We start from the raw sequence: 115,343 nt of genomic DNA on the forward strand, positions 1-115,343 counted from the left end.
CGCGCGGCTCGGCGCCGACGACTACGCCATCCTCACCGCCGGCGACGGGCATGAGCTCGCCGAACGGATCCTCGCGGCGACCCGGCGCCCGGTCCGGATTCGCGAGGAAATCTCCCGGACGTTCCGTGCCAGCATCGGCATCCTGGAACTGCCCGCCGGCGGCGCGCACACCACCGCCCTGCGCGACGCCGACCTAGCTCTGGCCAGCGCCCGCGGGCAAGGCGGCAACAGATCGGCCGCGTTCGATCCGGGGATCCACGCCGAGCGGCGAGCGAACAGTGAGCTGATCACCCAGCTGCACGACGCGTTGGCCGCCGACGAGTTCACCATGAACTACCAGCCCATCGTCGACCTCGCCACCGAGCGGATCGTCGCGGCCGAGGCGCTGTTGCGATGGACCCGGCCCGACGGCACCCGGGTCCCGCCGGACCGTTTCATCCCGCTCGCCGAGCAGAGCGGCGCCATCGTCGCCATCGGCGACTGGGTCCTCGCGCAGGTGTGCGCCGACCTGGCCGGGCTGTGGTCGGCACATCGCCTGTCGGTCACGGTCAACGTGTCAGCTCACCAGCTGCGGGATCCGGCGTTCGCCGACCGGGTCCTGACCCTGCTCGCCGCGGGCGACGTGCCCGGACATGCCCTCATCGTGGAAATCACCGAGACCGTCCTGGTCACCTCCGTCAGCGACGCGGCCACCGTCGCCGCCCAGCTGCAACGGCTGCGCGACCACGGCGTCCGCATCGCGATCGACGACTTCGGCACCGGCTACTCGTCCCTGGCGTACCTGCGTGAACTGCCTGTCGACATCCTGAAGATGGACGGATCCTTCACCGCTCGCCAGATCGAGCACGGCGGACCGCGGGAGGTCGCTTTCATCCGGACGATCGTCGAACTCGGCCGGAGTCTCGACCTCGTCACGATCGCTGAGGCCGTGGAGACCGACACGCAGGCCGCCCGGCTGCGCGGGCTCGGCTGCGCCCTCGCCCAGGGCTACCACTTTGCCAAGCCCGGACCGCTAGCGGAGTTGCTCGAGCACCTGCACCAGCAATGCCAACTCTCAGCGCGTCCCGCTGCGCTCTCCTGACGGCCGACCGCTGGATACCCGGCCGATCGGCCCGGAAGCGTGCCAGCAGTGCCGATCACCAGCGGCAACTTCGGCGCCGAGCGCGGTGAGGTGGGCCGCGAAGCCGTACGGGGCTCGTCCTACGGCCCGTGCCGGCGATCAGGTCGGCGCCTCGGTTGGCATGCCGGAGGTGGCGCCGGAACCAGTTGGCCGGCACTCTGCTGTCTGCATCGGTGGTGGCGAGCCACAGCCCGTCCGGGCCGTCGCGCAGGGCATACGCCATCCCCGCGCCCCGGGCCCGGCCGACATTTCGCTCCGCCACCTCGATGACCTCTGCGCCATGGGCGTGTGCCAGGGCTGCGGTCCGGTCGGAGCAGGCGTCGGCGACGACAACAATGCGCACCGGGACCCGCACCCGAGCCGCGGCGACGTGCAGCGCGTCCAGGCAGCCCTGCACCAGCGGGAATTCGTTGTGTGCGGGAACGACCACGGAGATGCGGCGTACGGTCACACCAAGCCCTCGCGGCGGGCGACCGACGCGGCTGCGGGGTCCCGGGTGAAGACCTCGAGCAGGAAGTCGCACTCCCGATGGCTGGACAGCCGATACAGGTCAGGCAACGCGGCCAGTGCGGCGTGCACGTCGTCGCCGGTGCGGACGTGCTCGGGCACCGGCCAGCGCCAATGCGCCGCAACCAGGTCGCCGCCCGGGTGCAGCGAGCCGACCGCCCGACTGAGCAGGTCGGCCAGCTCCTCGTCGTCGAAGTAGTAACCCAGTTCCGACAGCACGATGAGGTCGAAGGTGCCTTCCGGCCATTCCTGCGGCATCCGGGCCACCTCCACCGTCACGTGTGGGTGGCCGGCGATCCGCTCCGCCGTAGCCCGTGCCGCAGAGTCGACCACATCCACCGCCAGCAGCTGGTCACACCGTTCAGCCAACAGGCGGGTGAGCATTCCCGTCGAGCATCCCGGTTCGAATCCGGACCGATACCGGCGTGCGGGTAACGCGGCGACGGTCAGCGCGTGCTTCCGCGCGTCGTACCACCGGTTCGCAAAGTCCCACGGATCGGGGCTGTCGGCGTACAACCGCTGGAAGTAGGAGTCCGGCGTGCTCACTCGAAGACCACCTCGAAAGGACGAAGGAACCGGGCGACGACGTGCGGCGGCAGGATCGCCGCGTCCGCCTCGGCCGGGCCGAGTGGCGCGATCTGGCTCCGGAACGCCTGGATGGCCGCGGCCTTGGCCGCTCGGGCTGCGGGCGGCAGGTCGATCCGGCGGGCCCGCTGCCACGGCACGCTCGGATCATCTGGGTACGCCCAGTGCCACGTCCAGATCGGGTATTCGAGCAGCCGCGCCCCCGTCACGGCGCAAGCCCGAGCGGCAGCCCGGCCGGCCTTCTCATGATCGGGGTGCCCGTCGCCCCGCCAGGTGACCAGGCACCACCGGCCCGGCGTGAGCAGTCCGGTCAGCTGCTCGGTCAAGAGCGCCTCATCGATCCCACCGTCGGCGTGACCGAGTCGATGCACCGCGATCGGATCGATGCCGAGTCGGCGCAGTGCCTCGTCAGTCTCAGCCCGCCGAATAGCCGCCAGCTCGACCTGGCTGTGCACGGTTGATCCGGGGTGGGACGCCTCCCCGTCCGTGACGGCGGCAAGGTCCGCGGTCCCCCAGACCGCCATCAAGCCGGCCACGCCCAGAATCTCGTCATCCGGGTGCGGGGCGACCACCAGGGGTCGTCCAGGAACGTCGAGTGGCAGCTGCGGCCATTGCCCGATCGTGGGCCAGGAGAGCCATTCGTCCTCGGCTGTGCCTTCGCCCACGATCGGCCTCACCACCGCGGGTCGTCCTCGACGAGGAGCTGGCCGAGTTGTTCCAGATCGGCTTCGGCGTGGCTCTGCCGGAGATACACGGTCAGATCGGCGACCCGCCGGGCGTGAGCGCCATTGTGGGCGAGCGGTCCAGCTCCGAGCGCACGACCGACCCGGTCGATGACCTCGGAGGCTGCCCTTTCCACTGTCGACCGTACCCGGAGGGCGAGACGGTGGGCGTCGGCTTCGGGGCTGGTGTCGATCTGCTGGGCGGCCGCTTCGAGCACTGCTCTCGCAGCGCCCAACGCGACGTCCACAGCGCCCAGGTGCGCAAGGGCGTGCGGGCCCAGAGCCTTGCGGTGCGCGGCCGACAGCAGAGTGTCGGCGACACCCAAGGCGCCGCCGAACCAGCACGCCGCAACGCCCACGCCACCATGCCAGAAGCCGGGCCGGTTCACGTAAGCGCCTACGCCGCCAACCGGCCGGGCCGGCGCGTCGGTGAACCGGACGGTCCGACTGTCGCTGCCCGCCATGCCGATCGCCGGCCAGGTGCCGTCCAGCGGCAGCAGGTACGGGGCCTCATTGCGCACCGCAAAGAGCCGGATCCCGTCGTCCGCAACCGCCGTGACCAGCGCATCCGTACACCAGGCTGCCCCGGAACACCACGGCCGCTCCCCCGTCAGGCGCCAGCCGTCGGGGTGACGCTGCGCCCGTACGGACGGCGGCACCGCCGCCCACACACCCCACCGCCGCGTTCCGGTGCCGTCATCCGTGCCGATGTCGCCGAGCTCCGTACGGATCGCCACCGCATCCACGTGCCCCTCCGCAAGCCGGCAGGAGACCAGATCGGCACGGCCCCACGCCGTCAAACCACGAAGGCGCTCCCCCGTGGCTCCCCGGCCAGGAAGTGGCAGCTCAGGCGACTCGATCAACACGCGCAGCAACTACCCGACGAGCGGTCGATCAATCCTCGCGGGCGGCACGTCGCCCGCCGGTCCTACCGGCGGGTCCGCGGTGGTCGTTTCCAGGCGAGTTGCTGGACGAGCAGGGTCAGGACGCCGGCGAGGATGATGGCGGCGACGTTGATGAGCAGCTGCAGCGCGGAGCCGTACGCTTCCTCCTCGACGCCGTAGGCCAGCGCGACGGCGGCGTTGGCGGCGGCCGGGACGGTGGTGACGGAGATGAGGACGCCGACGAGGGTGCCGGCCTTGGCGGAGGTCAGCGACAGGATGCCGGCGACGCCGCCGAGGAAGCCGATGACCCAGGACAGGGCGTCGGGCCGCCAGATGAAGTCGGTGAGGGGCCGGTTCGCCAGCAGCATCGACTTGTCGATCAGGCCGGCGGCAGTGAGCAGCCACACGGCTGCCACGGTGACGGCCATGCCGACCGGAAAGCCGACCGCCAGGGCCAGAGCTGAGCGGCGTACCAAAAGGGATTTGCGTTTCACGAGGCCGACGCAGAGGGCAGCGAGCGGGCCGAACTCCGGGCCGACGACCATCGAGCCGACGATCAGGATCGGCTGGTCCAGCAGGACGCCGACCGCGGCGATGACGGTGGCGACGCTCATGAACGTCAGGTACGAGGCGGACAGCGCGGCTTCCTCGCCGGTCTGGTGCTCGATCTCCTCCCAGACCACCGCGTCCACGCCGAGGCCGGGAGTCTTGCGGGCAGCGCGGTCGGCGGCGGCGGACAGGGCGGTGTCCACCCGGTCGATGACCACCGCGCCGTCCCGGTCGATGCCGAGGCCGCGCAGGCCGTCCAGGATGTGGCTGGCGCCCTCGCGGACGACATCGAACTCCACGACGTCGCCGGGCGGTGCCTGCGCCGCGCCAGGAAAGACGATGAGGTGGGTGACGGCCTCGTCGTCGATGAGCAGTTGGCGCACCCGCTCGCTGACCGTGGCTGGGGCGATGACCCGGACGTGCAGCATGCGGGCAGCTCCAGAGGGTGTCGGGGACGGCTCAGCCGACGGATGATCACAACGCTTCCACGCTACGGCCCCGCCGGTAGGCCCGGGGCAGCGCAGGGGTGCTTTCGCCGCGGTGCCGGGTGGTCGCCCACCCGGCACGCGGATCAGATCGTGCCGCTCACCGCGCCTTGGTCGAGGATGTCGATCAGTTCCTCGGCCCAGTGTTTGATCGTGCGGTCCTCGAAGAGGTCGGTGGCGTACTCGATCGTCAAGGAGATTCCCTCCGCCGAGGGCACCAGCACCACGTAGAGATCGGTCCGGGCCACACCGGAGACGGCGACACCGGCGATCCGGGCGGTCACGTCGGGCAGAGACAGCTGTGGTGGCGGATTGGTGACGACGGTGAAGAGCACATGCGGCGTACGGATCTCAACGCCCAGTTCGCGGCTGACCTCCCGCAATGCCAACGCGTGGTGGTCCAGGGCCGCGAAGGTGCGTTGAGTCACCTGGCGTACCAGGTCGGCGAAGCGCATGTCGTCGGCGAGGGTGACCCGCACCAGGAGTGCCTCGCCGACCGGTCCGAAGGTGCGGTCGTGCTCGGGGCGGATGCGGCTTGCGCTGGACAATGGGACCACGACGTCGCGCTGGTCGCAGGTGCGGGCCAGCCAGACGCCGAAGCCTGCGGTGAGCACCGCCGACGGTGTCGTGCCGCACTCCTCAGCCAGTGCCTTCACCCGCTGCACGGTCGCGGCGGGCAGCTCCGCGTGGTGCAGGGCACCGCGCCCGGAGGGCTGCTGCGGCCGGGGGCGGTCCAGGGGCAGCGAAGCTTGCAGGGGCACCCCCGCCAGCTGCCGCCGCCAGAAGCCGGTCAGTCGCTCGCGATCCCGCTCGATCTCCGCCGCTCGCCAGGTCACGTAGTCGGCGTACGGCACTGGCCGGTCCGACGCGGGTGCGGGGAGGGAAAGCTCGCGCCACAGCACCGCCAGCGACCAACCATCGCAGATCGAGTGGTGCAGAACGAGCATCAGGGTCCAGGCGTCGGCACCGGTACGGGCCAGCGAGGCCCGCCACGGCGGTGGGCCGTCCAGCCTGAACGGCGCGTCGGCGTGATCCTGGCACCAGTCGTCCACCGTGTCGGGGTCGCCGCGCAGGTCGGTCACCGGCAGCTCGGCGCGGAAGTCGTCCTCGACCACCTGCCGCACCACGGCATCGTGCAGGACAAACCGGGTCCGCAACGCCGGGTGTCGGACAGCCAGGGAGGTCAGGGCGACGCGCAGTGCGGCCGGGTCGACCGGGCCGTCGAGATCCACGCGGTGTGCCACGTTCAAGACCGCCGGCCGGCGATGAGCTTGATGTGCAGCCCACATTCGCTCCTGGACGCTGGACGCCGGCACCGCGCTGGGTCGTAACAGGGCGGCCATCTGCCGGGGTGTCGGCGCGCGGAACAGATCGGTCACCCGCGGGTCGCCGCCGAACACGTCGCGGATTCGTCCGGCGAGCCGGACGGCTGTCAGCGAGTGACCGCCGAGGGCAAAGAACGACCCGTCGGCGGGTACGTCGGCGATGCCCAGCTCAGCCGCCCACAGCGAGCGCAGCTTCTCCTCCGCGTCCAGCGTCGGAGAAACCAAGGTGGACGCGGTGGCTGGGGCGGGTGGGACGCTGGCCGCCCAGGGCGGTGGGGGCAGCGCGTTGCGGTCGAGTTTGCCGCTCGTGGTCAACGGCAGTTGGTCGAGGAAAACCCAGGCGGTGGGGATCAGATAGCTCGGCAACGACTCGGCCAGCTGCCGGGACAGCTGCGTGCCGGTCGGAGCTGTGGCTCCGGTGGCTGGCACCACGTAACCGATCAGGCAGTTCTCCCCGCTGGGGTCGGCGCCGGCAACGACCACTGCGTCGCGTACGCCGGAAAGGTGCAGGAGAGCCTGCGTCGTCTCCCCTGGCTCGACCCGGAACCCTCTGATTTTGACCTGGTCGTCTGCCCGGCCGACGAACTCCAGCTCGCCGTCGGTGTTCCACCGGCCGAGGTCGCCGGTGCGGTAGAGGCGCCCGGACGGATGCTCGGCGAACACTGAGCGGGTCGCCTCGGGCTGCCCGACATAGCCGTGCGCCAGGCAGACACCGCCGAGGTGAATCTGGCCGTCGCGGAGCACCACCTCCACGTTGTCGATCGGCCGCCCGATCGGCGGCCGGTCGCCCGCCGTCGGGTCGACGAGATGGCTGGTCGCGATGATCGAGGCTTCGGTCGGGCCGTACTCGTTGTAGAGCCGGCGCCCGGGTCGCTCAGCCAGGAAGCGCCGCAGCGCCGGGGTGAGCGTCATCGGTTCACCGGCCGCCACCACTTCCTCCAACGCCGGTAGGTCCGGTCCGGTCTCGACGAGGTACTTCAGCGCGGTGAAGGTCATGAAGAGCCGCTGCACCCCGAACTGCCGCAGGGTACGAGTGACCGCTGCCGGCTCGTAGCGCGCTCCGTCCGGGATGAGCACCAGGGCCGCACCTGCGGCCAGAGTCGTGAAGATCTCCAGCACGCTCACGTCGAAGCCGGCCGAGGTCCACTGCAGCGTCCGAAGCGGCGCCCGGGTGCGCAGGTACCACGACACCACGTTGACCGGCCCGCGGTGCGGAACCGCCACACCCTTCGGCCGACCGGTAGAGCCGGAGGTGTAGATGCAGTAGGCGAGCCGGTCCGGATCAGCGCCAGCCACCGGTGCCCGGTCGGCGCGCGGGTCGTCCCCGGCGAGCAGCGTCGTCGCGGTGCCCTCGTCGACGACGATCCGCACCGCGCAATCGTCGGTCATCAGTCGTTGCCGAGAGTCCGGCAGGGCCGGGTCCAACGGCACGTAGGCGGCGCCCGCTTTGAGCACGCCGAGCAGGGCGACGATGAGGGGTACGCCGCGGGGCAGCCGTACACCGACGAAGTCCCCCGGCGCCACACCGCGGTCGCGCAGCCGCCACGCCACGGCGTTAGCGCGGCGGTCGAGGTCGCGGTAGGTGACTGACTCGTCCCCGGACATCAGCGCAACTGCACCGGGCGTCCGTCGGACCTGGGCCTCCACCAACCCGTGCAGCGTGACCGGCGGGCACAACGCCTGTTCCACCTCGTCGAGCAGCGCCTCCACCGTGGACCGATCGAGGATGCCGGCGTCGTACTCCAGGTGGCACTGCAGGCCGTCCTCGGCCGCGGACAGGTAGACGGTCAGGTCCAGTGGGGCGCGGTCCAGCGGTACATCGACGGCGGAAGCGCGCAGGGTGGGCGGGTCGAAGTCGGTGTCGGTGTGGTTCTCGTACTCCACGAGGACCTGGAAGAAGGGGTTGCGGCCCGGCTCACGCTCCGGGTTGACCGCCGCGACGATCTCCCGGAAACCGAGGCCCGCATGCGCGAAGGCGGCCGTGCTGACGTCGCGGACCCGCTGCGCCAAGACACCCGGCGACGGAGCACCGGAAACGTCGATGCGCAACGGCACCGCGTCGACGAACATCCCGACGAGGTCCTCGGTGCCGGCCGGTCGATCGGTGAGGGCCGTACCGATCACCACCTCGTCCTGACCGCACCGGCGGCCGAGGGCGCGGGCGAACGCGCCGGTCAGCGTCATGAACGGAGTGACCCGATGCGCTGCGCTGAGCTGCCGGACCTGAGCCACGAATGCGGCGTCCCAGTTGCGGGTCAGCGCGGCACCCCGGACCGTGCCGGCGCCCGAGCGGTTGCCGGCGAGCGACGACACCGGCGCCCCGGCCAGGGTCCGCTGCCAGAACTCGACGTCCTCGCCACGCGAGCGGCGACCGGCAACGTACTGGGCGAAGCTCGTCGGCAACGGCGGCGGGACGGCACCACGGTAGTAGGCGCCGAGATCACGGAGGAGGACCGCGGCCGAGAACGAGTCGAAGATGATGTGGTGCACGGACAGCACGAGCAGGTGGCGGTCGTCGCCGAGCCGGACCAAAGCGGCGCGCAGCAACGGGCCTGCGGCGAGGTCGAACGGCGTCGCATTCAGCTCCGCCAAGACGACCCGCACGGCATCCCGCTCCGGGGTTCCCGTCATGTCGTGCAGGGGGCAGGGCACCTCGACGCGCGGCAGCACGATCTGATGCACCGGACCAGTTCCGGCCCGAAAGACCGTCCGCAGCGGTGCATGCCGCTCGACGACCCGACCGAGCGCGGTGCGCAACCGGTCAGCGTCCAGCGGGCCGTCCAGTCGGACCACCTTGGGCTCGTGGTAGTTGAGCGTGCCCGGATAGGCCTGCTCCAGGAACCACATGCCCTCCTGCGCGGGCGACATCGGTGCGCCTTCCGGCACCGGCACGGCCGGCGCACTGCGGCGCAACTCGTCGACGATCGGGAGCGAGCGCAAGATCTGGTCGCCGGACACGCCGAAGTCGACGAAGCACGCGATCTCGTCGGCGCCGGCCGCCACCAGCCGGTCCACGACCGCGCGGCTGCTCTCCACTGTGCCGATCAGCGCCCGGTCGGCACAGTAGCGGCGGTATGCCTGCTCCAGCAGGAACTCGACGTCGGCGGGTGGGGTGTCCGGACCGATAGCCACACCGAGGCTGCCCATCGTCTGACCGAGCAGGGACAACGAAGATTTCAGGTACGCGCAGAACGGCGCGAACGCTTCCTCGCGGACCTGGTCGAGATCAGTGCCCAGGTAAGTGTGCACCAGCACGGTGACCCGCCCAGCGTCCGGATCGAGGCCGTGCTCGGCGCGGGTCCGGCGGTACAGGGCGATGTTTGCCGTGAGCTGATCGACCGACTGCACCATCAGGTTGGTGATCACGCCGAGGTCCGCCGCGGCTGCCGCCTGCCAGCTCTCCGGACGGGACAGCACCGCGATCGCCAGCGGTGGCATCTCCTGCCGAGGACGCGGATAGATCCGCAGGTCGAACGGCTCACCCTTGCCGGAGGTGGCGGGCACGGCACCACCCGCCCACAGGGTACGGATCGTGGCGAGGTGCTCGTGGACCAGGTCGCGGTTCCGGGCGTACGCCTCGGGGTTCAGCGCGAAATCGTTGGGGTGCCACCCGCTGGCTACACACAACCCCACCCGGCCGCCGGACACGTTGTCGACCATGGACCAGTCCTCGGCTACCCGCACCGGATGGTGCAGCGGGAGGACGACCGAACCGGCGTGCAGGCGGATCCGCTCGGTCCGGCCGGCGAGGGTCGCCGCGAGCACCACCGGGTTGGGGAAGAGGCCGCCGAACGAGTGGAAGTGCCGTTCGGGGAACCACACCGCGTAGAAGTCGTGTTCGTCGGCGAAGGTGGTCGCGGCCAGCACGGTCCGGTACTTGTCCGTGTCGTCCTGGTCGGGATAGTCACCGAAGAAGTAGAGGCTGAAGTCGACGTGCCGATCGCCGGCGGATGGGGCTTTCTCCGTGGGCGCGGGCTCTTGGGTGATGTCGACCGCGAACACATCGGCGGCGACGGCGGCGGCAGGGGCGGCGGCAGCGGCGGCAGGGGCGGCGGCAGCGGCGGCAGCGGCAGGGGCAGGGGCGGCGGCAGAAGGGCCGGTGACGAGAGTCGCGAGGAGCCGGGGCGTTTCGGCGTCGCCGAAGAGGCGACGGACGGGGATCTCGGTGGCGTGCTCGCGGCGGAGGTAATTGACGACGGCGAGGAGGACCAGCGAGTCGGCACCGAGGTCGAGGAAAACGTCATCGGGGCCGACGTCCCGGCCGAGCCGCTCGGCGGCGACCCGACAAATGGCGTCGAGGACCTGCGTATCCGCAGCCGGCTCAGCGCTAGCGGCTGGCTCGGGGAAGGCGGCCGACTCGGTAGTAGCGGCCGGCTCGGTAGTAGCGGCCGGCTCGTTAAAGGCGGCAGGCACGGAGAAGGCGGCCGGCTCGGGAATGGCGGCCGGGTCGGGGAAGGCAGCGGTTGGCAGGCTGTGGCGGTCGCGGCGGAACGGGTAGCGCGGCAGGGGGATGCGCCGGCTGGCCACGGGCCAGTCCAGATCGACGCCGGCCCGGTAGAGCTCGGCCATCGCCGTGGGCACGCCGCGAGACGCCGGAATCCAGGAGCCGGCCGCGGCACGGCGGCCGATGCCGGTCATAACCGCCGACGGGCCGAGATCCAGCACCACGCCGTCGAGGGTGCCGACGGCTTCGGCGCAACTTACCGGCTGGCGGGCCTGCCGGCGCAGGTAGTCCGGGTCCAGCAGGGTGCCGGCGGGCAGGATCTGGCCGGTGACCGTACTGGCGACCGGGATGCGAAGGGGTGCCAGGGCCAGGGCCGGGGCCGGGAGGGCGGTCAGGATCGGATCGATCAGGGACGTGTGGAACGCGCGGTCCACGTCGAGCGCCTGCCAGGTGATCCGATGCTCGTCGAGCCACCGGGCGGCAGCGGCGACGGCCGCCGCCGGTCCGCCGATCACGAAATCGGCCGGGCCGTTCTCGGCGGCCGCCTCGACCCCGGTCCGCGTGCACAGGTCGTCGATCAGGGTGCGGGGAGCCTGCACGCTCAACATCCCGCCTGGTGCGGTGCCGTGCATCAAGCGGCCCCGAGCAATCACCGCGCGCAGACCGGCCGTTAGGGGCAGCGCACCTGCGACGCACAGGGCCGCGTACTCACCGACGCTGTGGCCGATCGCCATGGCGGGGGTGATGCCGAATGAGCGCCACAGTGCGGCGTGCGCGACCTGGAAGGCGAACAGGGCCGGTTGCGCCTCGTCGGTGGACCACACTCGCTGGTCCGCACGCTGCTCGCACAGCAGGGTGAGCAGGCTCGCGCCGGTCTCGTCGCGGTAAACCCGGTCGCATTCGTCGAGCACCGCGCGGAAAGGCGCAAACTCGGCATAGTGGCCGGCTGCCATGCCCGGCCGGGCGGAGCCCTGCCCGGCGAAGGCGAAGGTGACGGCGGGAGCGCGGGTGATCGCGGTCTGCGGTAACGCCACCTGGTCGAGCGCGTCGGCAAGCTCAGTCGCGGTGTCACCGACGACCGCCGTCCGGTAGGCACGATGGGACCGTCCCGCACCCAGGGTGGTCTGCAGGTCGGCGACGCGCAGTCCGGGGTGGGCCCGTAGATGGTCGCGCATCGCCCCGACCAGCTCGGCCAGCGCGTCGCGGTTCGCGGCGGACAACGGGAGGACACCGGCTCGCGGCTCGCCGGCGGACAACGGGAAGACACCGGCTCGGGGCTCGCCGGCGGACAACGAGAGGACACCGGCTCGGGGCTCGCCGGCGGCGGAAACGGCCGACGAGGCACCGGCGGCGGAAACGGTACGCCGCCCGCTGGTGGCGGCGACGGGCGGTGCGGCACCGGGCACGAGCGGCTCGGACAGCGGCGGTTCCTCCAGGATCACGTGGGCGTTCGTACCCCCGACCCCCAGCGCGGTGACGCCGGCCCGGCGGGGGCCGCCGCCGGTCTCCCATGGTCCGCCGGTGGCTTGCAGGCGCAGTGGTCCGCCGTCCAGCTCGAGGTCGGGGTGGGGCTGCGCGAAGTGTGGCAGCGGCACCAGGCGACCGTGGCGCAGCATCAGGATCGTCTTGATCAGCCCGGCCATGCCGGCGCAGCTATCCAGGTGGCCGACGTTGGGCTTGACCGAGCCCACCGCACAGAACCCGGTCGCGCCGGTGCGGTCGGCCAGTGCCCGGGACGCCGCGCGCAGCTCGATCGGATCGCCGAGCGCCGTTCCCGTCCCGTGGGCCTCCAGATAGGTGATCGTCTCGGCCGGAACGCCGGCCCGGTCGATGGCGCGGCCGATCACGTCAGCCTGGCCGGCCAGTCCGGGGGCGGTGAACCCGACCTTGCCGGCGCCGTCGTTGTTGACTGCCGAGCCGAGGATGACCGCGTGGACGGTGTCACCGTCGGCGATCGCCCGGTCCAGCCGCTTGAGCACCACCGCGGCCGTGCCGCTGCCGCCGACCGTACCGTCAGCGGCGGCGTCGAAGGCGCGGAGAGTGCCGCTCGGCGACAGGATCGAGCCCGGATAGTGGCGGTAGCCGGTGACCGCCGGTCGGTGCACCGCCGCCGCGCCCGCGATGGCGAGGTCGGCGTCGCCGGCGAGCAGGGCCTGACTGGCAAGGTGTACGGCGACCAGAGAGGTTGAGCAGGCGGTCTGCACGCCGATGGCCGGCCCGGTCAGCCCCAGACGGTACGCGACCCGGGTAGCCAGGAAGTCGGGCTGCCCGCCGATCGCCGCCTGCATTTCCGTGACGGGGTCCGCGGCGCCGTCGAGCGGATCCGGGCGGCGGCCGTACAGGTAGGCACCGGATCCCGCGAAGACGCCGGTGCGGGTGCCGCGTTCGGCACCCGCATAGCCCGCGTCCTCGAGGGCATGCTGACAGACCTGCAGGAACAACCGGTGGGCTGGGTCGATGCGTGCCGCTTCCGCCGGGGCGATCCCGAAGAAGTCCGCGTCGAACTCGTCGATGCCGTCGAGCGGGCCGGCCGCTGGCACGTAGTCGTCGCTGGTGTAGTCGGCGGCGGGAACGCCGGCTGCGGCCAGTTCCGCGACACTGAATCGACGGACGCGGGAGGTGCCGCACTCCAGATCGGACCAGAATTCCTCGGGCGAGTTCGCGCCAGGAAAACGCAGGGCCATGCCGATGACGGCGATCCGCTGGCCAGCGGCCGGCACCGCGGCGGGTACGGCCGGGACCGGAGCGCCGGCCGGTGTGGCGAGGTGCCGGGCCAGGGCGGCAGGTGTCGGGTGCTCGAACATCGCCGTACGCGAAAAGGTGACGCCGAGCTCGCGCTGCAGCGCCGCGTGCAGCCGCGCCAGCGTGACCGAGTCGGCGCCGCTGTCGTAGAACGGCGTGTCCGGCGCCGCGTCACCCAGCACCGACCGGATCACCTCGGCGGCGGTACGCCGGCCCGCCGCGAGCCGTTCCCGCAGCATGCCCCGGCGCACCTTGCCGCTGGCCGTACGCGGGAAGTCGGCGGGCTGCACGGTCTCGACCCGCGCCGTCAGACCCAACCGTTGGAACAACTCGGCGCGCACCGCGGCAGCCCGGCCGGGGTCGTCGGTGCCGACAACCACGAGCAGCGTTTCGGTGCCGGTTGCCGGGTCGGGCAGCCCGCACGCGCCGACCAGGTCGGGCCGGACTCCCTCGACCCCGGCGGCCACGGTTTCGATCTCGGTGGCGAAGAAGTTCCGGCCGCGCAGGACGATCCGGTCGCTCTCCCGGCCGACCATGACGATCTGGCCGTCGTGACCGAACGCCAGGTCGTTGGTGTGCAGCCACGGGCCCGCGGCATCGTCGGGGGTGAACGCCCGCGCGTTCGCCGCCGGGTCCCGGAAATAGCCGCGGGTCACCCGGGAGGACCGCACCTGCAGGCGCCCGATCCGGTCCTCGGGCAGGACGGCGCCGTCGTCACCAACGATGCGCACTTCGGCGCCGGGTGCGGGCACGCCGACCGCGACGTACGGGACGTCGTTGAGCTCGTCGTGCCGCTGGATGTTGGGGATGAGGCCGGGGCGGGCGTACGTGATCGCGGTGACCGTCTCGGTCATCCCCCACACCGGGCGGAACGTTTCGGGGCGCAGGCCGAAAGCGCCGGCCGCCTGCAGGAACTCCGTCATCACCGGCACGGTGATCATCTCGCCGCCGCTCACCAGCGAGCGTACGGCGGACAGGTCCCAGCGCCGGTCCGGTCGGGCGGCGAGCGCGGCACTGACCAGGCGGTAGGCGAAGTTGGGCGCCCAGGTGTGCGCGACCCGGTAGCGCTCGGTCAGATCGAACCAGAGCAGCGGGTCGGCGAGCACTGCCGCGGTGGGCACGTGCACGGTGGTGCAGCCGTGGACGACGCCGAGGACGTGATAGAGCAGGAATGCGCCGCTGTGGTCGAGGGGCATCCAGTTGAGCAGGGTGTCGCCGGGGTGCACGGGCAGTACGTCGGGCGTTCCGGCGGCGAAGTCCCGCACACCACGGTGGGTCAGCGGAATGAGTTTAGGGGTGCCGGTGCTGCCCGACGACATCATCAGCAGCGCTACGTCGTCGAGGGCGGCCCGGTGCAGGTCGGTGGCGGGAGGCTCGTCGACCAGCGCGGTGACGTCTACGACCGAGATCGACACGGTGTCGCCCCGCAGGAGCTCGTCCACTGTGGCGCTGGTGAGCACCGGTGCGTCGTCGAGCAGACGGGCCGCGCCGGCCACCAGGGACCGGGCGGCGGCTCCGCGCATCGCCTCGGCCTCAGGGTGCGTGATCAGCGGCCGGATGCCGCCGAGCACGCAGGCCCAGAATGCCGTCAGATAGTCCACCGCGTTGTCGAAGCCGCACACGACCGCGTAGTCCCCGGCTCCCAGGCCACGCCGCCGAAGCCCGGAGGTGATCCGCCGGGCCCGGTCGAGGAGCTCCGGGTATGTGTCCGCCCGCGTTTCGCCGTCCGCGGTGGCCGCGACCAGCCGGGCGGCCGGGAACCGCTCGGCGGCTCGACGAAGGGCGTCGGCGAGGTCGTGCGGGAACTCCGGGCCAGGAATCGGCGGAGGGCTCGTGTAGTGCGCGGGGCGGGTCATCGTTCAGGTCCCTTTCTCGGGGGCTAGGGAGCTTCTCGTGGCCGTCGCCGCGGCGGCGCGGTCCTTGGCCGTACGCCGGCGACCGAGCAACATCAGCGCAGCGGCGATGGTGACGCCGTGAAACAGGGCCACCACCGGCAGTGCGGGAAGGAGGTCGAGCAGGAGTGCGGAGCCGAGCATTCCGGCCGACAGGCCCAGCGTCTCGGCGGCCGCTGACACGCCGAAGATCCGGGCCCGGTCGTCGCGTGCCTGCAGCGTGGTGACGTACGCCAGCTCGGCCACACCGTCGGCGAGGCCGGCCACCAGCGCGGCGACGATGGTCAGGGCGCTCGGACCGCCGGCGAAGGCCGCGATGAAGGCGAGCGAGGCCACCACCGCCAGCACCGCGTAGGTGCGCTCGCCCGGTTGCCGGCCACGACGACGGACGAGCTGGTAGGCGAAGAGGCTGCCGATCGCCCACGCCGTCCAGAATCGGCTCACCAGCGACGGATCGCCGGCTACCGGCAGCGCGACATTGTGCGCGGCGGACCCCCAGCCCTCCAGGCCGCGGACCACGACGATCGCGGGGACCGTGAGCCACACGGCGCTGAGCATCGCCGGCACACCCCGGCCGCCGGCCGCCGCGGCGCCGTCGTTGTCCGATCGCACCGCAGGACGACCAAAGTGCAGGGGCAGCCAGCTCAGCACCGCGGCCGACACGAGGAAACTGGCGACGTTCACGGCGAACGCGGGGCGGTAGCCGAACAGGTCGATGAGCGGGCCCGCGCTCGCGAAGCCCACCACGCTGCCGAACGCCTTGGCGGTGACCAGGTAGCCGTTGCCGCGGACCCGGTCCTCCGCCCCGACCAGATCGGGGATGCTGGTGCGCAAGGCGACCGTGAACACGGTGTGTCCGGCGCCGGTCACGACCGCCACCACCCAGAGCAGTGGCACCCCGCCGACCAGCGCCAGCGCCGCCACCGCGGCCGCCTGCGCGACGTCGCACCAGATCATGACGGTCCGCCGGTCGGCGCGCGCCACGAGCCGGCCGGCCACCGGACCGGCCAGGAATCCGCTTCCCAGCCGGGCGGCCATCAACAGCCCGGTGGTGGTGGCGCTGCCGGTCGTCGCGTACGCGTAGAGGTTGACCGCGATGAGGCTGAGATAGTTGCCGGCCAGCGAGATGCCGTGCCCGGTGGCGAGCACGGCGAACAGCCGGGTCGCCGGGCGGCGGGTGGGCGGGGCCGCCCGGTCCGAGATCACGTCAGCGGGCGGGCGGGCGGGGCCGGCCACTCGATGCCGCCGTTGTCACCCCGCGCCGGCGGCGGCACGTCCTCGGTGGGCACGGGCGGCGTCGGCGGAGTGCCCGAGGCGCTGACGGGTGCCGGGGTGGCCGGCGTCAGGTGGGCGAGGGCCGGGACGGCCGGTCCGGCGAGGGCGGCGAGCAGGAAGGCACCGCTCAAAACCTTGGCGCACCCATGCATGACGATCACCTGTTTCCGTGGGGAGGAAGAAGTCGGCCGGGGATCTCATCCCCGCCGGCTTCGAGTATTTCGAGGCCGGCGCCGGAAGTCAGCGGCGCGGAGGTCGCAAGAAGTGGCCTGGCAACAAGTTCCCAGCCACCGGAACACTGATCAGTCCAGCAACCCCTGCCGCTGTGCCAGTACCCCGGCCTGGAAGCGGCTCTGCGCGCCCAGGCTGCTCAGGATGCCGGCAATGTAACGCCGACAGGTGCGCAGCGACAGCGCCATGCGGCGGGCGATCAGCTCATCCTTGGCACCGCCCGCCATCTCCTGCAGGATCGCGCGCTCCACCTCGTCGAGCACCACGGGCCCCAGGCCCGCCTCGCCGATCGGGTACGGCCGACCGTTGTTCCACATCAGCTCGAAGCCGGACAGCAGGTGACCGACGACGGCGGGCTCTCGCACCAGCACCGCCCCGCCGCCGGCGCCCGCGGCATCGACCTCGACCGGGATGAACGCCGTCCGGCGGTCGAAGATGAGGACCCGGCGCGGCACGATAGGCACCGTACGGACCAGGGCGCCGAACTGGGCGACCTCGGTGACGTAGCGGGCGGTCGGCCGATGGTAGCGGGTGGAGTGCTGCAGCAGCGACCGCATCACCACCCCGCGCTGGAGCACGGGAATGTCGAGGGCAATGCTGCGGTCGAGGTTCTCCTCCGGCAGGCCACCGCCGGGGTGCGCGATGCACACCTCCCGCTCGGCCTGGTTCGCCTCGCTGCTCAAATGCCGCCGGACGAGGTCCTTGTCCTCGATCACGTCAACCGCTTCAACCCGGCGCCGCCGCTGCCGGGCGTCGTAGTAGGTGGGCAGCAGAGCGAGCATCTCGGCGCGGACTGAGGCGAGCTGAGCCTGTCGCTCGTGCAGGAGGCGCTCCTCGTCCTGGAGCAGCGCCGCGGCCGCCGATTCGGGGCTCACCGCGTCGTACGTGCGCGCCGGGTCGAGCGAGTGCCGCAGCAGCGACATGTCGATCAGTTCCCGGGTCGACCGGACGATCTCGTCGGCGGGGATGTCCAGCGCGGCGGCCGCGGACTCCGTCGTCCACTGCGGATGCACGATGGCGTACTTGTAGAGCTTGACGGACTCTTCACGGACGCCGCCGAGGGCAAGTCCCCCAGCGACGTCGCCGGAAGGCAGCTCCGAACCCGTTGCGGTCACACCCCGCTCCTCTTCACCACGCCGCGACGGCAGCGACCGGACGCCGTCGACGATGATCAACATCGTTTCGAGCCTACCGACCTACCAGGTCGGACAGTCGAGCTCAGGAGGCCTGGAGAGTAGAATCGGACAGTTGTCCGGTGCGGACGGGCAGCGTGTAGCGTCCATCGAGGAAGAGCAGCGGTTGTCGGTCTTGCGCGCGGTGCAGTGCGGCCACCCGCCCCACCATCAGCCGGTGGTCGCCGGCCGGATGGTCCGCCTCCAGCCGGCAGTCCACGGAAGCCACGACACCGTCCAGCACCGGGCTCCCGGTGACCCCGGGACGCCAGCTGACCTCGCGAAACTTGTCGGCTCCCGCACGGGCGAACCGGTCGCTGAGCCACTGCTGGTCGGCGGCCAGAATGTTCACACAGAACACCCCGGAGGCCCGGATCCTGGCGTAGGTGCCCGAGCGCAGCGACGGCGCGAACGCCACCAGCGGCGGATCCAGCGAGAGACTGAGAAACGCCTGGCAGGTCATGCCGGCCGGGCCGTCCGGGCCGATGGTGGTGACGGCGGTGACCCCGGAGCAGAAGCCGCCCAGCACCGCCCGAAAGTCCGCCTGATCGATGCCGCTGGTGGCCGCGGCGGTCATGCGGCCGGGGTGAGCGTGAGGTCGGCGCGGGTGGCCGCGGCGACGGCGGGCGGGTGGAACGGCCACGGCGCGGTCTGGCCCGCACGCCATAGCTGCTGTTGATCGTCGTAGTGGTCGTCGAAGGCGTGCCCGGACTGACCAGTGAGGTTGACCCAGCGCGAGGCGTCCAGGTCGCTGAGGTCGACCACCATCCGCATGGACGGCACCCAGGTCACCTCGTAGGAGAACTTGGCGTCCCAGCCGGTCGCGTCCACCGCGGCGTTGCCGCCGCCCACCGGATACGGTCCCCGGTTGAGCAGCCACTGCACGGGTGCGGGGCCGCCGGTGCCGAGCGTCTCGTTGCGCAGCGTCAAGGTGTGCAGGTCACCCCACCGCCACTCGCGGGGATCGTCGCCCAGCCGCCCGGTCAGCTCCGCCGCGGCGTCGTCCAGTGCCGCGCGCAGCACGTCGTCCCTGGTCCGCAGGCCGCGCGGGTCAGCCGCGTTCCGCCACCACGGATCGTCCGGGCGCGCGAGCATGCCGCGCATGATCTCGTACCATTGCCCACCGCCGTCCGGGCGGATGCCCGCCGGGGTGCCCGCGAAGGCGGGTTCGATGGTCAGTTCGAGGATGCGGTCCCAGACGGCGTTGAAGTAGGCGGCGGGGGCAGAATCCGCGGGTTGCCCGAAGTCCCAGCCGCGCAGCAGGTCCTGCGCGCCGCGCGCATCCGCCCCGGGACTGACCGCAAGCAGGTACGGCACGACGACCTCGGCGCTCGGGTTGCGGGTGTCGCTCTGGATCCTGGTCATGGCGGCGGCGTCGAGCTTGCCGGCCCCCTCGATCAGGTCGGTGATCCGCCGGGCCCGGTAGCCGTCGTTCCAGTTCGTGGTGAGCTGGTGCGGTGCGGTCGGGCCGGCAGCCGCGTTGTTGGCGGTGACGAGGTAGCCCGCCGCCGGGTCGTAGCTGCGGGGCAGATCCTCGAACGGGACGAAGCCGGTCCACTCGTACTCGCCGGTCCAGCCGGGCACCGGGGCGGTGCCGGCGCCCTTGGCCCGCACCGGGATGAGGCCGGGCGCCTGGTAGCCGATGTGCCCGTCGACGTCGGCGTACAGCATGTTCTGGGCGGGCGCGGCAAACTTCGCGGCTGCCGCCCGGAACGACGGCCAGTCCCGCGCGGTGTTCAGGCCGAAGACGGCGTCCAGCGTGGGCCGTGGTTCCAGCGCGGTCCACCGCAGCGCCACCGCGTACCCACCGGGTCGGGCGGGCACGCCGGAGGTGCGCCCCGCTTCCCCGGCGAGGCGGGCTCGATCGTGGGCGTCGGAGATCACCGGTCCGTGCCGGGTCGCGCGCACGGTGATGGTCCGGCTGGGTGCACCCGCGACCTCGATGGTTTCCGTACGCGTCGCCAGCGGCACCTGCGCACCGCGGTACTCGTACGTGTCGCCGGTGATCTTTTCCAGGTAGAGGTCGGTGTCCGCCGGGCCGAGATTGGTGAACGCCCAGGCGACCCGGGCGTTGTGGCCGATGACGACGCCCGGCATGCCCGCGAAGCCGAACCCGCTCACGTCGTACGGGCAGGCCGAGCTGACCGTCTCGCAGTGCAGCCCGGTCTGGTACCAGACTCCGGGCTGCGACGGTGTCAGGTGCGGGTCGTTGGCGAGCAGCGGCTTGCCGGTCGTGGTCCGGGACCCGGCCACCACCCACGAGTTGGACCCGATGTTGCGACTGCGCGGCCCGAGCACGGCATCCAGGGCCGAGCTGGCCGTCGCCGCGCCGAGCAACGCCCGGTGTTCGTCGGGACCTGGGCCGGCGGCCACCTCGGACGACGGTTCACGCGCCCCGGCGCCGCCCCCGGTGCCACCGGAGGGTGCCGGATCGGCGACGATTGCCGGCCAGCGGTCGAAGTCGTACGCCGGAAAAAGCTGGTCGACGCGCGCCGAGGGCAGCGAGGCGTTCAGCAACGACCGGCGGAGCTGGTCCGCCAGGCTGCCGTTGAGGTTCCAGGCCATCGCCTTCAGCCAGGCCACCGAGTCGGCCTCGGTCCACGGCTCGGGGTCGCGCACCGGCCCGGTGAGGGCGAGCAGGCCGTACTCGGCGCTCAGCTCCCAGCCGCGGTGGTCGCGTAGGTAGGCGTTGACGCCGTCGGCGTACGCCCGCAGGTGCGCCCGGCTTTCCGGGTTGAGCAGCGCGACCTCCTGCTCGGCGACCCGCCGCCAGCCCATCGTGCGGATCGTCGCGTCGAACTCGACCTGGCTTTCGCCGAACAGCTCGGACAGCCGGCCCGCGGTGAGGTGCCGCCGCACGTCCATCTCCCAGAAGCGGTCCTGAGCGTGCACGTAGCCCTGGGCGAGGAACAGGTCGTGCGGGGTGCTCGCGTAAATCTGCGGCACGCCCAGTCCGTCGCGCAGGACCCGGACGGGCGCGCTGACGCCGGGCACCGCGATCGTGCCTTCGCGCTGCGGAAACGAGCGGCGGACCAGCCAGGTGGCAGTCAGGCCGGCGCCGGCGGTCACGGCGAGGACGGTGGCGAGGGTGAACCAGGCGACCAGGCGGACGGTCCGCCGCAGCCGGCGACGCGGGGGCGGTGCGGGCACGATCTGCGGCTCGGGCGTACCGACCCCGGCAGCGACCGGCTCGGCGGCGATCAGCTCAGTCATACGCACACCGTCGCGCGGGGCGGCGGCGGATGGCAGCCGGGGAGATCCCTGACATGCGCCGCCGGCGGGACGGGCTGAATCGTGCGCGGGAGATGTCCCCGTACCCGAGAAGAGGTTCTGGCAATGGTTCGCAGTCCCGCACCCGGCGTCATCGCGCTCTGGTCCGCGCCCCGGTCCCGCTCCACGGCGTTTCTGCGCTACATGGTCGAGCACGGCGGGGTCGTCGCGCTGCACGAGCCGTTCTGCAATCTGGCCGACTTCGGCGAGACCACGGTCGACGGCCGGGCCATCCACTCCCCCGCCGAGCTGATCGCCGCGATCCGCGAGCTGGCCCGGACCCGGACGGTGTTTCTCAAGGACACCACCGATCAGCGCTGTCCGGCGGTGCTCGGCGATGCCACGTTCCTGCGCGAGGTCCGGCACACGTTCCTGATCCGGCGCCCCACCGAGGTGGCTTCCTCGTTCTTCGCCCTCAAGCCGGACATGCGCCTGGCCGACATCGGCATCGCCCACCAGCACGAGCTGCTGGAGACGATCCGCGCGGCCGGCGGCGACGCGGCGGCCATCGTGGACGCCGCCGATTTGATGGCCGACCCGGCCGCGGTGCTGGCCGGCTACTGCGCGGCCGTCGGCCTGCCGTTTCGGCCCGAGGCACTGAGCTGGCCGGCTGGCGCGCGCACCGAGTGGGAGCGGTCCGGCCGCTGGCACGCCGAGGTCAGCGCCAGCACCGGGTTCGCCGCGGCCGCATCACGGTACGCCGACACGACGGAGAACAATCCTCGGCTGGCGGCGTTCAGCGCCTTCCACGAGCCGTACTACCAGGACCTGCACGCGCAGCGCCTGATCGCGGTGTGACGAAGGGCCGGGACCTCCGTGGAGGTCCCGGCCCTGGGGCGAGTCAGCCGGCCAACCGGGCGGTGACCTCGTCGTCGCTGAGCTGTTCCAGGTCGGCGAGCAGTTGCACCGTCCGGTCAAGGTCGATGCCCTGCGCCCGGCACTGTTCGCGCAGCACCGCGGCCTGCCCGGCCACGGTCGGCGCGTCGAACACCGCCCGCAGCGGTACGTCCACCCCGAACACCTCGCCGGCCAACGCCACGATCCGGATCGCCGCCAGCGAATAGCCACCCAGCGCGAAGAAGTCGTCGTGCACCCCGACCTTGTCGACGGGCAACACCTCGGACCACAGCCCCGCCAGGACGGACTCCACCTCATCACGCGGCGCCTCGAAGGTGACGGCGGCCGCCTCGCGGCTGATCGCGCCGGGAGCGGGCAGCGCCTTGCGGTCCACCTTGCCCGCGGCCGACAGCGGCAGCTTCGGCAGCACGGTGAAGCTGGCAGGCACCATGTAGTCGGGCAGTGTGCGCTTCAGGTGTGCGCGCAGATCCGCCACCGTGGTCGGCGAGCCCGCAGCGACGTAGAACGCTGCCAGGTGCTGGTCCATACCGTCGCGGTGCACGGTCACCACGCCCTCGGCGACGCCCGGATGGCTGCGCAGAGCGGTCTCGACCTCGCCCAGCTCGATCCGGAACCCCCGGATCTTGACCTGGTGGTCGACCCGGCCGAGCAGCTCGATCAGGCCGTCCGGGCCGTACCGGCCGAGGTCGCCGGTGCGGTAGAGCCGTGCGCCGGACGGCACGCCGGGGCTGGTGCCCGCGTACGGATGCGGCACGAACCGTTCCGCGGTCAGGCCGGGACGACGGTGGTAGCCCCAGGCCAGGCCGATGCCGCCGAAGTGGATCTCGCCGACCACGCCGGGCGGCACGACCCGGCCGCACGGGTCCAGGATCAGGGCCGTCTGGTTCTCCATCGGGCGACCGTACGGAATGCTGGCCCACCCGGGATCGGCGTCGGTGACCGCGAAACTGACCGACTGGATCGACACCTCGGTGACCCCGCTGTTGACCAGGAACGTCAGGCCGGGGGCGTGCTTGCGGGCCCGCTCGGGCAAGGACACGGCCACCCAGTCGCCGCCGACCATCGCCACCCGCAGGCCGGCGAGTGCCCCCGGCGGGGCGTGCTCGAGCAGCGCTTCCAGCAAGGACGGCGCCGAGTTCCAGACGGTGACCCGGTGCGCGCGGATCCGGTCGGCCCAGTGCCGCGGATCCTTGGCGCGGTCCGGTTCGCCCCACACGACGGCGCCCCCGGCGAGCAGCGGGCCGAGCATCTCGTAGACCGACATGTCGAACGTGACAGCGGAGACCGCCAGCACCCGGTCCGCCGGCGTGAACCCGGCCCGGCGGTTGGTGTCGAGCACGTTGTTCACCACGCCGCGGTGGGTCAGCAGGATGCCCTTGGGCTGTCCGGTCGAACCCGACGTGAACATCAGGTACGCCAGATCGGCCGGGGTGAGCGCGCGCACCCGGCCGGGATCGGGCACATCCGGCCCGGCCGGCGGGAGCACCGGGACCCCACCCGGCAGGTCGGAGCCCTCCGGCGCGACGAGAAGGACCGGGGCCGCGTCGGCGAGCAGGAAGGACAGCCGGTCCGGCGGGAAATCGGGGTCCAGCGGCAGGTAGGCGGCCCCCGCGTCCATGATGCCGAGGAACGCGACCAGCCGGTCCGGTCCTGGGCGCAGACAACTGCCGACCACGGTGCCGGGGCCGGCGCCGGCCGCGCGCAGCCGCCGGGACAGCGCGTCGACCTGGGCGGCCAGTTCCGCGTACGTGGTCTCCCCGCCGGAGTGGACCACGGCGATCGCGGCCGGGGTAGCGCGTGCCTGCCGGTGGAACAGGTCAGGAAAGGTCGCCTCGGTCACCGGCGCCGCAGTCCGGTTCCAGTCCTCGACCGCCATGTTGACCTGGTCGTCCCGCAGGATCGGCAGGGCGGACAGGCGGGTCTCCGGGTCGTCGAGGGCGGCGGTCAGAAACGTTTCCAGCCAGGCGGACAGCCGTGCCATGGTGGCCGCGTCGAACAGGTCGGTGCTGTACTCGAGGTGGCCCTCGTACCGGTCCGGCGCCGCCCACAGCTGCAGGCTCACGTCGACCTGGGTGGCCGCGCGGTCGACCGGCACCGACGACACCTCCAGGCCGGTCAGCACCGGCACCGGCATCGGCGCGTTCTGCAGCAGGAACATCACCTGGGTCAGCGGTTGGTGGCTGAGGTCGCGGCGCGGGGCCACCTCCTCGACCAGTCGCTCGAACGGCAGCTCCTGGTGTTCGAAACCACCCAGGACGGTCCGGCGAACCCGGCCCACCAGCTCGGTGAAGGTGGGATCGCCGGCCAGTGAGGTGCGGAACACCACCAGGTCCGCGAAGTAGCCGATCAGTTCCTCCACCTGCGGTGTCCGCGCGGACAGCCCACTGGACACGACGATGTCGTCGCCGCCGGTCCACCGGCCCAACACCGCCTGGTACGCAGCCAGCAAAGTCATGAACGGCGTGACACCGAGCCGCCGGCTCACCCGGTCGACCTGCCGCGACAGCTCCGGCGACAACATGACCGGAGCTGTCGCGCCGCGGAACGTCTGCGTCGCCGGGCGCGGGCGGTCGCCGGGCAGCTCCAGCAGCGGCGGCGCGTCCCGCAGTTCCTCCCGCCAGTACGCGGCCTCCCGGGCGACGACCTCGGGAGTGAGCCGCTCGCGTTGCCACACGGTGTAGTCGACGTACTGCACCGGCAGCTCCGGGAGCTGGGCCTCGTCGCCGGCCAGCCGGGACCGGTAGGCCTCCGCCACCTCGCGGACGAAGATCCCGCAGGACCACATGTCACCGGCCAGGTGGTGGATGGTCACGGCCAGCACGTGCTCGTCGTCGCCGGTGCGCAGCAGGCTCACCCGGATCAGGCCGGCAGTGAGGTCGAACGGCTCCCGAGCCCCGGCTTGCAGGACCTGCGCCTCGTCGGCGCCGCGGATGTCGCGGACCGGCACGTCGATCCGGTGGTCGTCGCGGATCTCCTGCAGGATCTCGCCGTGGACCGTCCGGATGACCGTCCGCAACGCCTCGTGCCGACGGACCACGTCGTGCACCGCCGCGACCAGGGCAGCGGCGTCGACCGTCCCGCGCAGCCGCAAGGCGAACGGCAGGTGGTAGGCGGCGCTGCCGGGGAACAGCCGCTCGATGACGACCAGTCGCTCCTGCGAGCTGGTGACCGGGAACAACTCCGCCATCACTTCTCCTCCGAGTCCGCGACGCGGCGGGCGTGCCGGCTGCGGTCGATCCGGGTGATCAGGGACGCCGCGGTGGCCGTACCCGGGCGTGCGGACCCTTCGACCAGCGTGGCGAGCGCAGCCACGGTCGGGCTTTCGAAGACGGCGCTCATCGGCACCCGGACGCCGAACGACTCGTCGACGCGGGCCTGGAAACGCGACAGCATCAACGAATGTGCGCCGTGGTCGAACAGGTTGTCGTCGCGACCCAAGCCGGGCAGGCCGAGCAGGTCACCGACGATCGCGGCCACCCGCCGCTCGGTGGGCGTCCGCGGCGGCTCCCCGGTCGTGGCCGGCCCGGGCTCCGGCGGCCGCAGCGCGGACCGGTCCACCTTGCCGTTGGCGGTCAACGGATAGTCGGTCACCCAGACGAACCGGGCCGGCACCATGTACGCGGGCAGCGTGTCCCGCAGCGCCGCCCGTAGCTGCCGTTCCGCCTCGGCCCGGTCGAAGGCAGCTTGGGCGACCCGGTGCCGCGCCTGGACGTGGGCCACCAGTGCAGGCGCGCCGCCGACCTGCTGCACCGCGGTGACCGCCCGGGCAAGCAGCGGGTGCCGGCCGAGAACGGCGTCGATCTCGCCCAGCTCGATCCGGTGCCCGTTCACCTTCACCTGGTCGTCGACCCGGCCGAGGAGTTCGATGCCACCGTCGGCGCCGCGCAGGCCGAGGTCGCCGGTGCGGTAGAGGCGGGCGCCCGGGGTGTCCGCGTACGGGTCCGGGACGAACCGCTCGGCGGTCAGGGCGGGCCGACCGAGGTAGCCGTCGCCGAGCCCGTCGCCGCCGATCAGCACCTCGCCGGTCACTCCGGCGGGAACCGGTTCGAGGTGCTCGTCCAGGACGTGCACGGTCGTGTTGGCAATCGGCGGTCCGAGGGGCGTGCAGCGTTCGGGAACCCGGTTGATCCGGGTGCCCGTCGACCAGACCGTCGTTTCCGTCGGGCCGTAGAAGTTCCACAGCGGAGCGCCGGATTCGAGGAGCCGCGCGACCATCGCCGGGGGCAGCGCCTCGCCGCCGCTGATCACGGTCGTCGCCGCCGGGTTGGTCCAGCCCGCATCGAGCAGCGCCTGCCAGGTCGCCGGGGTCGCCTGCATCGCCGCGTACGCCCCGGAGTCCAGCAGTTCGCGCAGGGCCGTCCCGCTCTGCGCGGTCTCCCGGGAGGCGATGTGCGTGACACCGCCCGTGGTCAGCGGCAGAAACAGCTCCAGCCCGGAGATGTCGAACGAGAAGGTGGTGACGGCCAGCAACCGGTCGCCGGGCGCCGGGCGCAGCAGCTCCCGCATTCCGGTCAGGAAGTTGGTGAAGGCGCGGTGCGGGATGCGAACGCCCTTCGGCCGCCCGGTCGACCCGGAGGTGTAGAGAACATATGCTGCGGCTCCCGGTGTGGTGGTCACCGGTGGCGGCAGGTCGGCGCCGGCGTCCAAGCGCACGTCTTCGAGGCTGAGCACCGGGGTGGCGCCCGAATCAGCGACGACGTAGTCCAGCCGTCCGGCCGGCAGGTCGGGATCGAGCGGCAGGTACGCAGCGCCGGCCTTCAGCACAGCCAGCATCGCGACGACCGCCTCGGCGCACCGGGGCAGGCGCAGCCCCACCAGGCTGCCGGGCGTGACGCCGCGGGCGGCGAGCTGATGGGCCAGCCCGTTCGCGGCCCGGTCCAGCTCCCGGTACGTCAGCGTCCGCACCGTCTCGCCGGCGCCGTCCTCGACCGCCGGGGCATCCGGCGTCCGGGCCGCTTGCTCAGCCACCTGCAGGTGGACGTGCCTGGCAGCGTCGTACGCCGTACCGGTGTCGTTGCCCAGCCGCAGCAGCCGGGCCCGCTGGTCCGGGGTGAGCAGCGGGAGTTCACCGACCGCGCTGTCCGGCGTCTCCGCGACGGCGGTCAGCAGGGTGCGCAGTTGCACCGCGAACCGGTCCGCGGATGCGGCGTCGAACAGGTCGGCGTCGTACTGCAGCAGGCCGCCCAGGACGCCGTCCACCTCGGCGACGGTGAGCTGCACGTCGGCCGGGCAGGTCGCCGGTTCGAGCGGCTCCGGGCGCAGGGTCAGGCCGCCCAGGTCGAGCCGCGCGTCACGGTGCCCGACCAGGAAACCGGCCGTCGCCGCACCCTGCGCGCCGTGCGGGCGCTGCCACGAGAACAGGGCTTGCACCAGCGGCGGACGGCCGGGCTCGCGGCGGACCCGCAGCCGCTCGACGATTTCCGCGAACGGCAACGCGGCGTGGTCGAGGGCGCGGGACACCTCGGCGGCGTTGCGCCGGACCAGGGCGGTGAAACTCTCCCGCGGGTCGATCCGGCCGCGCAGGACGGCCGTGTTGACGAACATGCCGACCGTCCCGGCCGCTTCGGCCCGGTCCCGGCCGTGCGTGTAGGAGCCGACCAGCAGGTCACGCTTGCCGGTGTGCCGGGACAGGAAGATCTGGTACGCGCTGAGCAGCACCACGTACGGCGTCGTCGCGTGGTCCCGGGCGAGCGCCGTCAGCCGGGCCGACGTCGCGGCGTCGAGGTGGAAGCGCCGCGCTCCGCCGCGATGGCCGCGCCGGGCACCGGACGGCCGGTCGGTGCGCAATTCCAGCTCGTGGGGGGCGCCGTCCAGCTCGGTACGCCAGAACTGCCACAGTCGTCCGGTCTCCGTGGCGTCGAGGCGTGCGGCGCGGAAGCGTTCGACCGTACCGAAGCCGGGCACGGGTGGCAGCGGGCCGCCGGGCCGGCCAGCGACCCCGTCCCGGTAGGCCGCGTCGAGCTCGGCCAGCAGAATCTGCATCGACCACATGTCGGCGACCAGGTGGTGCATCGCGAACACGAGGCGGTGCTCGCCCGGCCCGGTGGTGAACACCTCGGCCCGGATGAGCGGCCCGGCGGTCAGGTCGAAGGGCCGGTAAGCGGCCTCGTTCACCCGTGCGGCCAGTTCGTCCGCGGTCCATCCCGTGGCGTCGTGCCGGGCGAACTCCGGTGCCAGCGCGGCATGCACCCGCTGCACCGGTTCGGCGTCGACGGCGGGAAAGGTGGTACGCAGCGCGGAGTGCCGGTCCACGACCTGACCCAGCGCCCGGTGCAGGGTGGCCGGGTCCAGGTCGCCGGTCACCCGGGCAGCCGTGCTGATGTGGTGGGCCGTGCTGTGCGGGGCGAGTTGGGCGAGGAACCACATGGCCCGCTGTCCGGCCGACGGTGGCAGGTCGCCGGCGGCGTCGTCGTCCGCCTGCCAGGGCAGCGCGCGGGGGCGGGACCCGATGGACTCGGCCAGGGCGGAGATGCTGAGATCGGCGCCGTCCGCACCGATGTCGACGTACAGCCGCGTCTGCACGCTGTGCCGCAGCCGCAACAGGTCGAGTGAGTCCAGACCGAGGTCGCCGAGCGGCTGGTCCAGCGGCACGTCGCCCGGCTCGGTGCCGAGCAGGGTGGCGACGCCCGTTCGCAGGAAGCCGGCGATGTCGTCGGCGCCGGCCGTCGCCGCGGTCCGGCGGGCACGGCTGCCGACCTCGGTGAGCTTGCCATCCAGGTAGTCGCGACGGCAGGCGTGCCGGGCCACCTTGCCGCTGGAGGTCCGGGGCAGCGACGCGGCCCGGATCAGCACTACCGCGGCGGGCCGCACCTCGTGCCGCGCGGCGACGGCCTGCCGGATCCGCCCGGCCAGCGCGGCCAGGTCCTCGTCGTGGTCGCGGGCGACCTCGTGCACGATCACCAGCCGTTCCTCGTCGTCCTGCTCGACGGCGAACGCCGCTCCCCCGTTGGTCCTCAGGATCGGCGACACGGTCTCGACGGTCTGCTCGATGTCCTGCGGGTAGTGGTTGCGCCCGCGGATGACGATCAGGTCCTTGCGCCGGCCGGTCACGAACAGCTGACCGTCCCGGACAAAACCGAGGTCTCCGGTACGCAGGAACGGCACGGTGCCGCCGGCCAGCCGGGCGCCGAACGTGTCGGCGACCGCGTCGGTCCGGTTCCAGTAGCCGCGCGCGACGCTGCCGCCGCTGATCCAGATCTCGCCGACCACACCGGGCTCGCACGGTTCCCGGCTGTCCGGGTCGACGATCCGCAACGCCTGCTCGTGCGGCAGCGCTCCGGAACCCACCAGGTCGCCGGTGGCCCCGGATTCCGGCGGCGCCGGGGTGGTCACGAAGCCGTGCCCCGCCGGGCCACCGGTGACGAGCAGGGATCCCTCGGCGAGTCCGTAGCAGGGCAGGAACGCTTCGCGCCGGAACCCGGCGGGCGCGAACCGGTCGGCGAAGGCGGTCAGCGACCGCGCCCGGATCGGCTCAGCCCCGTTGTAGGCGGTCCGCCACGAGCTGAGGTCGAGCTGGTGCAGCTGCTCGTCGGTGATCCGCTCCGCGGCCAGGTCGTACGCGAAGTTCGGGCCACCGGTCACAGTGGCCCGCTCCCGGGTCACGATCTCCAGCCACCGGTACGGGTCCTGCGCGAAAGTGGCCGGGGCCAGCAGCGACATCTCCCCGCGGCGGTGCACGGTGGTCAGCACCGAGCCGATCAGGCCCATGTCGTGGTAGACGGGCAGCCAGGAGACGCCGCGCATGTCCGTGCCGAGGTCGAACACCCGCTGGATCATCGCCGTGTTGGCGAGCAGGTTGGCGTGGCTCAACACGACGCCGCGCGGCGTGGCGGTGGATCCCGAGGTGTACTGCAGAAACGCGACGTCGTCGCCGGTGAGCGCCGGCTCGACGAAGTCGTCCGCGGCGGCGTCGGGCACGTCGTCGGTGGAGCACACCGTCAGTCCGGCCGCGACCGGGACGGCGGCCAGCCGCTCGACCAGCCGGTGCCGCAGCGCGGACGTGGTCAACGCGGTGTCGGCGCCGCAGTCCTTCAAAACGGCGAACAGCCGCTCCAGGCTGCGCGGATGGCGGGCCGGCGGGTACGCCGGCACCGCGATCACCCCGGCGTAGAGGCAGCCGAAGAAGGTAGCGACGTATTCCAGTCCGGCCGGGAACAACAACAGGGCGGTACGGCCGTGCAGCCCCCGGTCGAGCAGGTCAGCGGCGATCGCCCGCGCGCGGCGGTCCAGTGCGGCATAGTCCAGCACGACCGCCTCGCCGGGGCGCTCAGTGTGAAAGCTGAACGCCCGTTTGGCGCTCTGCTGCCGCGCAGCCGTGGATAGCACCTCACGCCAATTCATCGCAACGCCTCACCTCGATCGGAGTCCTTCGCCGCACCATCGTGGTGCGGCCGGCGCTCGCGGTGGGATCGGGAGAATCCCCTAATGCCGCCCGGTCCGGGGCGGTGCCATCGTGCGCGCATGACGCTGACGACCGCCGCCCCGCGCGCGCACGACTTTCGGGCCCTGTGGGCCGGGGACCTGGTGTCCCAGACCGGCTCCCAGCTCACCACCGTGGTGTTGCCGCTGCTCGTGGTGTCCACCCTGGACGGCACCGGCACGCAGGCCGGGCTGTTGCAGGCCTGCTACACCGCGCCGTTCGTCCTGCTGCCGCTGCTGGCCGGGGTGTGGGTCGAGCGGCGGGCCCGGCGACCCGTCCTCATCGGCGCCGACCTGCTCCGGCTGGTGCTGGTGCTCGCCGTACCGGTGCTCGCGCTGACCGGCTCGCTGACCGTGGAGCAGGTGTTCCTGGTCGCCGCGTTGGGCGGGACCGCAGCCGTGGTGCACGACATCGCCGTGGCGGCGTACGTGCCGCGGCTGGTGCCGCCCGGTCGGCTGCCCCACGCGAACAGCATGCTCACCGCGAACCAGGCGGTCGGCGGCACCGCAGGACCAGCCGTGGCAGGCTGGGCGGCGAGCGCGTTCGGACCGGCCGGGGCACTGGTGTTGGACGGGTTGTCGTATCTGGTCTCGGCGAGCGCGCTGATCCTGATCCGGCACCGGGAGGAAGCACCGGAGCGCGGGCCTCGCCCCGCGTTACGGGGTCAAGTGGCGGAGGGGCTGCGCGCGGTGTTCCGGCAGCCGGTGATTCGACTGGTGATGACCCACGCCGGCCTCTACAACGCCGGGTACGCGCTGATCGCGGTCGCCTTCCTCCTTTTCTTCGTCCGCGACCTCGGCCTGGGCAGCGCCCGGTACGGCCTCGTCATGGTCGCCGGCGGGCTGGGCGCGGTAACCGGTGCGTTGCTCACCCCGATCGTGGTGCGTCGCCTCGGATTCGGCCGCATGTTCGCCGTGGCGGCACCGTTCAGCACGGTGCCGTACCTGCTGCTGCCCGGCGCCGACGCGAGTGATACCGGCTTCCTGCGCTGTGCGCTGGGCTTCTTCCTCGGCTCGGCAGGGGCCGCCGCAGGCAGCGTCGTGGCGACGACCCTGCGCCAGCGCCTCACCGCCGCGAATGTCCTGGCCCGAATGACCGCCAGCTACCGGCTCGTCGCTTTCGGCGCGATGGCGGTTTCCTCGGCCGCGGCGGGGATCCTCGCCGACACGTTCGGCGCCCGGGCCGTGCTGTGGTGCGCCCCGCTGGTCCTGATCGTCTCCGTCCTGCCGGTGCTGCACCGCACGGTGCGAAGGGTCGGGCAGTTGGACTAGGAACACGCCGGCACGACGAGGCCCCGCACGCCAAGTGGTATGCGGGGCCTCGTCCGTTCCTCAGCTGTGCGGCACCGGCTGCGGCAGCGCATTCAGCAGGTGCCGAACGGTGTGCTCGCCGAGCATCACCTCCAGCGGCAGCTCCAGCCCGTGCCGGCGGGCCTCCATCACCACCCGTACGGCGCTGAGCGACGTCCCGCCCAGGGCGTAGAACTCCTCGTCGGGGCCGACGTCCGGCCGGTCCAGCACCTCACTCCACAAGCGGCGCAGCAACGCCTCAGCGGCGTCGTCCACCACCACTGCGGTGGACGGCGGCGGAGGCAGCTCGGGCTCCTCGTCGGTGTCGTACGGCGACGGCACCCGCTCGTCGGCGACCACCACCGGCAGGTCCGCCACGGTGACGCCGGGATCGGCGGCAGCCGCGGACAGCACCTCGGCAAGCGAGCGGGCGACCAGCTCCACGGTCTGCGCAGTGAACAGGTCGGCGCGACCGAGCAGTTGACCGTGCACCAGATCCCCGTCCTCGAGCAGGTCGGCGACCAGGTCGAACGGGGCCTGGGCGTGGTTCAGCAGCACCGGGTCCAGCGCGACGCCGGGAATGTCGCCCAGGGCCAGCGGCAGCTCGGGCAGCACCGCCAGCCACGCCTGGACCAGCGGGGTCCGCCCGGCCCGCCGGACCGGGCGCAGCCGTTCGACCAGCAGCTCGAACGGGACGTCCGGATGCGAGTACGCCGCCACACATCGGTCGCGGACGTGCCCGAGCAGCTCGGTGAAGGTCATTTCCGGCCGGACCTCCAGCCGGACCGGCAGCGAGTTCACGAAGAAGCCGACCAGCTCCTCCAGGTCCGGCTCGGGCCGCCCGGCGATGGGCAGTGCGACCACCAGGTCGGTCTGCCGGCTCCACCGTGCCAGAACGGCGGCGTACGCAGCCAGCGTCGCCATGAACGGCGTACCGCCGCCACCGGGTGCCGCTTCCCGCAACGCGGCGATCAGAGGTCCTTTCAGCTCGACGGCGGCCGTCACGGCGTCAAACGTCGGCCGGGCCGGTGCGGGGTGGTCCCGGGGCAGGCGCAGCGGCGGCAGGTCGGCCAGCCGCTCGGTCCAGAAGTCGAGCTGCGGGTCCAGGGCGCCGGAGGCCAGGTGCTCCTGCTGCCAGAGGGCGTAATCGGCGTACTGGAGGGGTAGTTCCGGCAGCTCGCCGTCGCCGCCGACGACGAGAGACGCATAGCTGGTGGTGATGTCTTTGAGCATGACGGTCAGGGACAGCCCGTCGGTGATGCTGTGGTGCATGGAGGTGATCAGGATGTGGTCGTCGGCGTCCAGGCGCAGCAGCGCACACCGCAGCAGCGGTCCCTGCCCGAGGTCGAACGGCTCGGCACACCACTGCTGTGCGCGGGCGGTGGCGCCGGGCAAGCCGCCGTCCACGTCGAGCACCGGCAGCGGCACCGGCTCGGGGGCGCGGACCACCTGGACGACCTCCCCGCCGTGCAGCCGGATCACGGTCCGCAACACCTCATGCCGTTCGACGACCCGGGTCAGCGCGGTGGCGAGCAGGTCCGGCCGGATCGGGCCGCGCAGTCGCAAGGCCACGTTCATGCTGTAGATCGAGCTGTTCGGGTCGGTCTGCTCCAGCAGCCACAGCCGTTGCTGGCCGTACGACGCCGGTAGCTGGTACAACTCCTCGGTCATGTCGGTCGCACTCCTGCCTGGTCGGTCGGGGTGATGCGGTAACGGCTGCGGTCGGCGCGGCGCAGCGCGGGCGCCGGCGTGCGGCGGGCCGCCGCGGTGATCGCCGCCGCGACGCCGCGCACCGTCGGCGCGGCGAACAGCTCGCTCAGCGGAAGCTCGACGTGGTGCTCGGCTCGCAGACGGGTGACGATGCGGATCGCGACCAGCGAGTGGCCGCCGAGGGCGAAGAAGTCGTCGGTGGCGCCGATGCCGTCGCGGCCCAGGGCCTGCGCCCACACTTTCGCCACCGCTATTTCCAGCTCCGTGGCCGGTGGCTCATAGGCAACGGCGGGCGCTGCCGGGTCGGGCAGCTGTTTGCGGTCCAACTTGCCGTTGGGGCTCAACGGCCAGGCGTCCACGGCGACGAAGACGCCGGGCACCATCGGTGCGGGCAGCCGTTCGCGCAGAAACTCCCGCAGCTCCGGCCACAGCTCGGCCGCGGGGGCGGCATCGGCCACCGGCAGCACCCAGGCGGTCAGCGACGAGCCCGCGCCGCCGGACCGTACGCCGAGGACAGCCGAGTCGACCGCCGGGTGCCCGGCCAGCACGGCCTCGATCTCGCCCAGCTCGATCCGGACGCCGTTGAGCTTGACCTGGTGGTCGATCCGGCCCAGGTATTCCAGGCAGCCGTCGTCGCGCCAGCGGGCCAGGTCGCCGGTGCGGTAGAGGCGTTCGCCGTGGCCGTACGGGTCGGGCACGAACCGCTCCGCGGTCAGCGCGGGCCGGTTCCAGTAGCCACGGGCCACCGGGGTGCCGCCGATGAGCAGCTCACCGGGCAGGCCGTACGGCGCCAGTGCGCCACCGCGGTCCACCACGTAGAGGCGGGCCCCGGCGATCGGGCGGCCGATCGGCACGCGGGCACCGACGCCCTCGGTGCTCGGGTACCAGGTCACGTCGACGGCCGCTTCGGTGGGTCCGTACAGGTTGTGCACGGGTACGCCCGGCAGCAGACGTTCGCACTCGCGGACGAGGGTGGCGGGTAACTCCTCGCCGCTGCACACGATGCGGGTCAGCGAGGTGCACGACGCAAGGTCGCGAGCAGTGAGGAACAGGGCCAGCATCGACGGTACGAAGTGGATGATCGTGGCGCCGGCGTGGGTGATCGCCTCGACCAGCCGGTCCGGGTCGCGGTGGGCGCCGGGTGCGGCCAAGCTGACCGTGCCGCCGACGAGGAGCGGCCAGAAGAGCTCCCACACCGACACGTCGAAGCCGATCGGGGTCTTCTGCAGCACCCGCTCGCCCGGCGCGAGACCCAGGGTGTCGTGGTGCCAGAGCAGTCGGTTGAGCACCGCACGATGCTCGTTCATCGCGCCCTTGGGCCGCCCGGTGGAACCGGAAGTAAAGATCACGTACGCGAGATCCCGCCCGGTCACCGTAACCTCAGGCGCGGTGACCGGCTGGGCGGCGATCAGGTCCGCATCCCGGTGCGGGCACAGCACCACCGGCCCGGCCGTACGCATGGTGTCCTGCAGGGCAGTCGGGACTGCAGTGGTGTCGGTGACGACGACGGCCGCACCCGAGTCCTCGAGCATCAGCGCGATCCGCGACGGCGGATAGTCGGTCTCCAGCGGCAGGTACGCGGCACCCGCCTTCAGAACGGCCAGCAAAGTCACCATCAGCTCGGCGCTGCGCGGCTGGGCCACGCCGACGATCCGGCCCGGCCCGGCGCCGTGCTCTTGCAGCACCCGAGCCAGCCGGTTGGCGCGCGCGTCGAGGTCGGCGTACGTCAGCGTGGTGTCCCCGAAGGTCACCGCCACCGCGTCCGGCGTCCGCGCGGCCTGCGCCTCGATGTGACCGTGCACCGTGGCCGGTCCCCGGTCAAGGGCCGGGACCGCGGCGCCGCTGTGGTCGTCGAGCAGCCGCGCCCGGTCGACGGCGCCGAGCACGGTCAGGTCGGCGAGCGTGCTCCCGGAGTCGAGCTGGCTCAACACGTCGACCAGGGCCGCCGCCAGCCGCCGCACCGACGCGTCGTCGTAAAGGTCGGTGCTGTATTCGACGCACCCGTCGAGGCCGCCGTCCGCGCGCGGCACCAGCTCGACCGTCAGGTCGAACTTCGAGGTGTGTCGGCCGACCTTGACCGGGGTCAGCGCCACGTCGGCCATCGGCACCGGCACCCGGGGGTGCTCGTAGAACTGGAAGAGGTGGCGCAGCAGCGGGGTCCGCCCGGTCGCGTCGCGGTCCGGCTTGAGCACCTCGACCAGCCGATCGAACGGCAGGTCCGCATGGCTCTGGGCGTCCAGGACCGTGTCGCGGGCCCGGCGGACCAGGGCGGGCAGGTCGGGGTCGGCGCTCACATCGAGCCGCAGGGCCAGGGTGTTGACGAAGAAACCGGCCAGCGGCGCCGCCTCGGCTCGGGTGCGGCCCGCGACTGGCGTACCGATGACCAGGTCGTCCTGTCCGCTCCAGCGGTGCAGGACCGCGGCGAACGCGGCGAGCCCGACCACGAACGGGGTGGTGTGTTCCCGCTCGGCGAGCCGGTTGACCTGCGCGGCAACGGCGGCCGGGACCACGAACTCGGCGTGCGCGCCGGCGAATCCCGCCTGCGCCGGGCGGGGGCGGTCGGTGGGCAGGTCGAGCAGTCCCGCACCGGCCAGCCGATCCCGCCAGTAGTCCTCTTGGGCGCGCGCGGCCGGGGTGGCGAGCCAGTCGTGCATCCAGGCGGCGTAGTCGGCGTACTGGACGTCGAGGGGTGGCAGGTCCGCGCCCGCGTAGAGCTGGATGCCCTCGCCGAGAATCACTTCGAGCGACCAGCCGTCGGCAACCGCATGGTGCACGGCGAGTACGAGCAGGTGGTTGTCCGGGCCGGCGCGCAGGCAGGCCACCCGCAGCAACGGGCCCTCGGCCAGGTTCATCGGCTCGGCGGCGAGCTGCTCGGCACGGGCCAGCGCCTCCGGTTCGCCCGCCACGTCGACGACGGGCATCGCCAGCGGTGTCCAGGGCTGGACGATGCCGATGCCGTCGCCGTCGGTGTCCGCGCGCAGCACCGTACGCAAAGCCTCGTGCCGGCGGACCACCGTGCCGAGCGCGCGGGCGAGGCGGTCGTGGTCCAGCGGACCGCGCAGCCAGGCCCCGGCCGCGATGACGTAGGCCGGGTCGCCCGGTTTGAACTGGTCGAGGAACCACAGCCGGCGCTGGCCGGGCGACAGCGGCACCGGCCCGGTGCCGGACCGGCGGGTGATCGCACGGGGAGCGCCAGCGTCGGTGTCGGTGCGCAGCCGGCGCAGCAGCGCCCTGCGTTCCGGGGTCAGGGTCACGGGGAATCAGCCTCCGGAGTCTCGGGTCGTGGCGGGGGGATAGGTGCGCAGCAGCTCGGTCAGACAGTCCGTGCCGAAGCGCACCGACTCGACCGGAATGCGCTCGTCGGCGCAGTGCAACAACCGCCGGTAGTCGCTTCCCGCCGGCACCTTCATCGGCAGCCAGCCGTAGCAGCGAATGCCGAGCTGGGCGAAGAGCCGGGCGTCGGTCGAGGCCGGGCTGACCATCGGCACCGGGGTGGCGTCCGGGTCGGCCTTGCGCAGGATGTCGGCCATGGTGTCGTAGAAGGCACCGAACTCGGGTTCCGGTATCCGGTCGGGGTCGACCCGCGAGCCCTCCAGGAGCAGCGTGATCTCGGCGTCGGCACCGATCCGGTCCCGCACTTCGCCGAGAAAATCTTCCTTGGTGTACGCGCCGGGCAGCACCCGCCCGTCGAGGTCCACGGTGATCTCGGCCGGCAGCACGTTGATCTTCTCGGTGGTCCGCACGATGGTCGGGTTGACAGTGTGGCGCAGCAGGGAGTCGAGCAGCAGCGCCTCGCTCTGCGGCAACCCCGCGGGCGGCGCGTCGTCCCGGCCTGCGCGCAGCGCGGCGACACTGCCCGCGAGGGGATCCGGCAGCGCCCCGGCCAGCGCGGCCAGCATGCGGTCCACGGCCGGGGTGAGGTGCCGGGGAAGTCGGGCGCCGGTCAGGGCGCTCAGCACATGCGCGAGCTGGCCCATCGGCGTGCCGGGCGGACTGAGCCGCGAGCCGTGGCCGCCCGGACCGCGCAGCGTGACCCGCAGCCAGCAGGCGCGCTTCTCCCCCACCACGATCGGGTGCAGGCGGACGCCGCCCAGCTCGACGCCGGCACCGCCCTCCTCGCCGATCGCGTAGCGGACCCCGTCGAACAGCTCGGGATGCTCACGGACCAGATAGCCCGCCCCGGCCCGGCTACCGTCCTCCTCGTCGGGCACCACCGCGAGGATCACGTCGCCGGCCGGGCGCTCCCCCGCCGTGTGCAGGCGCAGCAGGGCGGCGACCATCATCGCCAGCCCGCCCTTCATGTCGATCGCGCCGCGGCCCCAGACGTGCCCGTCGACCAGCCGCCCCTCGAACGGCGGGTGCGTCCACGTCTGCCCGGTCACCGGTACGACGTCGGAGTGCGCGTGCAACAGCAGCGGCGGTGCCTGGCCCCGGCCCGGGAAGCGGGCGACCAGGTTGGGCCGGCCCGGGTGCGAGCCGAGCAACCGGCTGGCGACCCCGACCTCGGCAAGCACGTCGCGGACCAGTTCCGCGCAGGCGCCCTCACCGCCGGGCGGGTTGGTGGTGTCGATCCTGATCAGACGCTGGAGCAGCGGCACCGGGTCGAGACCCGTCGGCGACGACATCCGAACCGTCCTTTCACTCGGACCGGTCGCGCACGGCGGTCGCGAGCAGGTGCCCGGCCTCCCGGCGCAACGCGGTGGGTGTGCCGAGCCAGGCGGTGTCCACCGCGGCCCGGCGATAGAAGAGCTGGGCGTCGCAGGCCTCCGTCATGCCGTACGCGCCGTGCGCGTGGACAACCTCGGCGGCGGTCTCCCGCGCCAACCGGGACGCGAGCAACAGCACCTGGGCGGCGCTGAGGCGGACGTCCACGCCGTCGTCCGCGCGTCGTGCCGAAGCCCGGGCGAAACTCAGCACGGCAGCATTGCGCGCGGTCAGCGCCGCGAACCGGTACGCGAGCGCCTGCATCCGGGCGAGCGGCTGACCGAATGCGGCCCGCTCCCGCAGGTGCGCCACGGCCACCTCGATCGCCCCGCGTACCGATCCGGCCAGATACGCGGCCTGCCGAACCCGGGCCCGGGCGAGCGCGGCCGGGTACGCCCGGGTGACGTCCAGCGGCTCACCGGCGATCGGTGCGCCGGTGAGGGTGACCTCGTACAGGTCGCCGCGGGCGATGTCGTCGTGCCGGCGCAACCGGACGCTGGGCCCGCGGGGGTCGATGACGGCGGCCACCAGCCGGTCGCCGTCTGCGCTTACCACCACGAGCCGGTCGACGTCCGCCGCGAACGCCACCAGGGAACGGGTGCCGTCGAGGGTGCCGTCGGGGCGGCAGCGCAGCGGACCCGGCTCGCCCGGTTCGGCGCGGGCGTTGTCGCGGACCGCTACCGCCGCCGTGCCGCCGACCCCGGCGTGGTCCGGGAGCAAGTCGGCGGCGAAGTGCGTGCCGGCCCAGGGCGACTGGTAGAGCGCCCCGCCGATCAGCTCGGCCACCTCGGTCGTCTCGGCGAGCGGACCGGGTCGGAGGGCACCGAGGTCGGCGAGGGTGTCCCAGACGCTCGCGCGGATCGCGGCGTCGTCGGGATCCAGCGTCCCGTCACCGGGAGCGCGCTCACCGAGGCGGCGCAGCATCGGGGCCAGGTCGGTGGCGAACAGTTCGGCACAGGACTCGCGAAGATCCCTGATGGACAGCGTCACAACAGCCCCAATCCGTTGCCCGCGACGAGGTACAGCATCACTTCGGAGGTGCCGGAGGCGAGCCGGTGCGCCGGGCCGGTCCGGGTGGCGGCCTCCCACAGGCCGTCGTCCGGTGCACCGCCGTCCCAGGCGGACAGTGCGGTGGCGAGGCCGTCGAGGTCCGCGCCCGCGGCCAGCACCGGAGAGATCCGCTCGGAGGCGAACCACTTGGACATCGCCGAGCGCACCGGGTCCGGCCGCCCGTCGGCGAGGGCATGCACCTGCTCCCAGGCGAGGGCGTGCGCGGCGTGCTGGGCGGCGTCGAGCTCAGCGAGGTCTCCCGCCCAGGACGGGTCGTCGATGCGGCCCGTCGCGGTCGCCCGGCCGATCGCGGCGTCCAGGAGCCGGCGGCCCTTGCCGTGGAAGTCGATGCCGGTCCGCTCCAGCTGCAGCAGGTCGTTCAGCAGCCGCCAGCCGTCGTCCACCTGACCGACCACGTCCTCGGGGCCGACCCGCAGGTCGTCGAGCACGACCAGGTTGAAGCGGTCGTTGCCCATGCTGGGCACGGGTTCGATGTGCACGGCGGGCGAGCGCAGCGGCACCAGGAAGAGCGTGATGCCGTGCAGGGCGACCGGTCCGGCAGTGGTCCGGGCGGCGCACAGGGCGACGTCGCCGAACTGGGACTTCTGGTTGTAGATCTTGCCGCCCCGCAGTCGCCAGCCGTCGCCGTCCCGCCGCGCAGCGGTGCTCAGGGCGGACAGGTCGGAGCCGCAGCCGGGTTCGGTGAACAACACCGTGGCGATCCGCTCACCGCGGGCCAGGTGCGGCAGGTGCCGCTGCTGCTGTGCCTCGGTTCCGGCGCGCAGCAGGAACATCCCGACGATGTCGATGCTGAGCACGTGCACGTCGTCGGGGATCCCGGCCAGGGTCAGCTCCTCGGTGACCAGCGCGGCCTCCACGGCACCGAGACCCAGGCCACCGAAGCGTTCCGGCCAGCTCGGCGCGAGCCAGCCGCGCTCGCCCAGACGCCGGTAGACCGCGAGGTGGCTGGCCTCGTGCCGGGGTGGGTAGGCGGCGATCTCGGCCACCTCCCGGCGGACATCGGCGCCGGCCAGGAAATCGCGCAGCTCGCGCCGAAACGTCTCCTGCTCTGCGGTGAGCCCCACGGGCGTCGACGTCGTCATGCTCGGACCTCGCCGGCGTCGTCCTCGGCCAGCAGCGCAGCCAGGTCGCCTGCGTCCAGCCCCGCCAGTTCGCGCGCCTCGATCAGATCGGCGAGCTGGGCGATCGTGGTGTGCGTGAACAGCTCGCGCAACTCCAGCTCGACACCGAAGGCGTCCCGGATCCGGGAGCCCAACTGAGTGATCTTGAGAGAGTTGCCCCCCGCCGCGAAGAAGCTGTCGTGGATGCCGGGTTCGGCCACACCGAGCAGCTCAGTCCACACCCCGGCGAGTCGCCGCTGGGTGTCCGTGCCCGGCGCCTGGTGCACCACGGCGACCGCGACGCCGCCCGGCGCGGGCAGCCGCCTACGGTCCAGCTTCCCGCTCGCACCGCGGGGCAGCTCCGGCAACTCCACGACGACCGCGGGCACCAGGTACGCCGGCAGTCGCGTCCCCAGGAATGCCCGCAGCCCCGCCTCGTCCAGCCGGGCACCCGCCGCAGGCACCACGTAAGCCACCAGTCGGGCCTGTTCGCCGTGGCCGTCCAGCACCACGACGCATTCGGTCGTGTCCGCGTACCCGAGGACCGCCTGTTCGATCTCGGCCGGCTCGACTCGCAGGCCGCGCAGCGAGATCTGGTCGTCCACCCGGCCGAGGAATTCGAGGTTGCCGTCCGCGCGGCGGCACACCAGGTCGCCGGTGCGGTAGAGCCGGTCCCCGCCGAACGGGTCCGGCACGAACTTGAGCGCGGTGGCCCGCGGATCGCTTGCATAACCTCGGGCGAGCCCGCCGCCGACCAGCAGTTCGCCGGGTACGCCGACCGGGACGAGGTTGTCGGACCGGTCGACCACGTGCGCTCGGTAGTGCGGCAGCGGCCGACCGATCGGGGGCATGGCGTCGTGGTGCACCGGCGAACAGCGGTGATCGACGCAGGCGACGGTGGCCTCGGTCGGCCCGTAGCCGTTGTGGAACTCGCGGCCGCCGGCCATCCAGTCGTTCACCAGCGCGCCGGAGAACGCCTCCAGACCGACGAACAGCGCGCGTAGGTCGGGCAGGCCGGACGGGTCGAGCAGCCCGAGCACGGCGGGTGGCAGGTCAGCGACGGTGACTCGCTCGTCTCGCAGCAGTGCGCCGAGCGCGCCGACATCGAGGAGGATCTCCCGGGAAGCCTGCACCAGCGTCGCGCCGCTGCACAGGGCGGCGAAGAAGTCGAAGAGGCTGACGTCGAAGCACGGGTTGGCGTACTGCAGGATCCGGTCCCCCGGGCCGAGGCGGAACTCGCCGATGATGCCCGCCACGAAGTCCACGATGCTGCGGTGCTCCACCTGCACGCCCTTGGGCTGCCCGGTCGACCCGGAGGTGAAGACCACGTAGGCCAGGTTTGGGCGCAGCGCGAGTGGCTCCGGCCGGGAATCCGGCACGGACTCGGCGCTGTCATCGGCAAGGACCGCGGTGACGCCGTCCGGTAACTCGCCCGCCAGTGCCCGGGTGGTCACCACGAGCGTCGCCCCGGCCTTGGCGAGGATCTGCTCCCGCCGGGCGGGCGGATGATCCGGGTCCAGGGCGAGATAGGCGCCACCGGCCTTGAGGACGCCGAGGAAGCCCTCCGGCAGGACCGGTCCGCGCTCGGCGAGGACGCCCACCACCGTCTCGGGCCGAACGCCTGCGGCGCGCAGCCGGTGCGCCAGCCGGTTGGCCCGCGCGTCCAGTTCGGCATAGGTGACGTCGGCCCCCGCGAAACGGAGCGCCACAATGTCGGGGTGCTGGTCGGCGACCGCCTCGAAGAGTTGAGGCAGGGTGCTGGTCGCCGTACCGAGGTCGGGGACGGGGCCGGTGCCGTGGCGGATGAGGTCCGCAGCCTCGTCCGAGGTGAGCAGTGGCAGCTCGCTGAGCCGCAGGCCGGGATCGGCCAGGGCGGCGGTGAGCAGCAGCTGGTAGTGGTCGAGCAGTCGGTGCATCCGGTCGGCGTCGAACAGCTCCGTCGAATACTCCATCCAGAGCCGCAACCCGGCGCCCGGCACGTCGAGCAACTGCACCGCGAGGTCGAACCGGGCCGTGCCGGCCTCCGCCGGGTACGGGTCGATCCGCAGGTCGCCGACCGTGCCCGAGTCCGGCCCGCCGGTCTGCAGCGTGAAACAGACCTGGAACAGGGGGTTGCGGCTCGGGTCCCGCTCCGGAGCCAACTCGTCGACCAGGTGGCCGAACGGCACGTCCTGGTGGAAGTGCGCGCCGAGCACCGTCTCGTTGGTCCGGGCCAGCAGCTCCCGGAAGTCCGGGTCACCGTCGGTGGACGTTCGGAGCACCACCGTGTTCGCGAAGAAGCCGATCAGCGGCTCCAACTCAGCCCGGGTCCGCCCGGACAGGATCGAGCCGACGACGATGTCGTCCTGCCCGGTGTACCGCGTCATCAACGCGGTGAACGCCGCCAGGACCACCGACAGCGCGGTGACCCGTTCGGCGCGTGCGGTCGCGTGCACGGCTGACTGGAGGTCCAGCGGCAGGGTGCGCTCCAGGGTGGCGCCGGCCCGGGTCGGATCGGCCGGGCGCGGGCGGTCCGCCGGCAGATCCAGCGTGGGCAGGGCGGTGAGGCGGTCCCGCCAGTACGCGACCTGCTTGTCCAGCACCTCCCCGGTCAGGTGGCCGCGCTGCCACACGGCGAAGTCGGCGTACTGCACGGGGAGCGAGGGCAGGGCGAGATCGGTTCCGCCTTGCTCGGCGCGGTAGGCCTCGACCAGCTCGCGCAGCAGCAGCGCCGACGACCAGCCGTCGGTGGCGATGTGATGCATGGCGAGCACCAGCAGGTGTTCCTCCGCGCCCACCAGGACCAAACTGGGCCGGAAGGCGTGCTCGGCGGTCAGGTCGAACGGCCGGCGTACGGCTGCGGCAACCGCGGTGGCCGCAGCCGCCTGCGGATCCGCCGCCGCGGAAACGTCGGTCACCGCAAGCTCGGCGTGCTGTCCTGCCGGGGTGATGTCCTGGTACGCGACCCCGTCCCGCACCGGGAACCGGGTTCGCAGGACCTCGTGCCGGTCGGCCACGACGGACACCGCCCGGTTCAGCCCGGCACGGTCGAGTCGCCCGCTGAGCCGCAGCACCACGGGAGCGTTGTAGACGGGCTGGTCGCGCATCCACTCGGCGAGGAACCACAATCGCTGCTGGCTGAAGGACAGCGGCAACGGCCGGTCCCGTCCTACGGGGGTCACGGTGTCGCCGGTGCCCCGAGCCGACGCCCGCTGCCGTTCCCGGACCGCGAGCAGAGCACGGCGGGTGTCGGCCAGGGAGCGGGCGCCGGACGGCGTACGAGGTTCAGACATCAGATCTCCACGAGGTGCTGCGGGCGGGCGGCGATCCGCACAGCGGTGCCGGACCCGGCCAGGGCGGCGGTGAGCGGAGCAGAACGGCGGCCGTCGGCGATCCTGACGGAGCCGACGCCCCCGGTCAGCGCGGTGTGCGCGGCGGCGAGCTTCACGGTCATGCCGCCTCCGACGCCCGGCAGGTGGCTGCGCCCATCGGCATCGACGTCAGCCGCGGGCAGGACGGTGGTCTCGTCGGCGGGGTCGGTGAGCACTCCGGGCGCGCCGGTGAGCAGGACGAGCCGCCCGGCGCCGAGGGCTACCGCAAGGGCGGCGGCAGCCCGGTCGGCGTCCACGTTAACCGGGCCGCCGTCCGCATCCAGCGCCGGCGGCGACACCACCGGGACAATGCCGTGGGCCAACAGGATCCGCAGGACGGTCGGTTCGACGTGGTCGATGCGGCCGCTGCGGTCGTCGCGGACCACGACGGTCCGGCCGTCGATCACCGCCCGGTGGGCGGCGGGCCGGCGGGCCCGGATCAGCGCGCCGTCCAGCCCGGTCAGGCCGGCCGCCCGGACACCGTGCCCGGCCAGCGCGGCCACCAGCTCAGGCTTGATCCGGCCGGTCAGTGCCATGGTGAGCACGTCCAGGGTGGCCGGATCGGTGTAGCGGCTGGAGGTGCCGCGAGGCGTGGTCAGCCGCCGCTGCGGCACCCCGAGCTGCGCCGCCAGGGTGTCGACCTCGGCGGCGCCGCCGTGCACCAGCACCACCCGGTGCCCAGCGCGGGTCACGGCGGCGATGTCGGCGCAGAGGGCGGCCCGGTCGATCAGCGGACTGCCGCCGCACTTGACGACGGTGATGTCGTGAGCCATCAGGGTGCTCCTAGATCGGGTGCAGGCCGGGGAAGGTCAGCCCGGTGTTCTCGGGCCAGCCCATGCGGATGTTGAGGCACTGCACGGCGTTGCCCGCACCGCCCTTGACCAGGTTGTCCAGGGCGCCGACGGCGACCAGTTGCCGGTTCGGCCCCAGGGCGAAACCGACATCGCAGTAGTTGCTGCCGAGCAGGATCTTCGGCTCGGGTAGCCGATAGTTGCCGCGCTTCTGGGCCACCAAGCGGACGAACGGCTCGTCGGCGTACGCCGAGCGGTACGCAGCGCGGATCGCCCGCTCATCCGTACCGGCCACCGCGGTGGCCCGGCACACCACCTGCACACCCCGGACCGCGTCGATCCCGGTGGCGGTCATCGCCACCTGCAGGCCGGTGCATGCCGAGATCTCCGCCTGATGTCGGTGCTGCACCGGAGCGAAGAGCCGGAGCACGCCGCTGCGTTCGGCGTGCAGGTTCATCTCCCCGGCCGAGGCGCCGGAGCCGCTGGAGCCGACCCGGCCGTCCACGGTCACGTCCGGCTCGATCAGCCCGGCCGTAGCCAGTGGCCGCAGAGCCAGCGACGCGGCGGTCGCCATGCAGCCCGGCACACTGATCAGGTCCGCGGTCCGCAGCAGGTCACGGTGCACCTCGGGCAGTCCCGGGATCGCCGTGCCCAGCAGCTCGGGCTCCGGATGTGGCCGCCCGTAGTGCTGTTCGTACGCCGCGGGGTCGCTGAGCCGCAGGTCCGCGCTGAGGTCGAACACGACCTTGCCCCGGTTGCGCAGCTCGGCACGCGCCGGCACGTCGTCCAGCCCCGAGCTGGTGAGGAACAGGGCATCGCAGTCGGGGATCTCGTCCGGGCGCACATAGGTGAGCCCGGTCCGACCCCGCAGATTGGGGTGGTCGCCGTCGATGCGGCGGCCGGCGAGCCGGGTGGAGCTGACGGCCGCCAGCTCCACCGAGGGGTGGTCGAGAAGGATGCGGAGGAGCTCGCCACCGATGTAGCCGGCACCTCCGGCGATGGCAACGCTGATCATGTCGATGTCTCCCGGATGCTCGCGGACCGGACCTACTCGCCCCAGTCCTCCTCGACCTCGGGGGCTACGGCGATGATCAGCGGGTCGACCGAGAGGACCTCCAGTTCCCCGCGGCACTCGCCGCACTCGAAGAGGGAGTTCGGCTCCGGTGCGGCCGCGAACGTCACGTCCGCTGCGCACTCCGGACAGGCTTGAACGCTCATCACTGCTCCTTGTCGATGGGTGCCCGGGGCGGTGACCCCGTTGGCGTCGATGTTCCGGTGTCTCGGCTGCGGGGTGGAGTCGGTGAAACCCCCTACGCGGGCCGGTCAGTTCATCCCGTACGCGAGCCGGTCGTCCTCGTAGAGCGCGGCGAGCCGGTCAGCCAGCAGGTCCAGGGTGTCGACGAACCGGCGCGCCGATTTCTGCCGTTGCCGCTGGGCGGCGAAGAGGATGGACAGCTCGGTGAGGGCCAGCACGACGGTGTCCGTGGTCGCCGCCTGCCCGATGAGGTCACGCAGCTTGTTCAGCGTGGCGCTGGTGACGACCTCGCGTTTCACCGAGAACGCCAGGCTGGTGAGCGCGTCCAGGTGGCGGCGGGCCGGCACGTGGGCCTCGAACTCGGCGGCGAGTGTCCGGAACTCGCTCCACCGTGCGGAGCCGGCGACCGCGGGGATGGCGAGCAGGTCGAACCGGTGGATGCCCTCCGCGCGCAGGAACCGGGTCGTCTCGTCCACCATGGAGACAAAGGTGACCCGGTATTCCGCGCAGATCCGCCGGATCTCGGCGGCGAAGTAGTGGGTGGTGTTGCAGGCGACCGCGACGACCGTAGCGCCGTTCGCGCACAGCCGGTGGACGGCACCGGTCACGGCCTCGCGGACCTCGTCGGTCCGTTCGGACAGTTCCATGGACAGCCCCAGCTCGGGTACGGACTCCACGAGCACCCGCGGAAAGCTGATGTCGCCGCGGAACGTGATGCGGGGGCTGGCCCGGATCCGGTGGTTGAGCTTCTCCCACAGCAGCATCCCGGACTCCGGGGAATTGCCGGTCAGGATGCCGATAGTCAGTCCGCGCGACCGCGCCCGGCGCTTGCCTTCGGCGATGTCTTCGACCCGGCTGCCGGGGCACGCGGCCACGAACTGGCCGGGCTGAAATTCGACGGCGTACTCGAGATGTCCCAGGTTCGTCATCATCGTGTACGGCGCGAAATGCCGATCGAGCACGCCCGCGTCGAAGATCTGGGTGACGCCGTGCCGGGACAGCGCGAACGGGGTGACCGTGCCATAACTCAATCCGAAGCGCCGTCGAAGCTCGTCCTCGTCGATTCGGTGAACCGACGCCTGCAGCACCGTCGCGACCTTCTCCGGCGCCAGCCGTTGATGCCCCCTGGTGTGCAGGGCGACGTAACGCGCCGGACCCGGTCCGTCCAGTCGGGCTACTGTCGATTTCAGCTCGTCGCGCAGCGGGATGCCGACGCTGCCCAGCCGGTTGCGGCGGCTCGCTGCCTCGGCGCAGCTCCGCACGGGCGGGTTGCGGGATACCGCGTGCCACACGTCAAGCGAGCTGAGCACTGCGAGGTTGGCGGCGACTTCGGATGGCGCCGGATCGCCCGGTGCGGACGGGACCGTCGGGCCGGCCGCCACCGGGAGGGCTTGCACGGTCATGTGACTGCTCCTTCTTCGCTCGTGTCCCCAGGGCTCGGTGACCGGCGCCCACAGCGGGCACCGGTGGTGCTGCGGCCGCTCACGCCGGCACGGGCCGCAGGTTCCCGACGGCGCGCTCCAGGTCGTCGAGCAGGGCGGACACTCGGCGGCGCAGGCCGTCGACCGCGGCGACCCGGTCCGCGCGGGCGGTGGCCGCGGCGATCCGCAGGGCCGACCAGTGGTGCGCCACCCGGTCGACCTCGCGGCCCCGCTCGCAGAGCCGGGGCAGATCGAACTCGCGGCCGGCCCGGGTCAGGAATGCGGCGTGCAGCCCGGTCACGGCGAGCATCGGTCCGCCGACCACGAACAGTTCGTCCACCGCGTCCGGGTCGTCGGCGAACCGGTCGACGGCGTCGGTCAGGAAGCGGTGCAGGCCGGCTAGACCACTGTGGACGCCGGAGGGCGCCGGATCGGTGAAGCGTCTGGTGTTCTCGGCGATGACGTGGTGCACGAAGTCCGGGTCGAAGCGCGGCACACCGGGGCCGATGGTCGCCTCCAGCCAGCGGTTGCCGATCGGATTGGCGGTGAAGAACAGGTCCCGGTCGTGGGCGACCGGGTTGCCCGAGTCACGGGCGGCCGTCAACGCGGCCAGCGGGATCGGTCCGCGGAAGGACGGCGGCACCGGATCCGTGACGAACACCTCGCCGGTCTCGTCGTCGAAGCCGTCGACGACGAGAAGGTGGTTGGTGTGCACGTCCCGGTAGGCCGGCCGGAACGGTAGATGGAAGTTGTCGGCCGCCACCGCGACCGGGCTGCCGCGCAGCAACGCGGCCCGGACCTGCCGCCAGCCCTCGACCGCATCCGCCGGCTGGTGCCAGCGCGACGACACCGGATGGTACGGCGCCAGCCCGGCGAACAGGTCGTCCTCGTGCCCCGGAAAGTAGTACTCCTCCCGGCGTACCTCCCCCGGCACGTAGCGGAAGCCCCAGCCCGCGCCGAGCACCGTCAGCGGATCGAGGCCGTGCGCGCTGAGCAGCGCTCCGGCGGCGGTGTGCAGGCAGTGGGTCAGATCGTGCCGCCAGTACGGCGACGGACGCGGCTCAACGCGCACAGCGGGCCTCCTCGTCGGCGACCATGGTGATCGCGAAGACGTGCATGGCGGGGTTGTCGGGCAGGCGTACGGCGGTCAGGGGATCCGGCTCGGTGACCGGAACGCGCTGTTGCCAGATCGCGGGCGCGTGGTCGCGGTGGGTGTGCCGCGGATAGCGCAACGCCTGGGTGCGGAACGCCAGCGGCTCGCCGAACCCGGCCGGCGTCTCCGGCCAGAAGTCGGACATCCGCAGCCATGCGGCACGGATGCTGCCGTCGGCGTAGTGCAGCTCGACCCGGTCTTCGGTACGCCGTTCGGCCGCGCCGATCAGGTAGACCCAGTCCCAGCGGCCGGCGGTCACCGGCACGAGCTGGCCCCGGCAGCGGATGTTGTCGCCGCCCGGGGCCGGTGCGGTGGGGAAGGCGAACGTTATCCCGGCGACCTCGACGGCCGTACCGGGCGGGGGGAGCTCCTCTGCGGGGAAGGTGTTGCTCCAGACGTTGAAGCCGTAGTCCCCGGCCGTCTCCGGCGGTTGGAGCCCCCGGTTGTCGAAGAACGATCTCAGGTCGATCCGTGACTGTTGCACTGTCCGCCTTTCCGGTACTTTTTCGTATATGTACGTCACTCAATCAGTGGTCCGTGTCCACCGCGACGACGCCCCGTCCCCGGCCGCATGCGACCGGTTGTCCGATGTGGTCTCCGCCGCCTACCGAGCCGGTGACCTGGTCCCCGGCCTACCGGTGGCGGATGGCGTCGGCGAGACCGGCGCCCACGTGCGCGCCGCCGTGTCGACCGGCCGCCTGCTCTGGGTGGCCGAGGCCGACGGCGAGATCGCCGGTGGTGTCCGAGCGCAGCTCCTGCCGGACGGCTCCTGGGAGGTGCAGCGTCTCGCCGTCGATCCGGCGACCCGCCACGGCGGCATCGGGCGAGCCCTCCTCGACCAGCTCTGTGCTGACGCAGCGGCGGCCGGTGCCGCCCTGGTCGTCCTCGACGCGGTGGTGGAGCGCGGCAACCCGGCCTTCTACGCCCGGGTCGGCTTCCGGACCGTCCGCCACTTCCCCGCCGCCGACAAGCCGCTGTCCGAGGTCCAGATGACCCGCGACCCCCGCTTGCCGGGCTCCCCGCTGCCCTACCCGGCTCCGGATGACGAACCCCCGCGCGGTGCCACCGTCTCCTGGTGGGCTGACGACGACCAGACCTGGTGCCGGATCGGCGACAGCGCCGCCGAGGTGCCGGGCGAACCGCTGGGGCTGGACTGCCTGCCCGGCGGCGATCCCGATGCCCTGCGGACCGTGCTCGCCGCCGGCGCCGACGCCGCTACCGGGCCGGATCTGCGGTTCGACCGGCCCGCCGGCCGCGTGCCCGCCTTCGTGCAGCCCCGACACCTCGACCCGGCCCTGCTGGCCTGGTGGCGCTCCCCCACCGCCCGCCGGCACCGCTGATCCTCTGCCGCCGACACCGCTGACCCGCCGCCCGCCGGCTGGGCCGGCCACCGGCCTGGGGCGGACCCGACTACTGCGCCAGGAGCCGCGAACCTTGTCGCGCGGCTCCTGCCGGTAGCCGATCAGCCTGCGCGGCCGACAATCTCCCGGGCGGCCGCGACGATCCGCTCAGGACTCACCCCGGCGGCGACGAGCAGATCATGCTCGTCACCCACCTCGTCACCGAAGCGATCCGGCACTCCGATTCGGCGTACCGGGCAAGGCCGGGTCTCGGTGACGACCTCGCAGACCGCGCCGCCGAGGCCGCCGATCACCAGATGGTCCTCGACCGTCACCAGGCCCGCCGTCTCCCGGGCCGCCGCGATGACGGCGGCCCGGTCCAGCGGTTTGATCGTGTGCATGTTCAGCACCCGGGCCCGGATGCCGAGTGCCGCCAACTCCACGTGTGCCTGCAGGGCCATGAGCACCGGCCACGGCCCGGTCGCCACGATCGTGACGTCGGTGCCGTCGCGCAGCCGCGCGGCCCGGCCGGGCACCAGCTCCGGCGTGGTGTCGTGGATCAGCGGTGTCGCCGCCCGGCCGAGCCGGATCACCACCGGCCCGGGCAACCCGGCCGTGGCGAGGACGGCCTGTTCCACCTCGGCGGCGTCGGCCGGCACCACCACGGTCAGGTTCGGCAACGTCCGCAGAATTGCCAGGTCCTCCACGGCGTGGTGGGTCGGCCCGTAGTGCCCGGACGACAGCCCGCCGTGGGTGACCACGATCCGGACCGGCAGATCGTTGTAGGCAATGTCGATCTTGATCTGCTCGCAGGCCCGCGCTGCCGCGAAGCCCGACAGTGTGTGCGCGTACGGCCGCAGACCCGCTGACGCCATGCCTGCGGCCACCCCCATCAGGTTGGCCTCGGCGATGCCCAGGTTCACGTATCGCTCCGGGAACTCGACCGCGAACGTCGTCTCCAACCCACCGGTGTCAGTGTCCACACAGAACACCCGAGGATCGGTACGAGCCAGCTCGATCAACGCCCGCCGGTGAATCTCGCGGCCCGAGCCGGCGTAGTGCTCGGCGAAGGTGTCAGCCCGTTCGGCCATGGCTGCGGTCATGTCGGTTTCCCTGCTCGCAGGCCCGCAAGGGCTCGTTGATAGAGGCGGGGGCTGAGCTGCACCGCGTGTGCCTTCTTCTGCCCCTCGAACAGCGGCACACCCCGGCCTTTGACGGTGTGCGCGATGACCACCGTCGGCCGGCCGCCGGGATCCGGCAGTGCGCCGAACGTCTCGCGCAGCGCGGAAAGGTCGTGCCCGTCCACCTCGGCTACCGCCCAGCCGAAGGCCCGCCAGCGGTCAGCGAGCGGTTCCAGCGCGAGGGTGTCTTCGGTGTCGCCGGTGATCTGCAGCTTGTTGCGGTCCACGATCGCGATGAGGTTGTTCAGGCGGTGGTGTCCGGCACTCATCGCCGCTTCCCACACCGATCCCTCCTGCAACTCGCCGTCGCCGAGCAGCACGAAAGCGCGCAGGTCCCGGCCGGTGCACCGGGCGGCCAGGGCGACGCCGGCGCCGAGCGAGAGCCCGTGCCCGAGCGAACCGGTGGGGAACTCGACGCCGGGCACCCGGCGCAGCGGATGACCGGCGAGGCGCCCGCCGGGCAGCGCGTACGTCTCCAGTTCCGCCGGATCGAGGAAGCCGTGCTCGGCCAGCGTCGCGTAGAGGGCCGCGCTGGCGTGCCCTTTGCTGAGCACGAACCGGTCCCGGTCCGGGTGCTGCGGATCGGCCGGGGAGACCCGCAGCACTTCCGCGTACAGGACCGTGAGGATTTCGGCGAGCGACAGGCTCCCGCCGAGGTGCGCCCCGTGCGGCGAGGTGCCCATGCGCAGCACCCGCTCCCGCACCCGGTACGCCTTCTCCGCCAACTCGTCGGTCATGCCGGCACCGCCTCGGCAGTGCGCTGCCACAGCGGCCGGTACTCGGTTCGAGCGGCGATCGCAAGGATGGTGTCGAGCTGGGACCACACCTTGTCGAAAGCGTCGGCGGACCGCTGCAGCACCGGTCCGGCCGCCGGGTTGAGGTGCCAGCGCTGCAAGGTCAGCGAGTCCTCCAGCACGGCGAGCGTCACCGGATGGTCCTCCGTGGAGTTCCGGACCGCGGGGACACCGGGCAGTGTCCACGGCAACCCGCCGTAACCTTCGCGGCGCTGGAACGCCGGCTGCAGCGGCAGCGGCAGCACCTGGTACTGCTGCATCGGCACGCCCTCGGCCCGCAGCGCGCGCTTCAGCACCGTACGCAACGCGCCCGGGGCGATGTCCGGGCGGCCCAGCGCGGCCGGGTCGAACCGCAGCCGCACGATGTGCCATGCGTGGGTCCGGTCCGGCGGGCACATCGGCACTCCGATGCCGGGCAGTGCGGCGAGCCGGTCCAGGAACGCGGTCACGTTGGCGTTGCGGGCCGCGGCGTACTCCGGCAGCCGGGCCAGTTGGGCGCGGGTGAATGCGGCCTGCACGGCGCTCAGCTTCGCGTTGCCGGCCAGCACGCGGGAGAGATAGTCGCGTTCGGCGCCAGCCCGCAGGTCCTCGCCGAACTGGCGCCGGAGGACCACGCGCTCGAAGAGCGTGTCGTCGTCGGTGGTGACCAGGCCGCCCTCACCGCACGTCGGCAGGTTCTTCACCACGTTGAGGCTGGTCGCGGCGATGTCCGCGAGGGCACCCGCCCGCCGCCCTCGGTAGGTGGCGCCCTGCGCCTGCGCGGCGTCCTCGATCAGCGCCAACCCGTGCCGGTCCGCCACCGCTCGCAGCGCGGCCATGTCGGCCGGCAGACCGTGCAGGTGCACCACCAGGATCGCCCTGGTCCGCGGCGTCACCGCGGCCTCGGCCCGGACCGGGTCCATCGTGTACGTGACCGGGTCGACGTCGACGAACACCGGGACGAGCATGCGCTGCACCACCGGAATCGCCGTGCCGATGAACGTCAGCGCCGGGACCAGCACCTCGTCGCCGGGTGCGAGGTCCAGGGCGGCCAGGGCGAGCTCGAGGGCGGCAGTGCCGTTGACGACGGCGGCGCAGTGCCGGGTACCCACGTACGCCGCCCAGTCGCGCTGCAGGCCGGACACCTCGCCGCGGCCGCCGTCGTTGGAGGTGAACAGGCCGCCGTCGAGCACGCCCTGGACGGCGGCGTGCTCGGCTTCGGTGATCACCGGCCAGGCGACGGCGGCACCGGTGTCCTGCGGCCGTACGGTGCGCTCACCGCCGACCATCGCGAGCCGGCTCATGCGGTCACCGCCACCGGCGCGACCAGGGTGAGCGAGTGCAGAGCCACGCCCTCGGCGACGGGCAACCGGACCGCGGTCAGCGTCGACCGGCGGGTGACCGGCAGGCGGACGGTCCGCACACCGGCCGCCCACGACAACGGCTCCGGGTCCAGACCGTCTGCGTAGTACAGCCACCAGTCGGCCTCGCCCGGCGCGGTGGCGTCCAGCTCCACGTGCACCCAGTCGTAGGACCCGGCGGGCACGCCGAGCAGCTGTCCGGCCAGCGGCACCGGGCTGTCGGGTACGGCCCGCGCAGTGCGGGAGCCAGGCGCGTCGGCGACCGGGTGCAGGTCCAGGTCGGGAGTGAGCGCGGCGCTCATGCCGGCACCTCCTGGTCGAGCCGGCCCAGCACGTAGTCGACGTAGGCGCCGACCAGGTCCAGGCCGAGCACCTCCACCGCGCCGTGGAACTCGGGTGTGTGGTTGACCTCGTTGACGAACATGCGGCCGTCCTTGTGCTCGATGACGTCGATGCCGAGGATGCCGTCGCCGATCGACTTGGCGGCCGTGCTGAGCAGCTGCACCAGGTCGTCGGTGAGCGGACACGGCTCGGCGCGGCCACCCCGCGCGGTGTTCGTGCGCCAGTGGTCGGCCACCTTGTAGATCGCGCCGACCACCTCCCCGCCGAACACGTACGCCTTGATGTCCCGGCCGGGCTTGTCGATGTACTCCTGCACGAAGGTGATCCGGTGCTGCGGCCCGGGGAACGCCGCCCTGTGCTCCAGCACCGCCTCGGCGGTCTCGTGATCACGCAGTCGCGCGGCCAGCCGGCCCCAGGATCCGGTCAGCGGCTTGACCACGGCCGGATAGCCGAACCCAGCCAATGCCTCGAGCGCTGAGTCCGGCACCAGGCCGACCATCGCCCGCGGGGTGGGCAGACCGCCGTCGCGCAGCGCAAGCGTGGTGAGCAGCTTGTCGCCGCACAGGTCGACGATCCGGGAGTCGTTGACCACCGGGACGCCGGCATGCTCGAACAGCTTGCACGCGTACGAGTTGCGGGTGTGCGAGATCTCCCGGCTCAGGGCGCCGCGATAGGGCAGCTCCAGCGGGCCGTCCAGCGGCACCACCAGCTGACGGGTGTCGACCTGTGCGAAGTTCACCTCGCGCCGGGTCAGTTCGCGCAGGATCAGGCGTTCCTCCAGCCGGATCCGCGAGGTGAGGACGGCCAACGGCCGCGGGTCGCCGGACTGCGTCACGACATGCCTCCAGTTCTGCTCGGAACGCCACCGGCCGGCGCGGCCGCGGAAACTGTCGCGGCCAGCCGCGGGAGAGCCGCGGCCAGCACGTCGATGGCGGTCCAGTATTCGGATAGAGCGATGTGCTCCTGCTCGGTGTGACACAGGTGCGAGTCGCCCGGCCCGTACGCGGCGGTCGGCACGCCCCAGGCGGGTCCGACCACGTTCCAGTCCGCGGTGCCGAGCTTGAGCTTCGGCGTGGGTCGGGCACCGGTGTCCCGGATCGCCGCGCTCAGTGCGCGCACCACCGGGTCGGTCCGGGGTGACCGGACGGCCGGCACCTGCTCGACCACGGTCAGCGCATGGGTGCCGAGCGGTAGGCCGCCGAGGAACCGGTCGGCATCGAAACCGGTGGGCACCCGGCAGGAAATCTCGGCGACTGCTTGCCGCAGGTCGCCGGAGAGCCCGATCAGGGACGGGATCACCCGGTCGAACAACGACGCGTCGGCTGCGTTCCACTGCTGCGCGGCCACGCCGACCGCGTTCCACAGCCCGGCGGCGACCTCCACGGCTCCGGGATCGGGGGAGCTGGTGTGCGCCGGCGGCACGGTGACGTCGATGCGGAACCGGAGCACGCCCTTGTAGCCGAGGCCGACGCTGGTGGCGCCGCTCGGCTCACCGATGACCACGGCGTCCGGGCGCATCCGGTCCACAAGGTGGCGGGCGCCGCGCGAGGTGCGTTCCTCGTCCACGGCGCCGATCACCACGATCCGGGCCGGGAACGCCGGTCCGAGCCGGGCGGCCGCGCAGATCATCGCCGCCAGCGGGCCTTTGGCGTCGACTGCGCCCCGGCCGTACAGAATGCCGTCGCTGAGCCGGACCGGCAGCGCTCCCGGCACCGTGTCGGCGTGCCCGAGCAGCAGCAGTTCGGGCCCGGCGGGATCGCCGATCTCGCCGCGCACGTTCCCGACCGCGTCCACCGAGGTGGCGAACCCGAGCCGGGCCATCCGGGCGGCCAGGAAGCCGGCCAGCTCGGCCTCGAAGCCGGAGACCGACGGGATCCGGACCATGTCGTGCAGCAGGTCGGCCTCGTTCGACCGGTCCATGGCGTCAGGTCCCGGCGGGCGGGTTGACATCGACGAGCAGCATGTCGCGCACGCCGGTCGCGGCCGCGGGCACGGTCGGCGTCACCTCGTGGGTAACCGCCGCGTCGTCGACGAAGACGGAGTCGAGCGGGTCGGTCAGCGTGGTGCTGACCGGCTCGCCGCCGTCGTTCGGATAGATGGTGGACCGGCCGCCGGTGACCCCGTCGCGGCGCACCAGGTGCATGCCCACGTACGCGTGCCCGTCGCGGTGCCGGCCCTCGGGGGTCGGCAGTCCCTCGGCGCCCCGGCGGGCGATGATCCGCACCAGGTGGACGCCGATCTCCCACTCCGTACGACCGGACAGCGCCGTCGCGAGCCGCGCGTCGAAGCCGACCAGCGCCGTCATGCCCGGGTGCTCCAGCACCTCGGGGGTGATCGGCGCGAACACCCGGTTCCGGCCCGCCCACAGCGGGATGACGTCCTGGCGGAACGTCGCGTGCGGCAGCGCCTCGAATGTGACGCCGCCGGCGCCGACCCGGACGCGAAGCTTGCCGTACCGCCGCTCGCGGTAGGTGCCCCCACCGGCAAGCTCGGTGTCCACCGGCAGGTCCTCCCAGGCCTTGCGGAACTCCTCGAGGTCCGGTTCGGACAGCAGTCCGGCCAGGTCGGCGCGGCGCAGCACGGCGAAGCCGTCCCGCTCGGCCCGGCCCGCGTGTGCGGTCACGCCGGCGTCGACCGGCGTGCTGATACTGATGGTCATCGTTGCCCCTCTCCACGGCAGTCCCGGTGGGATTCCGGTGGGACCCGCAGGGAGGCGCCGGCCCGGCCGGGAGCGTTGTCGGATGTGGCCGGACCGCAGGACCGGTCCAACCATGCGACGACCTTCGCGGGCGCGGTCTGTGCGCACACAGTCCGGCATTCCCCCGACTGCCCCGCGCCGGCGGCCGCGGCCGATGCTGCGAGGAACCGAACCGGACACATCTGTAGCGGGAGTCGACATGCCGCACTCAGCCGGGCCGCACCTGGCCACTCTGTCGGACGATCAGCGGGAGCGACTGCTGCGCCGGGTACGCGCGACCCGGGCCGCGCAGCCGACCGACCGGATCCCGCCCGCACGCCGTGACGAGCCGCTGCCGCTGTCCGCCGCGCAGCAGAGCGTCTGGTTGCTGTCCCAGTGGAGCGAGGGCGATACCACGTACAACACGCCGCTGGCGCTGCGGGTGCGAGGCGGGTTCGACGCGGACCTGCTGCGCCGGGCGCTGGGCACGGTGGTTGATCGGCACGAGGTGCTGCGCACGACGTACGAGCAGGGACCGGACGGACCGCGTCAGGTCGTGCACGCCGCTCCCCCGGATGACCTGGTGCTCGTCACCGAGGTGCCTGGTCTTGGCCCGGACGAGCGGGACGCGTTCGCCCGCGAGCAGGCGCAGGCCGAGGCCCGCCGCCCGATCGACCTGCGTACCGGTCCGGTGCTGCGGGCGAGCCTCGTCCGGTTCGCCGCCGACGACCACCTGCTCGTGCTGGCGATGCATCACATCGCCACCGACGCCTGGTCGACGGGCCTGCTGGTGCGGGAGCTGACCGAGTGCTACACGGCCGCCCGGGACGGCCGGGCGCCGGAGCTGGCCGCACTCCCCATTCAGTACGCCGATTTCGCCCGCTGGCAGCGCGACCGCGAGGGCACGCCGGGCCTGACCTACTGGCGCGAGGAACTCGCGGGTCTACCCGAACTGGACTTCCCCGCCGATCGGGCCGCCCCAGCCGCGCCTACCGGCGCCGGCGCGGTCGCCTCGACCCTCCTTCCCGCCGACCTGCACCGCCGGATCCAGAAATTTGCCACCTCGGCGGGCACCCGGGTCCTGCCCGTGGTCACCGCCGCGTACGCCGCCCTGCTTACCGCGCTCACCGGCCAGGACGACATCCCTCTCGGCACGGTGTTCTCGGGTCGCGACCGGACCGAGATCGAGCCGCTGATCGGCTTCTTCGCCACGACCGCCGTGTTGCGGCTGCGCACCGCCGGCGACCCGGCATTCCGCGACCTCGTCGACCACGCCCAGGCTGTGCTGTCCCGGGCGCACGCCCACCAGGACGTCCCGTTCGAGCAGGTGGTGGCGGCGCTGGCTCCCCCGCGGCGACCCGGCCGCAACCCGCTGTTCCAGGTTGCCCTGCACTCTGCCGAGCCGCGGCCGGCGCACCTGACGATGGGCGACGCCGAGCTGGTTCCGGTGGAGTCGCACGCGGGCCAGGCCCGGTTCGACTGCACGATCGCTGTTGCCGAGCGGCCCGACGCGGGCGGCATCGAGTTGTCCGCCGAGTACGCCACCGACATGTTCGACGCTGACCGCATGAACCGTCTCCTGGCCCACCTGGTCCGGCTGTTGGAGTCCGCGATGGACGACCCGGACACCCCGATCGGGGCGCTGGATCTGCTGGCGGCGGACGAGCGCGACCGGCTGGTGTCCGGTGAGAATGACACCGCGACGCCGCTCCCGCCCGGCACTCTGCTCGACGCATTCGCGGCCCGGGTCGCGGCGGCCCCGGACGCTCCGGCGCTCTCGCACCGCGGCACCACGCTGGACTACGCCGAGCTCGATCGACGGGCGAACCGGCTCGCACACCGGCTGCGCCGCCTCGGCGTCGGTCCGGGTGATCTGGTCGGCGTCTGCCTGCACCGTTCGCCGGACCTGATCGTCGGCCTGCTCGCTGTGCTCAAGGCGGGTGCGGCGTACGTGCCGCTGGACCCCGGCTATCCGGCCGCGCGACTGGAACTCGTGCTGGACAGCGCGGAGCCGCTCGCCGTCCTGGTCGACGCGCACAGCCGGGCGTCGATCCCGCCCACCGCCGCCGCCGTGGTCGACTTGTCCGCCCGGGAGCCGGCCGGGCTGCCGGACACCGCGCCCGAGTCCGGGGTCCGTGAGCACGACCTCGCCTACGTCATCTACACCTCCGGCTCCACCGGCCGCCCCAAGGGAGTGCAGGTCGAGCACGCCCAGCTCACCAACCTGTTCACCGCCCTGGACCGGCGCTTCGGCGCCGACGGTGCCGGCACCTGGCTCGCGGTGACCAGCGTGTCCTTCGACATCTCCGTCCTGGAGCTGTTCTGGACCTTGACCCGTGGATGGCACGTGGTCGTCGCGGACGGCCGCGCCGACGAGCTGCTGGGCGCGGGCGCCGAGGCGACCCGGACGCTCGACCTCAGCCTCTTCTACTTCGCCAGCGACGACGGTGACGCCGACGGCTACCGCCTGCTGCTGGACGGCGCGAAGTTCGCGGATCAGCACGGCTTCGCCGCGGTGTGGACACCGGAGCGGCATTTCCAACCGTTCGGCGGCCGGTTCCCGAGCCCCGCGGTGACCGCGGCAGCACTGTCCACAGTGACCGAGCGGGTGGCGTTGCGCGCCGGCAGTGTCGTCCTACCGCTGAACCACCCGGTCCGGGTCGCCGAGGAGTGGTCGGTGATCGACAACCTGTCCGGCGGGCGGGCCGGCATCGCGTTCGCCTCCGGCTGGGCGCCGCAGGACTTCGTGTTCGCGCCGAACGACTTCGCCGAGCGGCGCAAGGTGCTGCTGGAGGCCATGGACACGGTCCGTGGACTGTGGCGGGGCGAAGCCCGAACGATGCCCGGCGGAACCGGCGACGTCGAGGTCCGGACCCGGCCCCGGCCGGTGCAGCCGGAGCTGCCCGCCTGGCTGACCTCCGGCGGCTCGCCAGACACCTTCCGCGCCGCCGCCGAGCAGGGCGTCGGCGTGCTCACCCACCTCCTCGGGCAGGACGTGGCGAAGCTCGGGGAGCTGATCGCGCTGTACCGGCGTACCTGGCGGGAAACCCACGGCAGCGACGGCGGCACGGTCACGTTGATGCTGCACACCTTCGTCGGGGCGGATGCGGACGAGGTGCTGCGGACGGTGCGTGAGCCGTTCATCCAATACCTGCGCGGTTCCCTGGACCTGCTGCGACCGCTGGCCGCCGAGCAAGGCCTCGACCCGGCCGACCTCAGCGGTGACGACCTGGACGCGGTGCTGGAGCACGCCTTCCACCGGTACGTGCACAGCAGCGCTCTCATCGGCACACCGGAGCACTGCCTGGAGGTGCTGGGCCGGCTCACCGCGATCGGCGTGGACGAGGTGGCCTGCCTCATCGACTTCGGTGTCCCGACCGACGAGGTCCTCGCGTCGCTCCCTGCCCTGGACGCGGTTCGGCAGGCCGCGGCGGCTCCGCCGGCGGACCGCGTACCGACGCTGCGGGAGCTGATCGCCCGGCACGGCGTCACCCACCTGCAGTGCACCCCGGCGTTGGCCGAGCTGATGGCTGACGACAAGCCGACCCGGGTGGCGCTCGGTGGTCTGCGGCGGATGCTGGTCGGCGGCGAGGCGCTGCCCGCTCCCCTGGCCGGTCGGCTGCGCACCGCCCTGGACGGCGGCGACCTGGTCAACATGTACGGCCCCACCGAGACGACGGTGTGGTCCGCGGCAGCCGACGTCCGCCACGAGGACACGACCGGCACCGGCACGGTCTGCCTGGGCACTCCCCTGTCCAACACGTCGCTGCATGTCCTGGACCGGTGGGGCCGCCCCCAACCGGCCGGCGTGCCGGGCGAACTGTTCATCGGCGGCGCCGGGGTCACCCGGGGCTACCACGGCCAGCCCGGGCTCACCGCGGACCGGTTCGTGCCGGACCCGTTCGCGCCGGACGGTCGCCTGTACCGCACCGGCGACCTGGTCCGGCGAACCCGGGAGGGGTTGGAGTTTCTCGGCCGCACCGACCACCAGGTGAAGGTGCGCGGTTTCCGGATCGAGCTCAGCGAGGTCGAGGCCGTCCTGCGCGCCCACCCGGACGTGGCATCGGTCGTGGTGGTGGCGGGCGGTCCCCCGGCGGCCCGGTTCCTCGCCGCCCACGTGATCGGTGTGGAGGGCCGGGCACGGGACGCGGCGGCGCTGGCCGCCTACTGCCGGGAGCGGCTGCCCGAGCACATGGTCCCGGCCCGGTGGCAGTGGTTGGACACGTTCCCGCTGACGCCCAACGGCAAGGTCGACCGGCAGTCCTTGCCCCCACTCGACGCTCCTGCGGCCGGCGCTGGCGAGGCGCCGCGGACCGCGCGAGAGCGGGCGATCGCCGAGGTTTGGGCGCAGACGCTGGATCTCCCCATCGCCTCGATCGGCGTGCGGGACAACTTCTTCGCGCTCGGCGGGCATTCGGTCACCGTCCTGCGCGCCCTCACGGTCGCGGCGGCGCGCGGTCTTCGGTTGACCGTACGCCAGATGTTCACCCACCAGACCGTCGAGGAGCTGGCCCGGGCGACCGCGGAAACCCCGACCGACCTGCCCGACGGGGTCGTCGAGGTCGCCGCAGGCTCCGGACCTGCCCTGTTCTGCCTGCACTCGAGCACCGGGACCGCGGTGCCGTATCTGCCGCTGGCCGGGCACCTCGGCGTCGACCGGGCCTGCTTCGCGATCGAGGCCGCGCCGGTCGAGGCGGGCGCGGCAGTCGTCGGCGTGCCCGACCTTGCGCGCCGCGCCGTGGACCTGATCGTGCGCGTCCAGCCGACGGGCCCGTACCACCTGGCCGGCTGGTCGCTGGGCGGCGGCCTGGCGTGGGCGGTGGCGACCCGGCTGCAGGAGCTCGGGCACGAGGTGGCGTCACTGACCATGATGGATACTCATCCGCCGACCGCGCTGGCCGAGGCTCCGGACCATGCGACCGCGGTCCGCGCCTTCACCGACACCGTCTGCCGGTCCCAGGGCCGCGAACCGCTGCCGCTGACGTTCGACGTCGCGGCGACCGACGAGGAGCGGTTCGCCGCGGCGGCCGACGCGCTCGAAGCGGCCGGCCTGGTGCTGGCCGCCGACCGGTCCGGCGTCCTGTCCCGGGCCCGAACGTTCACCTCGCTGCTGACGGCGGCCGCGACCTGGACTCCCGGTCCGGTGCACGGCCCGGTCGACCTTCTGGTCGCCGCGGAGCCCGGTGACATCTCAGCGGCGGCCGCGGGCTGGGGCCGGTGGACTGCCGAGCTGCGGACCCGGCTCACCCCGGGCGACCACTTCGGATTGCTGCAGCCCGCACACGTCGGAGCGCTCGGCGCCACCCTTGAGGAGATCATGGGATGACGCCCTTCGAGACCGTGGCGGACGCTGTGGAAGCTCGCCGCCGGATCGCGGGCCAGCTGCTGGGTGTCCGGGCGGAGTTGCGCATCGCCCACCCGGGCGGCACCACCCGCGGCACCGGGCCGGTGCCGGGCCTGCTGCCCGGCCCCGACAGCGCCGTCCGGGTACGCCTGCTGCTCCCGAACGCGGCCCGGGTCGATGCGGAGACGCTGGCCTGGGTCACGGCGGCGGTCCGGGCTGGGGCGCTGGTGCGCACCGTGCCGGCGCCGCCGCGCCCGTTGATCGTCGCCGACCGGGAGCTGGCCGTCCTGCCCGCCCCGAGCGGCGACCCCGCGGGCGGCACGATGCTCATCCGCGAACCGAATGTGGTGGGGCACCTGATCGCGACCTTCGACGCCCAGTTCGCGGCAGGCACGCCCCTGACAGTCGACCCGGTGGACGAGGCGGGCGCTGCGGTGAACCAGGCAGGTGCCGCGGCGGCGGACCGGGTGCTCGGTCTGCTGGCCGCCGGCGCCACCGAGGAGGAGATCGCGCAGCGGCTGGGTTTGTCCGCCCGGGCGGGCCGGCGGCTCATCGCAGCCACCCTCGCCGCGCTGGGCACCACCCACCCGTTCCAGGCCGGCCTGCTGGCCGAGAAGCGCGGCCTCCTCGAGTGAGGCTCTGGGAGGCCGCGCTGAGGCTCAGTTCTCGTCCGGATGCTCCCGGTCCCACTCGTCCTTCTCGGCCTGGCTGCGCTCGACGCAGAACTCGTTGCCGACCGGGTCGGCCAGGACGATCCAGCCGCGCCCGTCCGGCTTGCGCTCGTCCGACACCAGCGTCGCACCCAGGCCCAGCAGCCGCTGGTACTCCTCGTCACGGGTGGTGTCCGGCTGGATGTCGACGTGCACCCGGTTGCGCGCCTCCCCCTTGGCGTCGGGCACGCGGATGAACAGCATCATCGGCCCACCCTCCACCAGCGGCAGCAGGCCCACCTCGTCGTCACCCCGTTCGTCCTCGGGATGCACCGGACACCCGGTCACCGCACTCCAGAACTCCGCCAAGGCGTACGGCTCGTACGGCTCTGCACAGTTCACCGTGATGTGACGGACAGCAGACGGCATACAGACTCCTCGTTTCTTCGATACTCCGACGCCGATGCGGAACCTTACCCGCGACCGGCGTACACATCCTGCCCGGCGACGCGCACCGGAACCTGCGACCTGCTGGGCAACTTGTTGCCACGCACGTTCGTGAGGTCCGCCGTGCCTATCGCCGCACCCCGCCGGCGACGAGTCTGGACAGGCCCAGACGGCCGTGTCTGCGGCCTTCCCACGATTCCAGGAGTTTCCATGAGTGACGTCGTCGACGACCGTCCGCACCTCGTCGTCCACAACGCCGAGGAGCAGTACTCGATCTGGCCGGACGGCCGGGACGTGCCCGGCGGCTGGCAGACCACCGGCTTCCGCGGCACCAAGGCCGAATGCCTCGCGCACATCGAGGAGATCTGGACCGACATGCGGCCGCTGAGCCTGCGCCCCGCGACCACCAACTGAGCTGAGCAGCGAGGAGACGCGGTGATGGACACCGGGAATTCCCGTCCGCTCGTCGGGCGGCTTACCGAGCAGGCCCTGCTGGCCGGCTTCCTGACCGACGCGGGCGAGCGCCCGGTCCTGGTCGACGTCGCGAGCGAGCCGGGCGTCGGCAAGTCCCGGCTGCTGGCCGAGTGGGCGGTCGCCGCCCGCACCGCCGGCGCGACCGTCCACATGCGAGCGGAACGGTCACCCGTCGCCGCGCTCCGCGCGGCGACGGCGCCCGGGTCCCGCCAGGTCGTGCTGCTCGACGACCTGCACCAAGCCGACGCCGACGTCACCTCGGCCGTTCTGGACACGCTGCGTCATCCGCCGCCGGCCGGCATCGTCCTGGTCCTGGCCTATCGTCCCCGGCAGACTTCGCCGAGCCTGCTGGCGGCGGTCGGCAGCGCGGCGCCGGCCTGGGCGGCGCGGCATGTGCCTCTCGCACCGTTCACGCGTACGGAGACGGCCACCTTCGCCGCGGACAGGTTCTGTGGCCGGCACCGGGCGACCTGCTTCGAGGACACCGACGGCGTAGCCCGTTACCTCGAGGTCCTCATGGCGGACTGCCAAACGGACAGCTGCCGGTCCGGTCCGGGTAACGACTCCACCATCGCGGCCCGGGCGGCCGCGCCGCTGCTCGCGGAGCTGCATCGGCAGCCTGACGACGCGCGGCTGGTCGCCGACGCGGCCGCGGTGCTCGGCGAGGAGTTCCGGCCGCATCTGCTGCCCGAGATCACCGAGCTCACCCTGCCGAGCGTCCTCGCGGCAATGGATGCCCTGCTCGCCGACGACCTGCTGCGGCCCGCTCCGGAGGCGGGCTCCTTCACCTTCCGGCATCCGGTTCTGCGCCGAGCCTGCTACGCAGCCACACCGCCGGGGTGGCGGCTCGCCGCACACCAGCGGGCCGCGGCCGCGCTACGCCGCTGCGGCACCCCGGTCACCGGGTACGCCGGGCACGTCCTGCGTGCCGTGGGGACCGGTGTCGCTGCCGACGTCTCGGTGCTGGCCGATGCCGCGGATGCTGCCGCGAACGACGACCCGGCGACCGCGGCAGTCTGGTACCGCGCGGCTCTGGATCTCCCGGTGCCCGACGACGTCGCCGCCCCGCACCGGCCGGCACTGCTGACCGGGCTGTCGGCCACCGCCGGAGCCACCGGCCGCTTCACCGAATGCCGCACCGCGCTCCAGCGCTACGACGACCTCGCCGACGACTCCGGCCCGGCCGGCCGCCTGGTCACCACTGCGTTGTGGCGGGCCGAACTCGCCCGCTCGGACGGCGACCGCGGCGCGGCACGGCAGATCTTGCACACCGCTCTGCGCCTGCTGCCGGACCAGACCGAGTCGACCAGGCTGCTGGTAGCCCTGGCCGCCGAAGCCGTATCCGGCGGGGTACTGGCACCGCGGGAACCGGCCTCGGACGACCTGGACAGCTCCTGCGACGATGCGCTGCTGGCGACCGCGGGCGGTGCGGACGAGCTGCTGCGGGCGTACGCGATCGCGGTGAAGGCGACGGTCTGCCTCGCCGCCGGCGGCCTCTCCGCGGCGCGCCGGGGCAGCCGGGCCGCCGCCGAGATCGTCGACGGCCGTTCGGACGCGCAGCTCACGGGCGCCGCGCCGGTCCTGATCGCACTCGCCTGGCTGGAAGCCCACCTGGATCAGCACGCCGCGGCCACCCGGCACTTCGGCCGGGCGCTGGCGATCGGCCGCGCCACCGGGCGTTGGCCGGTAGTGCTGGACGCCACACTAGGTCTGGGCGGTGTCCGCTTGCGGCGTGGCGACATTCCGGCCGCTGTCCACCTCGCCACCGAAGCGGTGCGGCTCACTGAGCTGGTCCCGGCCGCCGAACCTGGCGCCGCGGCGTGGTGCCTGCGCTCGGCAACGTCCCTGGTCGCCGGTGACCCGGTCGCGGCCCTCGACCAGGCCCGCGCTGCCGTCACCGCGATCGGCGACGCCACCCTGAGCCCCTGGTACGCCCAGGCCCGCGAGTCGTTGGCCGCGGCGCAACTGGCCCACGACGACCTGGCCGGCTGCCGCCGTACCCTCGCAGGATCGGACCGGACCGCCGCGGCCCGCCCGAGCTGGGAGCGGACGGCGTACGCCGCGTTGACCGCGAGTGTCGCCCTGGCAGCGGGCGACGGCGATGCTGCCCGCGACATCTGCCAGCAGGCCCAGTCGGCGGCCGCAGCGCTGGGCCTGCCCGCCCAGATCGCCAGCGCCGCGCTGCACGCCGCCCGCGTCGCCGCCCGGCCGGCCGAGAAGCTCTCGCTGGCCTCCGCCGCTGTCACCACCGCCATCGTCGCGGACTGTCCGTTGGAGACGGGCTGGGCGCGGCTTACCGCAGCCGAGGCGCTCATCGCCCTGGACGAGCCGCACCGCGCCGCGGAGCACCTCGACGAGGCGGAGGAGATCGCCCTCCGCGCCCAGGCAGGTGCCCTCTGCGCGGCGGTGGCCGCGGCCCGCGCCGCGGCCGGCTCCGCCGCGCAGCAGACGATGCTGAGTCGGCGCGAGTTCGAAATCGCGAAGCTGGTCAGCCAGGGCTGCACCAACCGGCAGATCGCCCGCACCCTGGACGTGAGCCACAAGACCATCGAAACTCACCTGGGCCGCATCTTCGTCAAGCTGGACGTGTCCTCCCGCGCGGAGATTGCCAACCTGGTGGGCCGCGCGGTGGTTTCGGCCCGTCCAGCCCGCGCCAGATCGCCGAGAGCACCGGAGCCGGCCGGCGCTCGTCCGACTGCGGGCACCTGACCGACTCCGGTTGACCTCCCCTTACTGCTTTACTATGGTACTAGTAAAGCAGTAAGGGGATGCCGTGTTCACTTTCCGCCTCGACACCCATTCCGGTGTGCCGCCGTACCTGCAACTTGTCCAGCAGGTCCGCCAGGCAGTGCTGCTCGGCTTCCTGCAACCCGGTGACCGGCTCCCGCTCATCCGTGAGGTGGTTGAGGACCTGGCCATCAACCCGAACACGGTCGCCAAGGCGTACCGGCAGCTGGAGCAGGAGAATCTGGCCGCCGGTCGGCCCGGTCAGGGCACGTTTGTCACGGAACAGCAGTCCGCCCCGATGTCGGCATCGACGTACACGTCGTTGCGCCGGGGCCTGACGACCTGGCTGCGCCGCGCCTACGCGGCCGGACTGGACGAGCAGGCAGTCAATGCGCTCATTGCCTCTGTCCACCAGCAGACCAGAAACGAGGACGTGGCGTGACGGAGACCGAGTTCGCGCTGCGCACCGACGGTGTGGGCAAGCGCTATCGAAAGGGCTGGGCGCTGCGTGACTGCAGCCTTGCCCTGCCGGCCGGCGGAGTGATTGCCCTGGTCGGGCCGAACGGAGCGGGCAAGACCACGCTGCTGCGCCTGGTCGTTGGACTGCTGGCACCGACTACCGGCACGGTGGAGGTTCTCGGCCACGACGTCACCGTCAGCACCCCGCAAACGCTGTCCCGGGTCGGATTCCTGGCCCAGGACCACCCGTTGTACAAGCGCTTCACCGTCGCCGAGATGCTCCGCTTCGGCCAGGCCTGCAACGTGCGCTTCGACCGTGAGCTGGCCGAACGCCGGCTGGCGAAACTGAGGATCCCCCTCGACCGCAGAACCGGCACCCTCTCCGGCGGGCAGCAGGCTCAGGTCGCGTTGGCGCTGGCCCTGGCGAAGCGGCCGGACCTGCTCGTCCTCGACGAGCCGGTAGCCAGCCTCGACCCGTTGGCCCGGCACGAGTTCCTGCAGGTCCTCATGGGTGCGGTCGCCGAGGCAGGGGTGACCGTCTCTCTCCTCCCACGTCGTGCACGAGCTGGAACGCGTCTGCGACCACCTGATCGTGCTCAACGACGGCCGGGTCACACTCACCGGCGACATCGACACCCTCCTCGCCGAACACCGGCTGCTCATCGGCCCGCGTACGGCCACCGACCTCGACCGGGCCGGCACCGTCGTGGAGGCCGTCCACAGCGACCGGCACACCACCCTGCTGGTGCGCGACGGCGCCATCACCACCGCGCCAGGCTGGCAGGCCCAACCGGTCGCATTGGAGGACCTGGTACTGGCCTACCTGCGCCGGTCTTCCGAGCCGGGTGCCGCAGTCACGCCGGGGGTGGCGGCGTGACGTGGTTGATCTGGCGTCAGCACCGCGCCGAGGTCGGCGTTCTGGCTCTGCTCGTCGGCCTGTTCGGCATCTGCCTGCTCGTGTCGGGAACGCAGGCGCACGACTTGTTCCCGGGCGGCCCCGCCCAATGTGCCGCAGAGGCCGGCATCAACGAGGGCTGCACGGCTTCCTTCCGCCAGCTGGACGACAAATACGGTTACGTCGAGAACCTCCTGGCAGCCTTCTATCTGGTCCCCGTCGTCATCGGCGCGTTCCTCGGCGCGCCGCTGCTCGCGCGCGAATGGGAGGACGGCACCTGGCAGCTGGCCTGGACGCAGGCCGTGCCGCGAATGCGCTGGCTGGCGGCCAAGCTCACGACACTGGCCGGCGTGACCGTCGCGCTCACCGGGATGTTCACCGCTGTGCTCACTTGGTTTCGTCAGCCGTTCGACGCGTGGGAAGGCCGGTTCCAGTACGACGCGTTCGACCTGGAGGGACTTGTTCCGGTGGCGTACGCACTGTTCGCGTTCGGCGTCGCCACCGCCGCCGGGGCGATCCTGCGGCGCAGCCTGCCCGCCTTCGGCGTCGCGTTCGGAGCGTTTCTCGCCGCCCGGCTGTCGGTGGCGCTGCTGGCCCGCCCCGCGTACGCCACGCCCCTTACCACCATGGAACCGATCCCCACCGGCGACTCCCCGGCGTCTCGCGTCGCTGACTGGGTGATCGAACGCGGCTACGCCGACGCCACCGGGCGCAGGCTGAGCTCGACTGAGTACTACGACCTGGAGAGCGCTGCCAACCAGGCCGGCACCAACCTCAATCAGTTCCTGCACGCGCGGGGCATCCAGCAGTTCGGGGTCTACCACCCGGCCGAGGTGTTCTGGAGGTTCCAGCTCATCGAGGCGGCACTGTTCGTTGCCGTCGCCGCGGGCATGATCGGTGTGGTGGTGTTGCGGGTCCGGCGCCGCATGATCTAGCGCCGGATGCACCGCCGGCACTCCTCACCGCCATGGAACGGGACTGACGCCCCTCAGCGCCCATTCATGGCCGCACCGTGACAGACGGGATGCTAACGGCAGATAACGCCCCTTGGTGCCAGCTCCGCCGCGGGGAGCAGCTGAGCGGATATCTAAAGGCTCAAGCCACGCGGGTCGGCGCCGATGTGGTGCGATGGTGGCCGGTTTCCCGGCGCCGCGGATACGGCCCGGCGCGGCAGGGAAACGGGTAGCGGCATGATGGATGCGGTGAGCAGCGGGCAGGCGGTGGCGATGATGGTCCTCGATGCGGCGGCGTTGGACGCTGAGATCGACGCGCTCGCCGAGCAGGCCGGCATCGATGTCGACGTGGCCCTACCACGGGTCGCGATGCTCGAACAGCTTGCCACCGACCTCGGCGACCCGGTGCTCCGGTGGCGCTGCACGGTGCTGCGAGCCGACCTGGTGGAACGGCGGGGCGACCTGATCGAGTCCATGAAACTGGCCTGGGAAGCGCACGCGTGGGCGACCACCGCGGGGTGCAACCGCGTGCTGTCCCGCGCCCACGAGATGCTGGGCCGGGCGTTTCGCAACATGGGTGACCTGGTGGCGAACCTGGAACACCGGATCCAGTCAGTCGACGCTCTGGACGACACCACACCGCCGACAGTCACGGTCAAGTCCCTGATCAAGCTCGCCGACGCGTTCGCCGAGACGGAGTCGTTGCCCGCCGCCCGCGAACGTTACGAAGAGGCGTTCCGGATGGCTCACGACCTGGGCAACCTGCGCTTGCAGGCGATGGTGTTCAACAACTGGGCCTACCGCGAGTACGAGCACGGCGACGCCCTGCTGGCACGCCAGGTTCTCGACCGCCTGGTCGCGCTCAGCGAAGAGCAGGGCTGGGAGCTCGACTACTGCGACCTGGATACGATCGCTCGGGTGGAGCTGCGGCTGCACCACTATCCCGAGGCCGAGGCCGCGGTGCTTGCCGCCCTCGAGTCCTACCACCACGGCGACCACTCGGAATCCGACGCCGAACCCGACCTGCTGCTGACCCTCGCCGCCGTCCAGCGACACCGCGGCGCGCTGGAGCAAGCGCAAGAGTCGCTGACCGCGAGCAAGGTGCTGTCCGACGCCGCCCACATCGACCGCCTGACCGTCAAGAACCTGCTGGAGCAGGCGCAGCTCTACGCCGCGTCGGGCGACTTCGAGAGCGCCTTCCACACGATGTGCGAGCAGCGGATCGCGGAGAAAGCGCAACTCAACCAGGAACGCGAGGCGCAGGCCCGCAACCGGCAGGCGCTGTTCGAGGTCGACGAAGCCCGGCGCCAGGCTGAGGCGTTCCGCGACCAGGCCCGCCGCGACCCGCTGACCGGCCTGCGCAACCGCCGCTTCGTCGACGAGGCACTGCCGGCGCTGCTGGCTGACGGCGCCGCGGACGGCGCCCAGGTGACCGTGGCCCTGCTGGACCTCGACTACTTCAAACGCATCAACGACACCCTGTCGCACGAGGTCGGCGACCGCGTCCTCGCCGAATGCGCCGCCCTGCTCGCACAGGTTCCGGTCGGCGACCGCGGCATGGTGGCCCGCGTCGGCGGCGAGGAATTCCTCGTGGTCATCACCGGCGTACACCTGTCGGCCGCGGTCTTCATCCTGGAGGACCTGCGCCGCACGGTTGCCGAGCATGACTGGCAGCCGATCACCGGCGAGCTTCCGGTGACCGTCAGTGTCGGCGTCACCTCAGCCACCACCGGAAGCACCCAGTCGACCCTGCTGTCGCGCGCGGACGAGGCCCTCTACGAAGCCAAGCGCGCCGGCCGCAACCGGGTCTGCCTGGACAGCCGGTGCGAGGTCACCAGCCGCCGCACCCTCCGCAACGACCTCCCGTAGCGGCCCATATCGCCAGTCGATCACCGGCCGTGGCCCGTACGTGTCTCGAAATCTACGTGCGTACACGGATGTCGGGGACGGGGCGATCCTGCACGATTCTGACTCGGCCGAGTGCAGAACGAAGGGCAGGACAGTGGGACAGCAGGAACCTGGGCGCTTGACGGACCGCGTACGGATGGGGCTGGTCGGATTGCTCGTGGCCGGTCTCACCGTGGGCGCTTCCTCTGGTTGCGCGGTGTTTCCGTCGCGGGACCGGAACGGGGGCGCGACGGATGCGCAGAGCCAGGAACCGGCCGCGGACTCAGCGCTCGGCGCGAACTCCGCCCCCTCGTCGGGCCAGCCAGAGCCCAGCGCGGATCCCGGGGCGAACACACTGGCTCCGTCTGCCGCGGATCTCCCGTCCGAGGGGCTGGGTACGGGGCGTATCGGACGTGCGGGCCTGGTGGAGATCCCAGCCGAGGACGCCGAAGCCCCCGGGCAGGACCTGCCGGACTATTACTCCTCCGCCCGCAATCCGGTCGGCGGTTACGCGGTCGGCGTGCCCACCTCCTTCGAGGCCTACGCAGTCGGCCCTACGACGTTCGTGGAGTCGAACGACACCATGATGGAGGCCAACTTCGAGGTGCACAGCTACGAGAGTGTGGACCCGTGGGCTCGGCTGACGCAGGACGAGAAGCTGTTCGCCGAGGAGCACGCCGAGGACCAGTACAAGAAGCTGAAGATGAACCAGCGCTGGACCTATCGCGGAAAGCCCGCCGTCATGTGGGAGTTCACCTGGACGCGCAACGGTGAGCGTACGCACGGTCGGCAGATCGCTTTCCGGGACGGCCCGCGCACCTACACCGTGCTCTACCGCAGTGATGACACCTGGTGGTTGGGCGGCGGTTCGCAGTTCCGGCTGCCCGAGTTCGAGCAGGCGTTCACGCCGCTGTCCTGAGCGATACCTCGGCCTGGTCCCCCGCCGGAGATCATCGACCTGCAACAATGACCACTGTGCAGGCGATGATCGGCCGGGACACGGAGTGGCGGACAGCGACCGACGCTGTGCGCCGCCTCGACGAGGGTGCCCAGGTGGTCGAGGTGGTCGGCGAACCGGGCATCGGCAAGACGCGGTTGCTCGCCGAGCTGGCCGCGTACGCCCGCGAGCAGAAGCTGCTGACGCTGACCGGCCGGGCCACCGAGTTCGAGTCCGAGATCCCGTATGCCCTGCTCACCGAAGCCCTTGACGATCACGTACGCCGGCATGACGAGGCGCTGCGGTCGCGGCTCGCCGAGGACGACGCACACCGTTTGGGCGACATCTTTGACGGGCTGCGCTCCCGACCGCAGCCGGCGGTGACGCCGGGTGACGCCGCCGAGCGTTACCGGGTGCTGCGCGCGCTCCGCCGGCTGCTGGAGAGCATCGCCGAACCGCAGGGTCTGGTGCTGATCCTCGACGACGTGCACTGGTGCGATCCGGCCACCACGGACCTCATCGACTACCTGGTGCGCCGGCCGCCCGCCGGCCCCGTGCTGCTGGTGCTCGCCTACCGGCCGGTGCAGACGCCGGCCAGGCTCCGTGCCGCGCTGGCCGCCGACCACACCGCGGGCCGAATTCATCACCGGCTGGTGCTGGGGCCGCTGACGGAAGCCGACGTGAGCAGACTTCTCGGCCCCGGCACCGATTCCCGGGACGCGGCACTGCTGTTCCGACTCAGCGCGGGCAACCCGCTGTACGTGGATGCGCTGCGGCGCTGCGGCACCACGGCTGACCGCGGGGCCCGTACGGCGGACGACCCGGCACCTGCGCTCGCGGCGCTGCCCGGGGAAGTGCGTGCCGCGCTCGGCGCGGAATGGGAGACGGTCGGACCGGACAGCCGGCTGCTGGCATCCGCCGCGGCTGTCGCCGGCGACGAGTACGAGCCCGTCCTGCTCGCCGAGGTCGCCGAGTTGCCGGCGGCGGCCGTGCTGCGCTGTCTCGACGAACTGGTCGGCCGCGACCTGTTCCACGTGGTGAGCGGCACCGGCCGTTTGCGCTTCCGGCATCCGCTGGTACGCCACGTCGTGTATGCGTCGACCGCTGCCGGGTGGCGCCTCGGGGCGCACGCGCGGGCAGCCGCGTACCTGGAACGGGTGGGTGCGCCGCCTCGCGCCCGCGCACACCACGTTGCCCGGTCGGCGGCGAGCGGTGATGCGCACGCGGCCGGCGTCCTCATCGCGGCTGCGCGGGCGGTTGGCGCCCAGGCACCTGCCACCGCTGCCGAATGGACGCAGGCCGCGCTGCGCCTGATACCCGGGGATACCGCCCGCGCAGGTTTGCCGCCGCGGGTGGCGCTGGTCACCTATGTGGCCGAGCGTCAGGCGGCGAGCGGCCATCTCGCCGAGGCACGGCAGACGATGGCGACGGTGCTCGAGGAACTGCTGCCTCCCGACGATCCCGCTCGGCCCGGCGCCCTCGCTTTCACCGGCGTGCTGATCCGGCTGCTGGGCCGGCCCGAGGAAGCCCAGGCGCTGCTCACCGCGGAGTTGGACCGCCGGCCCGGCGCCGACAGTCCCGATGTCCTGCTGCAGATCGCCACCTACGCCCTCATGCGGGGACAGCTGCGCACGGCCGACGAGCGGTTGTGCCAAGTCATCGCGCTCGTCCCGGACAGCACGGCAGCGTCGATCGCGCGGGCCATGCGACCGATCACCGGGTACGCGGACCGATCAGTGGAACCGCACGCCACGGCCACATCCCTGCTCGACACCATTGCCGACGACGACATCGCCCGCCAGCTCGACCTGTTCGCGTGGCTGTGCTGGACCGGCCTGGAGACCGAGGGACCGAGTGACTCGCTGCGCCGGCTCCTGCGCTGCCGCAGAGTGGCGGTGCAGGTCGGGCACAGCTTCGTCCAGCCCTACCTGCTCGCCATGCAAGCGTTGATGCAGGCCCGGCTGGGCCGCATCGCCGAGGCGATGCGTGCTGCCGAGGAAGCCACCGGCATCGCTCGGCTGCTGGGCGCCGCCGAACCGCTCGCGCTGGCCCTGCTGGCCCAGACCTGGCTGCACCGATGCGCCGGCGACTATCCCGCGGCGATCGCCACGGGCGAGCAGGCGGTCACCGCAGCGGCCGAAAGTCGCGGCTGGCTCGCTACCGCCCAGGCGATGCTGGCGTTCAGCCGGATCGCCGCCGACGATGTCCAACGCGGCGCGGCAGACCTGGTGGCAGCCGGCGGAGGGCCTGAGTTGGCGGCGCTCTACCCGCACAACCGGCTGATCGCGTGCACGGTGCTGAGCGAGATCGCCGCCAAGGTGGGAGCGCCGGAATCCGCCCGACACTGGGCGGACCTGGCCGCCCGCGTCGCCGACCCCCGCCATCAGCTCGGGCACGGTCTGGCGCTGCTGGCCGCGGTGTACCCCATCGCCGCCGCCGAGCCGCTGCGCGCCGCGGACCTCGCCGAGAAATCTGCGGCTCTGCTGACGGAGGCGGAGCTGCTCATGATGGCCGGTCGGGCGTGGATCGCGGCCACCCATCTGCGCCTGCGGGCCGGCGACCGGCCGGCAGCACTGAACAACCTGCGCCAGGCCGAGCATGTCACCAGCGGGACCGATTCCGCGGACCTGCACGCGACGGTCCGGCGACTGGTTCGGCGGCTCCGACCGGGCCGGGCGCCGGCCGCACCCGGCACCGCGGCGCTGACCCGACGCGAGAGCGAGATCGCGGTGTTGATCGCCGCAGGTCAGTCCAACGCCGAGATCGCCACCCAACTCTTCCTCAGCGTACGCACGGTCGAAACGCACGTGTCGCGGATCTACACGAAGCTGGGCGTGACCACCCGCGCCGCTGCCGTGAGCCGTCTGGCACGGGGAGATTCCTGAGATCGGCGCTGGTCAGGGCACGAGGTAGCCGTGGAATCGGACGGGTTTGCGGACGACGAAGCCGAGCTGTTCGTAGAGCCGGATGGCGCCGACGTTGGTGGCGGCGACATGCAGGAAGGGACGCTCGCCCCGAGCGACGATCTGGTGAACGGCAGCCCGGACCACGGCTGCGCCGAGTCCTTGTCCGCGGTATTGCGGCGCGGTGCAGACGGTGCTGATCTCCGACCAACCGGGTGGCCGTAACCGCTCGCCGGCCATGGCGACCAGGGTCCCGTTGTCGCGTACGCCGTGGCAGGTCCCCATCTCGATGGTCCGCGGCCAGAATGGTCCCGGCCGGGTGAGCTCGGTGAGCGTGAGCAGGTCGGGAACGTCGTTCGGTCCCAGTTTCTGCACCTTGACGTCGCCGCTGACCTGCGTCGGCTCGTCGGCGTAGATCAGCTGGAAACCGGCCAGGGTGAAAACCGGTTCCCAGTTCGCGGGCGGGGAAGCCGGCGCGCTGAACAGGTCCGCGAACTGACCGCTGCCGAGCAGCTGTGCGAGATCGTGCCAGTCCGCCGCGCTGGGTTCGGCGGGGATCGCGGCGAAGGTGGCGACCCCGGACAGGTATGTGCAGGCGTTGCCGACTCGGCGGGCGAGATGGGCGTGCTGGCCGTTCAGTGACTGCCCGACCGGGTCGTCCAGGACGGTGCTGGTGATGTCGGGCAAGGTGTGCTCTCTGGTCGAGGGTCAGGCGGTGGAGCGGGGGGCGTACATGATGATCGTGACGCCGGCTAGGCAGATCAGCGCGCCGAGGATATCCCAGCGGTCGGGGCGGAACTTGTCCACGATCATGGCCCAGGCGAGGGACCCGGCGACGAACACTCCGCCGTAGGCGGCGAGGATGCGGCCGAAGTTCGCGTCGGGCTGGAAGGCGGCGACGAAGCCGTACAGGCCGAGGGAGACGACCCCGGCGGCGATCCACCACAGCCCGCGGTGCTCGCGCCAGCCCTGCCAGATCAGCCAGGCTCCGCCGATCTCGAACAGGGCGGCGACGGCGAAGAGCAGGATGGAACGGGCGACGATCATGCCGAGACGGTACCCGTGATCAATGGGGGCCGGGTGGGCTCCAGGCTTGCCGAAGCGAAGCCCACCCGGCGGAAAGCTGACTCAGCGGGCGCGGAACTGGGCCGCGGCTGCGACAAGATGGCGCAGGGACTCCTCGACTTCGGCGTACCCGCGGGTCTTCAGGCCGCAGTCGGGATTGATCCACAGCCGTGGGGCGGGAACGGCAGCGACGGCTCGCTCCACGGACAACGCGACTTCCTCGAGCGACGGCACCCGCGGCGAGTGGATGTCCCACACGCCTGGCCCGACGCCGCGCTGGTAGCCGATCGCCGCGAGGTCGTCCAAGACTTCCATCTTGGAGCGGGACGCCTCGATGCTCGTGACATCCGCGTCGAGGGCGTCGATCGCCGTGATGACCTCGCCGAACTCGGAGTAGCACAGGTGGGTGTGAATCTGCGTGTCGTCGGCGACCCCGCTGGTGGCGAGGCGGAACGCGCCGACCGCCCAGTCCAGGTAGGCCGGCTGATCGGCCGTGCGCAGGGGCAGCGTCTCGCGCAGCGCCGGCTCGTCGACCTGAATGACCGTGATGCCTGCCGCCTCCAGGTCACGACATTCGTCACGCAAGGCGAGGGCGACCTGGTCTGCGGTTGCGGACCGTGGTTGATCCGTACGCACAAACGACCAGGCCAGAATCGTGACCGGACCGGTCAGCATGCCCTTCACGGGTTTCAGGGTCAGCGACTGGGCGTAGGTCGACCATTCCACGGTCATCGGTGCCTTGCGGGCGACGTCGCCGTAGATGATCGGCGGCCGCACGCAGCGGGAGCCGTAGGACTGGACCCAGCCGTGGTCGGTGGCGGCGAACCCGTCGAGCTGTTCGCCGAAGTACTGCACCATGTCGTTGCGCTCGGGTTCGCCGTGGACGAGCACGTCGAGGCCCAGTTTCTCCTGGAGGCGGATGACGTGGGCGACTTCGGCGCGCATCCGCTCGGCGTAGCCGGCCGCATCGAGGGTGCCGGCCCGCAGGTCGGCGCGGGCGCGACGCAGGTCGGTGGTCTGCGGGAAGGAACCGATGGTGGTCGTGGGCAACGGCGGCAGATTGAGCCGGGATTGCTGGGCGACGGCCCGCTGGGCGTAGGCGCCGCGCTGCCGGTCGGCTGGGGTGAGGGCGGCGAGTCGCGACCGCACGTCGTAGTCGGTCCAGGCGGCCGGGACCGGCGGGAGCGACTCGGGCAGGTGTGCGGTGCCGTCCCGCAGCGCCGTGCCCAGCAGCACCACCTCGTCGACCTTCTGCCGGGCGAAGGCGAGCCGGGCGAACAAACCCGGGTCGAGGCGCTTCTCCGCCGACAGGTCGACCGGGACGTGCAGCAGGGAGCACGAGGTGGACACGGCAACGTGGTCGGCGAGCCCGGTGACAGTGGCCCCGGTGGCGACGGCCTGCCGCAGGTCGGTGGCCCAGATGTTGTGGCCGTCGACCAGGCCGGCGACGATGGTCTTGCCGTGCAGCGGGCCGGCGGCGGCAAGCCGCCGCAGGTTGCCCATGCCCGCGACGAGGTCGAGACCGACGGCCTCGACCGGGGTGTCGAGCAGGGCGGGCAGGGCGTCCCCCAGCTCACCGAAGTACGTGGCGACGAAGATCCGCGGCCGGTGCTCCACCTCACCGAGGCGGGTGTACGCAGCCCGCAGCGCTTCGATCTCGGTTGCGGTGCGGTCACCGACATAGGCGGGCTCGTCCAGCTGCACCCACGCAACGCCCGCCGCAGCCAGAGTGGTCAAGATCTGCGCGTAGACCTCGACGAGGTCGTTCAGCCGGGCGAATGGGTCGGCACCCTTGGCGAGCAGCAGGAACGTGGCCGGTCCGACCAAGACCGGCCGGGTGTCGATGCCCAACGCGTGGGCTTCCGCGTACTCCTGCAGCGCCTTGGCCGGGTTCGCCGAGAAAACAGTGTCCGGGTCGATCTCGGGAACCAGGTAGTGGTAGTTGGTGTCGAACCACTTGGTCAGCTCGAGCGCCGGTTCAGCGTCCACGCCCCGCGCCATCGCGAAATAGGTGTCCAGGTCGGACAGGCCGAGCCGCGCGAACCGCTGCGGCACGGCGCCGACAGCGACGGCGGTGTCGAGGACGTGGTCGTAGTAGGAGAACGTGTTGGACGGGATCGCGTCGAGGCGGGCGTTGCGCAACATCTGCCACACCTCGGACCGCAGCCCGGCCGCGGTGGCTTCCAGCTCAGCGGCGTCGATCTTGCCAGCCCAGTAGGCCTCGACGGCCTGCTTCAACTCGCGGTTCGCGCCGATCCGCGGATAGCCGAGTACGGTGCTCTGCCCGAAGGTACTGCTCACCGGGGGGTCCTTCCCTCGAAGTGCCCGGCAGAACCCGAGAAGCACAAAGGGAAGGCGGGCACGGTGGAGTGCCCAGGCTTCCGCTCTGGCCCTCCCGAGAGGCCGCCGGCGGCGCACACCGGTCGGCGTACGCAGCACTGGCAGGTCTTCGGACTTGCGGGCATGACCATCACGGTCGCCTACTGGCCGTCGCTTCCCAGGCGCCGATGGCGGCACCCAGTGCTTCATGACGGCGGTCGTTCCCACTCACCGCTGCGGGGCAGTCCCGGTCTTGCACCGGGTTCCCTCTTACGACGCCCGCTCTGTCAGGAACGGGCGAACCAGCACCGTCAGCCATCCTACGGACATCCCTGGCGGACGGGCCAGGGATGTCCGGGTGCACGCGTCAACCAGCCGACACGACGCTCACGATCGCGGCTGCGGTGCCGGTGGCGATTTCCTCGATCTCGGCGGTGGTGGTGGTCAGAGGCGGACCGAGCAGGATGAGATCGCCGTTCACGCCGTCAGCGCAGCCGGTGCCGGCGTACAGCAGCAGCCCGGCCTCCCGGGCCGCGGCCAGGACCCGCTCGGTGATCTTCTCGGCGCGGTCGAACGGTGCTTTGGTGTCGGGGTCGGCGACGATCTCGACGCCGACGAGCAGGCCACGACCACGGATGTCGCCGACGTGCGCACAGTCGGCCAGCCCGGCGTGCAGCGTGTCGCGCAGCAACTCCCCCGACTTGTGACTGGCGGTGACCAGGTCCCGGTCGTGCATGATTTTGAGTACGGCACGGCCGGTGGCGGCGCCGACCAGGTGGTGCGAGTACGTGAAGCCGTGCGTGAAACCGGTCTCCGCGATCGTGTCGTGCACGCGTCCCGAGGCGACGGCGAGGCCCAGCGGCCAGTAGCCGGACGCTGCGCCCTTGGCGGACACGAGGATGTCGGGGCGCACCCCCCAGTGGTCGACGCCGAACCAGGTGCCGGTGCGGCCGAATCCGGTCATGACCTCGTCGGCGATGAGCAGCACGCCGTAGCGGCGGCACACCTCGGCCACGGCCGGCCAGTAGTCATCGGGCGGCACGCAGGCGCCCAGCGCAGCGCCCGCGATGGGTTCGGCGATGAACGCCGCCACCGGCTGCGCCTCGAACAGCTCGGCCAGCGCCGCCGCATGCCGGGCGCCGCAGCCCACCGGGTGGGTGTCCGGAAAAGCACACCGATATTCGTACGGTGTGGACGTCTGCGTGGCGTGCCCGAGCCACGGCAGGTACGGCTTGCGCAGCGACGCCCGCCCGGATGCGTCCAGAGCCCCGCGCGAGTTGCCGTGGTACGACCCGACCCGGCTGACGATGGCGTGCCGGTCCTCGCCGCGGGCCAGGTGGTAAGCGCGAGCCATTTTGAACGCGGTCTCCACCGCCTCGCTGCCGCCGGAGACCGGGAAGATCTTCGGGTCGTCCAGGGGCAGCACGGCCGCGAGGTCGTCGGCGTACGCCTCGAGGACGTCGGCGCGGAACACCGAGCCGTGCGCGTAGGCGACGGCGTGGGCCTGCTCGGACTGGGCGTCCAGCACCGCGGCCTCGCCGTGGCCGACGCCCACCACGATGGCACCGCCGGCGGCGTCGAGGTAACGCTTGCCGGCGGTGTCCCACATCTGCGTGCCCAGCGCCGAGCCGATCCGCGGTGCGTCCTCGGCCACCCGGCCGAACACGTGACTCATTTCAGGTACGCGCCTTCCGGGTCGAGTTCCTCGCGCAGCAACCTCAGCTCTTCGTCGCTCGGCGCCTCGGTGGTGGCGAGATCGTCAGCGACCTCGACCTCCCAGCCGGTGGCCTCCCGCACGTCGTCCACCGAGATGCCGGGGTGCACGCCGGTGAGCACGAGCCGCCGCTCGGCGCCCTCCCCGGTCATCGTGTAGACACCGAGGTCGGTGATGACCTTCGACAGCCGCCGGCCGGAGCTGGTCCGGAAGTCGATCTTCTGCACGAAGGATCGCTTCGACTGCCGCATGAGGACCATGACCTCGCCGGCGTTCTGCGCGATCTCGCAGGCGCCACCGGACCCGGGGAGCCGGATCTTCGGGTGGGCGTAGTCACCGATCACCGTGGTGTTGATGTTGCCGTGCCGGTCGAGCTGGGCCGCCCCGAGGAAGCCCAGGTCGACCAGCCCGGCCTGCAGGTAGTACTGGAAGAGCTCCACCATGCTCATCACCATGTCGGAGCCGGTGACCAGGCACGGGTCGCCGATGGACAGCGGCAGCCGGGCGGGCCGGGCGCCGTAGACGCCCGACTCGTAGATCAGCTGCATGCCCGGGTTGACCGTGCGCTGGGCCAGGTTGACCGCGATGTTCGGCAGCCCGATGCCGACGAAGCAGACGTTCTGCCCGGCCATCGCCCGGGCACCCGCGACGACCATCATTTCGGTACGGGTGTAGCTCATCGGTACGCTCCGTAGTCCACCGAGCCGGACGGCGCCGGTTCGGGTGTGAGGTCGTCGAAGTAGTGCTCGCCCAGCTTGGCCAGGTACTCCGAGTGGTCCTTGGTGCCGTGCACCCACTCGTCCAGCCAGGCCGTGAGCGCGGCCTCGTCCTTGCTGATCCGCTCCCAGTCGCGGTAGAAGCGGTTGTCGCGGTCGTAGTAGCCCTGGGCGTACGAGGGGTGGGCGCCGCGCGGGCAGTGCACCACCGCGTCCACCTTCATGGCCGGCACGACGACCCGGTTGGGGTCGGCACGGATCACCGACTCCTCGACGACTTCTTCCACCACGACGATGACCCGCTTGGACGCGAAGGCGACCTCCTTCTGGCAGCCCAACAGGCCCCAGATCTGGGTGTTGCCGTTCGCGTCCGCCCGCTGGGCGTGGATGATCGCCACGTCCGGCTTGAGCGGCGGCACCGCGTAGAGCGTCTCCCCGTCGTCGAACGGCGAGGTGATCGGCTTGATGTTCGGGTTGACCTCGGGCAGGTCGCAGTCGGCGAAGGTGCGCAGCGGGTAGAACGGCAGGTTCGCCGCGCCCGCCGTGTACCGGCCGACCATGCCGAAGTGGCTGTACTCCTCGATCTCCAGTCCGGGCCCCTCGACCAGGCGCCGGACCGCGTGCAGCGATCCGACGCCCGGGTTGCCGAGCCAGGAGAAGATCAGTTTCGAGGCGACACCCGCGCCGATCATCTGGTCGTAGATGACGTCCGGGGTGAGCCGGCACAGCGTCAGATCCCGCTTACGCTGCCGGATGATCTCGTGCCCGGCCGCGAAGGAGATCAGGTGGGTGAAGCCCTCGATCGCCACGGTGTCGCCGTCGCGGACCAGAGATCCGATGGCGTCGGCCATCGTGGCGAGCTTGCTCATGCGCTCGCCTGGCCCGCAACCTCCGCCACAGCCTCACCGAAGAGCCGCAGACCGGTCTCGGCCTGCTCGCGGGTGAGGACCAACGGCGGCGACATGCGTACGGCGTTGACGCCGGCTTCGAGGACCAGCAGGCCCCGCCGGAACGCGGCGTCCTGAACCCGCTCGGCGATCGCGCCGGTCGGGAACTCCACGCCGATCATCAGCGCGACACCGCGGACGTCGATGACGGTCTCCGGGAACTTCTTCTGCAGCTCCCGCAGGCCGGCGAGCAGGAAGTCGCCCTGCTTCGTGGCGTTGTCCAGCAGGTTCTCCTCCTGGATGACCTTCATGGTCGCGATGCCCGCGGCGCACGGCACCGGGCTGCCACCGTACGTCGAGCCGTGCGCGCCGGCGCCCCACTTCTCCATCAGCTCGGCGCGGGCCATGAAGGCGCCCAGCGGCAAGCCGGAGGCGATGCCCTTGGCGCTGATCAGGATGTCGGGCTTGACGCCGGTGTGCTCGATCGCCCACATCTTGCCGGTACGGCCCATGCCGGACTGCACCTCGTCGGCGACCAGCAGGATGCCGTGCTTGTCGCAGATCTCGCGCAGCCGGGCCAGCCAGCCGGCGGGCGGCACGATGAAGCCACCCTCACCCTGGATCGGCTCGACGAAGATCGCGGCGACCTCGGTCGGCTCGACCTGGTGCGCGAACAGCACGTCCTCGATGTAGTCCAGCGACGCCGGGGCGTACGGGGCGTGCAGCACGCCGGGCAGCAGCGGACCGAAGCCCTTGTGGTACTTGGACTTCGAGCCGGTCAGCGTCATCGCGCCGTAGGTGCGGCCGTGGAACGAGCCGAAGAAGCTGATGACGTACTGGCGGCCGGTCGCGTAGCGCGACAGCTTGAGCGCGCCTTCGACGGCCTCGGCACCGGAGTTGGTGAGGAAGACGCGGACCTTGCCGTCCATCGGCGCGGTCGCGGCCAGGGTCTCGCACATCTGGCTGTAGACCGGCAGGTAGAAGTCGCTGGCCGAGTAGTGCAGCAGGTTCTCGGCCTGCTCCTTGACCGCGGCGACGACCGTCGGGTGGGCGTGGCCGGTCGAGTTGACGGCGATGCCCGCGTTGAAGTCGAGGAACAGGTTGCCGTCGACGTCCTCGATGACGCTGCCGTAGCCACGGCGCGGGGCGATGGCGTAGGCACGCGGCAGCGACGGGCTCGTGATGGCCGTGTCACGGTCCAGCACGGCCTTGGCCTCGGGGCCGGGCACGTCGGTGACGAGGTCCGGCTGCGGGCGCTTCGGGTCGAACCAGGAAGGAGCTGCGGTCATCAGGACACCACCGTTTGAGATTGTTCGCGGAGATACTGCTGGACGTAGTAGGGACCGCCGCCGGCTTTGCCGGAGCTGCCCGAGCCCTTCCAACCACCGAAGGGCTGCACACCCGGCCACGCGCCCGTGGTGGCGCCGGCCGGACGGTTGACATAGACGACACCGGCTTCGATGCGGTCGAGGAACAGCGCGACCTCGGTGTCGTCGGTGGAGAAGAAACCGGCGGTCAGACCGAGCGGCAGGGCGTTGGCGAGCGCGATGCCCTCTTCGATCGAATCGACCGGCGCGACCGCGACGAACGGTACGAACAGTTCACGGGAGAACAGCTCGTCGTCGAGCGCCACATCGGCGACCACGGTCGGTGCCAGGTAGTGACCCTGGGGGCGGCCGTCCTTGCCGGCGAGCTCCTCGCCGCCGGTGACGACCCGGCCGACCTTGCCGGCGTGGGCGACAGCGTCGCGGTAGCGCTGCACCGCGGCGGCGTCGATGACCGGGCCGAGGTAGGCATCGCGGGTCAGCGGGTCGCCGACAACCAGCGAGTCGGCGCGCTCGGCAAGCCGGGTCACGAACTCGTCATAGTGCTCGCGGGCGACGTAGACCCGGGAGCAGGCCGAGCACTTCTGCCCGGAAAGGCCGAATGCGGAGCGGGCCACGCCGCTCACCGCGCGCTCCAGGTCAGCCTTCGCGGAGATGATCGTGGCGTTCTTGCCGCCCATCTCGGCGATGACCGGCTTCGGGTACGCCCGAGTAAAGTCCCGAATGACCGACATGCCGGTTTCGTACGAGCCGGTGAAGGTCAGTCCCGCCACCTCGTCGTGCGCCACCAGGGCACGGCCGGGGCCATCACCGCCGGACACGAAGTTCGCGGCGCCGGTGGGCAGGCCGGCGTCGGTGAGGCACTCGAAGAACTTCCACGCCGAGAACGTGCCCTGCAGGCTCGGCTTGAGCACGACCGTGTTACCGGCGACCAGGGCCGCACCGACCGGGCCGGCGGCCAACGCCATCGGGAAGTTGAACGGGCTGATCACGCCCCACACGCCATGCGGCTTGAGGATGCTGCGAGTCGACTCCTTCGGCGCGATCGTCGCCATCGGCTTGTCGAAACCGTCGTGCTGCTCGTAGCTGTCGCAGTAGTAGCGGATCAGATCCGCCGACTCCTCGACGTCACCCAACGCCTCGAGGCGGTTCTTGCCCACCTCCATGGTCATCAGCGCGGCCAGCTCGTTCGACCGCTCGCTGATCAGGTCGGCGGCCCGGCGCAGCAGCGCGACCCGCTCCTGCCACGGCGTCGCCGACCAGGCCGGGAACACGGCCCGAGCGGCACCCACCGCGTCGTCGACGTCGGCGTCGGTAGCGGCGGTGACGGTCGCCAGCTTCAGCGTGGTGTCGTTCGGGCTGAAAATCTCCGCCGGGTCGACACCGGCGCGCGCGGCGCCGTCGACGAACGGCGTCAGCTCCGCACCGAGCCAGCCGCGAGCCTGGGCGGCCCCGGCGTCGTACGCCTGGTGCAGCTCTTCGTTGTCCGCGGACAAGGTCGCATAAGTGACCCGGAAGCGCTCGGCCACGGGGAACTCTCCTGTCGGCAAGGGCGCAGGGGTGGAAAAACCGCTGCTAGGTGTGGGTATCGCAGAAAAATCTACTGGATGGGTGGCTGGCGCCACAAGAAGTTCGTGCGCACTACCGGTTTGCCCCCTTTTTCGATTCCCGCCAGATCGTGCCAACTCCGCACGCGTTGATCAGTAGGTGAGCAGTGAGCTTGGCGTGCGAACGCAGCAGCAGGTGCCGCCATCGAAAGCGTACGAAGGACGTGCCGCGGCCGCAGCCGTTGTGGCCGTACATGTGTCCGCTGCCGGGTGGGTGATGTCCCGAGGCGCAGCTCCGGTGGGTGAAGTCGCCGCCCTGCTGCAGGACAACCCCGCCGTCGTGATCACCACCGCCGCGGCGGTGGGGCTCATCGGAGCGGGAGTGTTCATCGTTGACGACCCGGCATCATGGCGGGAACCGACAAAGGGATGGCGCAGCTTGCTACCGGCCCGGCCGTGGTACGTCGCGATCGGCATCCTCGTGGCCCTGCTGATGCCCGCCGTCTGGGGCGCCGGGCGCCCAGGACCCGGCATAACGGCGCCGGGGCTCGTCGCACTGCTGTCTCTGCTGCCCTGGGGCGTCGGTCTGGCCGCCATCGGATGGCTCCGCGGCCGGGCAGGGCTCGTCGCCGGGTTGACAGTGGCACTGTCCGCTGCGGTGTTCGTGATGTTCTTCGTCGTGGTTCACGCGGTGGCGCTCGCCACGACCTCGCCGACCGGCGACTGAGCGCAGACAGCGAACGCTACTCATCCTCAGCCTCGCCCGCACCCGGCCTGCAACCGACGCCGCGTATCCATGGGGTTGACCGGGGGAAGGGACGGACGACATGGTGTCGACCACTGCGGCCGAGACGGGGCCGGCCGGGCTCCGCCGGTACGCCTGGCGGTACGTGAGCGGTGTCGGCGGCCTCGCCGTGCTGGTCGGCCCGTTCCTGCCCTGGGGCGCCACGCAGGCGCTGTACGGCGCGGTCGGCATCGCCTCCATCGCGGTAGCCATCTTCGGCATTCGGCTGCACCGGCCCGCGCTGGCCCGGCCGTGGTGGTTGCTGGTCAGCGCGGTGCTGATGGCTACCGCCGCCAACGTGTACTGGACGGTGGAGTTCGCGGTCACCGGGCAGCGGATCCCGTTCGGGTCGGTGGGCGACCTGATCTACCTCAGCGCGTATCCCTTGTTGATCGCCTCACTGTGGACGATGGCCGGCAAGCGGACGCGGCGCAGTGGCATGTTGGACGCCGCCATCGTCACCAGCGGGGTGGCGGTGTTGATGTGGACGTTGGTCATCGACGGCTTCCTGGACGGAAGCCCGCTGAGCGCCGCTCGGCTGGCGGTGGCGATGGCGTTCCCCATCTTTGACCTGGCGGTCGTGACGGTCGCCGGCCGGCTGTTGTTCACCGGGTCCACTCCCCCGATGGCGCATCTGTTGGCCGCTGCGATGTCCGGCCTGCTGACCGTGGCCGACCTGGTGCATTTCGCGCATGTCGTCGGCAGCGTCACCGGGCAGGTCGCCCACAACCCCGTATCCTCCGCCGGCTGGCTTCTCGGGCTGGTCGTCGCGGGTACCGCCGCCATGCACCCGTCGATCGCCCGCCCCACCGACGCTGGCCCGCTGCGGCTACGCCTGAGCGCCGGCGTGCAGCCTACGGTGCAGATCGTGCTCGCTCTGCTGGGCCCGGCCGTCACCGCGGCCTCGTTGCTCGACGAGTTGATCGCCGGGCAGGCGGAGCTGGCGGACATCCTGGTCCCGCTGACCGCAACCGCAGCCATGTCGACGTTGCTGGTGATCCGGCAGCAACAGTTCGCCCGGGCAGCCACCGCCCGCGCACTTGCCTTCGCCGCCCAGGCCGAGGAACTCGCTGCCGCTCTGGCGGAACAGCGCGCGTTGCAGGACCGGCTGAGCCACCAGACCTTGCACGACCCGCTCACCGGCCTCGCCAACCGGCTGCTGCTGCAGGAGCGGCTCGGCCATGCCCTGGCCCGGCGGACCGGCGGCGCGCACGGCCTGTTGCTGCTCGACCTGGACGGCTTCAAGGACGTCAACGAGACCCTCGGCCACCCGGTCGGCGACGAGCTCCTCATCGCGGTCGCCGCGCGGCTGGGCACGCTGCTGTCCGAGGGTGACACGTTGGCCCGACTCGGCGGCGACGAGTTCGTCATCATGCTGGAGGAGACGACACCCGAGCGTACGGTCGCCGTCGCCACCGCCGTGCTGGAGTCGATCCGCCAGCCGTTCGAGGTCGACGGCGCGGAGCTGTCGCTGACCACCAGCATCGGCCTGCACACGGTCCGGGCACCGGCGACGGTCGCCGACTCGCTGCGGGACGCCGACCTGGCGTTGTACGCCGCCAAGGGCGCCGGCAAGAATCAGGTCGCCGTCTACACCGACCGGCTGCTCAGCGAGCGCCAGGACTACGCCCAGACGGTGGCGGGGCTGCGCCGCGCGCTGCGGGACAACGAGTTCGTGCTGCACTACCAGCCGCTGGTGGACCTGGCGACCGGGACCGTCCGCGGAGTCGAGGCGCTGCTGCGCTGGACTCCGCCGGGTGGCCGACCGGTGCCGCCGGACGCGTTCATCCCGATCGCGGAGCAGAGCGGGCTGATCGGGGCCATCGGAGACTGGGTGCTGCGCCAAGCCTGCACCGAAGCACTGCCCTGGTTCGAGCGCCACGGCACCACGGTGTCGGTCAACGTGGCCGGTCCGCAGCTTCGCGATCCCGGATTCCCGGCGACCGTTCGGCGGGTGCTGCACGACACCGGGCTGCCGGCGCACGCGCTGACCATCGAGATCACCGAGACCGATCTGGTTGCTTCCACGACGGCGGAGGCCGATGAGGTTGTCGCCCGGCTGGTCGAGATCCGCGGGTGGGGCGTCCGGGTGGCGATCGACGACTTCGGCACGGGCTATTCGTCGCTGTCCTACCTGCGGCAGCTGCCGGTCGACATTCTGAAGATCGACCGCGCGTTCATTCCGCCGGACCGCGGCGACGCGGGTGCCCGGGCCGATGATCTGACGCTCACCCGGGCGATCGTGGACCTGGGCGCCAGCCTGCGGCTGACCACGGTGGCTGAGGGCGTGGAAACCGCCGCCCAGGCCGACGTGCTGCGCGATCTGCAGTGCTCGTTGGTGCAGGGCTTCCACTTCTATCGGCCGATGCCCGCCGCGGACCTCGCGGCGATGCTCACCGAACCGGTCGCGGTGGCGGCCTGAGCGGACGCGCCCGGCGCGGGAAAGCTCAGTCCAGGGCGACCTGGTTCCGGCCCCCTTCCTTCGCTCGATAGAGGGCGTGGTCCGCTCGGGCCAGCAGCATGTCCAGGTCGTCGTCGGCCGGATTCAGCCGGGCCATCCCGAGGCTGACGGTCACGGCGACGGGACCGGCCCGGGTGGCGATCGGGTCGGCGGCAACCAGGGCGCGCATGCGCTCAGCCACCAGGTGTTCCTCGCCGCCGCAGTCGGGCAGCACGATCGCGAATTCTTCGCCGCCGTAGCGTCCGAGCACGTCGGACTGGCGGACGCTGACACCGACCCGGCGGGCCACCTCCCGGATGACATCGTCCCCGGCGCCGTGGCCGTACGTGTCGTTGACCTTCTTGAAGTGGTCGATGTCCAGCATGATCGCGGCGAGCTTGCGGTCGCCGCGGCGGGCGACGTTGACCAAGGTGTCGGCGAGGTCGTGGAAGTGGCGGCGGTTCGTCACGCCGGTCAGCCCGTCCGTGGTGGCGAGTTCCTGCACCCGGCTGAACAGTTCGGCGTTGTCGTAGGCGCTGGCACCCTGGCTTGCCAGGGCGGCCGCGACCTCCCGACCGGGTGCATCCAGGTCGGCCCCGGGGAGGAAGACCACGGCGACCAGCCGATCCCGCGCCATGATCGGTACGGTCAGCGCCGGCGCATCCGCGGCCAGCGGCCCGGTCAGCTCGGCCGGAGCCGGCGCGTTCTCCGGTCGACCCGTGGCTAGCTGCGCCGCGAAGTCCGTGGCGGAGGCCAGGTCGAGCTCGGTGCCGAGCAACCCAGCGTCGACTGCGCCCCGGGTGGCAATGACGGTCAGGAGGCTGTCCTCAGCGCGCATCAGGCAGCCGCCGACCGCGGCGGACCACTCGACGAGGGTGGCGAACAGTCGGTCCAGGACCTCGCGCGGGTCGTGCAGCGCGCCCAACTCCGCGAGGCTGGTGCGGAGGAGCTCGGCGACCTCCTGCTGGCGACGCGCAGTCCGCACGTCGGCATCGAGCTGGGCGGCGCGGGCCGTTTCGAGGGCGACCGCGACGTGGCTGACAATCGCGGTGAGCACGTCCGCGTCGGCTTCGGTGAAGATGCCCCGAGCCAGCCGGCTGTCGAGGTACACCACGCCGGTGAGCCGGCCGCCCTGCAACACCGGGGCGACGATGATGCTGCGCAGGCCGTGCGCCACCACACTGCGCGAGCCCAGCGCCGCGCCGTGCTCGGTGCCGGTGACCACCACGGCCTGACCCGACTCGCGTACCCGTTCCAGCAGGGTGGATCCATAGTCGGTGACCGTTTGGAGGTCCGTGCCGGCGGCGTCGCGGCCGGCGAACCGCCGGAGGGTGCCATCGTCCTCGCACACGAACAGCAGCGCCCGCTCGGCGCCCAGGATGCGGAGCGTTTCGTCGAGCGCTACCCGGGCCAGGTCCGTCGGGTCGAGGACGGTGGCCGCCGCGACGCTGATCTGTTGCAGCGCTTCCAGCCTGCGGTTGCGGTGCGGGTCGACGGTGGCGGAGTGGGCGTACGAGTGGCGCCCGGCCTGGGGCGTGGTGTTCACCCCGAACTCCGCGCGTACCTGCCGGGCTCGGTGGTCCCAGCCTTGCGTCTCGGCGAGCTGGTGTGCCTGCTGAGCCTGCCGTTCCGCGGCTCCGTGCTGGCCGAGTTGGCGCAGGGCGCGGGCGCGGATCCGGGCCGCGTCGAACTCCAGCAGGGGTGCGTCGAGCGCCCAGGTGTGGCGTTCGGTGCGGGTCACCGCGGTCAGCGCCGCGGCCGGCTTGCCGGACTGTTCCAGCAGCGCCGCGCCTGTCAGCCCGTGGATAGCTTTGGACAACGGCGTGACCGCGACCCGACCGAGGTCCCGGATCGCCCGCTTCGCGGCCGCGAGCCGGGCTGGGCGGTCATCCGGGGCGGCGAACCGGCACTGGGTCAGCCGGCCGACCGCGGCCAGGACGTAGAACCAACGGTGGATGACGGACATCTCGGCCCGGCCCAGCCGCAGCGCCTCGAACTCGGCGATCGCCGCCTCGAACGGCGCACCGAACTCACCCTCTTCGACGACGACGCACAGCTGGGCTACCGCGATGTTGCCCCGCTCGCCGGGGGTAGCGTCCGGCGGCACAGCCGCGCGGACGGCGCTCAGCGCGCGGGCAGCCTCGGCCGGCCGACCCTGCATCGCGGGGCCCAGCACGCCAAGCAGCGAAAAGTAGTCGGCCGCGAGCCGGGTGGTGCCCGGTGGTAGCAGCGACAGACCCCGCTCATGTGCGGCCCGGGACTGCTCCACGTGGCCGCAGAGCAGCTTGCGGATGCCAAGGAAGCTGTAGCTGAACAAAAACTGGGGCGGGTCGAGCCAGCGGGCGTCGCGGTGGATCGCCCGCTCCCATTCCGTGCCGTCGTCGGCGCCGGTGACGAACCTGTTCATGCCCACCAGCCAGCGCACGAACGCGGTCAGCGCCGGATCGCCGAGCTGTTCGGCGGTCGCCACACCCCGGGCCAGGCAGCGGCCGGCCGGCCGGTGCAACTTCGCCAATCCGAGGACGTAGCCGAGCAGGGCGTACACCCGGGCGTAGGCGTGGCTCGGTCCCAGGCGATTGACCGGGTACAGCGCTCGGAGCAGGAACAGGATTGCCAGCACGACCTGCTGGACGGTCGCCGCGCCGTAGCCAGCGCCGTAGAGCAGCATCGCCCGGCGTTCCAGGTCGGCGCGGTGTTCGCCGGCTGCCGTTCCGGCGCCGAGACCGGTGCGGCGGACCGCTGCGCCGGCTATGGCGCTGCCGAGAGCGGTCGTCAACCGGGCCAGAGCGTTGCGGGGTACCGGGTGGCCCAGTTCGGCGAGGGCACAGGTGGTTGCTGCCACCGCGGCAGCGCCGGCGAAGGCATCATGCTCCACTTCGGCGAGGGTGCTCCACAGCCGGGACCGTTGCGCCGGGTCCGTTTCGGCGTCGAGCGTCGTCCGCAGCAGTTCGCGCGCCGACTCGAAGCGAGCTGTCCGCAGGTAGGCCAAGGCCAGGGCGTGCGCGACCTCGGTCGGCAGCGGCCGTTCGCGCTGCGTGGCCGTGTCTCGGGCGCGTTCCAGGTGGGTGACCGCGTCGCTTGGTGCCCGATCGGCCAGCGCCTGGTGACCGGCGGCGACCGCGCTGCGGTAGCGGGCCTCCGCATCGGTGGCCGCCCCGCCGTGCGCGTAGTGATATGCCACGGCGTAAATGTGCGCGGCGTCCGGCGTGGCGGGTGCCAACTGTTCCAGGCTCGTGGCGAGGCGGTGGTGCAGCTGGGCCGCCTGTGCCGGGTCCAAGTCGGCCAGCAGCGCCTCGGTCACCGCGGGATGGACGAACGCGTAGCGTCCATCAGCCCCGCCCTCGACCAGTCCGCCGGCGATGGCGGCGCCCACCGCCTCCGCGACGAGGTCGGCCGGCAGGTCGCTGACGTGCTCCACCACGTCGAAGCGGAACCGGACGCCGACCGCCGCCGCGACCCGCAGGACGGCGCGGTGTGCCTGGTCGACCTCGGCCAGCCGGGCTACGACCAGGTCCTGACCAGTTCCGGCGGGCAGCTCGTGCAGGCGCTCGGCGTCGAAGACCCAGGCACCCCAGTGCGGGGTCAGCAGGCCGTGGTCCGCCAGGGTTCGCACGTACTCCACTGCCGCCAGCGGCAGCCCTCCGCTGCGGGCTGTCACATGGGCGACCAATTCCGCGGGTACGGCGGCGCCGGGCAGCCGGGTCTGCAGCAGGGCGGCCACCTCGGGTTCGGCGAGTGGTGCCAGCCGTACGGTGGTGTCCCACGCCGGTCCGCAGGTGGCCCGTATGGTCGCAAGGTCGTCGTCGGTGGGAGCGGTCAGCACGACCAGCAGGGGCACCTGCGCGAGGTCGGCGGCGAGGGTGGTCAGCACGCGCTGGGCGGCCGGGTCGAGCCAGTGCGCGTCGTCAAGCACCAGCACCGCGCCGCCGTGTTCGCGGGACAGCTCGGCCAGGAAGGTGGCAAGCGCGGCGGCCAGCCGCTCGTCGCGCCCGTCCGAGGGCTCGTCCGGCAGGTCGGCGAGCAGGTCGGCGAGGGCCGGAGACATCGTGCGCACCAGCGCAGCGCCAGCCTTCTCGGCAGCACGGCGAAGCTGGGCGTGGGCTGTGTCGCGCTGCTCGGGGGCAAGCCGGTCCAGCTGGCGCAGGTGATCCTCGACGGCTGCCCGCAGTGCCGCGATCGGTGCCTCCACGTCGGGCAGGCATCGCGCGTGCAGGGTCAGTCCCGCATGGTCGGTGAGCTGCGCGGCTAGAGCGCTCCGGCCGGAGCCGGCCGGCCCGTACACGACCGCGACACCTCCGGTGCCGGATTGTGCGGTGGTCCGGCGGGCGGTCAAGACAGCCTGTTCGCCTTCGCGTCCGACCAGGGCGGGCGACGCCGGCGCGGTGGCTTTGTCGCCCGCCGCGCGTTGCAGCGCCGCGAGGACCGCTGACGCGTCGGGATAGCGGTCATCGGGGTCTTTCGCCAACAGCCGCGCCACGATCTCCGCGAACTCGGCGTCGATCTCCGGTCGGAGCGCGTGGACATCTGGTGCGGGCGCGACGGTGTGCAGACGCAGGAGTTCACCGACGCTGGACGCGGTGAACGGCGGTTTCCCGATGAGGCATTCGAACAGCACCACGCCGAGGGAATACAGGTCGGAGCGGCCGTCCACTGGGCGTTTGAGCATGCCGGTCTGCTCGGGAGCGGTGTAGCTGAAGGTGCCGACGGCGGTGTGCTCGGCGTCGGTGTGGTTGTCGCGGGCGGCCAGCCCGAAGTCGATCAGGACCGCCGGTCCGGCGCTGGGCACGATGATGTTGTGGGGCTTGATATCCCGGTGCACCAGCCCGGTGCGGTGGGCCGCGCTCAGCGCTCCGGCAAGCTCCATACCGAGCCGGCCGGTCCGGGCCTGCGACAGCGGTCCGTCGGCGAGCAGTTCGGCCAGCGGGCGGCCGTCGATGAGCTCGGTGACGAGAGCGGCGCGGCCCTCGTACAGGCCGGCGGCGCGGGCGCGGACCACGCCGGGATGGTCGACGCAGGCCAGGAGGGCCGCCTCCCGCTGGAACGTCAGCAGGGCGGCTGTCTCGTCCGCGGCGTCCCGCAGTTGTTTGACGGCGTACCGGTGGTTGCCTCGGCGCGCGGTCTGCACCACGGTGTGCGCGCCGTGGCCGAGCAGACCCTCCGTCACCAAGCCGGTCAGATCGCCTGTCACACGACACCTCGCGTCCTCGCCGAGTCCCCTTTCATGATCGGCGGTACTGCCGCACGACTGAGCGCTGCTGTCCGTTATGAGCGAATTGCGGGTGACTTGGCCCTGTTCAGCGCGGCCGGTCCGCCAATAGCCGGTGGACGCGACGGCCCGCCGATCAAGGCCGAGTTCGGGCGTCCTGAGGAGCCTCCAGGATCGCCTCGCCGCGAGCGGTGGGCGGAAGCCCCGCCAGGATCGAGGCGATGGCGGACACCGCTGTCTCGTCACCGGCCGGCAGCAGCGCCTCGTGCTGCGGCGGGTGCAACGTGACGCCGCCGTGGTCACCGCCGAAGCGGGCATTCGGCCCCATCAGCCGCAACGGGTACCAGTCCGGGCCGTCAGGGAGATCGTCGTAGCCGCCGACCGGAGCCGGAAAGAAAGCCCAACCTGTTCAGCTGGGGAACCGGGGGGCGGTTCCGCCGCCCGCAGGTCGGGATGAGAATGGGCACAATCGCCAAACTGCATTTGCTGAAAATGGGTCCACAGGCCCATGACAATGAATAGATATTCAGCTAGCGGGACACCTGAATAATGGCACTCTGCTGTCGAGTTGGAGGTCAAATACGTCCTATCACATTCGATAGTCATCGACATATCGCAGGGCCTTATTCCATTCTCCGAAAAGCATGGTTAGCTGCTCTCCGGGTCACGAGCCCATTCACCGAAGAATGCCCAACAAGGGAGAACCATGCGTTCCACCATGAAGGTCGCCCTGGCCGCACTGGTCGCCACCGCCGGCCTCGCGGCTGCTGCTACGCCGGTCGCCGCGGCCACCACCGCGCCCGCGCCGCGGGGCGGCTACATCGCCACCGTCCAGATGCCGACCACCGTCGCGGGCGAAAAGTCCAACAGCTTCCGCGTGCAGCTGGTGGACCGCGAAGACATTCAGGCCGCGTTCGCGGTTCTGCGCGGCGAGAGCAACGCCCACGTCAACGGCAAGATCGTGTGGTCGAAGTGGGACAAGAACTCCCCCTGGGGCTGGCACCTGGACCCCAATGACGTGACCATCGCCGACCGGAGCATGGAGCTGTGCGATGGCCGGCCGGCCTACCTCGAGGCGGGCTGGTGGAACTCCGAGCGGTTCTGCCCCTGGAAGGGCAAGGTCGTGAAGATGGAGCGGGTCCGCAGCTGACCTCGGCACCCTGACGACCGGGCGGACCGGCCCAGACCGGGTCGGTCCGCCCGGCGCGGACGGAGGATCTGCGTATTCGACGGTGAGCCGGGCTCCCATCCCCGACACTGGGATGCATCGAGCATCCGTCGTCGAGATCGACACCGGGGCCCGCGGCTCAGGCAGCAGCCTTGCCACCGCCGCCGGGTCCTTCCCCCAGAAGGGCAGCGTGGAGCAGATGAGCAAACCCGGATGGAACGCGGCGACGAAGCGGAGCCCGCTGTCATGTGGCTGACGCGTTCCCGCAACCCGCTCGTCGAACCCGACACCGTTACGGCGACACCCGACACCGCCCTCCTCGATGACATTCAGGCCGCCCGCGCCGCGTTGGACTGCGTGCAGGCGAACATCTTCATCGCCGATCCCCAGCTCAATCTGATCTACATGAATCCCAAGGCCGCGCAGACGATGCAGCTGGTGGGGCCCGAGGTGCAGGAGATCTTCGGGGTGAGCAGCGGCCAGCTGCTGGGCGGAAGCATCCACCGGTTCCACAAGGATCCCAGCCGCGTGGAGAAGATCCTGCAAGATCCGTCGCGGCTGCCGCACCATGCGGAATTCAGCTTCGGCAAGGTCACCCTCGACACGCGGATCAACGGCATCACCAAGCCCGACGGCACGCTGATCGGCTACGTCGTCTCCTGGGAAGAGGTCTCGCAGAAGAAAGCCTCTGAGGAACGCGCCGCGGCCCTCGCCGCCCGGCTCAGCGAGACGCAAGAGGTCAGTCACCGGATCACCGCGGTCGCCAGCGCCACCGAACAGATGATCGCCAGCGTGAACGAGATCGCCCGCAATGCCGCCGAGGCGAGCAACACCGTCGCGACTGCCGTCAGCGCCGTCGATACCGCCACGGAAACCATGAGCAAGCTCAGCGCCGCGTCCCAGCAGATCACCGAGATCGTCCGGACGATCACCGCGGTGGCCGAGCAGACCAACCTTCTCGCCCTGAACGCCACCATCGAAGCAGCTCGCGCCGGGGAGCTCGGTAAGGGCTTCGCCGTCGTCGCCGGTGAGGTCAAAGAACTGTCCCGGCAGACCAAGGACGCCACCGAGAACGTCAACACCCAGATCATGGCGGTGCAGCAGCTCAGCGAGTCCACGGCGGGCGCCATCAACGACATTGCGAATGTCATCGCCCAGATCAACCAGAATCAGTCGTCCATCGCTGCCGCCGTCGAGCAGCAGACCGCCACGACCAATGAGATCGGCACCAATCTCGCCGACGCCGCCAGCCGCGCGGAAGATATCGCCAGCTTCGTCGCCAGCAGCACCCACGCGAAGCCGGGCCGGCACGCATCCCCGGAATAACGCTCAGAAAGCAATTGTCTCGGCGGCACTCTTGACCGGGAGATGTTCGGCAAGGAACCGCACCACCGCGGCGTAGTAGGCGTCGCGGTTGGCAGGTCTCGTGAGCGTGTGTCCCTCATCGGGGAAGAGCAGATATTCGTGCGGCAAACCCTTGTCACGCAGTGCGGCCACCACCCGTTCGGCTTCGGCGACGGGTACGCGGACATCCTTCGCACCCTGCACCACCAGAAGAGGAATGCGCACGTCCTCGATGCGGGACAACGGCGACCGCGACCACAGCAGGTCGGCTTCCGTTTCGGGGTCTCCCACCTGTGCATGCAGGAAGGACGCCAGCGGACTGCGGTACGGCGCACCGGTGGCGAGCATCGTCAGCAGGTTGGCCGGCCCGCAGAGGTCGATCGCGCAGGCAAACATCTCGGGGGTGAAGGTCGCGCCGACCAAGGCGGCGTACCCGCCGTACGAGCAGCCCATGATGGCGACCTGGTCGGGGTCGATGCCACCGCCGGCGGCGAGCTGGTCGAGGGCGTCGAGCAGGTCGGTGTGCATGGCGGCGCCCCACTGTTTGGCGCCCAGGTTGCGGAACTGCTTGCCGTACCCGGTTGAGCCGCGGAAGTTGACCTGCACGCACGCGTACCCGCGGCTGGACAGCAGGTGGGCTTCCTCGTCGAAGGCGAAGGTGTGGCGCGACCACGGGCCGCCGTGCACGTTGAGGACGGCGGGTAGACGGTCGCGCGGCACACCGGGCGGCCAGGTGACGTAGCCGTGCACGGTGACGCCGTCGCGGGCGGTGAACGCGAACGGTTCCATCGGAGACAGCCGGTACTGCTCGAGCTCGGGCTGGTGGTTGAAGAGAAAGCGCAAGCTGCCGTCAGCCCAGCAGTAGTACAGCACCGGGCCGGCGCCGGTGACGGCGGAGACGATCCAGCGGGGACCGGCGCGGTCGATGAAGACCTCCGCGTCGATGCCGTCCCGGGTCAGCTCGGCGCGGATCCGGCCGAGATCCTGCGCGTAGTGCGGGTCGAGGAACACTCGCTCGTCGCGATCCTTGCCGAAGACCACTGCTGCCGGTTCCCGGGTGTCGGGGTCGAACTCCACCCGCTTGACGTCGTAGGTGGGGTCCTCGGCGAGCAGGCGCCGATCGCCGGTCGCGCAGTCCACCTCGAACAGCCGAGACGCGTTGGCATCGATCGAGGACAGCAGATAGCAGTGCGTGCCGTCCCGGCGGAAGCCGACCACCCGAGTGCCCATGACATCTTCGTAGGGCACATCGAGCCACGGCTCGCCGTCCAGATGGATCGTCATGCCGCCGTCGGGACGCAGGGCCGCTCCGCCGCGGACGGTGAGGTCGTGGTCGATGATCCAGCTGACGTACCCGGGATTGTCGGCGACCTTGTGCAGCTCACCGGTGGGCACGTCCAGCCGGTAGACGTCGTGCAGCTGCGGTCGTTCGTGGTTGAGGCCGAGCAGGATCGTCGTGGGATGCCAACGGTTGTGCGCGAGGATGCGGGCCTGCACCCCGTCGAAGGGCGTGGCGCACCGCTCCTCCCCCGTACCGATGTCGACGAGGTGCAGCCGCCAGTTCTCGTCGCCGTCCGCGTCGCGGAGGCAGAAAAGCGTGCGGTCGTCGTGGCACAGCCCGTACGTGCGGATGCCGCGCCCCCGCTCGTGGGTGACGGGTCGCGCCTGGTCGAGCTGATCCAGCGGCGCCGCCCACACGTTCAGGACGCCCTCGTCGGGGGCGAGATAGAACAGCCGGGTGCCGTCCGGCGAGAGCTGCGGCGACAGGTAGGCCGGGTTGCCGAAGAGGACCGACAGCGGGACGGCGGTCTCGGTGGTCATGTCGTACTCCCTGCTAGCGTGCGTCGCCAGGCGGCCAGGTGTGGGTATTGCGCGACAGCGGCGTGCTCGTCGAGCGGACGCCCATCGGCGGGTGCGGGTGCAGGCACCACCGCCCCGGCCGGCACCGGGGCAATCAGGGTCTGAGCCCGAAACATCGCCTCGGCCCACTGCGGGCTGGACACCGTCGTCCGCGCCAGCCGGTCGCGAACCAACTGCTCGAAAGCCGCGGGTACGCCCGCAGCACCGCCCCGCGGCCGGTCCTGTTCGGTGGCCGTGGTCCAGGGCCCGTCGGCCTCGGCCGCCATGGCGTGCTGAGCGGCGGACAGTTCCGCCGGTCCGGCACCGCCGCGGGTGAGTTCACGGTCGAGCCGGAGGGCGCTCAGCGCGGCCACCGACATGCCGTGCGAATAGAACGGGTTCAGGGCAACCAACGCGTCGCCGACGACGAGGAACCCGTCGGGACGTGGCGAGCGTTCGAAGAACCGCCGGCGGTTGCTGGTCGCATGGTACGGACGGACGTCTCCCAGCGGCTCGCCGGCGGCCATCAGCTCGGCCACGATCGGCGAACGCAGCGCGCCGGCGGCAGCGGCGAACCCTTGTTCATCGGCTGGTGGGCGGTCGCCGCGGGTGCCGGTCAGGGTGACCACGAACCGGTTGTCCTCGATGGGAAACAGGGTGGCGCCGTACCCCGGCCGGTCCGGTCCGGGCTGCGGATGCACCATGATTGCCGGCAGGTTGGCGCCGAGGCCGGCGGGCGCCCGGTAGAAGCGGGTGGCGTAGGCCAGGCCGGGATCGACGACCTCCTCCGGCACCGGCGGGCAGCCGAGCCCGGCCAGCCAGCGCGGGGCCCGCGAACGCCGGCCGGTGGCATCCACCACCAGGTCGGCGGCGATCGTTGCGACTCGACCGTCGCCGGCGTCCACCAGCACGCCGGTGACGTGGGTGGCGTCGCCGGTCAGCGCGCGTACCCGGATGTTCTCCCGGACGGCGACGGTCCCACCGGCCAACACCCGCTTCCGCAGCACGTGGTCCGTCAGCCAGCGGGAGCTGGAAATCAGGTACGCATCGGTCTCGTGCCGGGGAAACCAACCCTGAGCACTGAGGATCAGGGCGTCGCCAGAGAGTCCTCGCTGGTGCGCTCCTGCTTCGGCCAAAGCGGCGAGTGTCCCCGGCAGCAGGGTCTCCAGTGCCACCGCACCGCCCGTCACCAGCACGTGGCTGTGGTGGGCCTGCGGCACACCGGCGCGCACGTCGGGGCCGGTGGGATACCGGCCGGCCTCCAACACGGTGACGTGGGGCACGTGTCGCGCGAGCACGCCGGCCATGAGCATGCCCGCGAACCCACCACCGAGGACTACCGCCGACCTCATCGCGCGGCGGCCCTCCCCCTCATACGGCGACGCCCTCAGCGAGGGGCACGCCCGCACGGTCCGCGTCGTCCTCGATGAACAGCCCCGCCTCGACCATGCCGTTGATGAAGCGGTCGACCTCGATGCGGATCCGGCCGGTCAGCGCCACGTTGCCCGAGCCGTAGAGCAGGCCGAGCTGAGTGCGTACCGATTCGCGGTCGGGGTTGCCGTCGACGAGCAGCCAGATCTTGGCCGCGGTCTCGTTCAGCGTCCGGAATTTGCCGGATTCGGTGTGGTAGATCGAAATGCTGTCGTTGGTTTCCTGCCAGACGACCGACTCACTGATGTGCACCGACAACGTTCTGCCTCCTCGACACGGGCATGATGGGGATGAGCACGCCGGGCTTGATGACCGGCTTGGGCTCGGGCTTCCAGGTCTCCCACTGGTTGAAGACGCGGTGCACCTCGTCGGTGGCAACCATCCGAGGGACCGTGATCACCTGGTCCTGGGCGGCGATCTGCGGTCGGGTCAGGCCCGCCTCGCGCCACAGCTGGGTGACGACGCCGTGGCGCAGAATCCGACACATGTGGCGGCTGTTGCGGGTCAGATCGTTCGACTCCGACATGTGCGCCGCACGGCAGCCACCGCCGCAGTTGGCCTTGATGTAGCACTGCTCGCAGTCCGCGTGATAGTCGCCGCCGAAGACGGTGCTGCGCCGCATCGCGCCCAGCACCGGGCCGTTGAAGATCTCGGCGAGCGACGTGCTGCGGACGTTTCCCGCGTACGCCTCACGCCCGGTGATCAGCTTGCACGGGTAGACGTCACCCAACGAGTTGATGTAGATCTCGTTGCCGCCCATGCCGCAGTTGCCCTTGACCGAGCAGGGGCTCGCCGGGCGCGGGCCGTCCGACTGCAGGGTGCCGGCGATCGGCGAGGTCCAGACGATCTGCTGCACGCGCAAATGGTCCAGCCAACCGAAGTCGTACTCGTCGTCAACGCCGCGACCGAGGTCGTTGTGGTTCATCAGGCGCACGCTGTGCACCGTGATGCCGGAGATGAAACCGGCGAAGTTTTCCAGGTCGTCGACGTTGTCCGAGGTGACGATGTGGTTGATGGCCGGTGCCACACCCGCGTCGTTGAGCAGCTGCAACGCCTTGTAGGTCTTGTCGAACGCGCCGGCGCCGCGGGTGCGGTCGTGCGTCTCGGCGGTGCCACCGTCCATGCTGACCGTGACCGCATTGAACAGCTCCGCGAACCGCCGGGCCTGCTCGGGCTTGCGAATCATCGTGGCGTTCGTGATCACGTTGGACTTGAGCCCGCGGCTGTTGGCGTGCTCGACCAGCGTGAAAAGGTCCTTACGCAACATCGGCTCACCGCCGGTGAACACGATGAAATGGGCGCCGAGGTCCGCAATTTGGTCGATGAGTGCCATCGACTCCGCGGTGTTCAACTCCCCCGGCAGACATTTCTCAGACGAGGCGTAACAGTACGGGCAGCGCAGATTGCAACCGTCAGTGACCGCGTAATACGCGTAATTCAGCGGCGGTTCACTGACCTGCACCTTGGGTTTGTTGCCGTTGTAGTAGACCACCCAATTCAGAATCAACTTGGCGAGCACGCGTTCGCTGAAAGCCGTTTCTTCGAAGGGCACCACCTGACCGTCCACCGAGGCGCCGGCCAGCGCCTGCAGCACGCGAAATTCCTCGCGCTTCAGCAGGCAGCGGGCACCCGCCTCCGGATTGACGACCAAGTGGTCATCGTTGTGCACGAAGTAGGTCAGGTCCTTCGGCAACTCGAAGAGACCGCGGTTTCGGACGAGTGTCCCCCGCATCGGTGCCCCCTTTCAATGTCGTTCGTGGTCACAGGCGCGGCCCTACCGGCCTGTCATGGTCTGGCTGTTCATTACCGGCTGTCGGGCCGCGCCTGCGCGTCAGATCAGCCCTTACTCGGCCATGTTCTGGGCCTGGCCGGAGCCCGACCAGAGGCCACAGGCGCACAGCATCGCGGCGTCGAAGCCGTGCTGGGTCGCCTCCGGCGTGGCCCAGTCAGCCGAGTGGGCCTCCACGTCCGGCAGGACCGCCGCGAGGCGGTTCTTCGCGGAGATCAGGACCTCGGTCTCCTGCTGGGTCAGGCTGCCGTAGAACTCCTCGAGCTCGGGCGTCATCGTGCCGCCGAGAATGCCGGCGTCGCGCAGGGCCGTTGCGGAGTTGAAAGACATGTCTACTCCCTTTGTTGTGGTTTTCGGTTGCGCATTTATTGTGACGCTTTCTCGGCCGCCGGAAAACCCCACAAACGTGGGTTCGTCGCGATTTCAAACCGCGATCTCAGTCGACCGCGAACGACGCACGTCAAAGGCAAAGAATGGTCGCACCGCGGCACCCAATTGTTCCGCATCGGTAAAGCCACGCCGCGCCATAGCGATCGCTGGCGACACGTGCGGTTCGCGCCAATGCCGCAGAAACATGGACGCGCACAGGGCGGGCGGTGGCACCACGATCCGCTGCGGCGACTCCTCGCCGGCGCGTTCGACGATGTCGCTCCACCGGGACCAGTCGGCCGAACTGCGCAACCGGTCCAGCACCGCAGGCCGCCAATCGGCCGAATGCCACACCGGCCAGACCCGGACCATGATCGTCAGCAACCGTTGCTCCGGCAGCAGACCGGCGCATTCGGCATCGGTCAGCCAGGCCGCGAGCGCGTCGGGCAATCGGTCCCGCCCGTCGATGCCCAGCTTCGCGCGGGCGTACTCCGCCACGGTCAGGCCCTGCGGTGCGGCAAGCTCCGCCAGCAGCCCGGTCAACACTTGTTCGTGCAGCGCTGGATAGGAATCGTCGAACAAGCGGGCCGCGTCCAGCACATCGAAGTCCGACATGGTGCGTCCGGGCGCGTACTCGCGGCGGGTCCGGCGCGCCGCCACCTGGTCCCGGCTGATCCCGGTGAAGACCATCGGCACCGGCGGGGTCGCCGGCAGGTCACCAGCGGCCACCGCAGCCAGCGCCGCGCAGGCATCGGCCTGCTTGGCGTTGCCGACACCAGCGTCGATCAACTCCCGCAGGAGGTCCGCGGCGGCCGCGTCCCCGACGGCTCTATCCGCGGCGGCGGTTCCTGCGGCGAGTGCAGGAGCCTCGGCGGTTCCTGCGGCGAGTGCAGGAGCCGCGGCGGTTCCTGCGGCGAGTGCGGCCGCATCGAACGCACCGCGGGTGATGTCTGCCCAGGTGCGGTGGGTGAACGGCAGCGCCTTTGCGGCGGCCACCAGCCGGTTCACCGAGCCGGCCGACACAGTGCCGGCTTCCAGCGCCAGGCGGCCGGCGTAGCGCAGGTTCACCAAGGCGACCGTGAAGGCTGGAAAGCCCCGATCCGCCGGCCCGTGCAGCACACCGACCTCGTCGTCGCCGTCGATCTCGCCCGACGCGTACATGGCGTAGACCGCTCCGACGCCGCACATGCCGTACGCCGACAGCTCCGCGGCCCGCAGCGCGCCCATGCTGCCCGCACCAACCACCCGGACACCCGCATGCAACAGCCACAGAATCTCCTTGTGGCCCACCGACCGGCGTTCGCGGAAGTAGCCGTCGATAATCACCGCCACGTCGCCGGCCCGCCAATCCTCGGCGAGGAGGTCACCACGGCCGGCAGGCGGACGGATCTGTGCGCCGGGCAGCACCTCGCGCACCCGGTCCGCGGTCAGCGTGGGGCCGGTGTAGACCACCGTCTTGGTGTTCACAGCACCTCCAGGCTGACGCGACTGCCCGGGGCCAGGACTTTGACGACCGACACGCCGATTTCAGCGCGGCTCAGGTCGGCGACCAGCGGTGCGTGCCCGTACGCCGTCGTGGCAAGGCGCACCACATAGGCGAGGTCAGCGAGGAGACTGTCGTGGTCGGGTTGCTCACCGACGAGGGCGGCAGCGTCGGCCATCGGGTCCACCGGTTCCGGCCGCCGGGGCGCACCGCCGCCCACGTCGGCACGCAGGTCGTCCCGAGCCCCGGCGATGTACGCCAGCCGGGTCTGGGTCGCCTCGGTGATCGCCCGGGACAGGGCGGTGGCCGCGTCCAGGTGGCAGCCGAAGCCGTACATCGCCTCCGGATAGTCGTCGCAGGCCACCCAGGCCAGGAAGCATGGCAGCCCGGTCGGTGAGGACAGCAGGCGAGTTTCGAGGACCACCCCGGCGCGCGCGATCGTCGTACACAGGTCGTCGACGATGGCAGACCGCAGCGTATGCGGGTCCACGCGGATTCCCCGGCCGCGGGTGGCCGCGGCGATCGCGTCGCGTTCGATGACCTCGTAGAGACCGTGCAGGCTGGCCTCGACCACCGTGTTGCCGCTGGCGAGACCGTTGGAGGAGGCGAGGAAGGCCGGCGCCCGCCAGTCGGTGGGACGCTCCAGGGACAGGCGCACCGAGTCCCGCGGCACCAGCGTTTCGCCGCCATCGGCCAGCGACCGGGCCGGCAGCCAGTCGAGCGGCAGCCGGTCATGCAGCAGGTGGGGTGCGGTAAGCGGCAGCGCGGTCAGGTCATAGGGCAGGTCGAGCTCGCGCGGTGGGGCGGTGACCGTCGCGGGCAATGGCTGCTCGACATGCCAGGTCTCGATCGACTCCAGCATGGCCGACAGCATCGCCAACTCGGGCGTGACGCCTTTGCCCTGCGAAACGGCCAGGGTTCGCGACAACGGCCGGATGGCCTGGTACGTCGGAATGCCGATGACGTCCAGTCGGGTGATGTCAGCGACCCGGGTGATGCCCACCAGGCCCGCGGCACGGCGGGCGGTTTCGAGGGTCGCAGCCGGCGCCTGCGCCCGGGCGGTGCCGGGCAGCCGAACCTTGACCCGGTCGGCATCGGTTGCCGCCCAGGCGAGAGTCGCGTCGATGGTTTGCATCGCGCTCCTCAGAGGCTCTGCGCACGGCGCAGCAGGCCCCGGGCGGCGACAACGTTGGCGGCCACGGCAACGGCGGCCAGCACGGCGATGCTCGGCCAGGCGGTCCCGAAGCCGAAGACGGCGGCGTCGCGCATGCCGGTCACCGCGTACGTCACGGGGTTGACCACCGAGATCCACTGCAGCACCGTGGGCAGCTGCTGTGCCGTCGAGAGGGACGGCGCGCTGAACACCAGCACCGGCACCGACACGCTGGTGAGCACCATGAACGTCTGATAGTCGCGGATCAGTACGGCCGCGGCGAGATACAGGCCGTTGAAGGCGATGGACGCCAGCACCAGCGTCGCCAGCAGACTCAGCCAGTGCTCCGGTGCGAGCGGGTAGCGGAACAGCAGCACTGCGCCCACCAGCGCGAGCAAGCTCTGGGCCAGCACCAGCGAGACCCCGGCGAGCAGTTTGCCGGCAAGGAAGCGGGACCGGCGCAGCGGCCAGGACCACAGCTGGGTGGCGACGCCGCTCATCTCCTCCTGGAACAGCGCCATGCCGCTGGTGCCCGAGGCGCTGACCACTGACATCGCCAGCACCATGGGCAGGAGGAACACCTCGAACGGCAGGCGCGTGCCGCGGTAGGTGATGTCGCCGACCACGTTGCCGAGGGAGGTGTTCACCAGCAGCAGGTACACCAGCATCGGGGTGAGGCCGAGGATGAGGTTGACCCGGTTGCGGGCCAGCAGGGCGAACTCGCGGTAGAAGACCGCCGCAAGGTCGGCCGACCGGCGGGTCGGCGTGGGTGGGGTGTGGTCGAAGGACAGCGCGGTCACGGTCAGGCCCTACTTCCGGTCGTGGTGGTCGAGCTGTCGGTCCTGGTGGTCATCCGGAGGAAGACCTGCTCGAGCGAGTCGGTGACGGTCGAGATGCCGGAGATCGCCACGTCGGCGTCCTGGCAGGCCCGGCTGAGCGGCGGCAGGATGTCGCGGGCGACAGCGCCCTCGATCCGGACGTCGGCGCCGGTCGCGGTGGCGGTGAAGCCGGCGGTCTCCGCCCACTCGACCACCACCTTGGCCGCGACGTCGTCGTCCACGGTCACCACCAGGTGGGCGCTGCCGAATTCGCGGACCAGTTCGCGCGGCGGGGCGAAGCGCATCACCCGCCCCTTGTCGATGACCAGGATGCGTTGGCAGTTGCGTTCCAGCTCGTCGATGTGGTGGCTGGTCCAGAGCACGGTCACCCCGTGGTCGTCGCGCAGCCAGCGCACGAACCGTTCGACGTCGCGCCGCCCGGCCACGTCCAGGCCGGCCGACGGCTCGTCGAGGATCAGCAGGCGTGGGATGGTCAGGAGCGCCCGGATCAGTTGCAGCCGCTGCCGCTGTCCACCGGAGAGCTGGAAGACCAGGCGGGGCAGTGCGGCGGTCAGCCCCAGATAGTCGGCGAACTCGAGCGCCCAAGGCCGGGCGGCCCGCCACGTCACGCCGCGGAAACGCGCCGCGATCTGCAGGTTGTCCTGCACGGACAGCATCTCGTCGAACGATCCCGACTGGTGCATGGCGCCGATGCCGTTCTTCGCGGCCACCGGCTCGTGCACCGGATCGGCTCCGAACACTCGGATCTGCCCGCTGGTCGGCGCGGTCACCCCGCACATCATCTTGATCAGCGACGTCTTGCCGGCGCCGTTGGGACCCAGCAGGCCGATCGTTTCTCCTTCGTCGAAGGCGAACGACATGCCGTCCACTGCCGGAACCGCACTGCGCCGATATCGCTTGGTCAGGTCCATCGCCGTCACGATGCTGTCCGACATAGCCGCTCCTCGTCGTCTGCGCCGGCCGTCAGCTCGGCCGCGGTTGCGACCGTACGGTCGCGGGAAGGGGTGTGTCGGCGTCTCGCCGGCAAGCTGCCGCCAAGCTGCCGCCTAGCTGCCATTCGCGACCGGTTGCGGCACATAGCCTTCGCTCATGCCCATATCGGACCGTGCCGCGCCGCGCCCTGCCGTGGTGTTGGTGGACGGTGCCGGCGGCCGGGAGCTGGCAGTGGTGCGGGACCTCATGGGGTCACTGCAGATGCCGGTGCTCCTGTTGACGGACACCGACTTCGGCGCCGCCCGCGTGTCCTTCGACCTCAGCAGGCGAGCGCTCATCGTCGGCGAACGCCGGGTACGCCCAGCGGTGGTCTGGACCCGGCACGCCGGAGCCGCCACCATCGCGGCCCGGGCGTCAGGCCGCCGCAGCGGCGTCGAGGCGGCGTCCTGGGCCGGGCTGGTCCACCAGCTCACCGCGTCGGCCGATCACCGGCTGCCGGGCCGGGCACCGGTGGGTACGGTCCAGTTGCTCGACGCGCGCCGTCTGGGCGTACGGACGCCGCGCACCATCGTCACCACCGACGTAGCGGGCGCGGCCCGGCTGCTCGGGAGCCGCCGCATCGTCGTCAAGACCCCCGACTTCCGCATCAGCGAACCTGATCGCCGGAAGTGGCCGGCTCACCTCCCCGCGATCGTCGACCGCAACGACCTGTCCGGCGGGGATACCGAGGGGCCGCGGGTGGTCCAGGAGTACGTGCCACACGCCCGTGAGTTGCGCGTCTATCACCTCAACGGCGGGATCTGCGCGTTCGAGGTGCACAAGCACGAACCCGCCACCGTCTGGACCGACCCGGGCGCCGTCGAGGTGTCTCAGGTCCGCTGTCCCGCGGCGGTGGCAGCGGTGGTACGCACGTTGTCCGTGGCCTGGGGCCTGCGTTACGGCGCTTTCGATCTCCTCCTGACGCACGGCGGCGAACCCGTCTTCCTCGAGGTCAACACCGACGGCGACTGGCTGTGGTACGAGCGTCGCGCCGGCTGGCACGGTGTCTCGTTCATGGCTGCGGTGATGGTGCGCGAGCTGTTCACCCACGGCCCGTCGAAAGGAGTACGTCGCAGTGAACTCATTGCCGGATGACCGGATCTCCGTCCGGGAGATGCGCCTGCTGACCATGATCGCGCGGGGGCACACGACCGACCGTGCAGCCCGCGAGCTGCGCCTGAGTCGACACACCGTGGGCGAAGAAATCAGTGCCCTGCTCGCCCGGTTCGGCTGCCGCAACCGCGCCGAGTTGGTCGCCTTCTGTTACGTCCACCGCCTGCTGCCGATCGGCATCTGGCCGCCGCCGTACGCCGACGCGGCGTGACGACTGCCTCAGCGCAGTTCCCTTTGGAATCGAAGACAGGTGAAGTCCATGCACGATCCCCTCGAAGCCCTGCGCGATGCGGGCTGCCCGGTGGACCTGCTCAGCACCGAGCAGCGGTCCGTGCTCGCCGCCCTGACCGAACACGAGACGACCGTCCTCGTCTCCGTTCAGGAGCGGCTGGCGGCGGCCGAGGCCGAAGTCGTGGGTCACGACCTCAAGATGCTGTAGCCGGTTGTCGGCACGCCGGCGGCGCATCCCGCGTCGCCGGCGTGCGCACCAGGAAAGGAAGAGCCATGCCGAGCTGCACGGATGGGGATCGCAGGTGAGCCGCAGGCTGGTAGTCGTGCTTTTCCTCGACCTGGTGGGCTGGACCCGCCTCGCCGAGCAGGTCGACCCTGAGCCGCTGCAACTGATGTTGGAGCAGTACTACGAGATCTGTTCGGTCGCGGTCGAGGAGCACGGCGGCGTGGTCGAGAAGTTCATCGGTGATGCGGTCATGGCGGTGTTCGGTGCTGTGCGTTCGCGGGAGGATGACGCGCTCCGGGCGCTGCGGGCGGCGATCCGGATCCGCGCCGACCTGGCAACTATGTCCGGCCCGCGGGGCGCCGAGCCGCCTCGAGTTCACTGTGGAGTGGCAGCCGGCGAGGCGTTGGTCACGCAGTCGCCGCGGGCGGGCCTGCGGGTCGTTGGCGACGTGGTCAATCTCGCCGCTCGGCTGCAGTCGGCGGCCGCCGCGGACGAGATCGTCGTCAACGAGACGGTGGCACACCTGGCCCGGCGGCATTTCACCCTGACGGCCCCGGTGCCGCTGGCGCTGAAGGGAAAAGCCCTTCCGGTTCCGGTGTTTCGAGTGCAGGGTCCGGCTCCCGACGGTGGGCACGCCGACGAGTCGCCGATGGTGGACCGCATGGCTGAGCGTGCCCGGCTGCATGCCGCGTACGCCCGGGTGGTGGCCGGCGGGCCGGCCGAGGCGATCGCCGTCGTGGGCCCCGGCGGCATCGGGAAGAGCCGCCTGATTCGGGAGGCGGTGAAGGAGTTCGCCGGGTGCGGCCCGGCGCCGATCGTGGTGACCGGGGACTGCCCGTCCTATGGACCGGCCGACACCTATCTGCCGCTCGCTCGGGTGCTCGACGCGCTCGTCGCACACACGCCGGCGGCGGTCCGCACCGACGCGCGGGTGGCTCAGGTGCTCGGCGAGCTGCGGACGGCTGCGCCAGCGGTGGAGGAGATCCAGTGGGCCGCCCGTCGGGTGTTCGCCGCCGCGCCGGCGCCGCTGGTCGTGGTCTGGGACGGCCTGGAGGCGGCGGGCCGGTCGCTGCTGCGGCTGGTCGCGGCGCTCGTCGCCGACCTCCGCCACCTGCCGTTGGTCACGATCTGCGCGGGCCGACCCGAATGGGCTGACGCTGCCTGGCCGCCGGCGATGTGCGACGACGTGATCGAACTCAGCGCCCTCGATCCGGCCGACAGTGCCGCCCTGACGGCACTGCTGTGCGCGGGGAGTGCCGACGTTCTGGCACACGCGGTCGGCTCACTCGAGCGCGTGGTGTCGCACAGCGCGGGCAATCCGCTTTTCATCCACCTCATGGTCGAGTCCGCCTTACCGGACCAGGCGGCCACCGCGGTGCCGGCAACGATCACCGCGATGGTGGGCGCCATGCTGGACCGGCTGCCGCCGGCGGCCCTGCGCCTGCTCAGCGCCGCCTCGGTCATCGGGACGACGTTCACCGCTGGCGATCTCCTGTTGCTGGGCGAGCCAGCGCCGGGCCCGGCCCTCGATGCGCTGGTGGTCCGCCAACTCATCCGGCCGGCGGCCCGAGCCGGCGAGTACGCGTTCGTGCAACAGCCGGTGCACGAGACTGCGTACGGCCGGCTGGACAAGGAGTGCCGGTTGCGCTGGCATCGGGCGCTGGCGGACAGGCTGGTCAGCCCCGCGTTCCATCTTGGTGCCGTGGTGCGTCTGCTCGGCGATCTGCGTCCCCAGGACGGCGAGCTTCCCCGGCTGCAGCGGCGGGCGGCAGCGGCGGCTTTACAGGAGGGTACGTCGGCCCTGCGACAGCGCGACATTCCCGCGGCCGTGGACCTGCTCGAGCGAGCCCTGGCCGGCGGATCCGACGGTACGGACGCCGCCGCGGCGCTGCGCCTCAGCGATGCGCTGGTGCTGGACGGCGCGACCGCGCGGGCGCGCGAGGTGGTGGCCGAGGCGGGACAGCGCACCAGGCACCCGCGGACTCGACGGGCGTGCCTGATGCAGGAGCGGCTGCTCGCCGTACGCCTGGGCGATGCTGGCGCCGAGACGGTGCCGGACGACCTGGCTGCTGATCTGTCGGACTATCTGACGTGGTGCCGTTTCGAGCAGGTGCGGGTCCTGATGAACCTGCGGCGCGGTCGGTTCGGCGCGGCGGAGCGTGCCGCCCGGGCAGCTCTCGCTCACGCCCGGCTGGCGCATGACAGCTACGAGGAGGATCGCCTGCTCGTGGCGCTTTGCGAGGTGCGGCAGTGGGCACCCACTCCCCTGCTCGACCAGCTTGCCGGCTGCACAGAGCTCGCGGAACGCTTCGCCGGCGATCGGGTGCTGCTCGTGCCGGTGTTAGCGGCGCAGGCCCGCTGTCTCGCCCTCCTCGGGGACACCCCGGCCGCCCACCGCGCGTTGACCGCGGCGGGCACGGCGGTCGACGAGTTGCGCCTCACCATCGGCGGCGTGCTGGTGGACCAGGCGCGCGGGTTGGCGTACGCACTGGAAGGCGAGCACGTGGCGGCCGAGCAGTGCTATCGGCGAGCGGCTGATGGCGCCGCCCGCGCGGGACATGCGCCTACCGCTCTCACCCTGCAGGTGCAGGCCGCCCGTGAGCGGCTGCACCATGATCCGGCCGTGGCGGAGGAGGTGTTCAGCCTGGCGGGCCGCAGCGCGGACATGGACATTCGAGGTCGACTGCTGAGCCTGTCGGCAGCCGTCGTGCTGGCCGCGGCGGGGGGCGTCCACGACGCCCGCATCGACGACGTGCGGCTCCTGCTGAGCGGCACCGATGACCCTTGCCTGCGCGCGGAAGTCCATTTCGACCTGGCCCATACCTACCGGGCGCTCGGTGAAAGCGCCCGGGCACAGGAGTCGGCCGAGGCGGCGATCCGCTGTGCCGCGCTGATCGGCGCGGCCCAGCCGGAAAGGGTGGTACGGGCATGGAGGTGACGGTGCCGCCGTGGCGGCGCGAGCGGCCCCGTCAGCGCTCCGGAATGCCGGCCTGGGGAATGGCCGCGGGCGGTCAGGATCCGGTGCCAGCAGACCTCTTCGCGGGCATCGGGCCACAGTGGGCGTGGGGCGGCGCGGACGGTGCTGGTGTTCGGGTCTGTGTGCTCGACAGCGGCGTCGACGCGGACCATCCGCTGGTGGGTCCGGTGGAGCACTCGTGGGATGTGGTGGCCGAGGAGGGCCGGGCGCCCCGGGTGCGGGAATGCGCGCCTTACGACGCGGCTGGGCACGGCACCGCGTGCGCCGGGATCATCCGTGCGGTGGCACCGAAGGTTTCCCTCAGCTCGATCCGGGTGCTCGGCGACGGCCGATCCGGAACGGCTGCAGCGCTGTTGGCCGGGCTGGCGCATGCGGTCGACGCGGGCTTCGACGTGATCAACATGAGTCTGTCCACGGCGCGGCCCGAGTTTCGGTCGCGGCTGGCGGAGCTGTGCGATCGTGCCTACTTCCGCCGGTGCCTGCTGGTGGTGGCTGCCCACAACCTGCCGATCGAGAGCTTCCCGTGGAGCTTCGCCTCGGTCGTCTCGGTGGCGAGCCACGCCGAGCCGGATCCGCTGCGGTTCTACTACAACACCACCCCGCCGGTGGAGTTCTGCGCCCGCGGCGTACGGGTGCCGGTGGCGAGTCCGGGCGGCGGCACGATGCGCAGCACGGGCAACAGCTTCGCGGCGCCGCACATCGCCGGCATCGCCGCCTTGGTGTTGAGCAAGCATCCGTGGCTCACCCCGTTCCAACTGAAGAGCGTTCTGTATCACTGCGCGGCGAACGTCTCGCCGCAGAGCGACCAGGGAGGCACCCATGTCCCAACTCCTGAGCGGCACCTCTGAGCAGCACCTGCTGCAGTCCGTGGTGGCCGTGGCCCGCCACGTGTACGCGGCCGCCGCCTCGTCGATCTTCATGGTGGGCCCGGACACCGGCGAGCTGATCTTCGCCGCCGTGGCGGGCGCCGGTGAGCAGAACCTGGTGGGCCGACGCTTCCCCGCGGGTACGGGCATCGCCGGCTGGGTGGCGATGAGCGGCCAGACTCTGATCGTCGACCACGTGGCCGAGACCGACCATTTCGCCCGGGACGCCGCGGGTTCCACCGGCTATCTGCCGTCCAGCATCATGGCGGCGCCCCTGATCGCGGGCGACGCCTGCATCGGCGTGCTGGAGGTGTTGGACCCGCACACCACCGAGACCGGGCGGGAACTGGACGATCTCGAACTGCTGGATCTGCTGGCGACGCAGGCCGCGGTGAGCCTGGCTCTGGTGCGGCACCGCGACCGGCGTACCGACACGGTGGAGTGGGGTGGTCTGCTGGCTCGGCTCTCCGACCTATCGACGGCGCGGACGCCCGATCCGCTGGCGGTGGAGTTGCTCGGCATCTGTCTGCACCTGCTGCAACGGGCTACGGCGGAGTCTTCGCTGGTGCGCTGATCCGCACCTGCTTGACACAGAAGTGCGACGTCCAACAAAATTCAGACGTCCACTTCAAGCTCGGCGTCCGGATCGGGGTTCGATGCACTCCTGTTGTCGATGTTCCGGAGGCCTCGGATGATCCCGGCCGTCGCCGCGACGGCGCCGGTCGCGCACGCGAGCACCACCACCAGCAGCGACGCCGAGTCCGGGTTCCCCGACCTGCTGCGGCGCCATCGCCTGCGGGCCGGGCTGACCCAGCGCGCACTCTCCGACCTCTCCACCGTGAGTCCCCGCACCATCCGAGATCTGGAGTCCGGTCGCGCCAACGCCCGCTCGCTGACGCTCCGGCTGCTCGCCGACGGCCTGCGGCTCGACGGCACGGCCCGAGACACTTTCGTCCGGGCCGGGCATCACCGCCGCAGCGCCGTCCGACTCGAGGCGGTCCCCGACGAGCCCCGGCCGGCATCGGTCGACGCGGTCCTCGGCCGCGACGCCGAGATCTGCGCCGTCATCGACCTCCTCACCTCCGGCCGCCGCCGCATGGTGTCGCTGTCCGGGCTGCCGGGAGTGGGTAAGACCCGAGTCGCGGCCGAGGTGGCCGCCCGGCTCCGCGAACGCCATCAGTGGGCAGTGCTGTGGGAGGACACCACTCTGCGCGCCTTCGGACTGCCCGCCACGGCCCGGATCCGCCAGACGGCCGGACGGGCTCCCACCCTGCTGGTGCTCGACGGCGCCGCCTACGACGACTGTGGGCCCGCGGTGATCGGCCTGCTCGCCGCCTGCCCCGAGCTGCGCGTCATCACCACCTCGCATCAGCCCTGGCAACTCGCGGGCATCCAGACGACCGTGCTGGCGCCGCTGCCCACCCCCGCACCCGCGAGCGACCCGACAGAACTCATCGAGCTCGCTTCCGTGCGACTGTTGGCCGATCGGCTCACCGAGATTCGCGCGGGATACACACTCACCGCAGCCGACGCCGCCGCCACTGCCGAACTGTGCCGCCGCCTGGATGGACTGCCGCTTGCGCTGGAGGCGGTAGCCGGCCGGGCGCGAGTCCTCAGTGTCCGCCAGCTCGCCCAGCTATCCGTGTGGGACCTGCTGGGGCTCACCGTTCCGGCCCGCCGCGGCGCCGGACAGACACTCGGTGGACTCCTCCGGGCCTGCTGCGCGACGCTCACCGCCGGGCAGGCAGAACTGTTGCACACGCTGGCCCGCGACGATCGCGCCTGGACCGTGGCGCAGGCCGCCGCCGCCCTGCCGGCTCCCTGGGAAACGGTGATCGACGACCTGGGCGTGCTCGTCGGGCGCGGCCTGGTGTGCAGCTTGCCCGACGAAACGCTACGGGTGCCCCATCTCGTCCGCGCCGTCGTGCATCCGGCCGCGTGAGTTACACCCGCGTGTACCCGGCGTCCAAGGCGTACAGGTCCAACCGCTCCCGGACGTTGTCGCGCATCGGCGGACAAGGCGGTCGGTCCTCACGCCACAGCTTCGGGCAGGCACCGCCGCAGAGTGGCAAGATCGCACACGACCGGCACGGCGTCTGGCCGGCCTCCACCGTGTCGTACCAGTCGTCGAAGGCGCCAGCCGGCCGCAGGTCCGCCACACCGAGTTCGGCGATCCCGCCAAGCCCGGAACCTGCCGCCGAAGGCACCAGCGGCTGCTCGGTGCAGCTGAAAAGCTGGCCGTCGGGCGCGACCACCTCGCTGTGCCGGGTCGCCGCGACGCAGACCACATCGATCGGCGCGGCCGGCAGCAACGCCGACCGCAAACCATGCCGACGGTACGCCCGCAGCCACGCCATCTCGGTCGCGGCCATCTCCCGCCGTGCCAGGGCTACGTCAGTGACGTCGTTGCCCCAGGAATGCACGGGAGCCGGATAGCAGTGCACCCGGTCGTGCGCCAGGCCCGCTTCGGCCAACGCCGCCGAGAAAGTCTCCGCCAACCCGGCGTTGTGCACGCCGACATTCGTCCGGACAACGAATTGCAGACCGTCCAATCCGGGGTCCCGCAGCGCTGCCGCGACAACCGCGGTGATGCGGTCGAAGGAGCCGCCGCCGCCCTTGAGCGGACGGCTCACATCGTGCACCTGCGCCGGCCCGTCCAGAGTGATCTCCATCGTGCTGACCCGCGCCCGGTGCAACGCGTGCAGCTTGCGGGCGTCCAGCAAGGCGCCGTTGGTGACCACCTTGGCGGCGTACCGCACACCGGCGTCGGCAGCACTGGCGATGAAACGCTCGGACAGGTCACGCAGGACCGCGAAAGCCATCAACGGCTCGCCGCCGAACCACCGTACCGTCAGCGCGTCGTAACGCCCGGAGCGGGCGGCGCGGTCGAACCGCGCGGCGATAGCCTCGCGATGGGTGCCGCCCACGGTGATCCGTTCATGACGCTGCCCGCAGTACCCGCAACCCATGTTGCAGTACGCGCTGGGCATGACGACAAAGGCCCGAGTCCGCACGTCGCGGGCTGCCGCCCGGCTCGCTGCGATGATCGCGGCCGACTCGTCGGCATCTTCGTCCACCAGCAGTCCCGCGGCTCGAAGCACACTGTCCTGACTGTCCGCCTCCGGCGACACCTCATTCCCCGCGACAGGGCCAGCGGGCTTATCGCGTTCGGCCAGCCCGCCCAGCCCGGCTGGCGGCTCGCCAGCGAGGCGGCCGGCGAGTTGGGGGTCGGCCAGGAACACCCGTGCCGTCGCGGCGTGCAGGACGGGCCGGACGACGCGGCCGGACGGATGCCGGAATTCCGAGTCGCTGACGATGGCATACCTGCTGGGCCGCGACGGCATCGCTGTCAGAGCTCGCTGGGTGCGAGGATGCTGCAGCCCCCGTTGACCGCGGTCGTGCCGAGGACGGCGTCGGTGGAGCGGGTGATTTCCTCGAGCAGCGCCCCGGCATGGTGGCCGATGAGCTGCGCCGTGGTGATGGCGTGGATAGAGAGCTGGTCGGCGGCTTCGACGACCTGCGGGAGCACGGTATCGAACAACATGAATCCCCCCGGATTCCCCCTGAGTGACGCCGACCTGACGGCCGGCGATCAAGTGTCACCAAGCGTCCAAACTCAGTCAAGTGTTTGACTTTTCTAGGGCGTCTAAACTCGATCGGAATGCAGTACGGTTTGTGGACAAGCCGCACTTTTCTAGGAGAACCAACCTGATGGTGGCTACCCGCATCGTGGACGACGTCGAGACGCTGAAGGCGCTCGCCGATCCCGCGCGGCTCGCAATCCTCGAGCTGATGATGGATAACCACGACCGGCGATGGACAGCCAAGGAGCTGGCCGCCGCCATCGGCATGCCGCCCAAGAAGATCTACTACCACCTGGGCCAGCTCGAACAGCGCGGCCTGCTCGAGGTGCGCGCCACCGGAGTCGTCAACGGCATCATCGAAAAGCACTACGGTGCGGCCCAGCAGTCCATCACCTTCCAGCGCGGCAGCGAGTCCGCCGGCCTTCCTGCGCTAGCCGGCCACGAAATGGGTAAGGTCGTCACCACCCTGCTGGACGAGGTCCGCGGCACCATCCTCACCGGACTGCGCGACGGCACCGCGGTGATGGACCGCGCTGCCCCGGACGCGCAACGTGCCGTGATCAGTTACTCCACCGCTCGCATGCGCCCGGAAGAGGCGGGCAAGTTCCGCGCCGAGCTCCTGGCCCTGGTCGAACGGTTCGACGCCAACACCGCCCCGGACGAGCCGACCTTCGAGCTGTTGATCGCGATTCATCCGCGATCCCCGGCCGAACCGACCGACGGGTGAGAGCCTGCCCCCGACCGCGGGAGTCGGGTGCGGCTCAGGCAGTGACGCGGATCGAGAACTCGTTGTCGGCGTCGTAGTGCGGCTGCATCGTGACGGCGCCGGTGCTGATCGGCGGGAACACATAGGCGATGTCCTTGCGGGCCACGTCGTCCAGCAGCCGACCGAGCCGAACGGCGGGTAGATCTGCCGCGTAACGCAGCCACACCTGCCAGGTGCCCGCCGGCAGCGCGGCAATCCGCACCTCGAAACCCGATGAGGTCCTTGAGCCCTGCAGCTCCCGCGTCTCGGTGCTGCGCAACTCCACCACCACGTCGGCGAGAGCTGCGCCAACGACGTGTCCGGTGATGCGCAGACTGTCGGCGTCGAGCAGCACGTGGGAGATCTCGGCGTACACGGATCGGTTCCAGACTCGCAGGCCGAAGGAGCCGTCGCCGTGCCGGTAGGGCAGCTGGACCCGGGTGGCCGCACCGGCAATCAGGGCTCGGGTGTCGAGCCGGCCAGCTCGGACCGGTGCACCTTCCGCGGTGCGGAGCTGCCAGATTCCTTCCGCCAGGTCGCTGCCCACCGGGAGCTTGTCGTCGTCGCGGCACCAGAACAGGTCCGCGCCGCCTGCCAGGACCACCTCACCAGCCGCGGTGACCTGGGCGTCGACGGCCAGCGAAACGGGTGCCAGCCCTAGTGCCGGCTGCGGGGCCGCCCGGCGGCTTCCGCGGGGCCACCAGCGCCAGCGGGCCTTGCGGGCGGCTAGGCGCTCGAACAGCTGCTCGTACTGCTCGGCGATCAGCGCCGGGTCGAACCGCGCCGAGCTCTTCAACGCGGCAGCGGCCATGGCGTTCCGTTGCTCGTCGTCGTTGATGAGCCGCAGCAACGCCGTCGCCAAGGCAGCCTCATCCCCGACCGGCGTCAGGATGCCGTCCGTCCCGTCCTGCACCACTTCGGCCGGGCCGTGCGGCGCGTCCGTGCTCACCACCGGCACCCCGCACCGCATCGCCTCGACCAGGGTCATGCCGAACGATTCCCGATCGGACGGCACGACGGCGATCGCGCCCTTCGCCCACTCCGTCTCGATCGGCGTGTACGGGCCCATCATCAGCACGTTGTCGTGGAGCCCCAACTCGGCGACCTGCGCACGCAGGTCGCCATGCAGCTTGCCTTGGCCGTAGATCCGCAGCTGCCAGTCCGGCCGCTCGGCCGCCACCACGGCGAAGGCCCGGATGAGCAGGTCATACCGCTTGGTGCGGATCAGCCGGCCGGCCGCCACCACGATCTTGTCGCGACCGTGCGACGGTGGCGTGGCCGGCTCGGGCACACAGTTCGGGATGAACGTCAGCTCGGTCCTGGGCAGCGGCACATGGGCCCGGTAGTCCTCGGCGTCGCGGGCGGTGACGGTCACGAAGGCGTCCAGTTTGCGCAGGTGAGTCGGCAACTCCTCGCGCATCGCCTTACGCTCCTGGCGCCGGGTCAGGTGCTCCTGCCCAATCTTGATCATGCGGCGCGGCGCGAATCGGCCGGCATAGGCGATCAACCCGGCCCGGGTAGCGATCACCACGTCAGC

Annotated in this window: 80 protein-coding genes, 1 pseudogene and 1 riboswitch (2 of these 82 cut by a window edge); of the genes and pseudogenes, 26 read left to right on the forward strand and 55 right to left on the reverse strand. The window is 71.6% G+C overall.

Annotated features, from left to right (window positions below; genetic code table 11):
• Positions 1–1,081: the final stretch of a putative bifunctional diguanylate cyclase/phosphodiesterase gene (locus tag ACIA1L_RS27945; protein WP_396075948.1), read on the forward strand. Its footprint begins 1,184 nt before the window's first position; only the last 1,081 of its 2,265 coding nucleotides appear in the window; the start codon falls outside the window, past its left edge; it ends in the stop codon at positions 1,079–1,081.
• A 55-nt stretch (positions 1,082–1,136) separates the two neighbouring features.
• On the opposite strand, the gene ACIA1L_RS27950 is transcribed toward ACIA1L_RS27945, so the two are convergent.
• The 11 genes from ACIA1L_RS27950 to ACIA1L_RS28000 form a co-directional block, all read right to left on the reverse strand.
• The gene (locus ACIA1L_RS27950; protein WP_396075951.1) at positions 1,137–1,571 is read right to left on the reverse strand and encodes a glycosyltransferase; all 435 of its coding nucleotides are present in this window, start codon (positions 1,569–1,571) and stop codon (positions 1,137–1,139) included.
• The gene (locus tag ACIA1L_RS27955; protein ID WP_396075952.1) at positions 1,568–2,173 is read right to left on the reverse strand and encodes an SAM-dependent methyltransferase; all 606 of its coding nucleotides are present in this window, start codon (positions 2,171–2,173) and stop codon (positions 1,568–1,570) included. The genes ACIA1L_RS27950 and ACIA1L_RS27955 overlap by 4 nt, the downstream gene beginning before the upstream one ends.
• Positions 2,170–2,892 (reverse strand): PIG-L deacetylase family protein, encoded by a 723-nt coding sequence (locus ACIA1L_RS27960; protein WP_396075953.1) that lies wholly within the window; start codon positions 2,890–2,892, stop codon positions 2,170–2,172. Before ACIA1L_RS27960 ends, ACIA1L_RS27955 begins: the two co-directional genes overlap by 4 nt.
• Positions 2,886–3,680, reverse strand: coding sequence for an acyl-CoA dehydrogenase (locus tag ACIA1L_RS27965; RefSeq protein WP_396075954.1), 795 nt, complete (start codon positions 3,678–3,680; stop codon positions 2,886–2,888). Before ACIA1L_RS27965 ends, ACIA1L_RS27960 begins: the two co-directional genes overlap by 7 nt.
• 182 nt (positions 3,681–3,862) lie before the next feature.
• Positions 3,863–4,795, reverse strand: a complete 933-nt coding sequence (locus tag ACIA1L_RS27970) for a DUF389 domain-containing protein (protein WP_396075956.1) — start codon at positions 4,793–4,795, stop codon at positions 3,863–3,865.
• Between the two features lie 143 nt (positions 4,796–4,938).
• Complete coding sequence (locus ACIA1L_RS27975) at positions 4,939–15,219, reverse strand: amino acid adenylation domain-containing protein (RefSeq protein WP_396075957.1); 10,281 nt, start codon at positions 15,217–15,219, stop codon at positions 4,939–4,941.
• A gap of 3 nt (positions 15,220–15,222) precedes the next feature.
• Entirely contained in the window at positions 15,223–16,491 is a 1,269-nt protein-coding gene (locus ACIA1L_RS27980; protein WP_396075959.1) for an MFS transporter, read from the reverse strand.
• Positions 16,458–16,682, reverse strand: a complete 225-nt coding sequence (locus tag ACIA1L_RS27985) for a hypothetical protein (RefSeq protein ID WP_396075960.1) — start codon at positions 16,680–16,682, stop codon at positions 16,458–16,460. The genes ACIA1L_RS27980 and ACIA1L_RS27985 overlap by 34 nt, the downstream gene beginning before the upstream one ends.
• A 150-nt stretch (positions 16,683–16,832) precedes the next feature.
• Positions 16,833–17,939 carry a LuxR C-terminal-related transcriptional regulator gene (locus ACIA1L_RS27990; protein WP_396075961.1) on the reverse strand — a complete coding sequence of 369 codons (1,107 nt, stop codon included), beginning with the start codon at positions 17,937–17,939 and terminating at the stop codon, positions 16,833–16,835.
• 40 nt (positions 17,940–17,979) lie between these two features.
• Positions 17,980–18,510, reverse strand: coding sequence for a flavin reductase family protein (locus ACIA1L_RS27995; RefSeq protein ID WP_396075962.1), 531 nt, complete (start codon positions 18,508–18,510; stop codon positions 17,980–17,982).
• Positions 18,507–21,146 carry a penicillin acylase family protein gene (locus ACIA1L_RS28000; protein WP_396075964.1) on the reverse strand — a complete coding sequence of 880 codons (2,640 nt, stop codon included), beginning with the start codon at positions 21,144–21,146 and terminating at the stop codon, positions 18,507–18,509. The genes ACIA1L_RS27995 and ACIA1L_RS28000 overlap by 4 nt, the downstream gene beginning before the upstream one ends.
• Positions 21,147–21,269: 123 nt before the next feature.
• On the opposite strand from ACIA1L_RS28000, the gene ACIA1L_RS28005 reads away from it, so the two are divergent.
• Positions 21,270–22,001, forward strand: a complete 732-nt coding sequence (locus ACIA1L_RS28005; protein ID WP_396075966.1) for a hypothetical protein — start codon at positions 21,270–21,272, stop codon at positions 21,999–22,001.
• A 43-nt stretch (positions 22,002–22,044) separates the two neighbouring features.
• Here ACIA1L_RS28005 and ACIA1L_RS28010 read toward each other — a convergent pair whose 3' ends face one another.
• Together ACIA1L_RS28010 and ACIA1L_RS28015 are read right to left on the reverse strand one after the other, a co-directional pair.
• Positions 22,045–25,248 (reverse strand): amino acid adenylation domain-containing protein, encoded by a 3,204-nt coding sequence (locus ACIA1L_RS28010; protein ID WP_396075967.1) that lies wholly within the window; start codon positions 25,246–25,248, stop codon positions 22,045–22,047.
• Entirely contained in the window at positions 25,248–30,401 is a 5,154-nt protein-coding gene (locus ACIA1L_RS28015) for an amino acid adenylation domain-containing protein (protein ID WP_396075968.1), read from the reverse strand. Before ACIA1L_RS28015 ends, ACIA1L_RS28010 begins: the two co-directional genes overlap by 1 nt.
• Positions 30,402–30,521: 120 nt before the next feature.
• Between ACIA1L_RS28015 and ACIA1L_RS28020 the strand changes: the two genes are divergently transcribed.
• Positions 30,522–31,751, forward strand: coding sequence for an MFS transporter (locus ACIA1L_RS28020; RefSeq protein WP_396075970.1), 1,230 nt, complete (start codon positions 30,522–30,524; stop codon positions 31,749–31,751).
• A gap of 60 nt (positions 31,752–31,811) precedes the next feature.
• On the opposite strand, the gene ACIA1L_RS28025 is transcribed toward ACIA1L_RS28020, so the two are convergent.
• The 12 genes from ACIA1L_RS28025 to ACIA1L_RS28080 all read right to left on the reverse strand — a co-directional run bounded on the left by ACIA1L_RS28025 (position 31,812) and on the right by ACIA1L_RS28080 (position 48,808).
• Positions 31,812–33,440 carry a condensation domain-containing protein gene (locus ACIA1L_RS28025; protein WP_396075971.1) on the reverse strand — a complete coding sequence of 543 codons (1,629 nt, stop codon included), beginning with the start codon at positions 33,438–33,440 and terminating at the stop codon, positions 31,812–31,814.
• Positions 33,437–36,733 carry an amino acid adenylation domain-containing protein gene (locus ACIA1L_RS28030; RefSeq protein WP_396075972.1) on the reverse strand — a complete coding sequence of 1,099 codons (3,297 nt, stop codon included), beginning with the start codon at positions 36,731–36,733 and terminating at the stop codon, positions 33,437–33,439. Before ACIA1L_RS28030 ends, ACIA1L_RS28025 begins: the two co-directional genes overlap by 4 nt.
• A 6-nt stretch (positions 36,734–36,739) precedes the next feature.
• Positions 36,740–38,104 (reverse strand): M20/M25/M40 family metallo-hydrolase, encoded by a 1,365-nt coding sequence (locus tag ACIA1L_RS28035; RefSeq protein ID WP_396075973.1) that lies wholly within the window; start codon positions 38,102–38,104, stop codon positions 36,740–36,742.
• 13 nt (positions 38,105–38,117) lie between these two features.
• Positions 38,118–39,173, reverse strand: coding sequence for an acyl-CoA dehydrogenase family protein (locus ACIA1L_RS28040; RefSeq protein WP_396075975.1), 1,056 nt, complete (start codon positions 39,171–39,173; stop codon positions 38,118–38,120).
• Positions 39,170–40,336: an acyl-CoA dehydrogenase family protein gene (locus tag ACIA1L_RS28045; protein ID WP_396075976.1), complete on the reverse strand. Its 1,167-nt coding sequence runs from the start codon at positions 40,334–40,336 to the stop codon at positions 39,170–39,172. Before ACIA1L_RS28045 ends, ACIA1L_RS28040 begins: the two co-directional genes overlap by 4 nt.
• Positions 40,333–43,626: an amino acid adenylation domain-containing protein gene (locus tag ACIA1L_RS28050; RefSeq protein ID WP_396075977.1), complete on the reverse strand. Its 3,294-nt coding sequence runs from the start codon at positions 43,624–43,626 to the stop codon at positions 40,333–40,335. The genes ACIA1L_RS28045 and ACIA1L_RS28050 overlap by 4 nt, the downstream gene beginning before the upstream one ends.
• Positions 43,626–44,477: a [LysW]-aminoadipate kinase gene (locus ACIA1L_RS28055; RefSeq protein ID WP_396075978.1), complete on the reverse strand. Its 852-nt coding sequence runs from the start codon at positions 44,475–44,477 to the stop codon at positions 43,626–43,628. Before ACIA1L_RS28055 ends, ACIA1L_RS28050 begins: the two co-directional genes overlap by 1 nt.
• 10 nt (positions 44,478–44,487) lie before the next feature.
• Positions 44,488–45,510: an N-acetyl-gamma-glutamyl-phosphate reductase gene (gene argC, locus ACIA1L_RS28060; protein ID WP_396075980.1), complete on the reverse strand. Its 1,023-nt coding sequence runs from the start codon at positions 45,508–45,510 to the stop codon at positions 44,488–44,490.
• Positions 45,511–45,542: 32 nt separating this feature from the next.
• Complete coding sequence (locus tag ACIA1L_RS28065) at positions 45,543–45,713, reverse strand: lysine biosynthesis protein LysW (RefSeq protein ID WP_396075981.1); 171 nt, start codon at positions 45,711–45,713, stop codon at positions 45,543–45,545.
• 105 nt (positions 45,714–45,818) lie between these two features.
• The gene (locus ACIA1L_RS28070; protein ID WP_396075982.1) at positions 45,819–47,153 is read right to left on the reverse strand and encodes an aspartate/glutamate racemase family protein; all 1,335 of its coding nucleotides are present in this window, start codon (positions 47,151–47,153) and stop codon (positions 45,819–45,821) included.
• Between the two features lie 79 nt (positions 47,154–47,232).
• Positions 47,233–48,243: a BtrH N-terminal domain-containing protein gene (locus ACIA1L_RS28075; protein WP_396075983.1), complete on the reverse strand. Its 1,011-nt coding sequence runs from the start codon at positions 48,241–48,243 to the stop codon at positions 47,233–47,235.
• The gene (locus tag ACIA1L_RS28080; RefSeq protein ID WP_396075984.1) at positions 48,233–48,808 is read right to left on the reverse strand and encodes a hypothetical protein; all 576 of its coding nucleotides are present in this window, start codon (positions 48,806–48,808) and stop codon (positions 48,233–48,235) included. The genes ACIA1L_RS28075 and ACIA1L_RS28080 overlap by 11 nt, the downstream gene beginning before the upstream one ends.
• Before the next feature lie 28 nt (positions 48,809–48,836).
• Between ACIA1L_RS28080 and ACIA1L_RS28085 the strand changes: the two genes are divergently transcribed.
• The gene (locus tag ACIA1L_RS28085; RefSeq protein ID WP_396075986.1) at positions 48,837–49,664 is read left to right on the forward strand and encodes a GNAT family N-acetyltransferase; all 828 of its coding nucleotides are present in this window, start codon (positions 48,837–48,839) and stop codon (positions 49,662–49,664) included.
• Between the two features lie 122 nt (positions 49,665–49,786).
• Here the strand turns inward: ACIA1L_RS28085 and ACIA1L_RS28090 are convergent, their stop codons facing one another.
• The 7 genes from ACIA1L_RS28090 to ACIA1L_RS28120 are packed head-to-tail and all read right to left on the reverse strand — an operon-like array spanning position 49,787 to position 55,980.
• Positions 49,787–50,767: a transketolase family protein gene (locus ACIA1L_RS28090; RefSeq protein ID WP_396075987.1), complete on the reverse strand. Its 981-nt coding sequence runs from the start codon at positions 50,765–50,767 to the stop codon at positions 49,787–49,789.
• Positions 50,764–51,582 (reverse strand): transketolase, encoded by an 819-nt coding sequence (locus ACIA1L_RS28095; RefSeq protein ID WP_396075988.1) that lies wholly within the window; start codon positions 51,580–51,582, stop codon positions 50,764–50,766. Before ACIA1L_RS28095 ends, ACIA1L_RS28090 begins: the two co-directional genes overlap by 4 nt.
• Positions 51,579–52,922: a DegT/DnrJ/EryC1/StrS family aminotransferase gene (locus tag ACIA1L_RS28100; RefSeq protein WP_396075989.1), complete on the reverse strand. Its 1,344-nt coding sequence runs from the start codon at positions 52,920–52,922 to the stop codon at positions 51,579–51,581. Before ACIA1L_RS28100 ends, ACIA1L_RS28095 begins: the two co-directional genes overlap by 4 nt.
• A complete protein-coding gene (locus ACIA1L_RS28105) occupies positions 52,919–53,281 on the reverse strand; it encodes a hypothetical protein (protein WP_396075990.1) in 363 nt (120 codons plus the stop codon). The genes ACIA1L_RS28100 and ACIA1L_RS28105 overlap by 4 nt, the downstream gene beginning before the upstream one ends.
• On the reverse strand, positions 53,278–54,156 hold the full coding sequence (gene lysX / locus ACIA1L_RS28110; RefSeq protein ID WP_396075991.1) for a lysine biosynthesis protein LysX: 879 nt from the start codon (positions 54,154–54,156) through the stop codon (positions 53,278–53,280). The genes ACIA1L_RS28105 and lysX overlap by 4 nt, the downstream gene beginning before the upstream one ends.
• Positions 54,153–55,271: a M20/M25/M40 family metallo-hydrolase gene (locus tag ACIA1L_RS28115; protein ID WP_396075992.1), complete on the reverse strand. Its 1,119-nt coding sequence runs from the start codon at positions 55,269–55,271 to the stop codon at positions 54,153–54,155. The genes lysX and ACIA1L_RS28115 overlap by 4 nt, the downstream gene beginning before the upstream one ends.
• Positions 55,246–55,980 (reverse strand): 2OG-Fe dioxygenase family protein, encoded by a 735-nt coding sequence (locus ACIA1L_RS28120; RefSeq protein WP_396075993.1) that lies wholly within the window; start codon positions 55,978–55,980, stop codon positions 55,246–55,248. Before ACIA1L_RS28120 ends, ACIA1L_RS28115 begins: the two co-directional genes overlap by 26 nt.
• Before the next feature lie 238 nt (positions 55,981–56,218).
• Between ACIA1L_RS28120 and ACIA1L_RS28125 the strand changes: the two genes are divergently transcribed.
• Positions 56,219–61,324, forward strand: a complete 5,106-nt coding sequence (locus tag ACIA1L_RS28125) for a MupA/Atu3671 family FMN-dependent luciferase-like monooxygenase (protein WP_396075994.1) — start codon at positions 56,219–56,221, stop codon at positions 61,322–61,324.
• Positions 61,321–61,977 (forward strand): hypothetical protein, encoded by a 657-nt coding sequence (locus ACIA1L_RS28130; RefSeq protein WP_396075995.1) that lies wholly within the window; start codon positions 61,321–61,323, stop codon positions 61,975–61,977. The genes ACIA1L_RS28125 and ACIA1L_RS28130 overlap by 4 nt, the downstream gene beginning before the upstream one ends.
• 24 nt (positions 61,978–62,001) lie before the next feature.
• On the opposite strand, the gene ACIA1L_RS28135 is transcribed toward ACIA1L_RS28130, so the two are convergent.
• Positions 62,002–62,421 (reverse strand): VOC family protein, encoded by a 420-nt coding sequence (locus tag ACIA1L_RS28135; protein ID WP_396075996.1) that lies wholly within the window; start codon positions 62,419–62,421, stop codon positions 62,002–62,004.
• Positions 62,422–62,649: 228 nt separating this feature from the next.
• On the opposite strand from ACIA1L_RS28135, the gene ACIA1L_RS28140 reads away from it, so the two are divergent.
• The 8 genes and pseudogenes from ACIA1L_RS28140 to ACIA1L_RS28175 all read left to right on the forward strand — a co-directional run bounded on the left by ACIA1L_RS28140 (position 62,650) and on the right by ACIA1L_RS28175 (position 73,656).
• Entirely contained in the window at positions 62,650–62,853 is a 204-nt protein-coding gene (locus ACIA1L_RS28140) for an MbtH family protein (protein ID WP_396075997.1), read from the forward strand.
• 24 nt (positions 62,854–62,877) lie between these two features.
• Positions 62,878–65,622 (forward strand): LuxR C-terminal-related transcriptional regulator, encoded by a 2,745-nt coding sequence (locus tag ACIA1L_RS28145; protein WP_396076046.1) that lies wholly within the window; start codon positions 62,878–62,880, stop codon positions 65,620–65,622.
• A 64-nt stretch (positions 65,623–65,686) separates the two neighbouring features.
• Positions 65,687–66,082 (forward strand): GntR family transcriptional regulator, encoded by a 396-nt coding sequence (locus tag ACIA1L_RS28150; protein ID WP_396075998.1) that lies wholly within the window; start codon positions 65,687–65,689, stop codon positions 66,080–66,082.
• Positions 66,079–66,976: pseudogene (locus ACIA1L_RS28155) on the forward strand (ABC transporter ATP-binding protein). The gene ACIA1L_RS28150 and the pseudogene ACIA1L_RS28155 overlap by 4 nt, the downstream one beginning before the upstream one ends.
• Positions 66,973–67,929, forward strand: a complete 957-nt coding sequence (locus tag ACIA1L_RS28160) for an ABC transporter permease subunit (protein WP_396075999.1) — start codon at positions 66,973–66,975, stop codon at positions 67,927–67,929. Before ACIA1L_RS28155 ends, ACIA1L_RS28160 begins: the two are co-directional and overlap by 4 nt.
• Positions 67,930–68,196: 267 nt before the next feature.
• On the forward strand, positions 68,197–69,816 hold the full coding sequence (locus ACIA1L_RS28165; RefSeq protein ID WP_396076000.1) for a GGDEF domain-containing protein: 1,620 nt from the start codon (positions 68,197–68,199) through the stop codon (positions 69,814–69,816).
• Between the two features lie 442 nt (positions 69,817–70,258).
• Positions 70,259–70,753 carry a hypothetical protein gene (locus tag ACIA1L_RS28170; protein WP_396076001.1) on the forward strand — a complete coding sequence of 165 codons (495 nt, stop codon included), beginning with the start codon at positions 70,259–70,261 and terminating at the stop codon, positions 70,751–70,753.
• 47 nt (positions 70,754–70,800) lie between these two features.
• A complete protein-coding gene (locus ACIA1L_RS28175) occupies positions 70,801–73,656 on the forward strand; it encodes an AAA family ATPase (protein ID WP_396076002.1) in 2,856 nt (951 codons plus the stop codon).
• Positions 73,657–73,668: 12 nt separating this feature from the next.
• Here ACIA1L_RS28175 and ACIA1L_RS28180 read toward each other — a convergent pair whose 3' ends face one another.
• From ACIA1L_RS28180 to ACIA1L_RS28215, 8 genes are all read right to left on the reverse strand, one after another.
• Positions 73,669–74,361 carry a GNAT family N-acetyltransferase gene (locus ACIA1L_RS28180; RefSeq protein WP_396076003.1) on the reverse strand — a complete coding sequence of 231 codons (693 nt, stop codon included), beginning with the start codon at positions 74,359–74,361 and terminating at the stop codon, positions 73,669–73,671.
• 21 nt (positions 74,362–74,382) lie between these two features.
• Positions 74,383–74,721, reverse strand: coding sequence for a YnfA family protein (locus ACIA1L_RS28185; RefSeq protein ID WP_396076004.1), 339 nt, complete (start codon positions 74,719–74,721; stop codon positions 74,383–74,385).
• A gap of 81 nt (positions 74,722–74,802) precedes the next feature.
• On the reverse strand, positions 74,803–77,040 hold the full coding sequence (gene metE / locus ACIA1L_RS28190; RefSeq protein WP_396076005.1) for a 5-methyltetrahydropteroyltriglutamate--homocysteine S-methyltransferase: 2,238 nt from the start codon (positions 77,038–77,040) through the stop codon (positions 74,803–74,805).
• 121 nt (positions 77,041–77,161) lie between these two features.
• A riboswitch (cobalamin riboswitch) is annotated at positions 77,162–77,380 on the reverse strand.
• A 45-nt stretch (positions 77,381–77,425) separates the two neighbouring features.
• Positions 77,426–78,733: an aspartate aminotransferase family protein gene (locus ACIA1L_RS28195; RefSeq protein ID WP_396076006.1), complete on the reverse strand. Its 1,308-nt coding sequence runs from the start codon at positions 78,731–78,733 to the stop codon at positions 77,426–77,428.
• On the reverse strand, positions 78,730–79,452 hold the full coding sequence (locus tag ACIA1L_RS28200; RefSeq protein WP_396076007.1) for a CoA-transferase subunit beta: 723 nt from the start codon (positions 79,450–79,452) through the stop codon (positions 78,730–78,732). The genes ACIA1L_RS28195 and ACIA1L_RS28200 overlap by 4 nt, the downstream gene beginning before the upstream one ends.
• Positions 79,449–80,357, reverse strand: coding sequence for a CoA transferase subunit A (locus ACIA1L_RS28205; RefSeq protein ID WP_396076008.1), 909 nt, complete (start codon positions 80,355–80,357; stop codon positions 79,449–79,451). The genes ACIA1L_RS28200 and ACIA1L_RS28205 overlap by 4 nt, the downstream gene beginning before the upstream one ends.
• Positions 80,354–81,664, reverse strand: coding sequence for an aminotransferase class III-fold pyridoxal phosphate-dependent enzyme (locus tag ACIA1L_RS28210; protein WP_396076009.1), 1,311 nt, complete (start codon positions 81,662–81,664; stop codon positions 80,354–80,356). Before ACIA1L_RS28210 ends, ACIA1L_RS28205 begins: the two co-directional genes overlap by 4 nt.
• Positions 81,664–83,229 (reverse strand): aldehyde dehydrogenase family protein, encoded by a 1,566-nt coding sequence (locus ACIA1L_RS28215; RefSeq protein WP_396076010.1) that lies wholly within the window; start codon positions 83,227–83,229, stop codon positions 81,664–81,666. The genes ACIA1L_RS28210 and ACIA1L_RS28215 overlap by 1 nt, the downstream gene beginning before the upstream one ends.
• 196 nt (positions 83,230–83,425) lie before the next feature.
• On the opposite strand from ACIA1L_RS28215, the gene ACIA1L_RS28220 reads away from it, so the two are divergent.
• Entirely contained in the window at positions 83,426–83,974 is a 549-nt protein-coding gene (locus ACIA1L_RS28220; protein WP_396076011.1) for a hypothetical protein, read from the forward strand.
• A 100-nt stretch (positions 83,975–84,074) separates the two neighbouring features.
• Positions 84,075–86,453, forward strand: a complete 2,379-nt coding sequence (locus tag ACIA1L_RS28225) for a putative bifunctional diguanylate cyclase/phosphodiesterase (RefSeq protein ID WP_396076012.1) — start codon at positions 84,075–84,077, stop codon at positions 86,451–86,453.
• Between the two features lie 25 nt (positions 86,454–86,478).
• Here the strand turns inward: ACIA1L_RS28225 and ACIA1L_RS28230 are convergent, their stop codons facing one another.
• Together ACIA1L_RS28230 and ACIA1L_RS28235 are read right to left on the reverse strand one after the other, a co-directional pair.
• The gene (locus ACIA1L_RS28230) at positions 86,479–91,659 is read right to left on the reverse strand and encodes a diguanylate cyclase (protein WP_396076013.1); all 5,181 of its coding nucleotides are present in this window, start codon (positions 91,657–91,659) and stop codon (positions 86,479–86,481) included.
• Between the two features lie 154 nt (positions 91,660–91,813).
• Positions 91,814–92,005, reverse strand: a complete 192-nt coding sequence (locus ACIA1L_RS28235; RefSeq protein ID WP_396076014.1) for an SIP domain-containing protein — start codon at positions 92,003–92,005, stop codon at positions 91,814–91,816.
• A 378-nt stretch (positions 92,006–92,383) separates the two neighbouring features.
• On the opposite strand from ACIA1L_RS28235, the gene ACIA1L_RS28240 reads away from it, so the two are divergent.
• Complete coding sequence (locus tag ACIA1L_RS28240; protein ID WP_396076016.1) at positions 92,384–92,827, forward strand: hypothetical protein; 444 nt, start codon at positions 92,384–92,386, stop codon at positions 92,825–92,827.
• Between the two features lie 231 nt (positions 92,828–93,058).
• Positions 93,059–94,171 carry a methyl-accepting chemotaxis protein gene (locus ACIA1L_RS28245; protein ID WP_396076017.1) on the forward strand — a complete coding sequence of 371 codons (1,113 nt, stop codon included), beginning with the start codon at positions 93,059–93,061 and terminating at the stop codon, positions 94,169–94,171.
• 3 nt (positions 94,172–94,174) lie between these two features.
• Here ACIA1L_RS28245 and ACIA1L_RS28250 read toward each other — a convergent pair whose 3' ends face one another.
• The 9 genes from ACIA1L_RS28250 to ACIA1L_RS28290 all read right to left on the reverse strand — a co-directional run bounded on the left by ACIA1L_RS28250 (position 94,175) and on the right by ACIA1L_RS28290 (position 104,027).
• The gene (locus ACIA1L_RS28250) at positions 94,175–96,010 is read right to left on the reverse strand and encodes a prolyl oligopeptidase family serine peptidase (protein WP_396076018.1); all 1,836 of its coding nucleotides are present in this window, start codon (positions 96,008–96,010) and stop codon (positions 94,175–94,177) included.
• Positions 96,007–97,380 carry an NAD(P)/FAD-dependent oxidoreductase gene (locus ACIA1L_RS28255; protein ID WP_396076019.1) on the reverse strand — a complete coding sequence of 458 codons (1,374 nt, stop codon included), beginning with the start codon at positions 97,378–97,380 and terminating at the stop codon, positions 96,007–96,009. Before ACIA1L_RS28255 ends, ACIA1L_RS28250 begins: the two co-directional genes overlap by 4 nt.
• 19 nt (positions 97,381–97,399) lie before the next feature.
• Positions 97,400–97,711: a PqqD family protein gene (locus ACIA1L_RS28260; RefSeq protein WP_396076047.1), complete on the reverse strand. Its 312-nt coding sequence runs from the start codon at positions 97,709–97,711 to the stop codon at positions 97,400–97,402.
• Positions 97,698–99,191 carry a StsB family radical SAM/SPASM domain sactipeptide maturase gene (gene stsB, locus ACIA1L_RS28265; RefSeq protein WP_396076020.1) on the reverse strand — a complete coding sequence of 498 codons (1,494 nt, stop codon included), beginning with the start codon at positions 99,189–99,191 and terminating at the stop codon, positions 97,698–97,700. The genes ACIA1L_RS28260 and stsB overlap by 14 nt, the downstream gene beginning before the upstream one ends.
• 111 nt (positions 99,192–99,302) lie before the next feature.
• Positions 99,303–99,578, reverse strand: a complete 276-nt coding sequence (locus ACIA1L_RS28270; protein WP_396076021.1) for a StsA-related sactipeptide RiPP — start codon at positions 99,576–99,578, stop codon at positions 99,303–99,305.
• Positions 99,579–99,671: 93 nt separating this feature from the next.
• A complete protein-coding gene (locus ACIA1L_RS28275) occupies positions 99,672–101,084 on the reverse strand; it encodes a TfuA-like protein (RefSeq protein ID WP_396076022.1) in 1,413 nt (470 codons plus the stop codon).
• Positions 101,081–102,235, reverse strand: coding sequence for a YcaO-like family protein (locus ACIA1L_RS28280; RefSeq protein ID WP_396076023.1), 1,155 nt, complete (start codon positions 102,233–102,235; stop codon positions 101,081–101,083). The genes ACIA1L_RS28275 and ACIA1L_RS28280 overlap by 4 nt, the downstream gene beginning before the upstream one ends.
• 8 nt (positions 102,236–102,243) lie before the next feature.
• Positions 102,244–103,053, reverse strand: coding sequence for an ABC transporter permease (locus ACIA1L_RS28285; RefSeq protein ID WP_396076024.1), 810 nt, complete (start codon positions 103,051–103,053; stop codon positions 102,244–102,246).
• A 2-nt stretch (positions 103,054–103,055) separates the two neighbouring features.
• Entirely contained in the window at positions 103,056–104,027 is a 972-nt protein-coding gene (locus ACIA1L_RS28290; protein ID WP_396076025.1) for an ABC transporter ATP-binding protein, read from the reverse strand.
• A 154-nt stretch (positions 104,028–104,181) separates the two neighbouring features.
• On the opposite strand from ACIA1L_RS28290, the gene ACIA1L_RS28295 reads away from it, so the two are divergent.
• From ACIA1L_RS28295 to ACIA1L_RS28325, 7 genes are all read left to right on the forward strand, one after another.
• Positions 104,182–105,159 carry a hypothetical protein gene (locus tag ACIA1L_RS28295; RefSeq protein WP_396076027.1) on the forward strand — a complete coding sequence of 326 codons (978 nt, stop codon included), beginning with the start codon at positions 104,182–104,184 and terminating at the stop codon, positions 105,157–105,159.
• Complete coding sequence (locus ACIA1L_RS28300) at positions 105,140–105,388, forward strand: response regulator transcription factor (protein WP_396076028.1); 249 nt, start codon at positions 105,140–105,142, stop codon at positions 105,386–105,388. The genes ACIA1L_RS28295 and ACIA1L_RS28300 overlap by 20 nt, the downstream gene beginning before the upstream one ends.
• A gap of 48 nt (positions 105,389–105,436) precedes the next feature.
• On the forward strand, positions 105,437–105,616 hold the full coding sequence (locus tag ACIA1L_RS28305) for an aroma-sacti cluster domain-containing protein (RefSeq protein ID WP_396076029.1): 180 nt from the start codon (positions 105,437–105,439) through the stop codon (positions 105,614–105,616).
• Positions 105,617–105,710: 94 nt separating this feature from the next.
• A complete protein-coding gene (locus tag ACIA1L_RS28310; protein WP_396076030.1) occupies positions 105,711–108,572 on the forward strand; it encodes an adenylate/guanylate cyclase domain-containing protein in 2,862 nt (953 codons plus the stop codon).
• Positions 108,563–109,459: a S8 family serine peptidase gene (locus tag ACIA1L_RS28315; RefSeq protein WP_396076031.1), complete on the forward strand. Its 897-nt coding sequence runs from the start codon at positions 108,563–108,565 to the stop codon at positions 109,457–109,459. The genes ACIA1L_RS28310 and ACIA1L_RS28315 overlap by 10 nt, the downstream gene beginning before the upstream one ends.
• The gene (locus ACIA1L_RS28320) at positions 109,431–110,051 is read left to right on the forward strand and encodes a GAF domain-containing protein (protein ID WP_396076032.1); all 621 of its coding nucleotides are present in this window, start codon (positions 109,431–109,433) and stop codon (positions 110,049–110,051) included. The genes ACIA1L_RS28315 and ACIA1L_RS28320 overlap by 29 nt, the downstream gene beginning before the upstream one ends.
• A 117-nt stretch (positions 110,052–110,168) precedes the next feature.
• Entirely contained in the window at positions 110,169–111,419 is a 1,251-nt protein-coding gene (locus tag ACIA1L_RS28325) for a helix-turn-helix domain-containing protein (protein WP_396076033.1), read from the forward strand.
• 1 nt (position 111,420) lies between these two features.
• On the opposite strand, the gene ACIA1L_RS28330 is transcribed toward ACIA1L_RS28325, so the two are convergent.
• Both ACIA1L_RS28330 and ACIA1L_RS28335 read right to left on the reverse strand, forming a co-directional pair.
• The gene (locus tag ACIA1L_RS28330; RefSeq protein ID WP_396076034.1) at positions 111,421–112,821 is read right to left on the reverse strand and encodes a radical SAM protein; all 1,401 of its coding nucleotides are present in this window, start codon (positions 112,819–112,821) and stop codon (positions 111,421–111,423) included.
• A 5-nt stretch (positions 112,822–112,826) separates the two neighbouring features.
• The gene (locus ACIA1L_RS28335) at positions 112,827–113,021 is read right to left on the reverse strand and encodes a hypothetical protein (protein ID WP_396076035.1); all 195 of its coding nucleotides are present in this window, start codon (positions 113,019–113,021) and stop codon (positions 112,827–112,829) included.
• Between the two features lie 167 nt (positions 113,022–113,188).
• On the opposite strand from ACIA1L_RS28335, the gene ACIA1L_RS28340 reads away from it, so the two are divergent.
• On the forward strand, positions 113,189–113,788 hold the full coding sequence (locus ACIA1L_RS28340; RefSeq protein WP_396076036.1) for an ArsR/SmtB family transcription factor: 600 nt from the start codon (positions 113,189–113,191) through the stop codon (positions 113,786–113,788).
• Positions 113,789–113,822: 34 nt separating this feature from the next.
• Here the strand turns inward: ACIA1L_RS28340 and ACIA1L_RS28345 are convergent, their stop codons facing one another.
• A protein-coding gene (locus tag ACIA1L_RS28345) for a glycosyltransferase (protein WP_396076037.1) crosses the window boundary here: on the reverse strand, positions 113,823–115,343 show its 3' portion. 327 nt of this gene lie beyond the right edge of the window; 1,521 of the gene's 1,848 nt are visible here — the last part of the coding sequence; the start codon falls outside the window, past its right edge; its stop codon occupies positions 113,823–113,825.

Source organism: Actinoplanes sp. NPDC051859 (assembly GCF_044452725.1).
GTDB lineage: Bacteria > Actinomycetota > Actinomycetes > Mycobacteriales > Micromonosporaceae > Actinoplanes.

Bases quoted from the DNA above. Each gene is read 5' to 3' on its own strand.
- ACIA1L_RS28035 (WP_396075973.1), bottom strand. From the start codon at position 38,104: ATGTCGTCGCCGACGGGTCTCGACCCGGTGCCGCTGCTCCAGCGTCTG.
- ACIA1L_RS28145 (WP_396076046.1), top strand. From the start codon at position 62,878: ATGGACACCGGGAATTCCCGTCCGCTCGTCGGGCGGCTTACCGAGCAG.
- ACIA1L_RS28210 (WP_396076009.1), bottom strand. From the start codon at position 81,664: ATGACCGCAGCTCCTTCCTGGTTCGACCCGAAGCGCCCGCAGCCGGAC.
- ACIA1L_RS28325 (WP_396076033.1), top strand. From the start codon at position 110,169: ATGATCCCGGCCGTCGCCGCGACGGCGCCGGTCGCGCACGCGAGCACC.
- ACIA1L_RS28205 (WP_396076008.1), bottom strand. From the start codon at position 80,357: ATGAGCAAGCTCGCCACGATGGCCGACGCCATCGGATCTCTGGTCCGC.
- stsB (WP_396076020.1), bottom strand. From the start codon at position 99,191: ATGCGGGGGACACTCGTCCGAAACCGCGGTCTCTTCGAGTTGCCGAAG.
- ACIA1L_RS28320 (WP_396076032.1), top strand. From the start codon at position 109,431: ATGTCCCAACTCCTGAGCGGCACCTCTGAGCAGCACCTGCTGCAGTCC.
- ACIA1L_RS28225 (WP_396076012.1), top strand. From the start codon at position 84,075: ATGGTGTCGACCACTGCGGCCGAGACGGGGCCGGCCGGGCTCCGCCGG.
- ACIA1L_RS28070 (WP_396075982.1), bottom strand. From the start codon at position 47,153: ATGACCGTGCAAGCCCTCCCGGTGGCGGCCGGCCCGACGGTCCCGTCC.
- ACIA1L_RS28025 (WP_396075971.1), bottom strand. From the start codon at position 33,440: ATGACCGAGGAGTTGTACCAGCTACCGGCGTCGTACGGCCAGCAACGG.
- ACIA1L_RS28050 (WP_396075977.1), bottom strand. From the start codon at position 43,626: ATGTCTGAACCTCGTACGCCGTCCGGCGCCCGCTCCCTGGCCGACACC.
- ACIA1L_RS28065 (WP_396075981.1), bottom strand. From the start codon at position 45,713: ATGAGCGTTCAAGCCTGTCCGGAGTGCGCAGCGGACGTGACGTTCGCG.
- ACIA1L_RS28245 (WP_396076017.1), top strand. From the start codon at position 93,059: ATGGAACGCGGCGACGAAGCGGAGCCCGCTGTCATGTGGCTGACGCGT.
- ACIA1L_RS27975 (WP_396075957.1), bottom strand. From the start codon at position 15,219: ATGACCCGCCCCGCGCACTACACGAGCCCTCCGCCGATTCCTGGCCCG.
- ACIA1L_RS28115 (WP_396075992.1), bottom strand. From the start codon at position 55,271: ATGTCAACCCGCCCGCCGGGACCTGACGCCATGGACCGGTCGAACGAG.
- ACIA1L_RS28340 (WP_396076036.1), top strand. From the start codon at position 113,189: ATGGTGGCTACCCGCATCGTGGACGACGTCGAGACGCTGAAGGCGCTC.
- ACIA1L_RS28045 (WP_396075976.1), bottom strand. From the start codon at position 40,336: ATGACGACGTCGACGCCCGTGGGGCTCACCGCAGAGCAGGAGACGTTT.
- ACIA1L_RS28020 (WP_396075970.1), top strand. From the start codon at position 30,522: ATGACGCTGACGACCGCCGCCCCGCGCGCGCACGACTTTCGGGCCCTG.
- ACIA1L_RS28195 (WP_396076006.1), bottom strand. From the start codon at position 78,733: ATGAGTCACGTGTTCGGCCGGGTGGCCGAGGACGCACCGCGGATCGGC.
- ACIA1L_RS28130 (WP_396075995.1), top strand. From the start codon at position 61,321: ATGACGCCCTTCGAGACCGTGGCGGACGCTGTGGAAGCTCGCCGCCGG.
- ACIA1L_RS28240 (WP_396076016.1), top strand. From the start codon at position 92,384: ATGCGTTCCACCATGAAGGTCGCCCTGGCCGCACTGGTCGCCACCGCC.
- ACIA1L_RS28140 (WP_396075997.1), top strand. From the start codon at position 62,650: ATGAGTGACGTCGTCGACGACCGTCCGCACCTCGTCGTCCACAACGCC.
- argC (WP_396075980.1), bottom strand. From the start codon at position 45,510: ATGATCAGCGTTGCCATCGCCGGAGGTGCCGGCTACATCGGTGGCGAG.
- ACIA1L_RS28270 (WP_396076021.1), bottom strand. From the start codon at position 99,578: ATGTCTTTCAACTCCGCAACGGCCCTGCGCGACGCCGGCATTCTCGGC.
- ACIA1L_RS28290 (WP_396076025.1), bottom strand. From the start codon at position 104,027: ATGTCGGACAGCATCGTGACGGCGATGGACCTGACCAAGCGATATCGG.
- ACIA1L_RS28305 (WP_396076029.1), top strand. From the start codon at position 105,437: ATGCACGATCCCCTCGAAGCCCTGCGCGATGCGGGCTGCCCGGTGGAC.
- ACIA1L_RS28135 (WP_396075996.1), bottom strand. From the start codon at position 62,421: ATGCCGTCTGCTGTCCGTCACATCACGGTGAACTGTGCAGAGCCGTAC.
- ACIA1L_RS28055 (WP_396075978.1), bottom strand. From the start codon at position 44,477: ATGGCTCACGACATCACCGTCGTCAAGTGCGGCGGCAGTCCGCTGATC.
- ACIA1L_RS28335 (WP_396076035.1), bottom strand. From the start codon at position 113,021: ATGTTGTTCGATACCGTGCTCCCGCAGGTCGTCGAAGCCGCCGACCAG.
- ACIA1L_RS28250 (WP_396076018.1), bottom strand. From the start codon at position 96,010: ATGACCACCGAGACCGCCGTCCCGCTGTCGGTCCTCTTCGGCAACCCG.
- ACIA1L_RS28015 (WP_396075968.1), bottom strand. From the start codon at position 30,401: ATGAATTGGCGTGAGGTGCTATCCACGGCTGCGCGGCAGCAGAGCGCC.
- ACIA1L_RS28085 (WP_396075986.1), top strand. From the start codon at position 48,837: ATGTACGTCACTCAATCAGTGGTCCGTGTCCACCGCGACGACGCCCCG.
- ACIA1L_RS27990 (WP_396075961.1), bottom strand. From the start codon at position 17,939: ATGTTGATCATCGTCGACGGCGTCCGGTCGCTGCCGTCGCGGCGTGGT.
- ACIA1L_RS28200 (WP_396076007.1), bottom strand. From the start codon at position 79,452: ATGAGCTACACCCGTACCGAAATGATGGTCGTCGCGGGTGCCCGGGCG.
- ACIA1L_RS28255 (WP_396076019.1), bottom strand. From the start codon at position 97,380: ATGAGGTCGGCGGTAGTCCTCGGTGGTGGGTTCGCGGGCATGCTCATG.
- ACIA1L_RS28295 (WP_396076027.1), top strand. From the start codon at position 104,182: ATGCCCATATCGGACCGTGCCGCGCCGCGCCCTGCCGTGGTGTTGGTG.
- ACIA1L_RS28235 (WP_396076014.1), bottom strand. From the start codon at position 92,005: ATGGGGCCGAATGCCCGCTTCGGCGGTGACCACGGCGGCGTCACGTTG.
- ACIA1L_RS28095 (WP_396075988.1), bottom strand. From the start codon at position 51,582: ATGACCGACGAGTTGGCGGAGAAGGCGTACCGGGTGCGGGAGCGGGTG.
- ACIA1L_RS28090 (WP_396075987.1), bottom strand. From the start codon at position 50,767: ATGACCGCAGCCATGGCCGAACGGGCTGACACCTTCGCCGAGCACTAC.
- ACIA1L_RS28105 (WP_396075990.1), bottom strand. From the start codon at position 53,281: ATGAGCGCCGCGCTCACTCCCGACCTGGACCTGCACCCGGTCGCCGAC.
- ACIA1L_RS28175 (WP_396076002.1), top strand. From the start codon at position 70,801: ATGACCACTGTGCAGGCGATGATCGGCCGGGACACGGAGTGGCGGACA.
- ACIA1L_RS28100 (WP_396075989.1), bottom strand. From the start codon at position 52,922: ATGAGCCGGCTCGCGATGGTCGGCGGTGAGCGCACCGTACGGCCGCAG.
- ACIA1L_RS28000 (WP_396075964.1), bottom strand. From the start codon at position 21,146: ATGACTGAGCTGATCGCCGCCGAGCCGGTCGCTGCCGGGGTCGGTACG.
- ACIA1L_RS28010 (WP_396075967.1), bottom strand. From the start codon at position 25,248: ATGGCGGAGTTGTTCCCGGTCACCAGCTCGCAGGAGCGACTGGTCGTC.
- ACIA1L_RS28330 (WP_396076034.1), bottom strand. From the start codon at position 112,821: ATGCCGTCGCGGCCCAGCAGGTATGCCATCGTCAGCGACTCGGAATTC.
- ACIA1L_RS27995 (WP_396075962.1), bottom strand. From the start codon at position 18,510: ATGACCGCCGCGGCCACCAGCGGCATCGATCAGGCGGACTTTCGGGCG.
- ACIA1L_RS28120 (WP_396075993.1), bottom strand. From the start codon at position 55,980: ATGACCATCAGTATCAGCACGCCGGTCGACGCCGGCGTGACCGCACAC.
- ACIA1L_RS28280 (WP_396076023.1), bottom strand. From the start codon at position 102,235: ATGCAAACCATCGACGCGACTCTCGCCTGGGCGGCAACCGATGCCGAC.
- ACIA1L_RS28005 (WP_396075966.1), top strand. From the start codon at position 21,270: ATGGTTCGCAGTCCCGCACCCGGCGTCATCGCGCTCTGGTCCGCGCCC.
- ACIA1L_RS28185 (WP_396076004.1), bottom strand. From the start codon at position 74,721: ATGATCGTCGCCCGTTCCATCCTGCTCTTCGCCGTCGCCGCCCTGTTC.
- ACIA1L_RS27970 (WP_396075956.1), bottom strand. From the start codon at position 4,795: ATGCTGCACGTCCGGGTCATCGCCCCAGCCACGGTCAGCGAGCGGGTG.
- ACIA1L_RS28315 (WP_396076031.1), top strand. From the start codon at position 108,563: ATGGAGGTGACGGTGCCGCCGTGGCGGCGCGAGCGGCCCCGTCAGCGC.
- ACIA1L_RS28125 (WP_396075994.1), top strand. From the start codon at position 56,219: ATGCCGCACTCAGCCGGGCCGCACCTGGCCACTCTGTCGGACGATCAG.
- ACIA1L_RS27985 (WP_396075960.1), bottom strand. From the start codon at position 16,682: ATGCATGGGTGCGCCAAGGTTTTGAGCGGTGCCTTCCTGCTCGCCGCC.